Raw genomic sequence first — 115,343 nt, forward strand, 5'->3', positions numbered from 1 at the left:
TGTAGCATCTTTAACTGCTGAAGCCATAACTTCAGTCTTAGAGTTGCGCTCAAAGTTATCAGTTGTCAAACGGCCATATTCGTTAAGAAGTGTTTGAGCATTCTTATCGATAGTAGCCATTGTTGTTACTGACTCAAGTGGGTATTTACCATTTGCAGACTCACCTGAAAGCATAGTTGCGTCAGTTCCATCGATAACAGCGTTAAATACGTCTGATACTTCTGAACGAGTTGCACGTGGTTTTTCAGTCATTGTTTCAAGCATGTTAGTTGCTGTGATAACTACTTTACCAGCTGCATTGACTTTAGTGATGATCATCTTTTGGTAAACTGGAACCATTTCAAATGGTACTTCGATACCCATGTCACCACGAGCAATCATGATACCGTCAGCAGCTTCAATGATTTCATCCAAGTTATCGATACCTTGTTGGTTTTCGATTTTAGCAAAGAGTTGAACGTGACCATTACCAGTTTCTTCACAGATTGCACGAACTTCATTAACATCTTTTGCAGTACGTACAAATGAAATAGCGATGAAGTTGATTCCTTGCTCAAGACCAAAGCGAATATCAGCATTATCACGCTCAGCAAGTGCTGGGAAAGGAATTTTAGTGTTAGGAATATTTACACCTTTTTGTTTCGCAATAACACCGTCATTCTCAACTTCAACTTCAAATTCACGAGTAGCATCGTCTTTAGCGACAACACGAAGACCCAATTTACCATCGTCAACCAATACTTGACGACCTACTTCAACATCATCATAGATGTCCAAGCCACCGGCAACGTTCAATGCAATGACTTCACGAGTAGATTTGATACCTTGCTTAGTAGCAACACGGATTTTTTCACCAGTTTTGTATGAGTACTCTTTTGCATCGCCTTCAAATAATTCTGTACGAATTTCAGGTCCCTTTGTATCAAGAAGGAAACCAACTTTTTGGCCTGCAATTTCTTCTGCACGTTTTACAGTAGCCATACGATCACCCTGTTCTTGATGGTCACCGTGTGAGAAGTTGAAGCGGAAAGTATTTGCGCCAGCTTGAATCAGTTTCGCAATATTTTGTGCTGATGCTTCAACATCAAGTTTTTCTCCCCAGTATCCATCTTCACCGAATTTTTTACCGCCACGGATTTCAACCGCTGGACCTAATGTTGCAACAATTTTTACACGTTTTTTCATGATCTTATGAAACTCCTTTTTTATATTTAGCCTTTTTGACTTTTATAACAATTAAATAGAAATACTACGATTCAAGCGAGACAAGTCTAAATCTGCCTTGTGCGGATTATTAACAATAATCTTTCCATCAGCGCTTAGACTGAAAAGTGCGCCTTCTTCTGCAGTTCCAAGAATCGGGTTTTCAACCATTTTCTCATTGCGGATACCAACAGCAACTCCACCAATACCGTTCTTCAATAATTCAACTGCGTGTGCTCCCATACGTGAAGCAAGAACACGGTCACGTGCAGTTGGTGAACCACCACGTTGGATATGACCAAGCTCTGTTACACGAAGATCACTTGTATCTCCAGCTTCCTTGAGCTTTTTACCAAATTCATCTGCTGACATGACGCCTTCTGCTAGGACGATGATATTGTGTTTTTTACCAGTTTCATAGCCACTCTTAATACTTGCTACAATATCTTCAATTTTGAAGCCTTCTTCAGGAACAATAATCTCATCTGCACCAGTAGCAATACCTGCCCATAGCGCGATATCTCCTGCATTACGTCCCATAACCTCAACAACAAATGTACGACGGTGACTTGATGACGTATCACGAATTTTATCAATAGCTTCCATAGCTGTGGTTACAGCTGTGTCAAAGCCAATCGTAAAATCTGTCCCTACAATATCGTTATCAATCGTTCCAGGTACTCCGACTGCTGGGAAACCATGTTCTGTCAGACGCATCGCTCCGTGATAAGAGCCATCTCCACCGATAACTACGACACCTTCAATGCCATGTTTTTTCAACTGCTCAATTCCTTTAAGTTGCCCTTCTTTTTGTGCAAACTCAGGGTAGCGAGCAGAGTGAAGGAAAGTACCACCACGAGAAATGATATCTCCTACTGATGCGGCAGTCAATGGGTGGATTTCTCCAGCAACCATACCAGCGTAACCATCATAGATACCGTATACTTCCATTCCTTCAGAAATTGCCTTACGAACAACTGCTCGAATAGCAGCATTCATACCAGGGGCATCTCCACCACTGGTCAAAACAGCAATACGTTTCATTCGTTTATGCTCCTTTTTCTTTTAACATTCTTTCTGATTATATCACAAACTTAGGGAAAATTCTTCCTTTTTTATCGATAAATCGTTTTCATTACAAATTTTTGTAAGGCTTGCTGCAGAGCAGTAGATTTTTCTACTGAAAACTGCGGTGCAGAAACAGTTTGTCCGTCATATTGATAATGTAACACCACCGAAATATCTCCTGGGAATTGTTGAAGAATTTCAGCAACTTCTTTATCAAAGTCGTGATTTTCTAATTGAATCCAAAAGCGCTCTGTACTAGCACTTCTTACTTCAGATAAAATCATCTGAAGACGACCATCTCGCTCCTGAATCCTACCGCTTAAATAATAGATTCCATTTTCTTTGATACGATTAGCTAAGGATTTATAAGTATCTGGAAACAGTGTCACATCTAATTTCTTTATGGTATCACTCACTTGTAGAAAGGCCATATTTTCGCCATTTTTTGTTCGGATAACCTTGATGCTTTGCACTTCAACTAGAATAGTAGCTCTGCTATTTTCAGTTAAATCAGAGATCCACGAAAATGGTAGAGTTGATGTCCTTGCAACCACCATCAAGGGGTGCTCACTTAGGCCAACACCAAGAATATGTTGCTCTAGCGCAAACTTCTCAACCTGATTATAGTCTTCTACTTCTGTCCAAGAATAGCTAGTATTTGCAAATAGACTGCCTAATTCTTCCACAAAAATAAATAGATTTGATAAATTTGATACAATCTTCCGGCGATTGGGCTCAAAACAACCAAAAAGGCCAATCTGAACAAGTGGGGTCAATAATTGTTCCTTGCGGTATTGGGCAGGTAAACGCAAAACAAAATCCTCAACACCTGAAAAGGGACGATTTTCTATTATCCAGTATGCCAGATCACGTGGAAATCCCTTGATATTTTTCAAACCAAGATAAATCTGACGCTCTTCGAACTTATCCAGATAAGGAATCGTATTAATAGTCAAGGGTGCGACTTTAAAACCTGAACTTAAGGCATCCACTACATAGTCACTGCTAGAATAATTCAAAAGAACATCAAAAAATATTTCTGGATAATGTGCTTTGAAATAGGCAAGTTGAAAAGCCAAAGCTGAATAAGCGTAAGCATGACTACGGTTGAATCCATAGCCAGCAAACTTTTCCATGATCGCAAAAACTTCTTTCGCTTTCGTTTCAGAGTGACCTAGCTTCATTGCCCCCATGACAAAGTCTTCTTCCATTCGGTGCATTTCAGCAGCATTTTTCTTTCCCATTGCTCTGCGTAAAATATCGGCTTTCCCAAGACTAAATCCACCAAAACGCTGGGCAACCTGCATCACCTGCTCTTGATAAAGCATAATGCCATAAGTTGGAGCTAATATATCAGCTAGGCTTTCATCAATTAACTCCACCTCTTCTAAGCCATGCTTTCTCTTGACAAAATTATCTATATAATCACTTGCTCCAGGACGATTAAGTGAGGTTGTTGCGACAACTTCTTCAAAGCGAGAAGGCTGAATCCGTTTAAGTAAGTTGATAGCGCCTGGCTGTTCAAATTGAAAAATCCCCTTAGTATCGCCTGCAGAAAAAAGCTCTAAAGTATCTTTATCTTCCAAGTCAATTGTTGCAATATCAATGTCTATTTCATATTTTTGTAAAACTGATTCTTTCATGCGTTGGACAAAGGTCAAATTGCGCAAACCTAAGAAGTCCATCTTTAACAATCCGTTACTCTCAACAGCATGGGCGTCATATTGAGTAATGTACATATCTTCCCCATATTTGAGTGGGATATGATCCGTCAAATCGTTATCGCTCATAACCACTCCAGCAGCATGTATAGAGGTTTGACGAGGATTACCTTCTATGCTTTTAGCGATTTCAAAAGCTTTTTTATACTCTAACTTACTATTAATGATCTGGCGAAAGGTTATATTTTTTTCATAAGTAGCGCTTAAACTATCCCCAAATCTTATTTTTTTCGTGATATTAGTTAATTCATATTCTGGTAGACCAAAACGCTTAAAGACATCTCGAATGGCCTGTTTAGCACCAAAAGTCGAGTAAGTCACAATCTGGGCAGCATGCATTGTGCCGTAGCGATCACGAACATATCGGATAAACTCTGGACGATACACATCAGGAATATCAATATCGATATCCGGCATCGTAAAGCGTTCAAGATTGAGAAATCGTTCAAAAAGCAAGTTGTTTTCTACAGGATCAATTCCCGTAATTTCTAAAGCATAAGCTACCAAACTACCTACAGCAGAACCGCGACCCATTCCCATATAATAACCTTGACTTCGACCAAAACGTAGTAAATCCCAGACAATAAGGAAGTAGTCATCAAAGCCCATTTGATGGATGACATCTAATTCTTTCTGCAAACGCTCTTTATAACGATGGGCAGATAATCCTCGCTTAGCCAATCCACTCTCTGCTCTCTCACGCAACTCCTCATCTGCTGGCCGTTCCGGATTAAAACGGGGTAACTTCAATTCAGTATCAATATCATAGAAAATATCGCGAACTAAGTTGTCCAGATTAGAGATACTATCTGGAAAATTCTGTTCAAAAATCCCTCTCAGCTGCTCGGGAGGTAAAAAATATTCAGAATGAGACAGCTGACCGACTTCTCTAAGACTAGTATTATCTTTGATAGCTTGAAGCATTTGTAAGATCTCCAAATCCCCCCTATCAAAATATCTTACAGTATAAAGAGGCAGAACTGGCTTCGCAAAATCCTGAGGTGGGGTCGTTGGAAAAACACCAATATAATAATCAATATCCAACTCCAGTTCTTCTATTCCAGGATAAGCAGGTACAATGACTGCTATTCCTTCTAGTAAACCTCTGGTATCCTCCCAATGATTCTTATCCAACATTTTGGCAGTTGAAATCTTCATAAGGTTGCGATAGCCCTGACTATTGGTCGCTAACAAACGCAGAGGCAATGGCTTGCTATCCTTTATAAGTTCCAGGTCCAATCCCAAAATACCTTGAATTCCAGCGTTTTTGGTTTCTTCTAAGAAATGATAGCCTGCGTAGAGATTATCCACATCCATAATCCCTAAATGACTATAGCCAAATTCTTTTGCTTTTTCTACATATTTTTTAATAGAAATGAGGCTATCCATAAAAGTATAAACTGTTTTAGTATCTAATTGTGCAGTCATCGGCCTCTCCTTCGTTTGTCTTATCTTTTTTCTATTATACTAGAATTCAAAAAAAGAAGAAACAAAATAAGGACAAAAATAAACGAGAAAACCGAACGTTTTCTAAGGAAGTTTGATTTTTTATAAGGTAAGCTTTATAATATATCTAAAGCTTTTTGTTTTAGATAAGCTTTTGAAACATTGTTTCTACAAGAAATATAAGATTTTCTAACTTTATTTCATGGCCTATGCAATGAAACGAGTTAAATCTGCCCTAAACGCTGTGTAAAAATAATAAACTTCCTTACGTTCATCGAACGAATCGGCTGTTTCCTATTTTTATTTTGTTTTTACGGACTTTATATCTTAAGGAGGTTTTTATGTCTACTTCTTCTTTGCTTCGTTTGGAGCATGTTCAAAAAAATTACGGAAAGACACCAGCTCTTTCGAATGTCAATCTAGATATCCAATCTGGTAGAATTGTCGGCTTACTTGGACCAAACGGTAGTGGTAAAACAACGATCATCAAACTGATTAATGGTTTGCTTCAGCCTACAGCTGGTCAGGTCCTTATACATGGGGCAAAGCCTTCTCCTGAATCTAAAAAAGTTATTTCTTATTTGCCTGATACGACTTATCTAGGTGAAAATATGCGCATCAAAGAAATCTTTGCTATGTTCCGCGATTTTTATTCAGACTTTGACGAAGAAAAGGCTAATCAACTTTTAAATGATTTAAATTTAAAATTAACAGATCGTTTGAAAAACCTTTCTAAAGGAAACAAGGAAAAAGTTCAGTTAATTTTAGTTATGAGCCGTAAAGCAGATCTCTATGTATTAGACGAACCGATTGGTGGAGTTGACCCTGCAGCCCGGGACTACATTTTAAAAACAATTATCCAAAATCGTTCTTCTGATTCTTCTGTTCTCATTTCAACTCACCTTATCTCAGATATTGAAGATATTTTAGACGATGTTATTTTTATCAAAGATGGTGAAATTCTTCTCCAAGAAGATGCCCAAGAACTGCGACAAAAACATAACGAATCAATCGACCATATCTTCCGTGATCAGTTTAGAATTTAAAGGAGAAATTTATGTTTGGGAAATTATTGAAATACGAATTCAAAGCAACTGGTAAATGGTATGGCATCCTGTTTACTGTTCTAGCAATCGCATCAATCCTACTTGGATTGATGGTAAGTAACATTACATCTGGTGGCACTAGTCTTCAAAACTCTGACACTTTTGGCATTATCTATGGATTCTTCTCTATTATTTTCTTTTCAGCCTGTACAGCTCTAGCTATTTCAAACTTAGTGATTACTGTCAGACGTTTTTATCAAAATATTTATGGACGTGAAGGCTATCTAACTTGGACATTGCCTGCTAATGCTCATCAGATTATTCTTTCTAAGATGACTATGGCTACCATCTGGTATATTGCTAGTATCCTAGGAATCATCTTTAGCTTCATCATTATGATTGCTATCGTAGCAATCGGAAGCGGTGTGGATTTCTTCCAACAATTTGGCGTGCTCTTATCATATATCCCAACTGTCACGTGGATACAATTCCTCTTCTACTTTATACTTTCTTCTATTTCAGGAGTCCTATTCCTCTATCTTGCTATTTCTATCGGTCAGCTTTTCCAAAACCATCGCGTTTTGATGGCTTTTGTTTCTGTATTTGTCCTATGGATTATTTTTGGAACTCTTGGAAATGCCATATATAATGCTAATCCATTTAGCTATCTCATTAATTCTATCTACTCAATTAGTTATCACGGAACTCCTGCTATTGCTTTTAGCTATCTAGCAGCTTATATCTATGAAATTATCAAAATCCTACTCTTCTATCTAGGTATTTACTATATTACACAAACAAAATTAAATCTAGAATAAATATGATAATCATAAATCCATTCAGTATCTACTGAATGGATTTTTTAGTTATTTTAAAAGACTATCTTCCACAACTTTCTCATTATCCATGATAAAGGGCTTAGCCAGTCCTTCCCCTGTGTAGTCCTTATATTTGGTCTGCAAATACTTATAGCAGTCTTCTTTGCTGACAAATTTTATGGCCTGATAAGGCTCTTCAAAGGTCAGCTTTTCGATAAACAAATATCCGTCTTTATCAGGAATCAAGACGCCGACATGCCCGACAAAGAGAGAGTCGCCGTCAAGATTGTCGTGGACAATGACTGAAAGCATCCGTGCTTTTTCACTAAACTTGAACTGTTTGAAGTATTCCTCCATCTTCTTAGCATGGACTTTTACATCTTGAGTCGCTTCAGTCTTGACTCTTGAAAACAGGATATTAAATTCTTCCTTATCCTTGGCATCAAAGAGCTTCCCCTTGTCAATCGAGTCATTATCAACGAACAAGAGTTCGTCATCTTTTTCTATTTGAGGGATTTCGATGCTATTTTTCAGCAAAGTATAAGTATTAATCCGACAATTTGTCCCGATAAAATCGCCCTTCTTTGCCTGCCACAGAGGATTGATTTTTTCTACATCATATTCGGTTTTGGTAAACTTAGTGAAATCGCCTGTTAATCCAGTAGAACCAACAAGTCCATTGTAGTCATTGACTAGATTGACAAAGTGTTCGACACTGTCTTTATCCAAGTTGGCAGCTAACAGATTCTTAACTTCTTCGACACTCTTTTTACTGTTTAGATTTGAATAAGTCGATGTAGTTTGACTTGTTTCTTTATTTTTCTGCGAACTAGCGCAGGCCGCCAGCCCTAAAGCTATAGCCAAAAAGGCGCAGGACATGATTATTTTACTGTATTTTTTCATTCTTATTTCTCTCTCATTTCTTTTCTTCTACAGACTATTTTGCTTTACAATTTTTCTGATGAGCCTTCAATTTTTTCATGGCCCAGTCATAATGGCTGGAAGTTGCACTTACAAAATAGGAACCTAGTACAGTCCCTCCGACCCATTTATAGACATTTTTTGAAAACAATTCCTCATTTGTAAATGTGTTAGCTAAGCGCAAAACATCTTGATGGGACTGACGAAAGATCTCAGTTGCCTCTTTTAGAGAAGTCTTTTGATGCTTCTTCCAAAATTCCAGATTCAACTCTCCATAAGTCTTCCAGTTATAGGGCGCAGGAAGAAAGGGTTGCTCTTGACCCTTTTGATTGGAGTGCACCCAATTCAACAACAGCTGATGCCATTCATAGAGGTGAATCAAAACATCTCTTACATTTTTATCTCGTCTCCAATGGGCCTCTTTCTTCTTTTCATCCCGAGAAAAATCAAAAGGCGTATTTAACTCTTGATCAGACAATTTGGAAATGAGAGTTTGTAACTTCTCAAAGTTTTCCTTAGCAGCTAGCATCAAATCTTCTTTAGTTTTCGGTCTAGGCATAAGATTGCACTCCTTGCATCTTTCGGCTCTTGGAAATCATTTTGCAAATCATCAGCGTTTATAGGATTTTCTCAATTTCCTTTGCGATTTTACTCTTTTTCAACTTCCTATGTCTAATGTATCTCCATAAAACAGCAGGATTCAAGCTGTAGGACAATTGCAACAGAAAGTAATTCACCCACTCTATAAGAGCAAACATCCAAATCGAAAAAGAAATGATAAACGTAGAAAACTCTCCGTAATTAAATAATATCACAAAAATTCCAGTAGCTAGTAAAATAAAATCCAATTTCTTCAATATCTTGTAAATCTTTCCCGTATACTTTGCAGCAAATCCTGGATTGGAAATCCTCTTGATTAAAATCAACCAAAAAACGGATCCTTGTATCAAGATAAAAGTTAGGAGAAACAAGGAGAAAGAAATAGAAATGAAGGCTTTAGTAGTGAGAATCCACTTTTTAAGCAAGAAAAAATTCATCCAAAATACTACAACAGCTGCCAATTCCCCGCTAGCTAGATTAATCAGCCTTTTCTTCAGAAGCTCTTTTGATTTCATCTTACACCTCCATGAAAAAATTCTAACACTTTTAAAGAAGGAATTTTTAAGACCTTGTTTGTCCGAATTCCTTTGTTTCTACTTCATTACCTTTTAGACTCATCACAATAAACTACAAATCCCTTTGGTAAGATGACAAGTTGCTGGTCATCAGTTTGGCAATGGCTCATTAAATCTGCTGAATCTCTGTCTAAGAGATAATTCTCCTTGGACTGATTAAAAATGGCTTGGATTACTTGATGATCATGTTCCCACTCTAAAGCCAGTACATAAGGTTCGATTTCTTCTAGACTATATTTCCCATACTGAATAATGTCCGCAACATCTTTGCGAAGCTGAATCAAGTTCTTCATAAAATTGAGCATGTCACTGCTACTAGAAACCCGGTCCCAAGGCATGACCCGTCTACAATCCGGGTCCATACCTCCGCCCAATTCTAGCTCAGTCCCATAATAGATACAAGGTGTTCCTCTTTGTAAAAAGAGAAAGGCGAGTGCGGATTTGACCAGCTGGATATCTCCCTTAGCAGTCGCTAGAATACGCTCCGTATCATGCGAATCCAAGAGATTAAACATGACCTCAGAAATCTGCTGCTTGTAATACATAGACTGGCAATTGATCTCAGCTATGAATTGACTGGTCTTCTTGCTCCTACTCAAAAAGTAATCCTTGATACTATCCGATAGAGGATAGTTCATGACAGCGTGAAACTCATCTCCATTTAACCAAGGCTGAGAGGTATACCAAACCTCTCCAAGAATATAAAGGTCAGGCTTTTTGGCCAAAACAGCCTTGCGGAAATCTCGCCAGAATTGATGATCAATCTCATTTGCCACGTCCAATCTCCAAGCATCAATATCAAAATGTTCAATCCAATAGGTCGCAACGCTTAAGAGATAGTCTTTCACCTCAGGATTTGCCGTATTTAACTTAGGCATATAGCTGGCAAAGGCAAAGGTATGATAAGGGAGTTCTTTGGGGTTTACAGATTTGTCATTCGTCACTGGGAACTCTTGAATATGGAACCAGTCTTTATACGCTGACTTTTCACCATGCTTGAGAACATCTTGCCATTGAGCGGATTGATCGCCCATATGATTGAAAACCGCATCCAGCATGACCTTCATGCCACGCAGATGAGCTTGCTCCACCAGTTGACGAAAGGTTTCCTTGTCCCCAAAGTGTTGATCAATTTCAAAGTAATCTGTCGTATTGTACTTGTGATTACTTGGCGATTCAAAGATGGGACAGAGATAAAGCCCTGTAATCCCTAGTTCTTGCAAATAATCAAGATGATCAATAATTCCTTGTAAATCCCCACCAAAGAAATCACTGCTTTTAGGTCTGATAGACGAATCCCAATCCAAAGCTCCTTCTGGCGAAAGTTCAGCATTTCCATTTGCAAAACGTTCTGGGAAAATCTGATACCAGACCGTTTTTGAAACCCAGTCTGGAACCTGGCAGCCATCGATTTCGTGAATATAAGGGAGTTTAAAGCCATTGCCTTCTAAAGCAAGGTTTTCTGGACTATTGTCAGCGAAACCTTTAACTCCATACAAGATGCTTTGACCTTCTTTATCCTTAAGCTCAAACAGATACTGGAGGCGAGCAAAGCGCACAGAGACAGCTACTTGCCAATAATCAAATAAGGCATCAGAGGTCACTTTGACCATCTCTTTCGCATCTTCATAAGAATCCTCAAGAAAGATAAAGGGATCGCCATAGTGCAAAACGATTTTCTCTATATCCTCTTTCTTAGTCCTTATTCTGATATGAACTTGACCTTCTTTATAAAGATAGGCATACTCCGACTCCGGTCTATGATAAATGGCTGTTAATTCCATACTTTTCATCTCCTAGATTTCTCTGTTTAAACTCATCGCAACTTTATGCAAACGATTCCAAAATCTAGCCCTAGTATACTATTTTAAAAAAATGATTGCAAGCTATTGTTTAAGTTTGGGGATAAAAGGTATAGCAGATAATATTAAAAAGCCTTGGAGACAGGCTTTTAGTTATTCAAGTTTTTAGAAAGATTCCTCACTTTTCTGAATCAAGTCACCTAGCCCATTTTTACTGATAGTTACCATTTTCAACCTATAATAAAAATCCTTTATTAGCTAGATGACATTGAAATCTTTCTAGCTATACATCATTAGCAAAAGAATTCCTGTTGCATTGCCAAGAATATGAGAAAGTGCAGAAATCAAACAATTCCCAGACTTTTTATAAATCATTGCATAGATGATACTATCAACAAAAATCATGAAAACATCGTAGCTTACAAGTCCAATGCTTCCACTAGAAATATGAGCTATCGCAAACAATAAAGAAGATAGAATGGCACAAAGCCAAAATGGTAGAATTCTCATTGACTTACCAAGAAAGAAACCTCTCCATGCAATTTCTTCCCCCAAGGCTGCGATTACTATTTGAACCATAAGGATTGGTATTTTATCAAAGGATAACATCCCATTCGTTCTTCCCAAAACATGACTAGTAAAAGCGCCCTTAAATACCATATCGCCAATAAGCAAAGTTGCTGCAGCAGATCCTACAGGAAGCAAGATCAAAAGAATTACTCCTTGTTTTTTCAGATCATCGAAAAATGATTTAAAGCGCAAGCCCGATTCTATATGTGATTTTTTATCAAAATGTTCAAGAACAAAGAAAAAGAGAATACCAATCAGTACAGTGAGACCTGATAAAGAAAGTTCAGGTATTATCTTTGTCAAAGAAAACACTGCCATTAGAAATAAACCAATGATTGTAGTATAAAAATACTTTCTATCAATTTTAGCAGAATCAGTCAAAACAATATTCCTCCTTGATTTAGTAAGATGACATCTCATAGTCAACTGCAAATCTACTTTACTATATTTTAGATTTATAATCAACCAGAGCTCTTTTCTCTTCCTCTTTAAATCCATTTTCTATTAAAGAGAATTATACTCGTTATAATCTGAGCAAGTAATCATGGCATAATTTTTTCCAAATTGATATTCCAACGCTTATTTAGTGTTATTCTTGTTCATATACCAACTTGGGACTAGTCGGTTCATATCATCATACCATTCTAAAATTTCCTTAGCTTGATTTTGCATTACTGATACTTCTTCTTCTCCATAAGAAATAGCCCATGGAAGAGCTCCAACTATGTTACTTAGAATGTAAATTGCGAGAAGTTTCCAAAATAAATCTGGAACCTTGTCATCAAAATATCCATCTATCATACCTGATGAGAAAGCAGGAGATATTTGAGCTGACCACACGATACGATTGAACTCCTCCCAAGGATCTCCAAAGTCAAAACGATCAAAGTCAATCACATAAATCTCTGGATCTTCTCCAATCATGAAATTCCCAATATGGTAATCCCCATGTTGGAAAACTTGGGGTCTATTCTTTAGCAGTTCACGGTTTTCATTTAAAAAATCAATAAAGACTTGCCCACTTTCATATTGGATGGGACATTCTTTGTATTTGGAGATTTTATCGTCAATTTTTCGATTAAAAAAGATTTCCCAGTCTTCACAAACTTCTGTAGTAGGAATTGTATGAATCTTTCTAAGTATTCTTCCTGCTTCTATCCCGTAAGTGTATTGTTGTTTTTCTGAATAAGTTAAAATGCTATCTATTGCATCTCTTCCATCTATCCACTCGTATATAGAATGTACTTCGTCACCGCAGAGTTCAAATTTAATCGGTTTACTCATACGAACTCCAAGAGAAGCAACTTTCTCCATCATATCAAATTCAATTTTCTTAGAATCTAACTTCTCTTTATCAGAAACACGCAATAAATATTTTTGCTGGTTCTGGTTTGTAACACAATATTTTTTATCATCTGACCAGCCTTTATTTATAGCTATCTTACTAATAAACTCCATTAATAACTCCTTGATTAACTTTACAATATTAGTATATTCTTAACTAAGAATAATTCTATTTACTTCCTGAAATCCAATATTAATTAGCACTCAATTCATTTCCACTAGGAATTTCAATACCTAAATACTGCCCATTTAACCTTCATAATAACTAGATTATCTCCAAGCGCACCTTTATCCAAATCTAAAATTCCTTCTAAAAATCTGACGCCTCCTCCATAAGCTTAAACAAGTGTATCTAAATAATCTACTGGAAGGACTTATTCTTTAGAAAGTAAAACATCCGAATCTACAACTTCTATGTAACTTTTTTTGAGGAAGTGATCATTCTTGCTAATTCTCGCTACTCCATTTTCAAAAAAGTTATTGTGATTTTTTCTATATCTGCTTGACTCACTTCTTTACCTGTCAACAGATCCTTGCCGGCCTCATTGATATAAACAGAGCGCTTCTCCATAAACTGTGGATCAAAACAGACTAACTGGCTTTGTGTTCTCCAATTGAAAGTATCGATAAATGGCATAGCTGTATTCTTCCCTCTGAGCCGTACTTCTTCTGAAATTGCCTATTAATCCCCAATCAATTGCACCTGTTAAATTTTTCAAGAATGGATAAGTCTTTTTCAGTTACCTTTGGTTTGCTTAGTCTATTTTCTTCTTTTTAGAAGCTGGAAGATGTTTTAAACTAGACTCCAATGGTTGGTGCTTTACTTCACGATAGCGGATTAATATAGCCTGGCGCGTACCAGCTCTTTCGCGTCTCTAACAAAATTGTTTGGGTAAATGAGTTATAAGATTTGATGACTCCGCCAAACTCCGCTTCTAGCTCTGTCCATGACAACTTAAATAGGCACTTTTCAAGATCTGCTTGACTTCTGTTAAGGCCGCTGGTTGATAGGTTGTCAGCGAGAGGATGTCTGATAAAAAAGCTTTTTCGCCAATCATCACTGGAATTTCGTAGCTAGTGTCATTATCATATATAAAAAAGTGACTCTTTGTAGAGTCACTGTTACGCGTTTATTTTGCTGCTGCGTAAAGCTCGTTTACTTTATTCCAGTTAATAACTGAGAAGAAAGCTTTGATGTAGTCTGGACGAACATTGCGATATTTCACGTAGTAAGCATGTTCCCAAACATCCAAACCTAAGATTGGTGTTTTACCATCAGAAATTGGTGTATCTTGGTTAGCAGTTGAAACAACTTCAAGCTTGCCTTCTTTATTGACAACTAACCAAGCCCAACCTGAGCCAAAGCGAGTCGTTGCTGTTGCTGTAAATGCTGCTTTGAAATCTTCAAATGAACCAAAAGTAGCATCAATATCTGCTGCTAATTCTGCTGAAGGCGCAGTTTCTTCTGCTGTCATTAACTCCCAGAAAAGAGCATGGTTGAGATGTCCACCACCGTTATTGATCACTGCTTGGCGAATATCAGCTGGAATAGAGTTCACATCAGCCAATAATTTTTCCAAGTTTTCACCAATTTCAGGGTGCTTTGCAAGTGCTGCATTAACATTTGTTACATATGTATTATGGTGTTTGTCATGATGCAAATGCATTGTTTCTGCATCGATGTATGGTTCTAAAGCATCATAAGCGTAAGGCAGTTCAGGTAAAATAATTGCCATTTGTAAAACCTCTTTTTCTTTATTTAATATGAAAATGATAACGCAATCATTCCGTTTTTTCAACTATTTTGCTTACAAATTGGTAGTCGCAATCTTAAGCAAAGCTAGATCAAATAGATAATCTTTATCATAGAGGCCGGATTTAATCTGATAATCCGTTTCAATTAAGCAAGCTACTGCTTTCTTTAAAAAAGAAAGACTTAACGAACGAACATCTCTCATGGCAAATTTGACTTGGTAGGGATTAACCTTCCGTCCTAAATAATCAGATAAATCCGACACAATCTGGCTCTCTGCTCGGCCATTTTCAGCTAATAACTTGACCTGAGTAAAGATGCGAAACTGTCCTAGCATAACAGCTATAAGCTTTATCTCATCCTCACCCTGGAGAGTCAAATCTCTCACTAAGCTCCTTGCTTCATCAATCTTTTGGTTTAAAATAAACTGAGTCAAGTCAAAAATATTATCTTGCAAGGTTTTAGGTATCGCATCTTCGATGTCTTTTAAATCGATTTCACCAGCGTCTTTGTAACTTTTTAAAAAGGCTATGTTTTTGCTGATTTCACTGAATTGAAAACCAGACTTTAAAAGAAGCTGATCAAAAGCAGGTGGAGAGAAGTGCAACCCTTCTGCTTGAGCAACTTTATTAAAGTAGTCTCTCAGGTCTTGCTCTTTCAGTTCTGATGCCTCAAAAACCTGGGCATCTCGCTTTAATAATTTGACAATTCTTCGTTTGCTATCTAGCTTTCCTTCTGCTAAAATAATCAACTTCGTCGTCTCAACAGGATTTTCTAAATAAGCTTCAAAAGACTTGAGCTCTTCGTCTGTCATGTGACGTTTTTTGGCTGTTGTGAGATCTACAAAATGATCGAGAATCATAATTTTCTCATCTGAAAAAAAAGGCAAACTAACCAAGTCTAATTCTACTTGCTTGTAATCTGCCTCTTTCATATCAAACAAGGCAACGTTTAAATCAGCGGTATTAAACTGAATCTGCTTTAACAATTGTTCTTTTAATAACTCAAATTGCCCCAAATCCTCTCCTGTGACTACAGTCAGCGAAGGCAGATTCTTTTGATTTATTTTTTTGATGGCTTCAATTGCTAGCAAAGATTTTCTCCAATCATGTATGTTCAGCTACCATTATACCATATCGCAAGCAAGTTTTACCTAACGGTCTCTACTTTCCAAGAATTCCAGCCCCTAAAACGAATCGCCCCTTGCTCATCTGTCCTAAAAATCTTTATCTGTCTATCAGAAAAGCGTTCCATTGTTTCTTTATGAGGATGTTGATAACGGTTGTTTTTTCCTGCTGAAATCAATGCTATTTTTGGTTCTAAATGCGCTAAGAATTCTGGACTAGAAGAACCTTTTGATCCATGATGACCAGCCTTTAGCACATCTACCTTTAAGTTTGGGTAGGTGTTGATAATCCGCTCTTCTCCTGGAATTTCTAAATCGCCTGTAAAGAGAAATTTTGTCCGAAAAAATTCGCCATATAAAACAACCGAATCATTATTGCCTCCATCTCCCTGCTCAAATGGGTACAAAACTTCCAAAGCTGAATCAAAAATAGGCAGACGTTCTCCGACTTCTACTACGTTGATGTTTGCCTTCATTTTTTGCAATTTCTCTACAAAATCTGGCTGAGTCATACTCCCTTTAGAGACATAAATTTTTTGAATTGTAAAATGTTTGGTCAACTCCAGCATATCCCCCATATGGTCAGTGTCAGTATGCGTCAGCACCAAACTATCCAATTGATTAACTCCTCTACTTTTCAAATATGGAATCAGCGTTGTTTCAGCATTCGCTTTTTTTATACGCTCTTGCCAAGGTTCTTTTTTGCCAATCTCTACACGCCCACCTGTATCAATCAAAATCGTTCGACCTCGTGTATCCCTTAAAAAAATACTGTCTCCTTGTCCAATATCAACGATTGTGATTTCATTTTGCAAGGGGTGTTTGTTTATAAAAAATAACAAAGCCACAATTAAACTTAGACCAAACAGAATTTTTTTCTTTTTCCTAAAATCATAAATCAAAGCAAGAATGAATAATAAAGAGAAAAGGAGAACTAAATTAGGCTGACCAAAAACCAATGGTCTGGATGATATGCTAGCTATCCAATGAATCAATGCTTCCAGCCATTCGAAAAAAATATTGAGTTGCCCAATCACTAAAAAGGGCGACAAGAGAAAGACAAGACTCAAAACAGGCAACATAAACGTATCAAAAATGAAAGAAAAAGAAAAGTTAACAAAATAGACCACGGCTGAAATTCCGCAAAATAGTAGAGTAAAATCGGCAGAATTCCTAAAGAAATACAAAAACTTTCTAGCAAAATCCTACGATAACCTTCTTGCCCTTCAACATTTAACATGGTAATAATAAAAGCATAAGTACAGGACAAGACCCCGCCTGTCGTTAGAAGAAAATGCGGCATCACAAACATTAATACAACCAAGGTCAAAGCAAAATTATCTAGTTTTGTCACGCCATGCTGAGACCATAATTTCTGTATGAGGCTTCGTACAACGGATATAGAAAATCCTGTCAAACCTGCATAAACAAAAGAAGACGGAATTTGTATCCAGTTAACCCACTCAACTTTGAAACCTATGCGCAGAAGCACCTTTCGAAAAATATCCATGAAAAATCCAACCTGCATTCCAGATAAGGCGAAGAGGTGTATAATACCTAAGCTAGAATACAGATCACTCATCTCTGCAAAATCAACATCTAAATCGCCAAATAAAAGTCCTGTCATATAGTGACTCATAGGACTTGGAAAGGTTGATTTTATGGAGACTAGAGCCTTTCTACGTAAAGTAGACAACCAGTCAAAAGGATTTAAAGATTTGCTTACACAACCGTTAATAATTCGACTGATTTTCACGGTCCGATAAATCCCTTGCGTTTTCAGATATGCTTGGTAATTAAAACCAGAGAAATTTCGTTGTCCCTCTGCCAACTTATACTCCCCTTCAATTTCCAAAGTGATCAAATCCGTCACTCTTTGAAAATAATTCTTTTCTGCTGGAGTCCTCAGTTTGTAATAGAGTTGATAGAGTTTGTCATTTATCTTTCCCCGAAAAGATAGAGAGTCGCCATTTACCTTGATCGTATCAGGCAAAACGAGTACTTGATGGGGGGATGCGGGTTCCTTTTTAAGCTCTTGCTCTATCACTTCTCGCCTACCATAAAAAAAGACGGCAAAACAAGTTAGAATGGCAACTGTTGGTAGCCATTTCTTTTTAGGATAAATCCAAATCAATCGGATAAGAAGTAAGAAAAAAGCTAAAAATGCTAAACTTTCCCCGCTATATATCATGAAGTAGAGGCAGACTAATAGCAAGCAGATATAAATCGGAGCTAAGGGTAACTTTCTAATCCACTGTGACATATTCTTTTAACTTCTCAAGTGTTTTGGCACCAATACCTGTTACATTTTTCAAATCATCTACAGACTTAAACTTTCCATTTGCTTCTCTATAGGCTATGATATCTTGAGCTCGCTTTTGTCCAATCCCTGAGATCGTTTGAAAATCAGCTTCTGTTGCTGTATTTAGATTGACCAATCCTGCCTTAGCTTGGCTAGTAGCGTTGCTAGTGCTAGTATTAGTAGTAACATCCACAACATTCTCTCCTACTTTTGCTACGTACACTACAGCTTCATCCACCAATTTTTGAGCTTGGTTGATTGATTTTAAATCTGCTTCATCGGTCATACCACCTGCCTTTACCAAAGCATCATGTACCCGACTACTGGATTTCAATTGATAGACGCCTGGTTTTTTGACTGCACCTTTGACATCAACTGTCACCATTCCTTCGTTTTTATCGCCCTGATCGCTCTCACTTCGTTGTTTGCTTTTTTCAGTTGTGGACGAACTTGAATAGGACGTTTGCTCCATTAGTTGCTGGATATTATTCTCTTGCTTTTGCTCACGTTGTAATATCATAAAGCCAGCTATCACTAACCCTATCAGAGCAATTACGAGTGCTAGCTTATACTGTTTTATCTTTTCCAATACATTTTCTATCATCACTTCTCCTTTACATCAAATTAGTGTTATCTATTTATTCGTAAAAAAAATAAAAAAGCCAAGAAAACTTGACTTTTAATGATTATTTTTCAGCTTTTGTCATCCAATAGATGAAACGCTGAAAATTTCTAACTTGCTTTTGTAGAAATAATAAATTAGTTACTAAGAATATCATAATAACTACACTGAGTGTCAAAAGCAAAGGCCATGCTACTGGATACTGAAACATGTAGACACTAAAAACTATCAATAAAATCGGGAGAGTTGCTGCAGCTGTCAGTCCACCAGGAACCCAACGTTTAAACTTCAGCACTTGAGCAATATGACCAAACAGATGAAGTGTGTGTGCAAAACCAGTCGCTAAGGCCAATTCAAAACTCTGAATTACAATCGATACCAGTAGTAAGAGCACCGCCAAAACAAACTCCTCTGCAATCATAAAAGCGAGACTCTCAGCAGAAGGATAGCTTTCCTTTCGGGCGATAAAAAGTTCTTTCTGATAGCGCTTATCTGTCTGATTTTGCTCAATCCATGGCCTTGTAAAAATGATTTCATCAAATTCATGAATCATAAACAGTGATAAAATGATAAAACACAATAAAGAAACCGCCATATTCTCCTCGTATCATTCTTATTTTTTGACAACTATTCTTGCAGTTTTATAAAGAGGTATATATATCGTTCTCTTATTTTTTATGTTTCTCCGGATCCCAGACAAAACTAGCTATAAAGCTAAAGAGAATGGTCAACAGACCAATGATAGCTGCTGGAATAAAAGCCAACAAGCGCAACACACGCCACAAAATGTTTGGTGCTTTAGCTTTTTGATAAGGAGCAACCTCTGCATCCAGTCGATCAAACTCTGCTTGAATCCGACGTGCTACTTCTTCAATGCCGGCATCATCCATCCGCTTAATATCAGAAATATCAATCGGATTTCCAAAATTCATATCCACTCGTTGACCAGAAGCTAGGCCACTTAAAGACATAGGACCTGCATAAACAGCTGGCATAATCCGAACTTTGGCCATTTTTGCAATAACAGCTACGCCTCCTTTGACATCCGTCGAATGACGGCTACCACTTGGAAACATGATCAAAGAACGATTGCTTTTTTTGAGCATGTTGACAGGGTATTTGATAGCTGAAGGACCAGGATTTTCACGATCAATAGGGAAGGCACCACACATCCGAATCCACCAGCCAAAAATACGATTCTTAAATAATTCTTTTTTAGCCATAAAGATAAATTGCTTTGGCTTGGTTGCAAATGCCATATAAACAGGATCCCACCAGGTTCTATGCGGTGCAACCAAAATATAATTTTCATCCTTAGAAGGAATTTTCTCTAAATTATGATAATGGGCATTCCCGTTTAAAGCCCATAGAATAAACATTACTAACCCTCTTAAATAGGTATAAAACATCATCACAAACCTTTCTATGTTTTCACTTTTTCCATTATACCTCAACCTTCTATCAACTGCAATGTTTTTCCTTTTTAGTTGGAGGCGAATTCCATTAGAAATTTTCCCTAAAAAATGATATGATAGCGACATGGAAAACAAGAAAAACTTTACTGGTTTGACATCTGACCAGGTTTCTGAAAAAATCCAACAAGGATTGGTTAACAATTTTACAGTTAAAACAAGTTCCAGCACTTGGGACATTATTAAACGCAATGTCTTTACACTCTTTAACGCGCTAAACTTCGTCATTGCTCTTGCACTTGCTACCGTTCAAGCCTGGAGCAATATGGTATTCTTTGCAGTCATATCATTCAATGCCTTAACAGGTATTATGACTGAACTTCGAGCCAAGAGAATGATTGATAAACTAAATCTCATGACTCGCGAAGAGATTAGTGTGATTCGAAATGGCCAGCAAGAAAAAATAGATCCTGAAGAAATCGTTTTAGAAGACGTGATTCAGTTGTCAGCTGGAGAACAGGTTCCTAGTGATGCTATTGTACTAGATGGCTTTGCAGAAGCAAATGAAGCTATGCTGACTGGCGAGAGCGATCTTGTCCCCAAAGAAATTGGCGATCAACTGCTATCAGGTAGTTTTTTAACCAGTGGCCAGGTCTTAGCCCAAGTCTCTCAAGTAGGAGCTAATAACTACGCTGCCAAACTGATGTTAGAAGCCAAAACTCTTAAACCACTTAACTCTCGCATCTTGGATTCTTTGAATAAAATAGCCGCTTTTACAGGAAAAATCATTGTTCCTTGTGGCCTAGCTCTCTTTTTTGAAGCCTTGCTCATCAAACAGCTTCCCGTCAAAGATTCAGTTATTAACTCATCCACAGCTCTTTTGGGGATGCTACCAAAAGGCATTGCCCTACTGACCATCACCTCTCTCTTAACAGCCGTTATCAAGCTGGGAATGCGCAAGGTCCTAGTACAAGAAATGTACTCTGTCGAGACCTTAGCACATGTTGATATGCTTTGTTTAGATAAAACAGGAACTATTACTGAAGGTAAGATGAAAGTCGAGCAAGTCTATCCCTTATCAGAATCTATCTCTTCAGAGACAATTTCAGATATTTTAGCTAGCTATATGGCCAATAGTGATGATAAAAATCCTACTGCACAAGCCATTCGTAAAAGATTTCCTTCAGCCCAAGCAAAATATCAAACTTCAAACACAATCCCATTCTCTAGTGACCGAAAATGGGGAGCCATGGAAATGGAAGCTTTTGGGACTATCTTCCTAGGAGCACCAGAAATCCTGCTACATCAACAAAATCTAAAACCCGTTCAAGAAGCCCAAGAACGTGGCTCTCGTGTTCTGGCTCTGGCTTCTAGTACTGACAAACTTAACCACCAGCATATGGCTCTGCCCCAGCAGATCGAAGTATTGGCCATCCTTGAAATCTCAGACCCTATCCGAGAAGGCGCCGCAGACACCCTTGAATACCTCCGCTCCCAAAATGTCCAGCTCAAAATTATTTCTGGTGACAATCCGATTACTGTTTCAAACATTGCAGCCAAGGCTGGCTTTGAGAACTATCAAAGCTATCTTGACTGTTCAACTGTCACAGATACTGACTTGGTTGCTACCGCTGAAGAAACGGCAATCTTTGGTCGTGTATCTCCACATCAAAAAAAGCTCATCATACAAACTCTGAAAAAAGCAGGTCATACAACAGCCATGACTGGAGACGGGGTGAACGATATTCTAGCCTTGCGTGAAGCAGACTGCTCGATTGTCATGGCCGAAGGAGATCCTGCTACACGGCAGATTGCCAATCTCGTTCTCCTTAACTCAGACTTTAATGATGTCCCCGAAATTCTCTTTGAAGGTCGGCGCGTGGTAAATAACATTGCCCGTATCGCTCCTATTTTCTTGGTGAAGACTATTTACTCCTTTATCTTAACCATGATTTGTATCTCCAGCATTTTGTTAGGAAATAAAGAATGGCTTCTAGTCTTTCCTTTTATCCCAGTGCAAATCACCCTCTTTGACCAATTTGTCGAAGGATTCCCTCCTTTCGTACTCACCTTTGAGCGTAATATCCGTCCGGTAGAGCCTAAGTTCCTTAAAAAGGCAATTTTCAAAGCCCTACCAAGCGGACTCATGGTTGTTTTTAGCGTCTTATTTGTGCGAATTTTCGGTTCTCACAATGGCTGGAGTTCTCTTGATATGTCAACCGTCTCTTACTACTTACTAGGAACCATCGGCTTTCTTTCTGTAGCACACGCTTGTATTCCACTCAATCTTTGGAGAATCCTTCTCATTATCTGGTCTATTGGAGGATTCTTTGGAACAGCCTACCTACTACGTGACTTTATTGAAATAGGTACATTAACAAGTCAAACAGCTCCTGTATTCCTTTGCTTAGCAATCATTTTTGCAATGGTCTTTACTCTGTCCAATCATATTCAACGACAACGTGAGAAATAGGTCATTCCACCATCGAATACTTAAATCAATCATCTATAAGAAAGAGTTTTAAAAAGAAAGAGTTTTAAAACTTTTTTCTTCTGTATGGATTCACTACCCTAAACGTGCTATAATAAAAGTATGAAAAATGCAGTATTAAAAGATGGGGAACGGCTTGATCAGCTCTTTTCTACAGATGTCAAAATCATTCAAAATCGAGAAGTCTTTAGCTATTCTATCGATAGCGTCCTACTCTCTCGCTTCCCTAAATTACCCAAACGTGGATTGATTGTAGACCTATGCGCTGGAAATGGCGCTGTCGGTTTATTTGCTAGCTCTTATACTCAAGCATCAATCATAGCAGTTGAAATCCAAGAACGGCTAGCTGACATGGCAGAACGCTCTATTCAATTCAATCAGCTCAGCCAACAAATGCAGGTCATCCACGACGATCTCAAAAATCTCCCTCAATATATCCAAGGAAATAAGGTCGATATGATTTTTTGTAATCCGCCTTATTTCAAAGTTGACAAGCATTCCAATCTAAATGAGAGTGAACACTATCTTCTGGCCCGCCATGAAATATCAACCAACCTTGAAGAAATCTGTTCCGTTGCTCAACGTACTCTTAAGTCGAATGGCCGTATTGCAATGGTGCATAGACCTGACCGCTTTTTAGACATTTTAGATATAATGAAAGCTCACCATCTAGCACCTAAGCGCATCCAATTCGTCTATCCAAAAATTGGAAAAGAAGCCAATATGCTCCTGATTGAGGCCATCAAAGACGGCTCTCGTGATGGTTTAAAAATATTGCCACCGTTAATTATTCATGAAGAGGATGGCAGTTATACTCCTGAAATTTACGAGATTTACCATGGAAACTAAAGCCTATATGTATGTATTAAAATGCAGTGATGGAACACTTTATACCGGCTACACCACAAATATCCAAAAGCGACTTACGGTGCATAACTCTGGCAAAGGTGCCAAATACACACGTGTAAGACTTCCCGTAACACTACTTTATTACGAAAAATTTCCAAATAAATCTGCAGCTATGTCAGCAGAAGCTTTGTTTAAAAAGAAAAGTAGGCAGGAAAAGCTGGCTTATATAAAGAAAGGTAAAAAATGACTGAAAATATTACACTCCCATTTAACGATCCTCAATATATCATATCTATCGCACCGAACGCTACTGTAAAGATAGGCGAATCTTTTACAATCCGACCTTTTTCTTCAATCGAAGCTATGCCAAATGCTAACTTAATAATTGGTAATCGAGTTTTTTTTAATAACTTTTGCAGCATCCGTTGTTCCAAAGAAATTACTATTGGAGATTTCACCATGTTTGGTGATGGGGTTAAATTATTCGATTTTAATCATGAATATTCTAACTATCATATCGAACCCCTCACTTTTTCTTCTGAACCAATCAATATTGGGAAGCACTGTTGGATTGGGGCTAACTCTGTGATTCTTAAAGGAGTGAGCATTGGCGACAATGTCATTATCGGCGCCAATTGTCTTATTTACCAAGATATACCTGCAAATTCTATTGTTACGCATAAAGAGGGCTTGACTATTAAAAATCGACAACAAGCCAAATACCATGCTTTTACCTATACTTTCTCAGATCATTTAGAAAATCTAGGAATCTTGCTTCAAGCATTGCCTGAAGTTGATTTCCATGTTGCTGCTCCGACAGATGCTTCTGCTTATTTAAAAGACTTCTCAAGATTTCCTAATTTTGTGCTCTATACTCATGCTACGAATCCGGCTTTTATTGATGATCTTTTGAAAAGATCCGATTTTTATTTAGATATTAATCATTCATCGGAAGTTGAACAAATTATCAGTCGGGCCGTTTCTACTCAAAAAAGAATTTTCTCTTTTGATACAGTAGTTCATCAACCTAATAAAACAGATTATATCTGTCCCGCTCAAGAACCACAAGCTCTAGTCTCCATCATTAAAGATTTTTTGTCTAGCATTGACCAATACTGAACTGAAAATGAGTTCAAGTTCCGTCTATAGGCCTTCAAACTCTATGAAACATTTTCAAACAGAACCTTTACGCTTAAAGACAGAGGTATCTTTTAAAAGAAAAATAAATCCGAAAGACTAACTTATATCAAAAAAGAAATTTGAGCAAAAAACTGTTCAAATCAGACTAAAGTCAAAGTCCCTATTACACAAATTTCTATAAACTTTTCTTTATATAAAGTCGTGTAATAGAGATAAGAACAGTTGTGAGGTGTTATCTATGTTTCACAAACAAACCTCTTATAATTGCTACCAACATAACTTCTATACGATAGACAAATGGGTCAAAAAAAGATCTCCTTCTTTGACAAGTAGATTCTTCAATTGACTCTATCTACAAATCAATTGAAGAAACCTATACCCCTGATAATGGTCGTTCTATCCTAGATCCAGTTCTATTAGTCAAAATTCCTTTGTTTCAATGCTTTGATAACCTTCACTCTATATAACCAAACCATTAAAGAAATTGAGGTAAAAGTAGCTTATTGTTTGCTTCATAATCTAACCTTGGATGACAATGTCTCCCATTTTACCACATATGAAAAAAACTTACTGTTCTCGCTTTCAAGACGAAGAATTGATTTCTGAAATTTTTTCAAGGATGCTTAATCGAGTTTTATTTGCTGGTTTAATGGTTTCTTCTGAAATACTAGTGGATGACTCCCCTATAAGTCGGCGATTAATGGCCTTAATTATCACCTTAATTATCATAAGGACATAGTTAGCTAACGAACTAATTGATGAGTGAAATTGGAAATTGAGATTAATCTATATAGGAGAAATCATGAAAAAGTCCTTAAAATTCACAAAAGAAAGCGAGGTCAAGGAAAATCGCAACTACAGATCCCGAGAGCGAAAGATTCCACAAAGCAATATTTGCCTATTCTGCCCAAGTAGTTTATGATAAGCAGGATTGGATCTTAGTATATACACTTGAATCGTGATAACCAGGTCTTTCCTGCTCTTTTTCAAAATTAGAACCTTTTTTCCATACTATATTATTAAGGTATCAGGTTATAAGTCCTCATCTATTATCTATTATTTACTTAAACGAAACGTCCTGTTTCCCCTTATACTTGTCCCAATATAGTAAAAGGGAACCTAAGCTCCAGTGATTTTGTTTATGATAACCTCCATGACTGTTACCTCTGACAAGAGAACCAAATGTTGAGTTATCACATCACAACCCGAAACTGTAAGAGTATTCTAAAAGCATGCGTCACCTGACCTCTAATATCGTTTGTATCCAAAGCTAAAATTCTCAAAGAGTAGTGTTGAGATGTTTATGTAAGTGTGTCTTTGAATTTTGTGAAGAGATTTAATATCAAAGAGGGATGAAGAAGCTCTATAAAAAGTAAGTGAGTGACTTTTTGGGCTTGCTCAGGAGTGTCATAACTTTAGATACACAAGATAGAAAGGAAAATCCATGATGGAGAATAGGATTGGGTTTATTTTGTTATGCTTAAATACCCCAAAATTGGTGACATGGATACGCTAATATCTCTTTTTACTTTTCTCTAAATCAGATTTTGGGATGGAATATCAGACGATTCATGAATTTTTTTCAAAAAAACAAACATCATTTCTGGTGTTTGTCTGCGTTCTGAGATTGAGCAGGAAACCTACTCAAATTCTTTTTCTCATTATAACACTATAAAACCTTGGTATATGACCGGTACTTATCTCTCATCCTTTGTGAAATCCGATCATCCGTCACAATACCATCTACATCATCCAAGCGATAGAATGTATAAAAAGAATAACTGTCAAACTTGCTGTTATCTGCGACAATATATTTCTCAATGGCATTATTCAAAATAATCGCATCAGCATTTCCCTCTTCTTCATTGGCCGTCGTTACATTATGCCCATCAATGCCATTAGCACCTATAAAAACCTTGGAAACTTTTATTTCTCGCAATAAATTTATAGCGAACTGTCCCACAAAGGTCTGAGTCTTTAAACGATAACGTCCACCAACCAAGAGGAGATCAAAATTTGGATTATCCTTTAACTTTTCAAAAATAGGCAGAGAATTTGTTACGATATTGACTTTTTTATCTTCTAAATAGTCACCTATAAGAGCTGTTGTCGTACCTGAGCCAATGAAAATAGTATCCCCATCAGAAATAAGATCAGCACATTTACGAGCAATCATCTGCTTTTCTTCTGTATTCAACATCACTTTTTCAGCATGAGAAACCTCAATAAGTCCATCTCGCACCTTTTTATGAGCTCCACCATGCACACGGATCAGAAATCCCTGCTTCTCAAGATCAATTAAATCTCTCCGAATGGTCATATCTGTCACATCTAGGAGTTCTTTTAGCTTCCTTACGGATACTAGGCCAGCACGATCTAATTCCTGCAGAATTAGTCTGTGTCTTCCCTCTTTCATTTTCCTTCTCCTTTCGTTAATCCTTCAATGAGAAAGGGCCACTTACCTCTCATCTTTATCCATCATATCTGATATTGCCATTATTACATTTTTCTAAAACTAAAGATTTATAGGTTCTTCTACGCTTATTATACTACACTTTTTATAAAAGTACAGATTAAAATATGATTTTTACCTGTTTTGTATAAAAATGTCTTTCTTTGTTATAAATGCAAAGCATTTCCACGAAAAAATGTCCGTCATATAAAAAATGAACATTTCGATAATAAAAAAGAGAGTGGGACAGAAATCGGTAATTCGTTAGAATTCGATTTCGTCGTCCCACCTCCGCACAGTTGAGTAGGGCTGTAAAAGCTGATGAAATCAGCGTAGTAGAGCCCACTCAACCACTGCGTCTTGCTCGACAATCCAAAGACAATTGAGAGGCTAGGACTTTTGTCCCAGCCTCCCTTTTATTTCTATTTATCGCCTTTATTTCGAATGACAAATCCAGTTTTCTTTTCACTAGAAGTATTGCGGGGTTTCTTGTGGTCCTTGCGGTAACGCTTTTCTTTATCAAAACGTCCGTCTTTTCCACCTTTTTTTAATTGGTCTCGACGTCCGCCTCGATCTTTTCGATTGCCGTTTCCGCTACGACCACCCTTACCTTTGCCACCAAAGCCACCGCCAGATGGTTTGAAAGGTAATGGTTTTTCACGAGCAATTTCTACTTCAGGAAGGGCATCTGGACCCTGCACCGTCAAGCTAAGGATATACATAGCTAGCTCTTCTGGACTGAATTCTGCTGCTAGCTTGCGGGCATCCTTGCCAAATTTCTCAAAGTTTGAACGGATGCTTTCATCAGCGAAATCGCGTTCAATCTTCTTGAGAGCAACTTTTTTCTTAGCTTGGAAAGCTTCTTCCGCAGTTGCTGGCTTAAGCCCCTTCATGCGCTTCTTGGTCAGATTTTCGATAATCTGCAGATAGCCCATTTCATTGGGCGCTACGAAAGTGATAGACTGACCTGACTTACCAGCACGACCAGTTCGACCAATCCGGTGAACATAGCTTTCTGGATCCTGTGGAATATCATAGTTATAGACATGAGTCACACCGGAAATATCTAGTCCACGCGCAGCCACATCTGTCGCCACCAAGACATCTAAATTGCCATTTTTAAAGTCTCGAAGGACACGGAGGCGCTTGCCTTGATCCAAATCTCCATGAATCCCTTCTGCTCGGAAACCACGGATTTTCAAACCACGTGTCAACTCATCAACCCGACGTTTGGTCCGTCCAAAAACAATCGATAAGTCTGGTTGATCAACATCCATAAGGCGAGTCATGGTATCAAATTTTTCATTTTCCTTGACACGGATATAATACTGATCTACCAGTTCCGTCGTCAACTCTTTAGCTGCAATCTTGACATGCTCAGGCTCCTTCATGAACTGGACACCAATACGCTTGATAGCATCCGGCATAGTCGCTGAAAAAAGCAGGGTTTGACGCTCTTCTGGCACACGTGAAATAATAGACTCAATGTCTTCCAAAAAGCCCATATTGAGCATTTCATCCGCTTCATCCAAAATTAAAGTTTCCACATGATTGAGTTTGAGGGCTTTGCGCTTGATCAAGTCCAAAAGACGACCAGGCGTTCCCACAACAATATGTGCTCCCGATTTAAGGGCTTTAATTTGTTTTTCAATACTAGAGCCACCATAAACAGAGCGCACTTTAACGCCCTTGCTACGACCAAAACGGAAGAGCTCTTCCTGGCATTGAACGGCCAATTCACGAGTCGGTGCAATAATCAGAGCTTGCACAGTTGGATTTGTTGTGTCAATCTTTTCCAAAGTTGGAAAACCAAAAGCAGCGGTCTTACCTGTCCCTGTCTGAGCCTGACCAATCACGTCTTTGCCAGCTAGTGCAAGTGGAATCGTCTGCTCTTGAATAGGGCTAGCCTCTTCAAAACCAGCTTTTTCAATCTCTGCTAATAATTCCGCAGATAAATGTAATTCATTAAATTTCAATGTTCTTCTTCTTTCTAAAGGCAGTGCGAAGCCGCCTCATCAAACTTAGGATAACTTTTAAAATAGTTATCAGCATAGGGAATCGCCTCCCATTGTATCTGCTGCAATATCTCAATAGGAATAGCATATTACTCCTCAAACAGAACTGCAACTTATCTAGTATATCACAAAAGTATATAAAAAGATAGAACTTGAATATAAAATCTTTTCTCTTTAATACTCGTTTTGAAAAAAATGAAAAATTGAAAATCACTTTCAAAAGAGTTATAATTGATAAGAAAAGGAGGCGAAATATGAATAAATTTTTGCGTGCTATATTTATTTTGGTCATTCTTGCTATGCTGGGTGCTGCAATCATCCAAATTTTTCTACCTCACCTTTTAGGCGAGAAATCAGCCTATGGTCTATCGATTCATTGGCAACGGGAAATCGGCTTTTGGAATCTAGCCATTTTGCCCTTGCTATTAGCAGTCAACCTCAAGTATGACTGGTTTTACCTGCAGATGACTCTGCTGGCACTGATACTAGGAGGACTTGGTTTTGGTACAAACCATCTACTAGGCTATCTTGAAAAAACTAACCAAGCCAATCTGTTAGGTTGGGTAGAAAATTATCTTCTTGTCCTTCTATGGTGTATCGGCTGGAAGCTGGAATATCAAAAAAGACAAAAAAATGGGGAAGGCACTGTCTAAACAGACAAGTCCTTCCTCACTTTTTTTATCGTTTATGGACAATCCAACGGAGTATTCTGGCTAAAATAATCCACAAAAATAAACTGATTACACAGATAAACAACCAAGCATTTTTTTCATTAATCCAAGGCAATGGGACATTCATACCGAAAAAGCCCGTAATAACAGCTAAGACTCCAAGTAGCACTTCGATGATAGTCAGATTGCTGAGATTATTATTCAGATTATTGTTCAAGATATTATTGTAAGATGCAGAAAGTTGCCCAAGAACTTGAGCAATTAAATCTGTCATGGAAACCAACTGGCGGGCCTCAATCATGGCATCCTCAAACTGCTCCATTTCAACTTCATCAAGCTGTCGATAAATAGCATGGCTTTTAATGTGTTCAAGAAGCATACGATTCTGCTTAGCCGCAGCAAGTAAATAGACCATCGATGTTTCTAAATCCGAAAGATCGAATAAGTACCTTTTAGTGGTTGTTTGGCGCAGAAGACGGTTAATTTCATCTTTTCGTTTATCCATGCGTTCAATGATGGGATAATACGAATTGGAAACCAACTCCAAACTGGCAAATAAAAACTTATAGACTGACACGGGCTCATGTTTTTCCGTATACTTTCTCATCATATCAACCACATAAGCATTGTCCTGATTACTGATAGTGATAAGCCGTCCCTGCTGTACAACAAAGGTCATGGGAATGGTCTCATAGTAATCCTTATCTGTTTCCAGATTGAGAACATTATAGATGAAAACGACAGTGCCGTTCTCTCGATTATAATCCATGTGGGCTCGCTCGTTCTTATCCAGCGCATACTCGATTGTCTCAGGATCAATCTCATAATCCTGATAAATCTGCGCATTCTTTTTGACATCATCTGAATCAATATTGATCCAGACAGATTGATCTTTTAGTTTTCTCTCTAAAAACATGAAGCCCCTTTCTTAACATCTAGAATGATTTTCTAAGAACCAGTGCCTAACTCTCTAAACTGTTCTTGCATTCAAATATGCTATGTCAAAACACCAAACCGGTCAAAACAACTTCCTTGCTCAGTACGATTGATAAAGCGACTAGTTTGTCCATCTTATCTATCACGATATAAATTATTACGAATTAAAACTACCCTAAAAAATTGATTAGTGAAGCGTCTAGTCAGAGTCCAGCAGAATTTGGTGTTAATCATTTTAAATGGTTACACAATCATCACAATCTAGTTCACTACGATACGAAAAGGCGGAAACGATTCTTTTTCGCCGATAGGTTAGTAAAGCAATTAGCCAGTCCGTACAATTGCGTCTAGCGTCCAATATAGGAAATCGCCTCCCATTGTATCTGCTACAATATATCAATAGGAATAGCATATTACTCGACAAAATTAGTCAGATAGTTAGACAATTACCATAGCGATTGCCATCAACTGATTAGCAACTTTTGATTCAGATTCAGTCAATGAATCAGCCTAAATCAGGCAAATAATGCGTTACGACACGGAGTTTGGCAAATCGATTTTATTTGCCAAACACAGTTAGTAAGGTACTTAGCCATGGTCCCATAGGACATGGCGTAGATTGCTTAGGCAACTATGTAGCCAAGCAATCTTAGTACGTTACATCTTCTCTTCCAATTTGACATCCGGATATTTATCTGCAAACCAACGCAGGGCAAAGTCGTTTTCAAAGAGGAAAACAGGTTGATCAAAGCGATCTTTGGCTAAAATATTCCGGCTAGAAGACATACGCTCATCTAGATCCTCTGGCGAAATCCAGCGAACAGTCTTTTTACCCATAGGATTCATAACTACTTCTGCGTTGTATTCATTTTCCATACGGTGTTTGAAAACTTCAAATTGGAGCTGACCAACAGCACCTAGCATGTACTCGCCCGTCTGGTAATTCGTATAGAGTTGGACTGCCCCCTCTTGTACCAACTGCTCAATCCCCTTATGGAAGGATTTTTGCTTCATGACATTCTTAGCAGAAACCTTCATAAAGATTTCTGGAGTAAAGGTTGGAAGTGGCTCAAACTCAAACTTATTCTTACCTACTGTCAAGGTATCGCCAACCTGATAAGTCCCTGTATCATAAACACCGATAATATCACCGGCTACAGCATTAGTCACATTTTCTCTACTTTCTGCCATAAATTGGGTGACATTGGACAGCTTAGCAGACTTGCCAGTGCGTGGCAGATTGACACTCATACCTCGCTCAAACTCGCCTGAAACGATACGAACAAAGGCGATACGGTCGCGGTGGCGCGGGTCCATATTGGCCTGAATTTTAAAGACAAAGCCTGAAAAGTCTGGATTAAGTGGCTCGATCACTTCGCCATCTGTTTTCTTGTGGCCATGCGGTTCTGGAGCAAATTTCAAGAAAGTCTCAAGGAAAGTCTGGACACCAAAATTGGTCAGGGCTGAGCCAAAGAAAACAGGTGTCAGCTTACCTTCCAAAATCGCTTCTTCTGAGAACTCATTTCCAGCTTCGCTCAAAAGCACAATGTCTTCTTTGACTTGCTCATAGAAAGGATTGGAAGCAAAGAGTTTGTCTCCTTCTGCTAATGTCGCAAATCGCTCGTCACCCTTATAGAGCTCTAGACGCTCATTGTAGAGATCATACAAACCTTCGAAGCTCTTCCCCATTCCAATCGGCCAATTCATCGGATAACTAGCAATGCCTAAGACTTCTTCCAATTCTTGCAAGAGATCTAGTGGCTCACGACCATCACGATCCAGCTTGTTCATGAAAGTAAAGACGGGTATACCACGATGCTTGACAACCTCAAATAATTTTTTAGTTTGGGCCTCAATACCCTTAGCGGAGTCAACAACCATAACCGCCGCATCCACCGCCATCAAGGTCCGATAAGTATCCTCTGAGAAGTCCTCGTGCCCTGGTGTATCCAAGATATTGACCCGCTTGCCATCGTAGTCAAACTGCATGACAGAGGAAGTCACAGAAATCCCCCGCTGCTTCTCAATGTCCATCCAGTCTGACTTGGCAAAGTTACCTGTCTTTTTCCCCTTAACTGTCCCAGCCTCACGAATCTCGCCACCAAAATAGAGCAACTGCTCTGTGATAGTCGTCTTTCCCGCATCCGGGTGGGAGATAATGGCAAAAGTACGACGTTTTTTAATTTCTTCTTGTAAAGTCATTGATTTATCTTTCTATTTTTTATTTTATTTCGGCTCATTCCTAATTTTATTGGATACCTACATAGGTCTGCTTAACCCATCTATTATAGCGGATTTAACACTTTTTTTCAACTCAGAAAAAGAGACTGAAACAATAAAAATTCAGTCTCTTAAGATTCTATAAAAATTTTAAAAGTAGTATTGATTGACCAGAACAAACGAATTCATTCTAATGATAAGTAAAGTAATTTTTGAATAAACGTGTTGTCTTACCAAACTGCAAGTCTCAACCTTCACTACAATCTATCATTTACTTAAATAGCGTTCTTATCTAATCCCAGTTTACGTTGTACCCATTTCACAATCTCAACAATAAGAATCATAGAAAAGCTTCCTAGCAATACAACCGCCCACTGAGATAAGTCGAGTTTGGTTACGTGGAAAATACTTTCTAACGGATCAATTACAATCGTTGCCGCTAGTAAAATGAAGGATACCAAGATTGACCAGTTAAAAGTTTTAGATTTGAATGGACCAACTGTCAAAATAGATTGGTATACTGACTTCACATTATAAGCATGGAAGAGCTGGATCAATCCCAGAGTTGCAAAGGCCATAGTAAGAGCATCTGCGTGAATAGCTGTATGATCTCCCGCATGAACTGGATTTGCAATAGCATAACCATAAACAGACAGAACCAATACACCTTGTAAGACACCTTGATAAATGATAGAACTCAAGACACCACCTGAGAAGAAGCTTGACTTGCGTCCACGTGGTTTATGAGTCATGACACCAGGCTCAGCTGGCTCAACACCAAGAGCGATGGCTGGGAAGGTATCCGTTACCAAGTTAATCCAAAGCAAGTGAACTGGCTGTAACACATCCCATCCAAACAAAGTAGCTAGGAAAATAGTCAAAACTTCAGCAGTATTGGCAGAAAGAAGGTATTGGATGGTCTTTTGAATGTTTGAGAAAACCTTGCGCCCTTCTTCAACAGCAACAATAATAGTCGCAAAGTTATCATCCGCCAGGATCATGTCAGAGGCACCCTTAGATACTTCTGTACCTGTAATCCCCATACCGATACCGATATCCGCTGTCTTCAGAGCTGGTGCATCATTGACACCATCACCAGTCATAGCTACAACCTTACCTTGGTTTTGCCACGCTTTCACGATACGAACCTTGTGTTCTGGAGAAACACGTGCATAAACAGAGTATTGACCAACTACTTTTTCAAATTCTTCATCTGAAAGTTCGTTGAGCTCAGCACCTGTCAAGACATGGTCTTCAGAGTCATTTTTGTCGATAATCCCCAAACGTTTGGCAATCGCTTCAGCTGTATCTTGGTGGTCACCAGTGATCATAATTGGGCGAATGCCAGCTTCCTTGGCTACTCGAACAGCTTCTGCTGCTTCGGCACGTTCAGGGTCGATCATTCCAATCAAACCAGTGAAGATCAAGTTGTTTTCAAGTTCCTCCGAAGTGAGGTTTTCTGGAATGCTATCAATAATCTTGTAGGCACCTGCAAGGACACGCAGAGCTTGGTGAGCCATGTCAGAGTTGTTAGACTTAATCAGCTGTGAAGTAGCGTCATCAATCGCTGCAACATCTCCGGCCTTATCACGGGCAACACAGCGTTTCAAGAGTTGGTCAGGAGCTCCCTTAACTGCTACAAGATAACGACCATCTGCAAGTGGATGAACAGTAGACATAAGCTTACGATCTGAATCAAATGGAAGCTCAGCTACACGAGGATATTTCTCTAAAAATGCCTTCACATCATACCCTTTGTCCAAAGCGTATTGGATAAAAGCTGTTTCTGTCGGGTCACCAATCAGCTTCCCTTCTTGGTCAATCTTTGTATCGTTAGCCAAGACAACTGAACGAAGAAGAGGCATATCCAAGCCCAGTTCAATCTCATCAGCTGAGTCATGTAAAACCCCATCATAAAAGACTTTTTCGACTGTCATCTTATTCATCGTAAGCGTACCAGTCTTATCAGAAGCGATGATTTCTGTTGAACCAAGTGTTTCTACTGCTGGCAATTTACGAACGATAGAGTTTCGTTTGGCCAAAACTTGAGTACCAAGGGCAAGAACGATCGTTACGATAGCAGGCAGACCTTCTGGAATAGCCGCAACAGCAAGCGCAACAGACGTCATCAACTCACCCAGCGGATCTTTTCCTTGAATGAAAACACCGACAACAAAAGTAACTGCTGCAATCACCAAGATAGCGTAAGTCAAAACTTTAGAAAGGTTATTTAAATTTTGTTTAAGTGGGGTATCAGTCTCATCAGCATTTTGTAACATACCAGCAATATGCCCTACTTCCGTATACATACCAGTATTTACAACCACACCAATCCCGCGTCCATAAGTGACGTTAGAGTTTTGGAAGGCCATATTAACACGATCACCGATACCAGCATCTTCAGCAAGTTCTACAGACAAGTCTTTTTCAACAGGAACGGATTCACCTGTCAGTGCAGCTTCCTCGATTTTAAGAGAATTTGCTTCAAAGAGACGTAAATCCGCAGGCACAACATCTCCAGCCTCTAAAATGACAATATCACCTGGAACAAGTTCTTTTGAATCCACTTCGGCTACATGTCCATCACGTAGAACACGCGCTGCTGGACTAGACATAGATTTGAGCGCCTCAATAGCCTCCTCAGCCTTACCTTCTTGGTAGACACCAAAGGCAGCGTTAATAATAACAACAGCTAAGATGATAATAGCATCCGCAATATCTTCTCCACCAGAAGTGACAACTGAAAGAATGGCTGCAACCAGCAAAATAATAATCATCAAATCCTTGAATTGCTCAATAAATTTCACGAGGAGAGATTTCTTTTCTCCCTCTTCCAATTCATTTCGTCCATATTCAGCAAGGCGTTTTGCTGCTTCACTACTAGTCAATCCTTCTTTTGACGTTTCCATCTCTCTTAAGACCAAATCTTGATCTTGAATATAGAATGCTTGACGTTTCTGTTCTTTAGACAAACTGTCTCCTCCTTTTTTGTCAGGGTCTCTTTAAACAAAGAAAAAGAGACCTGTTTTTTTAAACAAGTCTCGCTATTTCATACAAGGCCGGAAATTGCTTTCGTATTGACGACCTTGTAACGGTTATTCCGTTAGCTACTCCCTTGAGTTGCTTAACATTCTATCAAAATTTCTCATTTTGCGCAAGAAATTCCTCTATTTCGTCACTAAAAATGTTCATTCCTGTTCAAAACCAAGAAATTGTCATTTGATAACTAGCAAACAAGCGTTCTTCATCTTGTGACTTTAGTTCATAATGTATATTCAGCACTTGGTTTGCCCAATCCACTTGATAAAAATGGGTTTCCGTGACAAAAGTTTGCACGCCCATTGGTGTTGGAATGCCAACAAGAGCTTTTCCATCCTTGACAAAACGCATAGCAGTCTTAGGGGTAGAAAAACGCGTCATGTTCAATTCAACATCATGAAACTTAAGGATGACTCTCTCCTCTTCTTCATTTACAAACTGAAGATAATGATAGCCTCCTTTTTGTATCAACTCTGCTTTATATACTTGATCAATCAGCTCTATCTGACCATCTAACTGAATCTGGTTTTTCATTCTTATTTTCATCTATCTAACTCTCTATTTACTTTTTGTTCTCCCCTATTCTAACAAATTTTAGCGGATTTTTCTTCTATTCCTTGTTTTATCATTTATGGTATAATAGAAACATGATTGAAAAAGTATTTCGTGATCCAGTTCACACCTATATCCATGTGGACCACCAAGTTATTTACGACCTAATTAATACTAAAGAATTTCAACGACTACGCCGCATCAAGCAACTGGGAACATCTGGTTACACTTTCCATGGTGGTGAGCATAGCCGTTTTTCACATTGCCTTGGAGCATATGAAATTGCTCGACGCATCACCAAAATATTTGACGAGAAATACTTTCAAACTTGGGACAACCATGAGTCGCTCCTAGTCATGGTAACGGCTCTTTTACACGATGTAGGACACGGAGCTTATTCCCACAGCTTTGAGCGATTATTTGGCACGGACCACGAGGAAATAACACGCCAAATCATTACTAACCCAGAAACAGAGATTAACCGCATCTTGACGCAAGTATCTCCCGATTTCCCTGATAAAGTCGCTAGTGTTATTAACCACACCTATCCAAATAAGCAAGTGGTTCAACTAATTTCCAGCCAAATCGATGTCGACCGTATGGATTACCTCTTACGCGATTCTTTTTATACTGGCGCTTCTTATGGTCAATTTGATTTAACTAGAATTTTACGTGTGATTTGTCCAGTTGAAAATGGCATTGCTTTTAAGCGAAATGGTATGCATGCCGTAGAAGATTATGTCGTCAGCCGTTATCAAATGTATATGCAGGTTTATTTCCATCCTGCTAGTCGAGCTATGGAAGTCTTACTCCAAAACCTACTTAAGCGGGCAAAGTTTCTGTATGAGGAACACAAAGACTTCTTCTACTTAACTTCTCCTAACCTCGTACCCTTCTTTGAAAAAAAAGTCAACCTCAAAGACTACTTGGCGCTTGATGATGGTGTTATGAACACTTATTTTCAAAGTTGGATGACGAGTCCTGATACCATATTATCAGATCTTGCCCAACGTTTTATCAATCGAAAAGTTTTTAAATCCATGATTTTCTCAGAAGAAAATGAGAAGCACCTTGATGTACTACGTCAGCTAGTGAGACAAGTTGGTTTTGACCCCGAATATTACACAGCTATCCATCGTAATTTTGACTTGCCTTATGATTTCTATCGTCCCGATGTGGAGAAGCCACGCACTCAGATTGAAATCATTCAAAAAGATAACAGTTTGGCAGAATTATCAACTCTTTCCCCTATTGTTCAATCCTTAACCGGAACCCGCCAAGGGGATAATCGTTTTTATTTCCCTAAAGAAATGCTAGCAAATGCTGGATTATTCAATGAAAACAGCCAAGCCTTTCTTAGCTATATAAAAAATGATTCCTTCATTTATGGAGAATAAGATGTCTATTCAACTAGTTGCCATCGATATTGATGGTACTTTATTAAACAGCAAAAGAGAAATCACACCCGAGGTATTCTCAGCTATTCAAGATGCCAAAGCAGCTGGCGTAAAAATTATCATTGCAACCGGGAGACCAATTGCTGGTGTTCAAAAGTTATTAAAAGAGCTCAATCTCAATCAGCCTGATAATTATGTCATTACTTTTAATGGTGGACTTGTACAAGAGACCTCTACAGGCCAAGAACTAATCAAAGAAATTCTAGCTTATGACGATTATCTAGACATTGAACTGTTGAGCCGTAAACTAGGTGTTCATATGCATGCCATCACAAAGGATGGAATCTACACGGCAAATCGCAACATAGGCAAATACACTATCTATGAATCAAGCTTAGTCAATATGCCTGTCTTCTATCGTACACCCGAGGAAATGCTCAATAAAGAAATTGTCAAATGCATGTTTATTGACGAACCTGAGATTTTAGACACCGCCATTACCAAATTACCGCCAGAATTATCAAAAAAATATACACTGGTCAAGTCAGCTCCTTTCTATTTGGAAATCATGAAAAAAACTGTCAGCAAAGGTACAGCTGTTTTACACCTTGCAAGTAAACTTGGCTTTTCAAAAGATCAGATTATGGCCATTGGCGACGAAGAAAATGATCGAGCAATGTTAGAAGCCGTTGATCATCCCGTTGCTATGGCAAATGGCAACCCAAGTATCAAAAAAATTGCCAGATATATTACAAAATCAAATGACGAATCTGGCGTTGCATACGCCATTAGAGAGTGGGTCTTAAAATAATGTTTACCTATAAAGCTGGAATTTCAGCTAAAGAACACGATGACTTCGTAAAAAATCACGTCCAAGTGAATCTTCTACAAAGTTCTGCCTGGGCTCAAATAAAAAACAACTGGGACAACGAACGACTCGGATTTTATTATAACGACAAATTGGTGGCTAGTGCCAGTATTTTAATTAAACCGTTGCCACTAGGATTTACCATGTTCTACATCCCACGTGGACCTATCATGGACTACCAAAATCCGGAATTGTTATCCTTCGTTTTACGCTCTTTAAAAGAATTTGCAAGAAAGAAAAGAGCTTTATTTATTAAGTTTGATCCTAAACTCCTTCTCAAACAGTATAAAGTTGGACAAGAGGTTGAGGAAATAACAGCAACACTGCTAGCTATTGAAAATCTTCAAAAAGCTGGCGCAGTCTGGACAGGACGGACTCAATTTATATCAGAAAATATCCAACCTCGCTGGCAAGCAAATATTTATAAAGAAGACTTCAGTGAAGAACTCTTGTCCAAAAGTACCCGCCAAGCTATCCGTACAGCTCGCAACAAAGGAATACAGATTCAATTTGGTGGAGAAGAATTACTGGATCAATTTTCTGCTTTAATGAAGAAAACAGAAAACAGGAAAAATATCCACCTAAGAGGACAAGACTACTATCAAAAGCTACTAACAACTTACCCTGAACACTCGTATATCACTCTCTCAAGCATTGATCTAAAAACGCGTTTGGAAGATTTGCAGAGTCAACTATCTAAAACACTTAAAGAGAGCGAGAAGTTTACGGAAAAAACCAAACCCAGTAAGATAGAAAATAATCAACAAGAACAAAAACGTCTTCAAGAAGAGATATATTTCCTTCAAAGTAAAATCAATCAAGGCGCCTCTATCGTTCCCTTATCTGGTACACTTACTTTGGAATACGGTAAGACTTCTGAAAATATCTATGCAGGGATGGATGAGGAATATCGTCGCTACCAACCAGCCATTATTACTTGGTACGAAACCGCAATTCATGCTTTTAAACGTGGAGCGGATTGGCAAAATATGGGCGGAATCGAAAATGACCTCAATGGTGGACTTTACCATTTTAAGTCCAAATTCAACCCAACAATCGAAGAATTTGTTGGAGAGTTTGATCTTCCAACAAATCCCTTGTACCATCTTTTTAACCTAGCTTACAGCATTAGAAAGAAATTACGAAACAAACATTAAAGAATGAAAGGAAGGACGACTATGGGAGTTGAAATTCTTAGTTTAGAAGAATACAGTGAATATGTCTATAATTGTGCGCAGCGCTCATTTATGCAAACGCCAGAAATGGCTGAACTTCTTAAAAAAAGAGGCTATACAGTAGAATTCGTTGGTCTAAGAAACGGAGAAAACCGCTTGACCAATGCTGCAATCTTATATAGCAAGCCGATGACGGGTGGTCTGCATATGGAGATTAATTCCGGACCAGTTAGTTCAGATACCCGTTACCTCCGTCCATTTTATAATAATTTACGGTACCATTCTAAAAGAAAAGGTGCTTTAGAACTCATCATAAAGCCCTACGATGACTATCATCAGCTGGACAACGATGGATATCAATTAATTGATCCTCAAGAGGAGTACATCATCGCCTTGACGACACTAGACTATAAATTTGATGGTCTACAAACAGGCTACCCAGGTGGGGAACCAGACTGGCATTATGTAAAAGAAATGTCAGAAATATCTCAAGAAGAATTACTTGACACTTTTACTAAAAATGGTAAAGCAACTGTAAAAAAGGCCAATACTTTCGGAATAAAGCTCAAAAAACTTAACCGTGATGAGCTCCATATCTTCAAAGAAGCTACTGCTGCTACGTCAGATCGTCGCGAATATACCGACAAACCTTTAGACTACTACCAAGACTTCTATGACGCCTTTGGTGATAAAGCTGAGTTCATGGCTGCAACCTTAAATTTCAAAGACTATTTACATAATCTAGAAAGAGATAAAGCAAAATTAGAGCAACAACTTACCGTATTAACTGATCGTTATTCAAACAATCCCGATTCAGCAAAATTCCACAGACAAACAAAAGAATTGAATCATCAAATCGATACTTTTAATACACGGATTTCGGAAGCACATGGCTTTATCCAAAAGTATGGTGACCAAGATCAAGTTCTAGCTGTCAGCCTCTTTGTATATACAAGACAGGAAGTCACTTACCTCTTTAGTGGATCTTATCCTGAATTTAACAAATTTTACGCCCCTGCTTTACTACAAGAATATGGCATGAGAGAAGCAATTAGACGTAAGATTCCACTTTATAACTTCCTGGGCATTATGGGAGTATTTGACGGTTCAGATAGCGTTTTACGCTTTAAGCAAAACTTCAATGGCTATATCGTACGCAAAACGGGAACCTTCCGCTACTATCCAAATCCTATAAAGTACAAGGCTATCCAACTCATTAAAAAGATTTTAAGACGTTCATAAAACGATAAAAACCGGACTGAGACAAATTCTCAGTCCGGTTTCATTTTTACAAAGCCTTAGCTTCTGTATGCATAATACTATCTACCTGAATGTTATGATTTTCAAACTTCTCTTTTAATAGATCCAAATTGACCTTTCCATCAATCTGAACTTCAATCACGACCTTACCATCCTTGCGAGGGATATTAACAGTGTTAGAAATATTGAGATTTTCTTCCACCAAAAGTCGGATAATGTGCTCTAAAACACCTACTTCATTTTCTGTAACAAAGCGCATCCGAACACCCTCTTCGCCATACCCAGATACCTCTAAGAAAGCTTTAAAAATATCCCGATCAGTGATTACTCCATAAACTTGTTCATTATCCACTACAGGTAAAATTCCCACCTTATTTTTTAACATCAAATAAGTCGCATCTTCTAGACTTGCATATCTAGAAACTGTAATCACATCATGAATCATGACATCTTTGACCTTAGTTTTATTGAGAAGGTAGTTCATTTCATAAATTGATAAACTTGTAGCCTTTGAGGGACTCGCCTCTGCAATCGTCCCTTCTGTCACTAGCCCTACTAATTTATCATTTTCAATCACAGGCAACCGATGAAGTGTCTGTTCACGCATCATATCAGCAGCATGAGCAATCGTTGTATCAGGACTGATATAAACAACTTTGCGTGTCATAAAATCTTTTACAGCCATAAAAGTACCCCTTCTTTTCTCTTATATTCTTTCTATTATTATACTGTATCTTACAAAGGATTTCAAACGCTTTCAAAATCTCACTATCATTTTCAACAGTATAGGACTTAGCATTACACAAATGATTGCAAAGAAAACTCGCATCATGCGAGTTTCTATTCATAAAGTCAAGATATCTTGAATGTTTACCAGCAGTATATCAGCTATCAAGTCTTTTATCTTTAATCTAAAAAAGAACTCTAGACATTGTCACCAGTAAATAAGCTTATCTATTTTTATCGTCGACTTAATATTCACTAAACTTTTTTAGCCACCCAGATATGCTTTACGAACTTCGTCTGAAGCAAGGAGTTCTTGTCCTGTTCCTGAAAGTACAACATTTCCAGTCTCCAAGACATAACCACGATTGGCTATCGAAAGCGCTTTGTTTGCATTTTGTTCGATCAAAAGAACCGTCGTGCCTTGCTTTTGGATATCTTGAATAATATCAAAGATTTCCTGAATAAAGATAGGTGCCAACCCCATAGATGGCTCATCTAAAAGTAGCAATTTAGGTGTAGACATCAAAGCACGCCCCATAGCTAGCATCTGCTGCTCACCTCCTGAAAGAGTTGCTGCGTCTTGATTTTTACGTTCTTCTAAACGAGGAAAGCGAGCAAAGACTTTTTTTAAGTTCGCTTGATTTTCTTCACGATTTGTTTTCAGAAATGCACCCATTTCCAAATTTTCCATAACTGTTAAACCTGGAAAAACATGACGGCCTTCTGGAACTTGTGAAAGTCCCGCAGCCACAATCTTTTGTGCAGGTATTTTTTGAATTTCATTACCTAAAAACTCAATTTTACCGGCACTCGGGCGAACCAATCCAGAAATGGTGCGTAAAATAGTCGTTTTACCAGCACCGTTGGCCCCAATCAGAGAAACAACTTCTCCTTCATTTACTTCAAAACTGACATCTCGGACAGCCTGAATCATGCCATAATGGACAGATAAATTCTCAACTTTCAACATAGACATCAGGCTTCACCTCCTAGATATGCTTCAATAACACGTTCATTTGTCTTAATCTCGTCTGGCGTACCATGTGCAATCAAACGACCGTATTCCAATACATAAATCCGTTCGGTTACTTCCATGACAAGACTCATATCATGCTCAATCAACATAATGGTAATGTTAAATTCATTTTTGATACGGCGGATCAATGCCGTCAATTCTGCAGTTTCCTGTGGATTCATTCCTGCTGCTGGCTCATCCAAAAAGAGAATTTTCGGTTCTGTTGCTAGGGCACGGACAATTTCTAAACGACGTTGTTGGCCGTAAGCTAAATTCTTAGCAAGTGTTTCTGCTTCTTTATCCAAATCAAAAATTTTCAGTAAGTCTAAAGCCTTATTTTTGAGATCTTCTTCTGTTTTGTAGAAAACTGGCAATCGGAAAAATGAGGCCAAAGCATGTGGTTTGTGGTGATTTCCAAAAGCGATCAACACGTTATCTAAAACAGTGAGATCTTTGAAAAGGCGAATATTTTGAAACGTCCTTCCAAGCCCCAGAGAAGCAATTTTATATGGTGCTTTACCATTCAATAAATGCCCGTCTAGAGTTACTGTCCCTTCACTTGGCTCATACACCCCTGTTAAAAGATTGAATAGAGTTGTTTTACCAGCTCCATTAGGACCAATAAGACCGACCAACTCGCCTTCGTTTAACTCAAGTGTGACATCTCCAACAGCAGTTAAACCACCGAAATGTTTTGTTAAATTTTTTACATCAAGAAGTGCCATTATTCATTGATCTCCTTCTTATTTTTTTGAAAAAGCGTGAAAGTTGCAATTCCCAAGTACCGAGCAATCCACCTGGGCGGAAAATCATTACTAGAATCAAAGCAAGTGAATAGATAATCATCCGAACGCTTGAAAACTCTTGTAAAAGCATATTCAGCAGTCCTAAGAAAATAGCTGCTAAAACAGCTCCTGTCATCGAGCCTAATCCTCCAAATACAACAATAATTAGGATATTAATCGTATTTGTAAAAGAATAATCTTTAGGTACAACGGCACCAATGAAACCAGCCTTCAAAGCCCCTGCAATAGCCGCAGTCACTGCTCCAAATACAAAGGCGATAACTTTTGCTTTGGTTGTATTTACCCCGACAGATTCCGCTGCAATTTCATCTTCACGAACAGACAAAGTGTTGCGTCCCAGTGGACTACGTAAGAAGTTTAAGGTAAACAGAGTCGTAATCACTACAAAAGCATAAACCATTTGCCAGCTGGTGAAACCTGGAATGCTCAGGATTCCTGCAGCTCCATTAGTCATTTCGCCTCCATTGACAATCAAAATCCGAATGATCTCAGAAACACCAAGAGTTGCAATTGCTAGATAGTCCCCTTTCAGGCGAAGTGTTGGAATTCCAACTCCTAAGGCCACAAGTCCTGCCAGCAAAGCTCCTAGTAACATAGCACCAAAGAAAGCTGGATAAGTCGGAGATTTTGTACCAATAATAGCAACTGCATATGCTCCAATCGCCATGAATCCAGCATGCCCTAGTGAAAATTGTCCCGAAAATCCAACAATCAGGTTAAGACCTACCGCCAGAATAATATTAATGCCTATTTCTTCCAATACTTGTAAGTGAAAGGCATTTAAAATTCCTCCACCAGCTAAAATCGTAATTAAGAGGTAGCCCGCAAGAATCAAAGCAAGCCAGAGAATATTTACTTTCAAATTTTGCTTCATATCTTACACCTTCTCTTTCACATTTTTCCCTAAGATACCTGCAGGACGAATTAATAAGATAATAATTAAAATACCATACACAATCGCATCTCGGAAGTCAGATACACCAAAGGCCGTCGCAAATGTTTCTAAAAGACCAATAACAAAACCACCTAAGGCTGCACCTGGAATAATCCCAATTCCACCTAAAACAGCGGCAACAAAAGATTTAAGTCCTGGAGTTACTCCCATTAAAGGTTCCAGTGAGTTATAGTAAAGAGCGATAAGTACACCCGCTGCTCCTGCAAGAGCTGAACCAAGTGCAAAAGTAAAGCTAATTGTTCTATTTACGTTGATTCCCATTAGCTGAGCGGCATCGCTATCTACTGATACTGCACGCATGGCTTTCCCCATCTTCGTTTTTTGTACTATAAACTGTAAAGCCAACATCAAAAAAATAGAAATCCCTAGAATCATCAACTGGATATTAGATACTGTAATTGGACCTAGGTTAAAGCGAACTGTTTGAACGACTTGAGGAAAAGGCAAGGTATTAGCACCTACAAAATAGACCATGAGATTTTCTAAAAGAAAGGAAACCCCGATTGCTGTTATTAAGGCTGCAATACGAGTCGAATGACGCAATGGGCGATAAGCCAGAAATTCAATAGCAACTCCCAAAATAGCAGTTCCAATCATAGCTACGATTAGTGCTAAGAAGAAATTCAATTTCAACGAGTTAATGAGAAAATATCCCATAAATGCACCCATCATATAAATATCACCATGAGCGAAATTGATGAGTTTAATAATACCATACACCATGGTGTAACCTAGGGCTAATAAAGCATAGACACTTCCTAGAATTAGACCATTGACAAGCTGTTGGAGCATAGCACACCACACTTTCTAATATAATAAAATCGGGCAAGAGACAAATTCAATGCTTACCATTGAATTTATCGCCTCACCCGTAGAAAGGAATTGTACCATGATATAGATACAATTCCTTCCCATCCTTTGTCCGATTTTAGCTATTCAGCTAAATGACTGTTATGGCTTAACTGTCTCAACAGTTACCACTTTACCATCTTTCAAGCCAAGCATCAAAGCTGATTTAACTGGATTATGATCTTTATCCATTGTGATAGAACCAGTCACACCTTCAAAGTCTTTCAACTTAGCAAGGTTATCCTTGATATCGACAGATGTTTTAGCACCTTTCGCTGCCTCTGCTACCATGTAAACTGAGTCATAAGCAAGGGCAGAGAACATTGATGGTTCTTCATTGTATTTAGCTTTATAGGCATCCAAGAATTTCTTAGCTTTTTCTGTCATGTCTCCGCTAGTAGAGTAGCCAGATACATAGTAAACATTTGTCGCAGCTGCTGGTGTTGCTTGTGCGATAAACTCTTCACTATTGAATCCATCACCACCAACGATTGGTTTATCAATTCCCATACCACGAGCTTGGTTTACAATTTTACCAGCTTCAGTATAGTAACCTGGAACTACAAGAGCATCAAAATCTTTATCTTTAAACTTAGTTAAAGCTGCTTGGAAGTCTGTATCTTTTGAGGCAAATGTTTCAGTTGCAACAATTTCACCTTTATAGGCTTCTTGAAACGCTTTGGCCATTCCTTTAGCGTAATCGCTTGAGTTATCGTAGTAAAGAACGACTTTCTTAGCTTTCAAGTTATCTGTTACATATTTGCTAAGGATTTTTCCTTGGAAGCTATCAATAAAAGTAGCACGGAACAAGTATTCTTGACCTTTTGTTAAGTCATCTTGAGTTCCACTTGGTGTAACCAATGGTACAGAAGCTTTAGCTGCATTTGTAACTGCCGCACCAGTACCACCAGAAGTCGCAGGTCCAACGATAGCATTTACTTTAGCTTGTGTTACCAAGTTTGTAGAAACTGTCGCTGCTTCACTCAACTCAGATTTATTATCTTTATCTGTTACTTCGATTTGCTTTCCATCAACACCACCGGCTTTATTGATTTCATCAACAGCTAATTGAGCACCTTTTTGCTCTGCAGTACCGTAAGAAGCAACATCACCTGTTTCTTCAAAGTTAAATCCTACTTTCAGGGTCTTACCGACCTCTGTACCAGCGTTTGCTGAGCTTGAACCAGAGTTACCTGTTGTAGAAACCTCACCACATGCTGCTAACAAAGCGACACTAGCAAGACTGACAAAAGTTAATGCAAATTTTTTCTTCATCAAAATAGTCTCCTTAATGTGTAGTTAAAATAGATATAGTAAGAATATACCGAATTGTCAGAAAATTGTCAATATAAAAACAAAACTTTTTTAAATGATTACGTTTTCATAGTTTCGATGCAGGCTTCCAACAAAGTTTGTATCTAACTCTTGAATATGACACGGTCTCACTTTTTTGACGCATTTTTCTTGAGATAAAGCCTTTTGTAGCTCTTCTGCCTGTACTTTGGGGACGTAGAGTTGCAAGTAACGTCTTTTTTTAGAATGATAGACTATATCCCCAAAATCAGCTACTTTTTTTATATCACGATTATAGTACAGATAGACAATCAAGCCTGCTCGTTCTTCTTTTTGAAACATGCACTATCCTCTTTCTAGACTAGATTTTTCCTCTTTGATTATACCAAAAAAGAGACCGAAAATAAATATTTTCAGCCTCTAGTTATAGGTATTAATTTAAATTATTGTTAGCCATGATTTCGTCAATGAAGCCATAAGCAAGTGTTTCTTCCGCACTCATCCAATAATCACGTTCTGCGTCTTTGTGGACTTGTTCAACTGTTTTACCAGAATTATCAGCAAGAATTTGCTCTAAAGTTTTCCGAGTCTTCAGCAAATGTTCTGCAGCAATAGCCATATCTGTTTGCTGAGTTCCACCGCCAGTACCACCCATTGGTTGATGAATCATATATTCAGCATTTGGTAGCATAAAGCGTTTGCCCTTAGCACCACTAGAAGCAATGATTGTTCCCATGCTAGCAGCCATCCCCATGACAATAGTCTGTACATCAGACTTAATAAAATTCATAGTATCCACAATAGCCAAGCCTGCTGAAACAGACCCACCAGGAGTGTTAACATAAAGGTAAATATCTTTCGTACTATCTTGCGCATCTAAAAAGAGAAGCTGGGCAATAATTGAATTGGCCATATTGTCTTCTACTGGGCCAGTCAGCATAATAATACGATCCTTTAATAGACGAGAATAAATGTCATACGAACGTTCGCCACGACTTGTTTGTTCAATAACTACAGGAATCATAGTTTTCTCACTTTCTGTTACTAGAATTTTCAAATGATGAGATTATTATAACCTTTTGGTCAACAAAGGTCAAACATAAACGTTTATTTTGTTCCGAAAAGGCGGTCTCCTGCATCACCAAGACCAGGGACAATATATCCATGATCGTTTAGGTGCTCATCCAAAGCAGCTGTGAAAATATCAACGTCTGGGTGAGCTTCCTGCAAGGCTTTTACCCCTTCAGGTGCTGAAACCAAGCAGACAAATGTAATGTGGCTTGCACCACGTTTCTTGAGAGAATCCACAGCCAAGATAGCAGAACCACCCGTAGCCAACATTGGATCAACAACGAAAATCTGACGTTGGTCGATATCTTCTGGCAACTTCACCAAATACTCAACCGGCTTCAAAGTCTCTTCATCACGATACATACCGATGTGACCAACCTTTGCCGCTGGAACCAAGCTTAGAAGTCCATCGACCATGCCAATCCCCGCACGAAGAATAGGAACAATAGCTAATTTTTTCCCTGCAATCTGCTTTTGGACGGTTTTCGTAATCGGTGTTTCAATTTCGACATCTTCAAGAGGTAAATCGCGCAAAACCTCATATCCCATGAGCATTGCGATTTCATCAACTAATTCACGAAAAGCCTTGGTAGAGGTATCTGTACGACGCAAGATTGACAATTTATGCTGAATAAGTGGATGAGCGATAACTTCAAGTTTTCCCATGATTGGATTTCCTTCTTTCAATTTATTCTTCTTATTATATCAAAAAAAGTGTGAAAAGGCTTGCCATAAGCAAACCTTTTCAGAGTTTTTCTTGGTTCTAAAGCCATTCCTTATATCGCTTGATATACAAGTGTTTAATAAAGGTTACGCTAACCATGTAAAGTACAATGATCAGGAAAAGAAATAGGAAATAAGTGCCATTGAGCGGAGCCATTTTGAGAACTGATGCAAATAAGCTATATGGCAAGGAAGTAACAAAGAGAGCAGCCACCATAGTCGTTACAATAACAGACAAAGCAGGACGACTTTGCACAAAAGGCAGCTTAGGGGAGCGTAACATATAAATAACCATAGTTTGAGTCCACATAGACTCAATAAACCACCCAGTTTGAAAAAGTGTGATAAAAGCTCCAGCCTGTTCTGAACCTGCCTGATAGCTTCCTCCAATCAGCATTGGCACAACGATAAAATAGAGAATCAAATAAGTTAAAACATCAAAAATAGACGAGATAGGCCCAATCCAAGCCATAAAGCGAGTAATAGAGTTAGCAGACCAAATCCGTGGTTTCTTGAGAAATTCACTATCCACATTATCAAAAGGCAGGGCTATACAAGACAAGTCATAGACCAGATTGAGAACTATCAAATGAACTGGTGCCATAGGAAGAAATGGCAAAAAGATACTGGCAAAGAGGAGAGAGAAGATATTTCCAAAATTAGAACTGACGGTCATCTTGATATATTTGGTCATGTTGGCATAGACCTTACGTCCCTCTACCAACCCTTTCTCCAGAACCATAAGGTCCTTGTCCAGCAAAATGACATCTGCCGTTTCCTTGGCAATATCGACAGCAGTATCAACAGAAATACCCACATCTGCCACCTTCATAGAAGGCGCATCGTTGATTCCATCACCCATGTAGCCGACCTTGTGACCATTGGCCTTGAGCTGGAGAATAATCCGTGCTTTTTGGTCAGGTGAGAGCTTGGCAAAAACCGTTGTATGCTCTACTGCTTGGCTCAATTCCTCATCTGATAAAGCATCTACCTCTACACCCAGCAAGATATTGTCTACATCAAGGCCAACTTTTTCACAGACTGCCTGGGTCACCTTATCATTATCACCGGTCAAAATCTTAGTGGCAACACCGTATTCAGCCAAGGTTTCAATAGCTGGTGCTGCGGATGATTTAGGTGGATCCAGAAAGGCCAGGTAGCCCGTCAAAATCATATCAGACTCATCCTTGACTTCATAGTCATAATCTTCTTCTAGGTCTGACTTGTAGCTAACACCAAGCACGCGCAATCCTTGTTCATTGAGTTGGGCTACTTCCGCAAGGATTTCCTGACGAATCTCCTCAGTTAGTTCTGTGATTTGATTTTTGTATTCTACATAGCTAGAGATAGCTAGCATTTCCTCTAAGGCACCCTTGGTTACCATGCTGATGACATTTTCATCATCCTTGACAATGACGCTCATACGACGACGCTCAAAGTCAAAGGGCAGTTCATCAATTTTCTTAAAGGTTTGGTCTAAGTCACGAACAATCTCATGCTTTTCGGCTTCTTTCTCTGTTCGGTTGATAATAGCCCGATCCATGAGGTTTTTGAGTCCCGTTTGATAGTAGGAATTTAGAAAGGCACGACGGAGCACTGCCAAATCTAAATCACCGTGAATATCCAGAGGGTATTCCAAGACAATCTCGTCTTGGGTCAGTGTACCTGTCTTATCGGTACAGAGGATATCAATAGCTCCTAGGTCTTGGATGGCATTCAGCTTTTTAATCACGACCTTTTCCTGAGCCATGATAATGGAACCTTTAGCTAGGCTTGCTGTGATAATCATAGGCAGCATTTCTGGAGTCAGGCCGACTCCAACACTGAGAGCAAATACTCCCGCTTCTAGCCAGTCACCGTCTGTCAGACCATTGATGAAGAATACGACTGGCACCATGACGAGCATCAGACGAATCAAAAGCCATGAGATACTATTCATCTCGCGCTCAAAAGAGGTCGGCTCGTCGTAAGTATTCAGCGTCTGCTCAATGGCACCCATCATGGTCTCGTCGCCAACCACTAGCACTAGAGCTGTGGCTCTTCCGGAAATAACGTTCGTTCCCATGAAGGCCAATGATTCTGTCTCTAAAAGGCTATCAAAGTTCTGCCCATCAGCCTTTGCAAGACATACCTTTTCTACCGCATCACTTTCGCCTGTCAGTCCAGACTGCTGTACAAAGAAATCACGCGAGTCTAACAGCAAGACATCTGCGGGAATCATGTCTCCAGCACTAAGCTTGATGATGTCTCCCACAACAAGCTCATCAATGGGAAGTTCTTGCTCTACTCCTTCTCTGATGACCGTAGCTGTATTGACAATCAGCCGAGACAGATTGCTAGCAGCGCGGTCACTCCGCAATTCCTGAATAAAACGAATGCCTCCAGAAATCAAAACCAGAACGACAATAATAATGGAAGTTGTCGGATCTTCCTCACCAGGCTTAGCCAGCCAGACATTAGTCACCAAAGAGACTAAAGCAATCACTAATAAGATGACTGTAAAGGGGTTAATAATAGACTCGTAAATTTTCTTTAGAATGGAGTCTTCCTGCCCCTTGGTGATAACATTTTCACCATAAAGATCACGATTTTCTTCAACCTGATCTTCTGTCAGACCACGAAAGGCACTTTTGTAGAATGCCAGGGTTTCTTGTACAGGAAGCTGCAAAGCAGCAACTAATCTTTCTTTTACTGTTTTCATTGGTTTCTCCTTTATGTATGATTAATGATTTTCATACACAGGGACCAATCACTTTATAAGGACAGAACGACACAAATCAGCGATTGGCTGTGTATGTGCGGTTCCGGATGATCGTCAATTTGCATCGTTTCTTCTCCCTTCTTTTTTCTTGATTTGCAGGTAGTCGACTATTTACTTTATATTATGTCAATAAAAATACCCTGCTCATTTCTCAGCAGGGTTGTTTGCATGTCAGGTCATTTACTTTATTTTTAAACAATAAAGTAAGCATTTACCGTTCAAGCTTTAACTCCATAAGGCGATGAAATGAGCTTAGTCTTGACCTTGGCGATCAGGACTGTTGACCAACGAGTAGTGTCTCCACTGCTTTGCGGTAGTCATCCGTATCCTTATGGTAGCCTCACCTACCGATTTTCCATTCTTACTATACTCCTCTTTGTAAGGATTGTCAATAAAGAAATCACTAATTTGAAAATTTTTTGCAAACCTGAGCTAAAACCGACTACTTAGGTAAAACAGCTCCAATGCGTTTACAAATTTCTACAACCATATCCTTTGGTGCAGCTACATTTAGACGGGCATGACCTTTACCTTCTTTGCCAAAATCACTTCCTCGATTCAGGACGACCTTTGCCTCTTCCCGCAGCAGCTGGAAGAGCTGGTCATCTGTCAGACCATAATCTGAGAAGTCCAGCCAAATCAGATAGGTTCCTTGAGGCTTCATGACCCGCAGGCGTGGGGCTTCTTTGGCAAAATAATCAACTGCCAAATCGATATTTTCCTCTAAGACTGTCTTCAGTTCTGTTAGCCAGGAGTTCCCATAACGGTAAGCAGTTTCTGTCGCTATAAAACCAAGACCAGAAATTTCATGTTGGTTATTAGCAAGCTGACGTTTTTTAAACTGATGACGCAGGCTAGGATTCTCAATCACAGCATAGGAATTTTTAGTCCCAGCAATATTAAAGGTCTTAGTCGCACTGGATAAAATCAGGCTGAAATCCTTAAAGTCAGGAGAAACAGTATTGAAGGACTGGTGTTCATGTCCAAACAGCGTCAAGTCTTGATGGATTTCATCTGAGACCACGAGAACGCCGTACTTTTGGCAGAGACGGCCAATTTTCTCTAATACTTCTCGTTCCCAAACTCGCCCTCCAGGATTATGAGGATTGCAAAGAATATACATCTTGACTTCATTGTTGATAAGATCCCTTTCCAGCTGCTCAAAGTCAATCTGAAAGAAGCCGTCTTGCTCTACTAAAGAATTGGTAATCAGCTGGCGATTATTGAGCTTAACAGAGCGAGCAAAAGGAGGGTAAACCGGAGTGTTGATTAGAACGGCATCGCCTTCCTTGGTAAAAGCTTGGATAGCCGTCGAAATAGCAGGAACTACTCCTTCGATAAATACCAGGGCCTCCCTGTCAAAAGCGTAGCCATGCTCCGTCCTCTCCCAATCTAAAACAGCATTGATCAACTCCTCACTAGCATAGGTATAACCATAGACTAAGTGATCTGCGTAGTCATGAACAGCTTGCTGAATTTCAGGCAGGACTTCAAAATCCATGTCCGCAATCCAGGCAGGAAGAACATCTCTATCTTCTTCAGCTTCTTTCCATTTATAGGTATGGTGACCAAAGCGATTTGGTGCAGTCTTAAAATTATATTTTCCCATATTAGTCCTCCAAGGCTGCTCGTAAATCAGCCACTAAATCTCGACTGTCCTCAATTCCAATTGACAGGCGTAGCAAATCATCTGTCAATCCATAAGAATGACGTACTTCAGCTGGAATATCTGCATGAGTCTGAGTCGTTGGATAGGTAATCAAACTCTCCACTCCGCCCAAACTTTCCGCAAAGGTAAAGACTTTCAGGCTATTTAGGAGATGAGGGATCTTTCCTTCGTCCACAACTTTAAAGGAGATCATACCACCCTTGCATGGATAGAGAACCTCTTTTACTGCAGGAGATTGCTTCAGAAAAGCAACCACTTCCTGAGCATTCTGAGTAGAGCGCTCCATACGAAGAGCTAATGTCTTGAGACCTCGCAAAAGGAGGTAGCTATCAAAAGGAGACAGGACTGCTCCAGTTGTGTTCAAATTATAGAAAAGCTTGTCATAGATAGCAGAGTCATTGGTCATGATAGCTCCAGCCAAGACATCATTGTGCCCGCCCAAATACTTGGTCGCAGAGTGCAGGACAAGATCAGCTCCATCTTCCAGGGGTCTTTGGTAAATAGGACTGTAGAAGGTATTGTCCACAATGACAATTGCTCCTCTCCCATGAGCCACTTGGGAAATGCGAGCAATGTCAAACTCTACCATAAGAGGATTGGTCGGTGTCTCGATATAGACAATATCTATATCTTCTGTCAGATTGTTCAGTAGTTCTTCTTCTGTATTTGCATAGGTAAAGGCAAAGCGACCTTCCGCTTCGACCTGAGCAAACCAGCGGAAAGAGCCACCATAAAGATCCCGAACAGCCAAAACTTTACTTCCGACTGGAAAGGTACTAAAGGCCAGTACAATAGCTGACATACCTGAGCTAGTCGCTAGAGCATAATCCGCACTCTCAATAGCAGCCAAAGTTTCTTCCAAGCTAACCCTTGTTGGATTCTTGGTCCGAGTATAGTCATAACCTGTCGACTGGCCAAATTTAGGGTGCTGGTAGGTCGTTGAAAAATGCAGGGGTGTTGTTAAGGCACCGGTTGCTTCGTCTGTTTTAACTCCAGCCTGAGCCAGTAGTGTATTTAATTTTACGTCCTTACTCATATTAACTTTCCAATCCTTCAATAATATTTCACCCTCTATTGTAACATCTTGCGAAAGTTCTGCGCTTTGTTCTTTTCAAGAGCTAGATATAGTCTAAAACTATATAAAAACCTTGACCACTCTTGATCAAGGCTTCTTATCTATTTGATTTCTTTATTACGAAACATGAAATTTGTTTCTTATGCGTGTTGCTTTTTCTTCTCCCACAAAACGATCAAGCAAGCGCACACGAAGAGCTAATCCAACATATGCTACAATACCAATACCTCCAATAAATACCAAATAAATCATACTGGAAATACGACCGGATGGTTGGAAGATCAAGCAGAGCACTAAATCAGCTAAGGTCACTGCTACAATCATTACCAAGGTTAAAATACATGTCAATAAACTACGTTTGACAAGATTTTTAGGATTTAGTCCTGTGATATCACGAATTTCGCGATACATCAATACGATTGGTACAATGAGCCCAACCGTTGTCGAAAGCAACGGACCATAAGCCTGAAACAGCCAAACCAAAGGCAACTGTAAAACTAGCTTAGCCAAAACACCATACAGAAAATACCGAATGGCTTTGCGGTTTTGAAAAAGCGCTTGAATCATGGGTGCTAAAACTGTATAAAAGCTCAAAATAATTGTCTGTAAAAGCGCAAAAACAAAGAGACCCAATGCTAAATTATCTGGCTGACCATAAAAGACCGTGTACAGAGGACGCGCCACCAACACTGCTCCAATGGTTGCAGGCAGAATAAATAAAAGCAACATACTTAAATTATCCTGTATCAATCGTGCTGCAGCCTTAAAATCTCCCTTGACATAATTCTCTGTCAAAAGCGGAATCCCAACTCCTCCAATAGAAGTTGCAACCGCAATTAAAATCATTGTGATTTTATTTGGATTGGCTGAAAAATAACTAAACATTACCAAAAGTTGTGAATTGGTATAATCGGTAAACCAATTCATAACGTTGATAAAAGTCATTTGATCAATAATCTGAAAGAGCTGAATTGCTGATCCAGTAATAATAAAGGGAATTGCCTCACGAATCGTATCCCATAAAAGTTCCCGGCCATGAATCGTATTTCCAGTAGATGGTCGTTGTAAAATGGCTTGCAGCATGCCCTCTTTCCAGAGAAAATAACCTAAAACAGCAACACTTGCTAGCATCCCTACAAAGGCAGCAAAAGTCGATTGCGTCACTGCCGATACATAGTTTTTAGAACCAAAGTTCATGATAAAGAAGGTTGCTAATAACATCCAAATAATCCGAATGAGCTGCTCTGCAACTTGGCTAAGAGCGTAAGGCTTTAAATTATTAAATCCTTGAAAAAATCCACGAATGACGCTCATAGAAGGAAAAATAAGTACAGCCCAAGAAAGACTTTGCATGATAGGAATAAGCTCTTTTCCTCCACCAGATAAGGTCGCAAAAACAGGCGAAAATAGATACATCAAAACTGCAAAAATACCGCCTAGCAATACCATAAATTTGAGAAACTCTCTGATAAGGGTAAAGCTATATTCAGCTTTGTCAATCGTATTGTACTTGGCTACTTGCTTGGCTACTGCTACAGGAATTCCTGCTGTTGAAATGAGTAAAAACCAGGCATAAATATTGTATCCCATGGTAAAAAGACCATTGGCCTCCGCGCCATGCTTTCCCATCCAGATGTACCAAGGAATAATGTAGATAGCACCTAACAAGCGACTGATAAAATTTCCAGCTGTTAGCCATGCTGTCCCTCGCAACATCTGCTCTTGCTGACTTGTTGTTTCTTGACTCATACAAACCTCTTCTCGTCATTAATGTCTTTTATATTATTATAAACTTTTCCTTTCCTCTTGTAAAACGTAGGCTTTAGGTTTACAATAGGGATATGATAAAAATTGAAACTGTAATTGACATTTTAAAAGCAGACCACAACTTTCGAGAAATTATGAAAGATGGAGAATACTTTTTCCATCAAAACAACTTGATTTTTGATCATATTAGTTATGATAGTCGAGATGTAAATAGTAGCACTCTCTTTTTTGTTAAAGGAGATCATTTCAAAAAAGAGTTTCTTGAAGAAGCTGTTTCTGCTGGACTTTCTTTCTATGTCAGCGAAAAAGATTTTGAAGTGGGTTTACCAGTCCTTATGGTTAACGACATCAAGCAAGCTATGAGTTTAATTGCTATGGAGTTTTACGATCATCCAGAACAAAAGCTCAAACTTCTTGCTTTTACTGGTACAAAGGGCAAGACAACTGCGGCTTATTTTGCTTATCAAATTTTGTCTCAAAGTCATAGCCCAGCCCTACTTTCTACTATGAATACAACCCTTGATGGAGAAACTTTCTTTAAGTCTGCTTTGACTACTCCTGAAAGTTTGGACTTGTTTAAAATGATGTCCCAAGCTGTTGCAAATGGCCGGACTCATCTTATCATGGAAGTGTCTAGCCAAGCTTATCTAAAGAAACGTGTCTACGGCTTAACTTTTGATGCCGGTGTTTTTCTTAATATCAGTCCTGACCATATCGGACCCATTGAACACCCAACATTTGAAGATTACTTCTATCATAAACGACTTTTGATGGAAAATAGCCGAGCAGTTATTATCAACAAAAGCATGGATCATTTTCAAGTATTAGCTGACCAAGTTGCAAATATAGAACATGATTTTTATGGAGCTGAATCAAATAATCAAATTTTTAATTCTCAAGCTTTTACCTTTGAAGCGAGTGGTAAAATAGCTGGAAATTACGACATTCAACTAATCGGGCTCTTTAATCAAGAAAATGCTCTAGCTGCGGGGCTTGCTTGCTTACGATTGGGAGCTAGCCTAACTGACATTCAAGCAGGAATTGCTGCTACTCGTGTACCAGGTCGAATGGAAGTTTTAACTCAAAAAAACGGAGCTAAAATCTTTGTTGATTACGCACACAATGGTGATAGTTTGGCAAAACTTCTCTCTGTCGTGCAGGAGCATCAGAAAGGTCAAACTATCCTTGTCCTTGGAGCTACTGGAAATAAAGGCGAAAGTAGACGAAAGGACTTTGGACTTTTACTGAATCAACATCCTGAAATCAACCTTATCTTAACAACTGATGATCCAAATCGAGAAGATCCTGTTGCAATCGCTAAAGAAATCGCTAGCTACATTTCTCATGAAGTTAATATCGTCGCAGACAGAGAAGAAGCGATTAAGATGGCGATGGGGCTTACCAAACAAGCAAACGATGCTGTTATTTTAGCAGGAAAAGGCGCTGATGCTTATCAAATTGTAAATGATGACAAGATTCCCTATCCTGGAGACTATGCTGTGGCAGAAGGGTATATAAAATAAGAGGCTAGACAAAAAGTTCCTAGCCCCAAATTTTGCACAATATTGCACTATCTGGCTTGAACAAGTTTGTTCAAGCCAGATAGCGTTGTGGGAGCAGACAACAAGATTGAGCTCTTTGAGAGACCAATTTTTGTCTTACTCCCTTATTTTATCGCCAAACCACCAATAGATAAATCAAGCTAGAGCCAAAGAAATCAGCAATGGCATGCGCTAAAAAGAAAGGCCAGAGATTTTTGATTTTATAGGTATAAAGGAAGTAATAAATCAGGCCAAAGACAACTCCAATTGTAAAAGCCGACAGAAAACCTTGGTAGGTATGAAAAGTAAAACGAATCAGAGTGGAGTAAGCTAAAACGAACCATTTATATTTTGGATTCACAGAGGTCAAAAGCCCTAAGAAAAAGAATTCTTCATAAAAACCATTGAACAGCGCATAGACCATGGTGAGAGGAGGTAAGAGCAGGAGCTTTCGTGCAACCTCTACAAAGGTCCAGTCAATCTGCTGCAAAATGCGCGGGTCAAAGTAATTATAGCTTCCAGCTAGGGTAGCCACCAAGTCTGAAGCCAAACCTACCATAGCAAAAATAAGCGGCGCCCACAAAAGCAACCAGGACAGCCTCAGCTGCAACTGTTTGAAATCATAATGGCGTAGCAGTAAGTACAAAAGCGCCAAGACAAGAAACAGAATCTGCAACTTCAAATTATTGGCATAAAGCCAGACATCCTCGCTAGCACTTGCTCTCAAAACTTGCTCCCTGGCATTGCTTTGAGACAGCCAAGTCTGTGTAGATGTATAAATAAACCAGCCAAACAAAATACCAGTCACAATCAAAATATCAAACCACTTCAGATTCTTTAGCGGCTGACGCGGATGTATACGTTCAAATATAGTCATCATTCCTCGCAATCTTTTTTCTAATCTGTTTGACAGTCAGTTGGGCAGTCCTTACTTCGCTCGAAACAGTAATTTTTCTTTATCAAAATCCATACACAGCTCATATTTACCTGTTTTATTTTGACAAATATAACCCAGCTCAACTAAACTATCTACAAATATATCGCGACGTTTTTGCAAAAGCTCCTCTTTTCTCCCATATTTCAAGAGAAAACTGGTCATATATTTCAAAGCATATTCAGGATTTACATCGCCTAAAATAGCATAAAGTCTTTTTTGTTCTACTGACAAGGGATATTGCTGTCTCATTTTATAAAAATAATTGGACAAGGTGAGATGGTCACGAGCAAAATCGGTACTTTCTATTAAAACCGCTGCATTAGTCTGATTGCTTAGACTGGTTTCAAAGGTTAAGTTCTGCAACTCCTGATATATCGGACTGGTGTCACGGATGAATACTTCTTGATCCAAGCGCAAGTCTGATAGATTATCCAAAAAAGGTAGCGTCAGATAATAGCGCTTGCTCTCCCTACGTATGTATCCCGCCTTGATATACTCTTCTATCGATCGATCAATATTAGATACACCTGCAAATTCTCGCTTTATCTCCCGCAAAATAACCTCTTCATGATGATCTAAATAATGAATTAGCTCTTGAAAAAATGGCTGGCGCGTTAAACGACTCGGGTTAATGATTGTAATCATAAATCTGTCTCATTCTTATTTCAATTTTTTCACTCTATTTTAGCATAAAAATCAATTCAAATGAAACAAGTACAAGAAAATCAGATTTCCCATCGTAAATATGAAATAAATCATGGCTGCTTTCCAGCCATATATTCGCCAGAAGCCCAAGCTGACCAGCATAAAAATAAGAAACTCCGTCACAAGACGTTGCCAACCCAACAAAGAATGAGACGCTTTAGGAGCCATATAGTAACTCCAGAAAAAAACAAATGCTGCATCAAGCAAGAGAAAAAGTCCTTTTTCTAGCCAAGATAGCTTGATTATAAGAGCTAATAAAAAACCCAAAATGGCTGTTATTTCTAGTAAAAAGCGTAAAGCCAAAATAAAATACATGCTTCTCCTTCTAAATCTTTTTCCGTAAAATCGTATAATGTATATAATCTAGCAACATCTGACGGACCCATCCAGGACATTCCTGATAATCTATACTATATATAGTCACTAAGCCGTGTAGAAAAATGAAAACTGCACGGCTAATATTTAACTTTTCTTCTACATTCATATCTTCTGGTAATAAGTCGGACACACTCTCTTGCAGAAGATAAAAGCTTTTCATCCGAAGCTGGTGAATAGGTTGTTCGCTTGTTGCCTGATCTACGCGCTGGCCGTGATACAAAATCAGTAAATCGTAAAAATTACGCTCCCGAAAGCCAAAATCAATATATACCTGACAAAGTTGTAGTAATTTCTCTTTTTTAGAAATCTGCTTTTCACAGACCGCTAGACAAGCAACATATAGTCGTTCTAAAGGTTTTTCAGCCACCGCATACAAAATAGAATCTTTGGTCTTAAAATACTGATAAATCGCTGTATGAGAACATCCAGCTGCTCGTGCAATTTCTCGAATACCAACATCTTGATAAGACTTTTTCTGAAAAAGCAGCTCTGCCACTTTAATAACTCTTTCTCTTGTATCCTTTATCATGATAAAAGCTCCTTAAAACCAGTTGCTGCTTCAAAAGCTTGCAAGGCACACTTCACCTCATTGCCATGGCAAACACTAAGAACCGCCTCTGGATAAGCTTGTAAAATAGCCTGACCACTAGCCAGAGCTTGCTTCATATCTGCCGTGTATTGTTTCATCGGTGGACGCAAACTTCCACCTCGAGTAGCCGTAAATAAATCACCTGCAATAATAAGCTGGTCCTCTTCGTGATAATACGAAACATGACCAGGCGAGTGCCCAGGAGAAAAGAGCACCTTCAAGCCAGCTTCCCTCAAGAAACGATCCGCTTCTGGACTTTCTAAAATCATAAAATCAGACAAGTCAAAAATCAATTTTTCTCTGTGTTTCCGATTTGGAAAAGGCTCTTGCCCCGAAATATAGGGAAACTCCTTCTCACTGATTAAGGTCGGAAGATCACCAAAATGTTGCTTGAGATAAGGCAGACCACCGATGTGATCTGAATGTCCGTGCGTCAAAAAAATGGCTTCTATTTTTTGAGGCAACAAATACTGGACGGCATATTTTCCCATTCCTCGCATTCCTGTATCAATCAAGTAAAAACGACCAGCTTTTTCAACCAACCACATGCTAACCACTAAAATTCCCAAATCAAATTCAAATTTTTTCACATGCGGGCTGATTTGCTTTTCTCTGGTTAAAAAACGATAGATAACAGACATGGTATATCCTCACTATTCCTTACTTAGCAATATATAACCAGTGGTTAGGTGTTGCTAAACCTATTATAACATAAAAATAAAAAACACAACTCATACGAGTCATGTTTGATTTTTTACCAGCTTTCTATCGAGAAGGCAGGAAAGCCTTAACGCACGCTAGTAAATCGAGTTGTTGCACCAGATAAGGATGCTCCAACAAAATATCTACTAAATGGAGAGTAAAGCGAGTTTTTTAAGGGAATGGATATAGAAATGTAATAATAGTGTCCACCCTCCATTTGGTAAGATACAAAAGATAAAGATGTTTGGTTACTTCTTATCTTTTACACTGAATTGGAATTTTTGCCATGGTTTTAGCAGATCCAAAAGAGGTAGATCTTGTTCAAGAATGCGACCTACTACATTGGTCTTGCCAGAATTTTCCATCGGCAAAAGGGCAACCTGTAACTCACCTGCATATTTCGTATAGAGGTAGTTATCAATCAGGATATCCCCTTTCTCTATCGGACGAGTATCATGTGGTTCAAAGTGATCCTTTTTGTGGGTAATCCGACTTTGAGATGAACGTAAAACATAGTCAGATGAATCACCACGCACCAAGTGTGGTTCTTCTTGGACAATATGACGCTCGATTTCACTATCATCGGCTGACAATTCGCAGTCTAATGTCAACAAATATGGATCAATTTCACTCAAGGCTTTTAATTCTTCTTCGCTAGCAAAAGAGTTGGCTACGATAACATCATCAATTAATTCTGTTGCCCAAAGCCATTTAGCAGCGCTAGTGATTTCCCACTCACGATGCATTTCTAACGTACAAAGCCCTTCTTCAACTGGCCACGGACCAGTTGTAGCGACTTTTGAATTGACAAAGGCAGCTGTGCGTAAGCCTAAATCTTTGTAACGTTTTGAAGTATTAAGGAAATGTTGCACAGAAAGTCCTGTGTAACGATGTGGATAAAAATTATGGCATCCAATCAATTTTTCAAACTTTGGTTGGAAAGCTGCTATATTTTCTAAATAGCGATTTTCAATACTCATGTTGAGCTCAATCATCAGCCCTTGAGGATTGAAGGTCATTCCGGCTTCTTCTTGACCAGAAAAACCACCATCCAAGCGAATCCCTGTTAAGCCCATATCTTTAAAGAATTCTAGGTTGTCATATTTTAGGTCTAGTTTCTCAAAGACACTCAAGTCCACATCCGCGATAACTTCCATACCGAGTGATGTCGCAAGTTTAACAGCCTCTTTAAAGTCTGCAATCGTTTTTTCTTGGTTTCCTACGGACAAGAGGCAAGTAAATACTCTTGAGAAGCCGTATTTAGCAGCTAATCGCAAATAATCTAAAATATCCTCAATTTCACTGTGTCCGGGATAAACAGAAACACCAAGTCTTCTCATTTTCGTTCCCTCCATTTTAAACAAAGCATCCCCTGCACCAGCTACTTAAGAACAGTCTTTATTGATAAGAAAGGGGATTATGAAACACACGTTTTGGTTAGTTTGTTCTTATCAAGTAAATTTATTCTTAGAAAATCATCTACAGTAGCTCATACAAGGGATAGCCTAGCAATATTTGTTTATCAATCTTTAATAACAATATTTTTTTGCAAGAGCATCTTCGTCTTCACGTTTTGCCATTGCATAAGCCAATTCGCACATTCCTTCCAAAGCCTGATTAAGACCAGGAGCGCCTTTTTTAGGCATTTTGACGATACGAACCTTATCTTTGTAAGCAGCAATTACTTCTTCACATTCCTCTGCCATTGCAGCAAAAGCTCGTGCATCTGTTTTTGCATTTATATCAGCCGCAACTTCTGCAGCCATTTGAGCGTATCCTTTATAGTCAAAGCAGGGGCCACAAATAACAATATCTGCTTGTAATTTTGTGACCATGGCACACAATTTACGGCTCACTTCTTCTTTGTTTTCTTTGTAATAGCCGTCTCCAGAGTACAAGCAAGCCAAAACATTACCATTTACCCTTTTCAAATAGGGTTCCATCATAATGGCCGGACCAACGACTCCCTTGTTTAAGCCCAAGGGAACCATGTGGTCATCTTTGATTCCAGCACCTGCTTGAATCTGGTCATAAATCATTACTATTTTCACAGTTTACTCCTATAAGTCGTCAAATGACAAGCTATCCAAATCAAGGTCATCATTTGAAGCTACTTCTACAGCATTTGCTTCATCAGCTAGGTATTGTTTATCCATTGCTTTAATGAAAGGCATATAGATGAAGACACCAGCTATAATCAAGACGATTTGAAGCACTGCACCACGCCAGTCAGTCGCAAGGAAACCTGAGATTACTGGTGGAGTTGTCCAAGGGATAGTCACACCATTAGTAATTGGCACTAATTTCATTGCCATAGATGTGTAAGAAACCACGATATTGAACAGTGGTGTCAAGATAAACGGTACAACCATAACAGGGTTTAATACCATTGGCAAACCAAAGATAATTGGTTCGTTGATACCAAAGATACCAGGAATCAATGACAATTTACCAAGTTCTGTGATTCGTTTTGAACGACAGAAGAAGAGCATTGCAATGATAAGAGAAAGTGTTGAACCTGCACCTCCAAAGACTGCAAACAAGTCTTGGAATTGTCCATTGATGATATGTGGTGTACCAACACCTGATTTAAAGAATTCAATATTTTCAAGTGAAAGAGTTGCAAGAACTGGGCTATATACGGCACCAACGATTGCACCACCGTTGATTCCAAAGAACCAGAACAAGCAGTTAAAGAAGTAGGCTGTCAATGACGCACCTAATGTTCCACCAAGATTTACTAGTGGAGCTTGTAGAATGTCAAAGATTACTTGGAAAGCATTTGTACCTAAAAAACCAAATAGAAGGTTAATGAAGAAGAAGACAGTCATTACAGCAGTTGCTGGAATCAGCGCTGCAAATGATTCTACTACTGTTGGCGGTACACCTACAGGCATTTTGATAACCCAGCCCTTCTTTTCTACAAAGGCATAGATATGAACGGCAATGAATGATACCACAATACCGATAAAGATACCTTTTGCACCTACCCAGTTAAGTGGGATACCTGCTAAGCTAACGGGTACATCTTTACCACCTACTTTTGCAGCACCATTTACCACATAAGGCATAAGGAGCAACCAGCTCATTACTGCTGTTGCAGAACCAAAAATTTTATTGGTTTTCATTTGTTTAGCAAATGAATAAGCGATTGCGATAACCGCAAAGATTGCCATAACAGAGAAAGTTGCACTTGATGGCTTTTCGATAAATGCTGTTAAGCTTGTACCAGCCTTCTGATCAACAATGACAGAGCCCATCCACTCATTAAGAGCTGGCCAAGGAAATTCCCCAATCAACAAGAAGATCGAACCAGCAATCAAAAGCGGTGTAGTAATTAAGAAACCATCCCGAATTGATACGAGATATTTATTCTTTCCGATTGCCTCCGCAAGAGGAACCAGAAACTTTTCCAGTTGTTTCATCATAATGTGAAATCCTAACCTTTCATAAATTATTATTTATTACCTTTAATTAATTTTATGGCGCTTTTAAGAACATTTTCGCCATTCATCATACCATAATCGCCTTGGTCGATGACACTAATTGGAATGCCTTCGTTTCCATATTTTGCGACTGTTTCATCATACATGTATCGCACTTGAGGACCAAGTAAAATACAATCTGGACGATCTTCTGCAATAATATCTGTTAATTTATCATGCGGAAATGCAGCTACTTTAATCGGTAGTTGATGGTCATTTGCCACACTTTGCATATTGCTGGCAAGCATACTAGTTGACATCCCAGCACTACAGAATAGATAAATCTTCTTCATAAATTTTCCCTCCTATTTATTTTCTAATTTATAAAGACGTTTATTGGTATTAATCATTTGTTCGGCCAGAAGCTGAATAGTCTCAGTAGACATGAGTTGGTCTTCAGCGTGAATCAAGAGAACTGTTACATCTTGATTTCCTCCTCCGGCTTCTTCTTGGATTAATTTAAAGTGGACTTCATGTCCTTCTTTATACGATTCTTTTCCTTTCTCCATGTTTTCTTGAGCTTTTTCAAACTCGCCATTTTCTGAAAAACGAATCGCTTCAATATAGTAAGATTTAGCAGTTCCAACAGCAGAGATAATTTTGAAACTTGCCATTTGCACGTCATTCATAAGTTAACCTCTTTCTAACTTTATGTACTTATTATAAATATTTTTTGTTTTCTTGTGTAAGAAAGCCCTTTCCTAATAAGCGGAAAAAATTATACTTCTACTACTTTTGTATGTGCAATCAAATCATGGAATGCCCTATGTTTAGGATGAAAGGCCACAAACAAAGCACTAGCAACCCCTATTACTAGACCAATAATCATCAAAGGGACAACTATTCTAAAGCCTGTACTTAACTGAATAATCTGATGCAAAATAGCACTAGCAGAGTAAAGACTACCTTCAATAAGGATAATTCCTACTAACTGTCGCAATAAAATCGTCTTTAGATCTACATCTTGACCATTTTCTTTGACAATTTTCAGCTTCATTATTCTCTTACCTAGGGTCTGGCCTTTATTTTTCCCAAGTGGTACTGCTATATAGTAAAACATAGCGCAAACAAGACCCAAAATCCCGCAAATCAAACCGTATGGTTTTTGAAGTGTCAATAAATTTTGATGAAGCATGTTGCCATATATTTTTTGAGAAACCATTCCAGCAGGAAGTGACGCTAGCATTGCACCTAAATACCAGTCTAGTAGATAAGCCACAAAACGCTTCGTCATTCCAGTTTGTGACAAGCCAAGCGATTGAGTCTTCCTCATTTTTTTTACATTTTCCATTTTTTTCTCCTATTCTAAAATACTTTCGATGAAGTCTTTTTGATCACGCGCATTCAATAAAGCAGATAGCTTTTGCGGATCCATAACTAGACTTGATAACCAGTCAAAAAAGATACTCATTAACTGATTATCTTCTCCTCGGATAGCCAGTAAGATAACCAGACGCACTTCAAAGTTTCCCCACTGAACGGGCTTATCCAACGTCAATGTAGCTATACAAGATTCGCTTGTTGAAATTTCGATGGCATGTGGAACAGCAAAGCCTTGTACAAAAGAAGTTGCTGAAATTCGCTCGCGCTTCATAACATCTGCCTTATAGTCTTCATCAGCCAGTCCTTCTTTGATCAGTTCATCACACAAATATTCAATCGCTTCTTCACCATCTGCTACGTGGTCTTTTCTATAAAACAATTTCTTTTGGATAAGGTGCTCCATCATCTTTTGGAATTTTTCATGATAGCGTGCCTTGTCTAACTGATTCAATAACTGAAAAATCTTACTTTCATCTTCATAATCAAAAAGAAGTGATAATTGCAAAGTAGGAATTTTTAGCTGATGTTTCAAGGGAACTGTTGAAATAATTAAATCTGGCTCAATTGCACCCACTTGTCGCTCATCAAAAATCTTATAGTGAAAAACAATTGACATCCGTTCTTCAAAGCGCGAATTGATTTTATCAATAAAAGGTTTAGATAACATTTGATTATTGGGAATAATCACTACTGCTCGATATTTACTCGGACTATTCACTCGATCATAAGCTGCTCCAAGATGTAAAGCGATGAAAGATAATTCGTTTTCTCCAACTTTTTTCTCTAACCGCTCGCTTAGCACTTCACCTGCATGAACAGCCATCTCAAATACCAACGGATACTTTCGCTTGATTTCCTTAAGATAGACATTCGACATGCTAGTATTCGTTTTTTGTCGTTCAATCAATGATGAAATATGGTTTCCAAGCCCATTTACCAAAGCCTCATCATCTGAAAAATCAATATCAAAGTTATCATTTATTTTAGACAAGACTGCAACCACAATCTCTCGAATTTCTTCTTTTTGTGTAAAATCTTGTTGACTATTACTACTACAAAGTAGAATAGCAAACTTGATAATTTCATTTTTTACCGAATGAATCCGACATTTTTCCTCTACTCTCTCAAAGAATTCCTTTGACAACTGATATTCCAAAGTCTTTGTAAAGGATTCATCTGGTAGTTCAATATTCTCAGCATAATTTCCACTGATAATTCTCTCAATCGCAACTCCTGCATGAATCATAACGATAGGAAAAAGCGATTCTTTGATTTGATAATCATATTCATAGCAAGTTTCCGTAAAAATATCCGATATTTTTAGAAAATCAAAGTCTGAGAACAAAGTCGCCAATATATTTAAGTTAGTAAAGTTTCCCTGTACTTCATCAGTTAACAATTTACGATAAAGTTTACGCTTCTCGTTTTCCTCTCCAATCAGTTCGACAAAATTCTTAGAACGTTTCAAATTTAGATGATAATCTTTAATCATCTTCTTAATACGCCCCAAATCATTTTCAATCGAATAACCGCTGATGAAAACACGATTTTCCAAATCATACAGATTCAATTCCTTCGAGTTGAAAAGAAGCTCTTTAATAATCCAAATACAGCGTTCCTGCGGCGTCTGAGGAATGATATTATTGGTCACTAATTCCATCTCTGAAATAGCCTGCTCATCTAATTTATAACCAAGGCGCTTATTTGAGATAATCATTTCTCTTTGGTATTCCCTATTGATAGCTTCAATATCCGATCGAATCGTTCTATCTGAAACATTCAACATCTGGGCCAAAGCTTTTCCTGTCAACCATTGATCTTTATCATTTAGGATATCAATGATATTGTTTTGTCTTTTTTTTAGCATAACTTCCCCTTATGATAAAATATAAAATGTTCTGATTTGTTGAAAATAATCCAAAATAAACCTTATTAAACATTCATCATATATTTATCATACCATTTCTCCGCTCAGTTAGGAAAGAATATTTTTTCCTATCTATTAGGAAGTCTTGTTCCTTGACCTGTATTCTCATTCAAAAAAATCCTCCTACAATTTTAAAAATGTAGGAGGATTTCTCTTAGTTAGATTTTGAACAGTCTAACCGTCCTGTTAATCTATATTTTATTAACTCCTAGGAATTAAAACTTTCTGTCAACTGTGGCACCACTTGCTTCTTACGAGAAACAGCTCCTGGCAAGAAAGCATGGTTATGTTCAAGTTTGAAATTGAAAGCTGCTTCAACTTTATCCATATTATTACCAATAGCCAAAATCTCAGAGTTCGAGTTAACAATATCTGTAATCATCAAGACAAAATCAGAGTAGCCATTGTCAGCGATTGCTTTTTCAATAGCCGCTTCGATTTCTGCTTGACGCTCCAAAACTTCAGCAATATCAACTGTGTTGACCTGTGCAACACGGACATTGTTTCCGTTCAGTTCAAATGTTTTCGCATCAATATCGATCAACTCTTCTGCGGATTTGCTAGCCAAGTTTGTACCTGCTTTGAGCATAGATAAACCATACTCTTCCAAGTTGACACCAGCCAGCTCAGCCAATTCTGGAGCAATAACCTTGTCAGTCGGATGAGTTGTTGGTGACTTGAGCAAGAGTGTATCAGAGATCAGACCAGAAAGCATCAATCCGGCAATCTCTTTTGGAACTGCTACGCCGTGCTCCTTGAACATACGGTAAACAATAGATGAAGCAGATCCCACTGGCTCCAAGCGCATGTAGAGTGGACTAGCTGTTTCAAAGTTAGCCACACGGTGGTGGTCCACTACGCCATAAACTTCAACTTCAGCGATATCTGCCACAGATTGCTGGAATTCATTGTGGTCTGTCAGGATGACTTGCTCAGCTCCCTCTGCCTTTGCAGATGTAATCACGCGCGGTGCCGCCACGCCAAAGTAATCCAAAACAAAGGCTGTTTCTTCATTAGGCTCACCCAAAGCAACAGCTTCTGTATCCAAGCCATAAGCTTCACGAGCCAAGTAAGCAAATGCGTAGGATGAACCAATGGCATCTGAATCAGGATTTTGGTGACCAAAAACTAAAATTTTAGACATGATAAACCTCTTCTTTATAATTCTTTCCTTCATTTTATCATATTTATGGATATTACACAAAAAGAGAGTAAGTCAGAACAAAAATCTGTTCTTCTTACTCTCTTGTAGATTTAGGCTCTATAATTTCTGTAGTGGGTAAAACCATACTAGGAATTATGGAATCTAATTTTTATAATCTCAAAACTCTAGTCACTTACAGTCTGTTTTATGTCTCTTGAATTGTTAAATTAAATGCGCATTTTCTTCAAAGTATTTTCCAGTTAAGACATTCCCGTGACCTATTATTAAGTTTATTTTCCCACAGCTGAATGGTCTGACATCAACTAATGTTAGATAACTGCCTTTTGGAACATATTCTCTTAATAGTCCATTCGTATTTTCCTGATCATCTTTGCCACGGAGCATGAGGAACAGAAAATAAACTTCAATTTTTAATTGATTATTCAATTCCTGATAATTTGTGAATTCTTTCCCTCTATCAAGAGTCACAGTATGCTTCGTCACGTGTTCTATCAGTTTTACCATTGCCTTGAACACAAACTTATTTTTCTTGACAGCCACCTTCTGAATTTTTAGAAAACGTAAATAATGGTCAGTTAGAGTCTCTAAACATGCTTTTTTAGTTTTACCTTCAACACCCATCACCAATCCTAGTTCGGTTATTGGCCTCTTCTAGTCTTTCGTGAATCGTATGAGAAATAGGAATTTTCCCTCTATTTTCGACATAACCTTTCGTATGACGTGTTTTCCCACGGTGACGGAGCTTGCTAATCACACCACAAGAACCCTGAGATAGTGAACTATCATCAAGATGACCACGATAAATGGCTCTATAGATTGTTTGGTAACTAATTAATAGCTTTCTCATATTCTAAGCGTAACCGACCTTCAATTTCTTCAGGAGAATATTGATAGCCGAAGAATAAGTGTTTAATAATAGTATCGCTTAAATTATTGTGATCTATTTCTAGTGTTTTCTTTCGTCCACAATATTTTTTAGCAATATGGTAAGATTCAACTTGGAGAATAGCCTCCTTCTTCTATAGTCGTTTCCACTCACGACTAAAAATGGAAGGATGACGATGAAATGACTTAGTAATTTGAGAAAGATTTAGGCCTTGAGTGTGGTAAATGAGAATACTTTCATGTTCGTATATGGTAAAATGATGATGACTCACAAGATTTCCTTTCGTAATTATTTTGTCCAATCCTATTTTATTAGAAATCTTATGAGTTTTTATTGTACACTTATATTGTAAATTCATTATATATAAAAGCGATCAATTCACTCTTATCACATCATATGGTGTGACTTACTAATCTATCTAACAAAATCTACTACATTCTGTAGACAGCCAGTCTTTTATCAATGTCTATTTTATCGCATATTGGCAAGATTGTTACTATTTTTAGCAAACATATAAAAAACCAAGGAGCTCACACAAACCACTTAAATAACTTCTAGCTATTATGCACTCGATTCATATACTCGGTATACGACTCGGTCTGCATGAGTTCTTTAGCATTCTTAACCCGGTCAGCAGTCGGAGGTTTGACGCCTTCAAGCGAGTAAGGAATTCCCAGCTCACGCCACTTGAATTCCCCCATGGTATGATAAGGCAGGATTTCAAATTTATCTACATTTTTCAACGTCTTAACAAACTTGCCCAGCTCGATCAAATCATCATCACGATCGGTCAGCCCAGGCACCAAAACATGACGAATCCAGACTGGTTTTCCGATGTCAGAAAGATATTGTGCACAAGCCAGAATGTTTTTATTTGTCTGGCTGGTTACGATTTTATGTTGCGCTTCATTGATCTCCTTTATATCTAGAAGGACCAAATCAGTCACCGCCATTAACTTATTAAATTTCTTCAGGTAGCGAGGCGTATTTCTAAAGGGTAGGGCGCAAGTATCTAGTGTACAGTGGATCCCCAGCTCTTTCGCCTTTGTAAAAAAAGCAATTAGGAAATCAATCTGCAACAGTGCTTCTCCACCACTAACGGTTATGCCCCCCTTATTGCCCCAAAATCCCTTGTAGCGCAAAGCTTCCTGCAAAATATCATCAACCGTCCGCAGTTGCGATTTATTGGTCTCCATTTCCCATGTATCAGGGTTGTGACAATACTGACAACGCATATGGCACCCCTGCAAAAAGACGATAAAACGGATACCCGGCCCATCTACAGCACCGAAACTCTCCGTTGAGTGGACCATCCCTGTCACCTTTCCATAGTCAACTGTTTCTTCAATTTTCTCTTCAACCATTGTAAAACCTCTACACTTTGAAAACGTTTTATAATTATTTCTATTATACCACGACTATTTACAAAATAGATTCTATTTGTCTATTTTTTAGAAAACAAACTGTTTTTCAGTTTCATTTTCATTGTTTTACAACAGATGAATCCAATAAACAGGATAGATGCAACCTCCTTAAGCAACAAAAACCGATTGAAAATCAATCGGTTGGTATCACTAAATTGAAATAGCTAATGTCTCGTAAGGCTGCAGAGTCAGCGCAGGTTCAATGTGTGTCTTGCCATAATTGGATAGGAGAATCTGCCCTTTATGATAGTCTGGCAGGATGTCCACCGTGATAGGGTCTGCGTAGAAATTATTGAGGACTAGGAGTTTTTGCCCCTGCCATTCCCGCTCAAAAGCGTAGATCTGCGAGCTGTCCTCATAGGCTGGCTGGTAACTGCCTTCTGCAATGATAGGCAGCTCCTTTCGGAGGGCGATTAATTTCTGGTAAAAAGTAAAAATCGGCCCCTTGATTTCATTTTCCACATTGATGAGAGGATAGGATTTTCCAGCCTTCAGCCATGGTGTACCTGTTGAGAAGCCTGCGCTAGCTGAAGCATTCCACTGCATTGGAGTCCGAGAGTTGTCCCGCGACTTGGCCTGAATAATCTTGAAAGCCACCTCTGGCGATTGTCCAGCAGCCAGTAAGCTCTGGTAAGCATTGATGGACTCGACATCCACATAGTCAGCCATGGATTCATAGTCGGGATCCACCATCCCAATTTCCTCACCCATGTAGATGTAGGGCGTTCCGCGAGACAGATGGATACTGGCTGCCAGCATGGTTGCTCCTTCATTGCGGAAGTTCTCAACGTCGACAAAGCGATTCAGGGCTCGGGGCTGATCGTGATTGTTCCAAAAGAGGGCGGACCAGCCGTCATGCTCGCTCATTTCCTTGCCCCAAGTATGGAAGAGGCGTTTGAGCTCTTCAAAGTCAAAAGCCTTTAGAGTCCACTTCTGCCCAGCCTCATAGTCCACCTTGAGATGGTGGAAGTTAAAGGCCATAGACAGTTCTTGCCGGTCTGGTGCAGTGTAAAGAATACAGTTTTCAATCGTCGTTGCGCTCATCTCGCCCACAGTCATAAAGGAATCGTCTTTCCCGAAGGTTGCTGCATTCATCATGCGAAGATAGTCATGGACGATTGGCTTATCCGTGTATGCTGGCTTGCCGTCATTTTCTGGGCAGTCCTCCAATACCTCGTCTTTGCCAATCAAGTTGATCACATCAAAGCGAAAGCCCTTGACGCCCTTGTCCCGCCAGAAATTCACCACCTTAAAAAGCTCTTCACGGACACGGGGATTGCGCCAATTGAGATCTGCTTGGGTGATATCAAAAAGGTGCAGATAGTATTTGCCCGTATCGCCAAATGGTGCCCAGGTATTACCACCAAATTTAGACAGCCAGTCTGTCGGCTCATCCCGCAGGATAAAGAAATCCTGATAGTACTTGTCACCGGCCAAAGCCTTCTGAAACCACTCGTGCTCTGTTGAGCAGTGGTTAAGCACCATATCCAGCATGAAGTCAATTCCATTCTCCCGACCGACTTTGATCATCTCCTCAAAATCCGCCATATTTCCAAAGATAGGATCAACAGCCGTATAATCTGAGATATCGTAGCCATTGTCCCGCTGCGGACTCGGGTAGAAAGGGTTGAGCCAAACCATATCCACTCCCAGATCTTTCAGATAAGGGATTTTTTCAATGATGCCTCTAAAATCTCCTACTCCGTTCCCCGTCGTATCTTTATAAGATTTTGGATAGATTTGGTAAACGACCTTTTTTTATCTAACACCATATTTTTCCTCTCTAATTACTGCAATATGAAAGAGGCGGGCTTAATTCCCACCCCTAATAATAACGTTTAAATTCGCGTTGCAATAATCAAACTATCACCGCTCTTAATAGAACGCGGAAGCTGTCCAAGCTCATTCGCCTGATATTTGTCTTGATTGGTAATGATGACTGGCGTTTCCGTTATATAGCCTGCTTTCTGAATAACGTTCATGTCAAAACTAATGAGTTTATCGCCTGCTTTTACAGTATCTCCCTGAGCCACATGCGCTTCAAAACCATTTCCTTCTAGATTTACTGTATCCATACCAATGTGCATGAGCATTTCTACCCCATTGTCAGATACTATTCCAACTGCATGTTTAGTCGGAAATAGCACTGACACTACACCGTCAACTGGAGCAATAAGTTCACCTGTACTTGGCTCAATCACAACTCCTTGCCCCATTACACCTTGGGCAAAGACTGGATCTAAAGCTTGGCTCAATTCTTTCACTTGGCCTGTCAAAGGGCTCACAATTTCAACTAAATCAGCTAAAGGTGCTGCCTCTTTGATTTCTGTTAATGCTTCAACTTGCGGTGCAACTGTGTCACCCTCTGCTTTTGTAAACAAACCCAAACGGCGAAATATCATAGTTAATATGAACGGTATAACAATTGCCACTAGCATAATACCTGCAAATGGTAACATATATCTAGCTTGAATAGACAAGATCCCTGGAAGTCCTCCAACACCAATGGCATTAGCTGTCACATTAAAAGTTACTGACAATAGACCTGCAATGGAAGAGCCAATCATTCCTGCTACAAAAGGATAAATATATTTCACGTTCACACCAAAGAGTGCTGGTTCTGTCACCCCAAGATAGGCCGAAATAGTAGCTGGTAGAGCAATCTGTGCTTCACGCTCGTTGCTACGATTCATCCAGTAATAAGCTAAAACAGCTGAACCTTGTGCAATATTTGATAAAGCAATCATCGGCCACAGAGCTGTGCCGCCCGCATCTGCTACTAGCTGCGAATCAATAGCATTGGTCATATGATGTAAGCCAGTAATAACAAACGGTGCGTATAGTGCACCAAATACTGCACCAAATAACCATTTAACAGGCCCAGTCAAACCAGCAAGAACAATCGTAGACAACCACTGTCCTAATGTCCAACCTATTGGTCCTAGAACCGTGTGAGCCAAAATAACTGCCGGTAATAGAGAAAGAAACGGCACAAAAATCATAGAAACAACTTCTGGAATTCGTTTTCTCCAGAAAATTTCCAGATAGGACAAAGAAAGTCCTGCAAGTAAAGCTGGGATAACCTGTGCTTGATAACCAATACGGTTGACTGTAAAGAAACCAAAATCCCAAACCCAATTTTTCGCAATTTCTGACGCTGGTGTACCAGCTACTGCATAAGCATTCAAGAGCTGAGGAGATACCAAACAAATCCCCAAAACAATCCCAAGAATCTGACTAGTTCCCATTTTACGTGTCACTGACCAAACAATTCCAACTGGCAAGAAATGGAAAATAGCTTCGCCTGGTAACCAAAGAAAATGATTGACTCCAGACCAAAACTTAGAAACGTCTACAATTGTATTATAAACAGGCTCACCATCCTTGGCAAACTGGGCTACACCATCAATGACTTTTTGACCTAACGCTTGGATCTGCACTCCTTCAAGAATATTACGGAACCCTAAAATCAAACCACCGACGATGATAGCAGGAATAATTGGAGTAAAAATCTCAGCCAACATAGTCATCACACGTTGAACTGGATTTTGGTTACTCTTTGCAGCCGCTTTAGCAGCTTCTTTTGAAACACCTTCAATGCCTGAAACAGCTGTAAAATCATTGTAGAAGATAGGCACATCATTTCCAATAATAACTTGGAATTGGCCTGCGTTTGTAAATGTCCCCTTCACAGTGCTAATACCTTCAATTTTCTTTACATCTGCTTTGTTCTCATCAGCAAGAACAAAACGCATCCGAGTTGCACAGTGAGTAACAGCTGACACATTTTCTTTGCCTCCAATTGCTGCCAATAAGTCTTTAGCTTCTTTTTCAAATTTTCCCATTTGATTCATGGCTGGAAAACCAGCGCTCTCCTTATATTTTATATTGGTCACAACTTTAACCAACTTCTACCATAAATTGTAAACGATACCAAAGATGTATGCAACTTGTTTGTTGAAATTTTACTTATTTTTTGCTAGAATAACACAAGTTGTATGGTAAAAACAAAACAAGTGAGGATGATATGAAGAAATATGAGCAATTATTCAAATTAATTGAACAGGATATTTTAAGTGAGAAATACTCAGTCGGTGAATTTTTACCAAGCGAACAAGAGTTAGCTCAATATCATAAAATCAGTCGTGATACCGTTCGAAAAGCTCTCGACAAACTACAAAAAGAAGGGCTCATTCATAAATTTAAAGGACAAGGTTCTAAAGTCATTAAACACGAGCAAATTAATTTCCCAGTTTCAAATTTGACGAGCTATCAAGAACTAGTTGAACTGCATGGGATGATCTCTAAAACACATGTTATCAGTCTAGAAAAGCTAACTGTTGATAAGAAGTTGGCTCAGATAACAGGCTTTCCTGAATATCGCTTAGTTTGGCGAATTATACGACAACGCGTCGTCGATCAGGTTGCGTCTGTTCTTGATATCGATTATTTAGATAAGGAACTCATTCCCAATATAAGCAGGGAAATTGCAGAATATTCCATCTATAATTATATTGAGAATAAGCTAAACTTAGTCATCGACTATGCTAAGAAAGAAATCACGATTGATCATGCAACCAATCGTGACAAAATTTTGCTAGATATCGCAAACGAGAATCATGTCGTCTCTGTCAAATCACAAGTTTATCTAGCAAATGGACAACAATTTCAATTTACGGATAGTCGCCATAAATTAGATAAATTCCGCTTCGTTGATTTTGCAAAACGGCATGATAAATAACAGAAAGAGCTGAAAGTTTTTAATCTTTCAGCTCTTTCTTAGGAGATTAGATGAAAAAATTTTTAAAAAGTTTTGCTCTTTGCTTCTATTTCTTGATACTATTTGTCCGTATCTAGGGGAGTGAAATGATTTGAGAAAGTGGTTTTCGTTGTCATTGGACTATCCTCATTTCTTTTAAGATGGTTATAGTATAAAGCCTGAACCTTAAGAAAAACTTATAGATTTCTTGAAAAAACCTTAAAGAAAAAACGACCCTAAAAGATCATTTTTCCTCTTCTTCTGTCGACTCAAGCTCTGATATTTCGACTTTTACTTTTGTGACGCGACCATTTTTTACTTTATCGTTGGTTAAAATCAGCTTTTTATTTTGGCTTTCAACTTCATAGCTAATCCGCTCACTAGCTCCAGGGATCGTTCCAACGCCGGTCAAATAATAGCCAGCAATCGTATCGACATCATCACTCTCAATCTCTACTTCAAAATATTCATTAAAATCATTGAGAGTCATCGTTCCTAAGACAATGTAAGTTCTCTCACCAATTTCATGAACTTCGATTTCAGCTTTATCTGTCTCATCATCAATTTCACCAACAATTTCTTCTAGTAAGTCTTCGAGTGTCACCAGACCAGCCATTCCTCCGTATTCATCAAGAAGGATGGCCATTTGATTTTGTGTATTGCGTAAATCTTTGAGAAGATCATCAACAAAAATAGTTTCCGGTACAAATAATGGTTCTTGGAGAATTTTTCGGAGAACCAAATTATCAAAACCATTGGCAAAAGCTTCATTCAACAGACGCTTGGTATGAATCAATCCGATAACATTGTCCTTATCTCCATCGTAGACAGGGATTCGAGAGAAATTTTGCTTTAAAATACTTTCGATAATCTCTTTCGTGTCGCTCTGAATATCTACCATAAATGCATCTGTACGTGGCACCATGAGTTCTCGAGCCATGAGCTCATCTAGAGAAAAAATCCCTTGTAACATTTCAATCTCATCAGCATCTAAGGTCGCCTCGCTATTGGTCAACATATACTCAATTTCATCTCGCGTCATTTTTTCATCGGCATCATCAAACTTCATCGGAGTTATTCGACTCAATAAATTTGTCGATGCAGACAAAAGCCAGACAAAAGGACTGACTAATTTACCTAAAAAGATAATGAACGGAGCTGATCGAACAGCTAAATTATCCTTAAGATTCAAGGCGATTCGCTTTGGATACAACTCTCCAAATACAATAGAAACATAAGTCAACAAAGCCAAAGATAGAAAACTTGCTACGGCGTGGGCAGTTTCAGAATTCCCCATCCAACTTGCAAATACTCGACCAAGTGTGTCTGCAAAACTAGCACCTGACAAGATGTTTATCAGAGTGATTCCTACTTGAATTGTTGATAAAAAATTATTTGGACTTTCTAAAACTTGCAATAGGCGAATGTATTTTTTATCGCCTTCCTCTGCTTTTTGTTCTACACGCGCTCGATTAAGCGATACCATAGCCATCTCTGCAGCTGAAAAAAATGCATTTAAAAAAGTCAAAATGACTAATAATAAAAATTGTAACAATAAGGTCTGACTACTGGGGTCTTCCATATTTTCCCTCTCCTAAATAAAATAGATATTTCAATTATACCATAACATTTATCTATTTGCACCTTCCCAATTAGAAAATAAATATCTGGCTGATGAAATACTAAACAAAAACAAGTGACCCTAGGCCACCTGTCCGCTATTTATTAATGATTCCGTATTCTTCATTCTTCTTTGCTTCTTGAGCTTCTTTATGGTTCTCATAAAGATTAGCAAGAAATTTGACAATTTCTTTAATAATGGAGTAAGTTGGAATAGCAACAATCATACCTATAATCCCGTAGATATTACTTGATAAAAGCAAAAGTACCATGATTGTAATAGGATGGACTTTCATCACTCCCCCAACAATCCGCGGATAGAGAATATTCCCATCAATTTGTTGAACAACCAACATATAAAGAACAGCAATCAGCATTCTCTGCGGATCGGTAAAGGCATGACTAATGACCATCGGAATAAGACCTATCGTCGGCCCAACATAAGGAATAAGATTTGCTAGACTAGAAAAGATTGCAAATACCAAAGCGTACTTAATTCCGATAATGCTATAACCTATATAAGCCAAACAACCAATAATCACAGCATCAATCGAGATACCACTGATGTAGCGCGATACTGTCGCATTCAGATTCTTTAATAAAGAGGATATATTGAGTTTATCTCGTTTTAAAATGCTCCGCTCCAACATTGGCAATAATTTATTTCCATCCAATAAAAAATAAACTAAGAAAATCGGAGTCATAATAATGATAAAGATTGTATTTACAACCGCTGAAACCACACTTCCTAAGCTATTCGTTACCCCATTTAGAATATTTTTTAAAATATCTACATAAGACAAGTTTAACTGTTGCAAAGTAGACTGGATATCAAGTTGCCGTAATACTGGATTTTTTGCCAAATTATTAACCCAACTATAGACATAGCGATAGATATTTTGGCTAGAATTGATCAAACTCGTTAACTGTGTTACTAAAATCGGCAAAAGATAGACAACTGCTAACACAATCGAACCAATTAAGATTGCTAATGTCAATAGGACGCCTAGTACACGATTTAGCTTTAGGTATTTTTCTAGAAAAATAACCAAAGGATTCGCTATATAATACAAGAAGCCAGCTATCAAAAAAGGAATCAAAATCGTATTAACAACACTGATGACAGGAGTGACTAAATCCCCCATCATTCGCCATAAATAAAAAACTAGTGTTGCTAGTAGAACTTCAACCGTCCAGAACAATAATTTACTCTTATGAAACATTCTCTTCCTCCTAATAGCTATTTTAACATAAAAGCGATAGAATAAAATGTATTTTGCCAAAGATTTTAAGGATAATCATACAAAGTAAAAGAGAGGAGGATGTCGTGTTAAAAAAATAAGTGATTTCATATTTCTTTTTTCTTATTTTATGGTGCTTCTCTTGGCAACAGGATTGCTTTTTTTATTGACTCGTCAACTCTTCTTTTCTCATACTTATATTCCTTTGGAAATTGCAGAAGGAGTTCAATTCGTCAATAAACCCTGGTATACTTACCCACTACTTATAGGATTTCTGGCTACACTACTTGGAAGCAAGTTTTTCTTAAGAAAAATCCCCAGTAAAGTCCTTTTTAGCTTCTTTGCTCTTTTTTATCTTTTAGCGGGTATTTATCTAATTGTCAATAACAATGGAGTACTTCGAGCTGACGCCAAGCATGTCTACAACGCAGCACTAGCCTTTAATCGAGGTGACTATAGCTCTCTTACTACTCTTGGAGCTTATATGTACCGAAATCCGCATCAGCTCGGTTTGATGACATTGGAGAGATTTTATACCTCTCTTTTTCCAAATAGTCAGTTTATCTTTGTGATGAATCTTCTATTTGTTCTCTCAAGTAATTGGTTACTCTATCATATCACAGCAATACTAAATAAATCAGAAATTGTCATAAACTATACGATTTTCCTCAGCTTCCTCTTTCTCCCGCAGCTATTTTTCATCCTATTTGCTTATGGTACTATTCCTGGTCTGTTTTTCTGCCTACTCAGTTTTTATGGCTTTCTCTTATTCAGGAAAAAAGAGTCTTGGTTGGGATTTTTTATCGGAGCATTCTCTATTGGTATAGCTTGCCTTTTAAGAAACAACTATATTATTTTCGCCCTGACGTTACTCGCAGTCCATCTCTTATCCTTCTTCAAAAAAACTTCCTGGAAAAAGCTTCTCATCCTTTTAGCAGTACTCATGAGTATCATTCTTCCAAACAAAGCGATGATCCACTACTATGAAAACCTAGTTGGACAAAAAATCGGTGAAGGAACCCCAAAGATTGCATATGTAACTATGGGACTACGAGATGATCCCAACCGAAAAACTTTAGGAGGCTGGTATGATGCCTACAATACCAAAATCCTCAAGCGAAATCAATTTCATGAAGAAAAAGCCAAAAAAATGGCTATTCAAGACTTGAAAAAATTAATCATCCATTTCCTACAGCATCCAGATTATGCCTTTAAGTTCTTCTATGAAAAGGTTATTTCTACTTGGACCGAACCGACCTTCCAATCCATCTGGACAGGACCACAGACTGCTCGACAGCAGTATACATTTACACCGTTACTCCAAAGTATTTATGAAGGAAAAGCGGGGTATCAGTCTGTCTATATATTTAGTTTACTGGTGCTATTTAGCATTTACCTTTTCTCAATGATTTCAATGATGTATCAACTGGTCAAAGGAGGACTAAATAGATCTCCAATGCAACTCTATCCAGTAATTTTTTCTTAGGTGGATTTTTCTTCCACTTGGTTTGGGAAACCAAGAGCCAGTATGTCTATATCTATATCTTTTTACTCCTGCCTATCGCAGCTGATGGTATTAATCGATTAACAGAAACTGGTCAAAACCTTTATACCAAATATAAAAACCACCTGAACTAAGGTTAATGCGCCAACCTCTCTTCAAGTGGTTTTATTTTTAATCCTTTAACTTCTCGATCATGACCAAGAAAGGCGGGTTGTTAATCTGATTGATGGTCTTGTAGAGGGCAACGGTGAAGTCCTGCTGAGGCAGTTGACTGACAAAGTCTAGCACCGCATCTTTCTCAACTTCGCCACCTGCATGTCCGTAGTAAATCATGATGGCTACTCGGCCACCTTTTACTAAACCTTGGCAGACCTTTTCCAAAGCTTCCAGCGTCGTATCAGGTCGAGTAATGACAGACTTGTCCGCCGATGGCAGGTAGCCAAGATTGAAAATAGCAGCCTTGAAATGGTCTGTGTATTGATCCAAAGTCTCATGACCAGCCAAGATTAGCTGAACATTGTCCAAATCCGCTTCTGCCAAGCGCTGGCGCGTCTTTTCTAAGGCCTGCTCCTGAATGTCAAAAGCATAGACCTGCTTGGCCATCTTAGCCAGAAAGAGGGTGTCATGGCCATTCCCCATCGTAGCATCCACCACGGTATCTTCCTTGGTCACGACTTCTGCCAAAAAGTCATGGGCCATGTGTAAGGGTCTTAACATACGAATCTCTGCTCCTTTGCTTTACAGCCTTGCTTGCTGCCACGACGACGCATTTCTGCCTCAATGGCATTGAGAACTTCCCATTTATTGAGGCTCCACATAGGACCAATCAACATATCTCGCGGAGCATCGCCTGTGATACGATGGATGACGATATGCTCGGGGATGATTTCCAACTGGTCGCAAACGATGGAGACATATTCCTCCTGACTGAGCAGCTGCAATCGCCCCTCATGATAATCCCGCTGCATGCGGGTGTTAGTCATTAAGTGGAGTAGGTGAAGCTTGATCCCCTGAATGTCATTGTCCGTCACACAGTGGCGGACATTCTCCAGCATCATCTCATGAGTCTCACCCGGCAGACCGTTGATCAAGTGAGAGACAATCTCCGCCTTGGGAGCTAGCTTACGGACTCGCTGGACCGTCTCCACATAAAGCTCATAAGAATGGGCACGGTTTATAAGGTCTGAGGTCTCCTCATAGGTAGTCTGAAGGCCCAGCTCTACAGTCACATGCATACGCTCAGACAGGTCGGCCAAGTAGGTGATGGTCTCGTCAGGTAAGCAGTCCGGCCGAGTTCCGATATTGAGACCAACGACGCCCGGCTCATTGATGGCCTGTTCATAACGCTCACGAATCACTTCAAGTTTCTCATGGGTATTGGTGAAGTTCTGGAAATAGACCAGATACTTGCGAACATCCGGCCACTTACGGTGCATAAAGTCAATCTCCTTATAGAACTGCTCGCGAATGGGCGCATCTGGTGCCACAATGGCATCGCCAGAGCCCGAAACGGTACAAAAAGTACAACCTCCATGCGCTACGGTTCCATCCCGATTGGGACAGTCAAAGCCCGCATCAATGGGCACCTTAAAAGTTTTTTCTCCAAAAAGTTTTCGATAATAATCATTCAAAGCATTGTAAGATTTCATACCTTTCATTCTACCACAAAAAAAGGGATAGAAACAAACATTCCCTCTTTCAAAAAGAAAGAAGGAAATCACCGATCCCACTGATAACGCTTGAGGTCTACACAGCCATTGACCTTCAAATCCACTCCCTCCGCCCAGAGCAAGTGTATCTGATCTTCCCAGCCAGGTGCGAGACGCCCTGCTGCATTGACTACCCGATGACAAGGGTGCTTGCCACCATAAAGTTCCGACTTGCTGAGGATCCTTCCCACCAAGCGAGCATTTTTAGGTTGCCCAATCAAACGAGCAATCTGACCATAGGTCGCAACTCGCCCAGAGGGAATAGCATCTACAAGATCTAAAACAGACTGTATGATTTCTTGATTTAAAGTAGACATACTAGCCTCCTCATCTATTCTGCTCCTATCTTAATGAAAGAGACTTTTTTTGTCAAGGCAAAAAGGCTGGTCAGCCCAACCTTTCTTCTCATATTATTTTTGCTTTCCCGTGAAGCGCCATTGAAAGCGTAGCTTGTCATAAAAGGGAAACTCGATATTGAGAATAGCAAAGCCCATCAAGGCTCCTCCAATAACATCCGTCGGATAATGTACTCCTAGATAGACTCTGGAAGCCATAATAGTAACGATAAAGCCAAGCATCAACACCTGAACCAAGCGCTTCATCTGATTTTGCTGAATCCTCTGTTGGGCAATAATTATCAAGGTTCCAAGAACAATCGCCGTCGCCATAGCATGGCCACTTGGGAAAGAAAACCCACCTTCTTCAACTAAATGTGGTATAGTCGGCCGACTTCTTTGATAAACAAGTTTAATCAGCTTAATTAAAATTCCATGCAAAAGTAGATTTCCTGCTAAAAAAGCCGCCTCGATCTTCCACCCCTTAGATAGAAATACCATCACTAAAATCAGCACCCATGCAATGATAATCGGAGGATTAATAGCACTTGTGATGATGGTAAAAACATTAGTCAGAAGAGGAGGCAAATCTCCTCGCAGCCAGGTCTGAATTGGACTATCTATACCAGCTAACTGATTAGGGTAAAACTTAACGGCATAGCCCAATATAACAAAAAGTAAAAGGGCAAATACGCCCCGTGTTAAATAAGTCTGTTTATTTTTCATATTTCTTTAAAATCGGATGTAAACACAAGTTCACCAACCAAAATGCGATGGTGAAAATCAAACCTTCCAAAAGATTAAAAGGTATAACCATTGTAAATAAATAAGTTGCAGCACCAATCAATGTTTCGATATCAAAATGTGCAAACTTCGCAAATAAAGGCATGGCATAAACGTAGTTCAATAATAACATAGCTAAAGTCAAAGAAAGTGTCCCAAAGACTCCGGCCAACCAAAATCGAAAAGACGATTTCTTTTTATTCCATACCCAGGCAAAAACCAAAACGAAAACTGCTAAAGCAATTATATTCATTGGCAGACCGATATAGGTACCGACGCCTTGATTGTTTAAAAATAGCTTTAAAAGTGAACGAAGCAACAGAATGCTCAAGGCACTTTTTGTATCCAAGAGCACTAAACCAACTAAAATCGGTAAAATACTCAAATCAAGCTGCAAGAAGCTAGCAGCTGGTAAAAGTGGAAAAGCAAGAAACATTAATAAAAATGAAATTGCAGAAAGAATGGCAATCATAGCCATTTTACGTGTTTGTGTCATCATGGTTCCTCCAATTTATGCAAATTAGAGAAGTTAGAAAGACTGCTTCACCCAATTACTTTACCTTAATAGCCTTAAAAATAGCTTAGAAAGAAAAGCAAAATAGTTTAAAAAGCAGACTGAAAGTTTCGACAGAGTTATTTTATAAAAACAAAAACTCTCTATCATTTGCTAACAGTAGCTCATCATTCTTTCGTCTTCTCCCATCCAGACTATACTGTCGGTTGTGGAATTTCACCACATCAGCTTGCGCTCGCGGACTTCTCTTGCATAAAATTGACAAAAATTTTGTTTTTAGATGAGGCAATGATTCGCAAAGTTAACCGATGTTTGCAGGAATCAAAAGCACTATATAAAAGCAAAAATTTGGCAACAGCCAGAATTTACCGCCGGTCGGGAATTTCACCCTGCCCTGAAGACTCCTTTATCATACCAAAAAGAACCTGCAATAGCAAGTTCTCTGTTTGATGTAACGGAAATTATTTCAACTTATCATTCTGATATTCATGAACCAAGTCTAAACCAGCAAACTGTTGCTGACGGAGCGCCTCATAAACAATCATACATACTGTATTTGAGACATTTAAACTCCTCACATGCTCATCATTCATAGGAATACGTAGCGCTTTTTCTGAATGCTGACGCATAAATTCTTCTGGCAAGCCTTTATCCTCACGCCCAAACATAAAATAATGGTTCTCATGTTTAGAGAAATCCGCTTCTGAATAAACCTTTTCAGCAAATTTCGAAACCAAGTAAAGACGACCATCCATCTGTTCCATAAATTCTTCTAGATTCTCATAATACGTAATGTCCAGCTTATCCCAATAGTCCAAGCCCGCTCTCTTCATCTTACGATCGTCAATAGGGAAGCCCATCGGTTTAATGATATGCAGTGGAGCATTCGTCGCTGCACAAGTCCTCGCAATATTTCCTGTATTTTGTGGGATTTGTGGTTCAAATAATACAATATGATTTTTTGCGGTCATTATCTTATCCTACTTATTTCATTCATATAAAAAAATAGCCACACTGCCCGGAGTCAAGCTCAGCAAACAGCGTGGTTAAAGCTTCATTAACTTACATCACAACAGGTCTGAGGTAAATCAATGATAGCACTTATCTAGTATATCACTTTCCTTTGACATGTCAACTTAAACAACTCGAAAATTTAAGATTTTTTTAAGTTTTATCACTTATTTCTTCTCAAACACTTTTTCAGCATACTACAGAAGGATGAACTTACAGCAAACAGATGAAATTTACACAAAAAAAGGGTATGATAGATACATATCTCGGAGGTATAAAATGAAGATTATTGTTGTCGGCGGTGGTAAGGTCGGAACCGCCCTTTGCCGTTCACTTGTGGCAGAGAACCACGATGTCGTACTCATTGAGCAGGATGAAGCTGTTCTAAACCACATCACCAAGCGCTATGATATTATCGGTATAGTTGGAAATGGAGCTAATTTCAAAGTTTTAGAACAAGCGAATATTGAAAATTGTGATATTTTCATTTCCATGACTGAGCACGATGAAGTCAATATGGTCTCTGCAGTACTTGCAAAAAAGATGGGGGCAAAAGAAACCGTCGTTCGTGTCCGTAACCCTGAATATTCAAATCCTTATTTCAAAGAAAAGAATATTCTTGGATTCTCATTAGTTGTTAACCCTGAGCAACTGGCAGCACGCTCAATTGCTAATATCATTGACTTTCCAAATGCCTTGTCTGTAGAGCATTTTGCAAATGGACGTGTCGCACTGATGGAATTTAAAGTTAAAGACAATAGCAGTTTATGTCAGACAACTATTTCTGATTTCAGACAGAAATTTGCTAATGTCATTATCTGTGCTATTGAGCGCAACAACGAATTAACCATTCCCGATGGCGATTTCACCATCCTACCGAATGACAAACTTTTCGTTACGGGTAACCGCTTGGAAATAATGCTCTTCCATAATTTTATTCGCCCTCGTGTCATAAAGAGCTTAATGATTATCGGAGCAGGAAAAATAGCTTACTATCTTTTAAATATGTTACAACATAGTAAAATTGACCTTAAAGTCCTTGAAGTCGATCGTAAGAGAGCAGAATGGTTCAGCCAAGAATTCCCCGACCTGTATGTCGTTCACGGAGATGGAACCGCAAAAGACATCTTACTAGAAGAAAGTGCGCAAAACTATGATGCCGTAGCTACACTGACGGGAGTTGACGAAGAAAATATTATCGCTTCTATGTTCTTAAATAGTATTGGTGTCCAAAAAAATATCACCAAAATCAACCGTACTAGCTTACTAGAAATCATCGATAGCCAGGATTTTGCTAGTATTGTTACACCTAAAGGAAGTGCCGTCGATACAATTATGCATTTCATCCGTGGCCGTTATAATGCCCAATTTTCTAGCTTAGAAGCCCTGCATCATGTGGCAAATGGACGAATTGAAACACTGCAATTCCAAATTAAAGAAGAAAACAAGATGACTCATCGACCTCTATCTGAATTAAGGTTGAAGAAAGGTGTGCTTTTGGCTGCCATTATACGGAATGGAAAAGCGATTTTCCCAACAGGTGCTGATCAGATTGTAGCTGGAGATAAAATCCTTGTGACAACCTTGTTGCAAAATATTACTAAAATTTATGATTTGTTAGAGGAGTAAACTGATGAATAAATCTATGATTCGTTACCTTCTCTCTAAGTTACTGTTGATTGAAGCTTGTCTTCTAATCGTCCCCCTCATTGTAGCCGTAATTTACCAAGAGTCAGCTCAAGTCTTTCTATCAATTATTGTTACCATTGCTATTTTATTATCCATAGGTGGAGTAGGTGTTTTCTTTAAACCCAAAGATGCCCATATCTATGCCAAAGAAGGTGTTTTAATTGTAGCCCTATGTTGGATTTTCTGGTCCTTCTTTGGTGCTCTTCCATTTGTCTTTTCTGGTCAAATTCCAGATATCATCGATGCCTTCTTTGAAGTCAGCTCTGGCTTCACTACGACAGGAGCCACTATCCTGAACGATGTCGGTGTTCTCTCTCATTCCTTGCTTTTCTGGCGTAGCTTTACTCACTTAATTGGTGGGATGGGTGTGTTGGTTTTTGCACTTGCGATAATGGATAATGCTAAAAATGGCCATTTAGAAGTCATGAAAGCAGAAGTTCCAGGTCCTGTCTTTGGTAAAGTTGTCTCTAAGCTAAAGAATACTGCGCAAATCCTCTATATTATCTATTTGGCTCTATTTGCAATCTTTACTCTGCTATATTTTCTAGCAGGTATGCCTTTATTTGATAGTTTCATTATTGCTATGGGGACTGCTGGTACTGGAGGTTTTACCGTTTACAATGATGGTATTGCTCATTACAATAGCTCGCTAATTACTTACTTAGTCAGCTTTGGAGTTCTAGCTTTTGGGATTAATTTTAATCTCTATTATTACCTATTGATTCGAAAATTTAAAGCTTGCTTTGCCGACGAGGAACTTAGGGGCTATTTGACAATCGTTATCATCTCAACAATTTTAATCACATTCAACATCCTCCATTTATATGGAAATGTAGCAGATAGTCTAGAAATGTCCTTCTTCCAAGTAACAAATATCATTACTACAACTGGTTTTGGTTTTGGCAACACAGTTGATTGGCCACTCTTTTCACAATTTATCTTGTTACTTTTGATGTGTATTGGAGGATCTGCAGGTTCTACTGCCGGAGGATTCAAAGTCATCCGCTGTATGATTACGGCGCGAATCGCTAAAAATCAAATTCTTTCAACGCTATCTCCTAACAGAGTACTAACTCTGCACGTTAATGGTCAAACTCTTGATAAGGATACCCAGCATAAAGTTTTAAAATATTTGGCTATTTATGCCATCATTATTGTTGCATTAATCTTTATTGTTAGCTTTGATAATAATAATTTCATGACTGTTGTCAGTGGAGTCCTCAGTTGCTTCAATAATATCGGACCAATGATTGGAACAACAGATAGCTTCTCTATTTTTAATCCGCTATCTAAATTCCTCCTATCTTTAGCTATGATTGCTGGTCGTTTAGAAATTTATCCTATGCTCCTGCTTTTCTTACCAAAAACATGGTCTAAACGATAAAAGAGGCTGGGACAAAAGTCCTAGCCTCTCAATTATCTTTGGATTGTCGAGCAAGACGCAGTGGTTGAGTGGGCTCTACTACGCTGATTTCATCAGCTTTTACAGCCCTACTCAACTGTGCGGAGGTGGGACGACGAAATCGAATTCTAACGAATTACCGATTTCTGTCCCACTCTCTTTTTTTGGTGTTTCTTTTTAAGCTAAAGGTATCCGGAACTGGATCATCTCCTGTTTGCAACCAGGGATGACAACGTAAGATACGCGCTATTCCCATCAAAACACCCTTAGCTCCATGCTTTTCGATCGCTTCAATCATATAATTAGAACAAGTAGGATGAAAGCGACAAGAAGGTGGAAAAGCTGGCGAAATAAAGCGTTGATAGAATCGCACAGGAGCAATGAGTAATCTTTTGATCATTTTTTAGTCTTTGTAACCGCCAAACTATGTAATTGACTAATTTCTTTTTTATTAAGGCGTCTAGCTTCTCCTGGACGAAGACCAGTCAAGTCAAGGTGTCCAAAACGCGTCCGAGAAAGCTTGTCTACCTGCAGACCGATTGCCTCAAACATTTTTTTCACTTGATGATTTCGGCCTTCATGAATAGTTAATTGCACGACGGAACGATTTTTTGCTGGATCAACTTTTATAATTTCATAAACAGCAGGCTTCGTTTTCTTCCCATCAATCTCAACACCACGAGTCAACGGACGAAGATTTTCTTTATTTGCCAGTCCTTTCACACGCGCCACATAGACTTTATCAATTTCATTACGTGGATGAATCATCTCATCTGTAAAATCACCATCATTTGTCAAAATGAGCAAACCCGAAGTATCCCAGTCTAAACGGCCAACTGGATAGATCCGTTCTTTGACTTGAGGAAGCAAATCAACCACCGTTTTTCGTCCTTTATCATCTGTGACACTTGAGATGACTCCTCTTGGTTTGTTCAAGAGATAGTAAACTTTCTCCTCATTATAAATCGGCTGACCTTCTACTTCAACTTTATCTCCAGACTTTATCAGGGTAGCAAGCTCTCGCACAACTTGACCATTAACTGTCACCAAGCCTTGCTTAATCAGCTCTTCTGCCTTTCTGCGACTGGCAATCCCTGCATGGGCTATATATTTATTTATTCTCATATCCTATCCTCTCTCGATATGAAATTTACGACCTTATTCTATGTCTAAGTCGTCAACTTCACTGAACAACTGGCTCTCTTCTGCTACTAACTCTGTATCTGTCACGACTGGCAGTTCTTCTAAATGATTAATCCCCATATAATCCAAGAAATAATCTGTTGTTACATAAAGATTTGGTCTACCAATCACTTCTTTTTTTCCATCCTCACGAATAAGCTCAAAAGCTTGCAATTTTGCAATAGCACCACTTGAATTAACTCCACGAATATCATCGATTTCTACGCGAGTAATAGGCTGCTTATAAGCGATAATCGACAAGGTCTCTAAAGCTGCTCGTGACAAACTCTGATTGATCGGTGACTTAGAATAAACCTTCAAAAGTTCAGCAAAATCTTGCTTGGTAACCAATTTAAAAGTATTGGAGGTTTCGATTAAGGATAAACTAGAATCCGGATCTTGTTCATGCTTAGCAGCCAGTTTTTCTAAACTTTGATATACCCCAGTCGGAGGCATTGACAAGATTTCTGCAATCTGTTGAACTCTTAAACCATCTTCTCCTGCTACAAAAAGAAGCGCTTCTATTTCTGATAACTTACTCATGATTACTTCCTAATTAGATAGATATTCCCAAAATTTTCTTCCTGAAGGAGTTGAATTTCTTGCACTTTGACTAATTCCAACGTCGCTAAAAAAAGCGTGATGACTTCATTCATATCTTTCGTTTCTGCAAATAATTCCTGCAAGGAGAGTTTCGCACAGTCTTTACATCGATCACGCACCACATCCATCATGTCCTCGATTTTATATTCGTCTTTAACAATCGTTGTATGATTATGTGTAAATTCTTCTCTTTTTTTGCCAGCAGTCCTGAAAAGGCAAAAAATAAATCAATCGTGGAGCGATCATGGACTAATTCTGCATCTTCATAAACCAGCTCAATCTTTGGCTTGGAATAGTAGAGCGCTCGTTCCTCATGCTTTTCAGCCATTTTTTCTCCCAAAAGCTTGAATTTTCGGTATTCCTCAATCTGATTTAGCAAATCCTGCTCTAAATCTTCTTCCAACTCTGGGTTATCTGATACTTTCGGAAGCAACTTACGGCTTTTGATCAGCATTAATTGACTAGCCATGACCATATACTCTCCCGCGACTTCCAAGCGCATAGCCTGAAGAGTTGCGACATAGGCTAAATATTGCTCAATAACTTCTGTAATGGGAACATCATAAATGTCCACTTGATATTTAGAAACCAAATGGAGTAATAAATCCAAAGGCCCTTCAAAATCTTTAATTTTTATATCCATTATCTATATTTTTCCAATGTAGTGATACCTTTTAGTCCTAAATCTCGAGCTATATCATGTAAACTGCGATTCGCCTTCAACTGACGTAAGATATACTGTTCTCTCAATGACTGAGCAGATAAGCTTGCTTGTCCTTTTTCATGTAAAAAAGCTTCTAGTTGTCGAAAAGCCCATTGCCTAGAATAAGGTTTCCCTTTTTCTCAAACAAGTAAGTCTCTGAAGGATATTTTCTCAACTCATCTACGATAGCTGAAGAAAGCTGAATAATTCGCCGTTGACCAGCTTTCTCAACACTCATAATCTGAAATTCTAGTTGAATATCTTTTCTCTTTATAGCCAACAACTCACTCGGAAGAAGTCCTGTCTCCAGAATCAACAACGCTATTAAACGCCCATTAGGCACCTGACTTTCCTGCCATAATACAGTCAAATCAAGAAGGGTACTCTCAGATGATACGACTTGCGTATCTTTCGGAACCGCTAGTTTGTAATAACGTTCTAATTGGTTCTGCTCATAAAGAAAGAGCAAAAATTGATTCACAGCTGATAACTTCCTCTTTTGAGCTGAGAGCTTCAAGGACTGCAAAGATGACTGATAAAATCGTAAATTTGTATCTGTAATAGTTCCTACCTGATCGAGAAACTGTTCCAAATCATAAGTATAGGCTGCTTTTGAATTTTCTGATAGATTTTTTTGTTGTAAAAACTGTTCAATCGCTGATTTCATTTGAGCTTCATTTCATAATGACTAGAAAAGTCATGTAACAGTGCGTTCATTGCTTTAAGAATCGATTTTCTCGTGATAATACCATAAAAATGCTGATCTTCTCCTACTACTGGCAGAAAGGATTCGTCCACCAATTTATGCAAAACATCCGAAATTGTATAAGCCAATCCAAGAGTCTGACCATCCGTCTTTGTCATATGAACAATATCTGTTGCCATGAATTTCTCTTCTGGAAGTTCGTGTCGCATTCGATAGGCCAAAATATCTGTCAAAGAAATCGTACCTACAAACTTTTTCTCATCAGTCACTACTGGAATCCGAGAATAGGTCATCTGACTCAAAAGTAACATAGCATGGTCAACATTATGTGTATCCACTAATACCGCCAAATTCGAAGCAGGTGTCAAAAGAGTTCCCTCATGTTTCAAAAGGTAGTCTTCAAATTCTTTGGCAATCATCTAGCAAACTCCTTTGACAAACTTGGATACAAGTCATGATTTCGATTATAATAATCTACTCTAAAATAATCATTCTCGACCTCTATCTTTGCATATAGACGCTCCGTCACTAAACCACGGGGTTGGCTAATAGAACCTGGATTCAAAAAAAGAGTTCTTCCTTCCATCCAAGCATCTGGAATATGCAGGTGACCATAAAGGCAAATATCCGCATTTTCTTCCTGCGCCCACAAATCAAGCTTCTGGAATGAAAAATTAATATGAAACAAATGACCATGTGCCTGCACAACACGGAGACCATTTAGATCGGTTACTAGTCGTTCAGGATACCCCCCATAAAAGTCCATATTCCCACCAACAACTTGAATACCATCCCAAACAGGGTCATCACTTTTTAATTCTGAATCACCATTGTGAAAAATCGCATCTACCTTCCCCAAATAATGATTTTTGATGTCTTCCACAATTGCTCGATCACCATGAGAATCACTCATGACAATGATGGTTTGCTTTGCCATGCTGGAAATACCTCCATTAATTTTTTCACCGCTTTTGCACGATGTGATTGTTCATTTTTCTCTTCTATAGTCAGTTCAGCAGATGTTTTACCTGTTTCACCAACCAAAAATAAGGGATCATATCCAAAACCATTTTCGCCTTTGGGCTCAAAATTAATATAGCCAGGCCAATCAGCCTCTACTACTAGACTATCCCTATCAGGGCTAGCTACGACAAGTGTTGTGTGGAAATGTGCAGCACGATCCTTCAACTCAAAGACCATTGCCAGCTCATGCAAAAGCTTGATATTGTTCTCTGTGTCAGTCGCATCTACCCCAGCAAAACGAGCAGACCAAACACCAGGAAGTCCTCCAAGAATATCCACTTGTAGACCTGAGTCATCTGCCAAAACCATTTTACCAGTTAGTTTGCTAATCGTTTCTGCTTTGAGACGAGCATTTTCTTCAAAAGTCACCCCCGTCTCTTCAATTTCCGGTAATTCTGGATAATCATTCAGGTTTTCTACTGTATAGCCTAATTTCCCAAATAATTTACGAAATTCTTTTGTCTTACCTTCATTTCTAGTAGCAATTAATAGCGTATCCTTTATTTCCTCTGCTCCCAAAAATTCCGATAGCTCAATTCCCCCATTAGGTAAATGGACAAATAACAAGCGCCCTTTTTCGACGACTAGTATCGCTCCTTGACGTTGAATTAGCTCGAGCTCTCTTTCACGTTCTTTATTAATGATGTCCACTAAAAAGACCACTAGTCGATAGGCCGATTGATACCGTAATATTTTCAGTTCCAACGGGAATTCGGAGGCTTCTACATTTAAGGATTCTTGCAACTGTTTGAAAATAGTACCTGCTTCAACCGACACTTGAGAAAATTGCCCCAAAGCATTGAAGTCACCCCATTTTGCTACGTACCAGTCCGTTGAATCCTTATATTCGTATATTTTTTCATTCATAATCTTACATGCTCCACGTTCACTGTCTGTCCCAGCCAATGCTCCGCAATCTCTGCAAAACTTTTGGCATTCGCCGTTGTGTAAAAACGATGTGTCATACCTTGCTCCTTATGGCTACGATTAATCTCAAAATAGTTTAGAAGGACAGAAATATCCCGTACACACTCTGCGCCACTATCAATTAGTTTAACTCCCGGCCCCATAACATTTTGAATAATGGGCCGAAGCAAAGGATAATGCGTACAGCCCAAGACAAGGGTATCTACTTTGCCAGCTAAAGGAAACAAGGTTTCATACACAACCTTTTTAGTAATACTAGAATTTAATTCATTTGATTCTACCAAAGGAACAAACTTTGGACAAGCTAGGCTAGTCACTGTCATATCTGGAGATAATGCTTCGATTTTCTTACGATAAATATCTGATGTCACTGTCATAGGAGTTCCAATAACCCCTATATTACCTGTATTCGTAGACTTAATCGCAGCTGAAGCACCTGGCAAGATCACCCCCAAGACGGGGATGTCTAATTTTTTCTTAATCTCTTCCCAAACTACTGCTGTTGCTGTATTACAAGCAATAACAATCATTTTAACATCTTTTGTCAAAAGAAAATGCACAAGTTGCCAAGTGTAATCTCTAATTTGCTTCGCAGGTCTTGGGCCATAAGGCGCTCGAGCCGAATCTCCGATATAAATGACTTCTTCATAAGGGAGCTGTCGCATTAATTCACGTACGACTGTTAGACCGCCCACCCCTGAATCCAAAAAACCAATCGGTCGATTATCCATAGAATCTTCTTTCTAAAATAAGGGATCGGGCCTACATCCCAAATCCCCCTTTTTATATATCAAATAATCCTGAAATTATTTTTCTTTTTGCTATTTGCTAATGCTGCTTTTTGTTGGCCAATAATTTGACGATATACTTGTTGAACTTTTGCCTCACTTGGTCGCTGACCATTTGCTCCAAGCAATGTGCGAACAGCTTCTACATTTAAACGAGGATTTTCTGCAAATTCCTTCTCTACTTGCTTACGAAGAATATACATTCCCGCAAACATCCCACCTGCAAAAGCAAGAACAATCAATAAAATCGCTAGTGTTAAATCCATAATCTATATCTCCTATTAAGTTTATTACACTTTTTTTATTATACCAAATCTTCTCCACTTTTCAAAGTTAAATTTTCTTTAAGAGCTAAAATTATGCGCACTGTTTCCCAGATTCATCACAATCTCTTTGAGCATCGTTTGCGTTTCTTTATTGTATCGAATCTACCATTTTCTCTCATTATCATTCATATATTAACCTTGCTTTTATAAAATTGGTTGCTTTTTTATCGATTGTTATCGGCTTTTACATAAAAAACATAATCATATCAACATTTTTCCTTATCCCCCCGTATGAGCGAATTTGATTTTTTTTGAAATCAATGTCTTGCCTTTTTTATGAAAACGTTTTATAATAAAATAGTCTTAAACTTTTCTTAAAGTTTAGTCAAACATTTTAATAAGGGGGAATGTCAATAATGAGTATTGGAATCATTATTGCAAGCCATGGTGAATTTGCTGCTGGCATTCATCAATCAGGTTCTATGATTTTTGGCGAACAAGAAAAAGTACAAGTTGTTACTTTTATGCCAAATGAAGGTCCTGATGATTTGTATGCCAAATTCAATAACGCTGTGGCACAGTTTGATGCGGACGATGAAGTCTTAGTCTTGGCTGACCTTTGGAGTGGTTCTCCATTCAACCAAGCTAGCCGTGTAATGGGTGAAAATCCAGATCGTAAGTTCGCTATTATTACAGGTTTGAATCTACCTATGTTGATTCAAGCATATACAGAAAGAATGATGGATGCTTCTGCTGGTGTAGATGCCGTTGCTGCTAACATCATCAAAGAAGCAAAAGATGGGGTAAAAGCACTTCCTGAAGAGTTAAATCCTGCTGAAGAAGTCGCAAGTGCTCCCGTAGCCGAAGCTGCTCAAGCTGCTATTCCAGAAGGTACTGTCATTGGTGATGGCAAGCTTAAAATCAATCTTGCTCGTATCGATACCCGCTTGCTACATGGACAAGTCGCAACTGCATGGACTCCAGATTCTAAGGCTGACCGTATTATCGTAGCTTCTGACTCAGTAGCTAATGACGAACTTCGAAAAGAATTAATCAAGCAAGCTGCACCAGGTAATGTGAAAGCAAATGTTGTTCCTATCGACAAACTGATTGCTGTTTCAAAAGACCCACGCTTTGGTAATACTCACGCTTTGATTTTATTTGAAACACCACAAGACGCTCTTCGGGCTATTGAAGGTGGCGTGCCAATCAAGACTCTCAATGTAGGTTCTATGGCTCACTCAACAGGTAAAACAATGGTCAACAACGTTTTATCAATGGACAAAGACGATGTCGCTACTTACGAAAAATTGCGTGACCTTGGTGTTGAATTTGATGTACGTAAAGTACCAAATGACTCTAAAAAAGATTTGTTTGACTTAATTGAAAAGGCAAACGTTCAATAACATACTAGTTAAATTTAATATGGACCATTCGTTAAATATGCTATCTCAGTAAAGGAACTTTCACTTATGTCCTTACAATCATATTTGACGTTCCATATCCATCTATCTCATGAAAGGATTATTATAAATCATGTCTATTATTTCTATGATTTTAGTGGTCTTTGTTGCCTTCCTTGCAGGACTTGAAGGTATCTTAGACCAATTTCAATTTCACCAACCAATTGTTGCATGTACTTTGATTGGTTTGGTAACAGGTAACTTAACTGCCGGTGTTATTCTGGGTGGTTCACTCCAACTGATCGCTCTTGGCTGGGCAAATATCGGTGCTGCCGTAGCTCCAGATGCTGCTCTTGCATCAGTAGCTGCTGCTATCATCATGGTTCTTGGTGGAGATTTCTCAAAAACAGGAATCGGTGTAGCACAAACCGTTGCTATTCCGCTTGCCGTTGCTGGTCTTTTCCTTACTATGATTGTCCGTACGCTTTCAGTTGGTTTGGTTCACGCTGCAGATGCTGCTGCTAAAAAAGGTGACATCAAAGGCGTTGAACGCGCTCACTTTATCGCCCTTCTTATGCAAGGTCTTCGTATTGCAATCCCAGCAGCTCTTCTATTGATGGTTCCAACTGAGTCTGTGCAAGCTGCTCTTAATGCTATGCCAGACTGGTTGAAAGATGGTATGGCTATCGGTGGTGGCATGGTTGTTGCCGTTGGTTATGCAATGGTTATCAATATGATGGCTACCCGTGAAGTATGGCCATTCTTTGCGATTGGTTTTGTCTTAGCAGCTGTTTCAGATATCACTTTGATTGGTTTTGGTGCAATTGGTGTCGCATTAGCACTTATCTACTTGAACCTATCTAAAAAAGGTGGAAACGGTGGAGGAGCAGTCGCTTCATCTAACGATCCAATCGGCGATATTTTAGAGGACTACTAAGAAAGGAGAAACGAATCATGACTGAAAAACTGCAATTAACAAAATCAGATCGCCAAAAAGTTTGGTGGCGTTCTACTTTCTTACAAGGTTCTTGGAACTATGAACGGATGCAAAACTTGGGTTGGGCTTATTCACTAATCCCAGCAATTAAAAGATTGTATACTAAAAAAGAAGACCAAGCAGCAGCTCTTGAGCGTCACTTGGAATTCTTCAATACTCACCCATATGTCGCAGCTCCTATTCTTGGTGTAACACTTGCACTTGAAGAAGAAAAAGCAAACGGTGCATCAATCGATGATGCAGCTATTCAAGGGGTTAAGATCGGTATGATGGGACCTCTCGCTGGTATCGGAGACCCAGTATTCTGGTTCACTGTTCGTCCTATCCTTGGAGCTCTTGGTGCTTCTCTTGCCTTGACAGGAAATATCCTTGGCCCACTTCTTTTCTTTGTTCTTTGGAATGCAATTCGTATGGCCTTCTTGTGGTATACTCAAGAATTGGGTTACAAAGCAGGTTCTGAAATCACCAAAGACATGTCAGGCGGTATCCTCCAAGACATTACAAAAGGAGCTTCTATCCTTGGTATGTTCATCCTTGCGGTCTTGGTGCAACGTTGGGTAAATATCAAATTTGCTTTTGATGTTTCTAAAGTTCAACTAGATGAAAAAGCTTATATCCACTGGGATAAATTGTCTGACGGCTACAAAGGTATTCAAGAAGCTTTTGCTCAAGTAGGTCAAGGCTTATCTCAAACGCCTGAAAAGGTTACAAGTTTCCAACAAAACTTGGATATGCTCATTCCTGGACTTTCTGGATTGTTGCTTACACTCCTTTGTATGTACTTATTGAAGAAGAAAGTGTCTCCAATCGTTATCATCCTCGCACTCTTTGCAGTTGGTATCGTTGCCCACTTCTTCAAGATCATGTAATTACAAAAAGAAGGTTTCGGCCTTCTTTTTCTTGTGGTATAATAGATAGAGATTTACTTTGAAGGAGCAATTATGGCGCAATCACAAAACAAAACTGTTGAGTTTAATACCACTGGTGTTTCCTATCTTGGATTAGGCGGAAAGGTTGGGAAATTTTTAATCGGCGAGACAGCGCTAGAGTTTTATGCTGATGCTAATGTAGAGGACTATATTCAGCTCCCCTGGAATACCATTACGGTTATCGGTGCCAATGTTTCAGGCAAGAAAATCGGTCGTCACTTTGAAGTTTTTACTGATCAAGGTAAATTTCTTTTTGCTTCAAAAGATACTGGAAAGATTCTTAAAATTGCTCGCGAACACCTTGGAAATGAAAAAGTAGTCAAACTACCAACACTCTTACAAACAATTAGTAAATTTTTCCAAAATCTATTTGCAAAAAATAAATTTTCTAGTATAATCTAGAAAACGGATAAGTACTATTGGATACTTTTTCAGAAAGTCTGCGGTTGCTGTGAGCAGATAGGGAGAAAATAGGAAATTCTACCGTTAGAATAAAATTGAATCATCAATCAAGTGCACTTTTGTGAAGTTGGATGGAACCGTGGCTCTGCCACTCCAACAGTTTCATAAAGTGCCTTTTATTTTTTGGAGGTATCTATGTTAGATTTAAAACGCATCCGTACAGACTTTGATACTGTCGTTAAGAAATTAGCTACTCGTGGCGTTGATACAACTGTACTTAGCCAAATGAAAGCTATCGACGAAGAACGCCGCGATATTCTAGTTAAAGTTGAAACTCTCAAGGCAGAGCGCAATACTGTCTCTGCTGAAATTGCCCAGGCTAAACGCAACAAAGAAAATGCCGATGACAAGATTGCTGCCATGCAGAAACTCTCTGCTGAAGTCAAGAATTTAGATGCAACCTTGGCTGAGCTAGACGCTAAGTTGACTGAATTTACTACCACTCTGCCTAATATCCCACACGAAAGTGTTCCTGTCGGAGCAGATGAAGACGAAAATGTCGAAGTTCGTCGCTGGGGGACACCGCGCCAATTTGACTTTGAAGCTAAAGCTCACTGGGATTTGGGTGAAGATTTAGATATTCTAGACTGGGAGCGTGGAGCAAAAGTTACTGGTGCTCGTTTCCTATTTTACAAGGGTTTGGGAGCAAGACTCGAGCGTGCTATCTACAACTTCATGCTGGATGAGCATGCCAAAGAAGGCTATACGGAGGTCATCACTCCCTACATGGTCAACCACGATTCCATGTTTGGTACTGGACAGTATCCTAAGTTTAAGGAAGATACTTTTGAGCTAACTGACACCAATTTTGTACTGATTCCGACAGCCGAAGTACCACTAACTAACTACTATCGTGATGAAATTCTTGACGGCAATGACCTACCGATCTACTTCACAGCCATGAGTCCATCATTCCGCTCTGAAGCTGGTTCTGCTGGTCGTGACACGCGTGGTCTCATCCGTCTGCACCAATTCCACAAGGTTGAAATGGTGAAGTTTGCCAAGCCAGAAGAATCTTACGAAGAATTAGAAAAAATGACTGCCAACGCTGAAAATATCCTGCAAAAACTGAATCTGCCTTACCGCGTTGTAGCGCTTTGTACTGGAGATATGGGCTTCTCTGCTGCTAAGACCTACGACTTGGAAGTTTGGATCCCTGCTCAGAATACCTACCGTGAAATCTCTAGTTGCTCTAACACTGAAGATTTCCAAGCTCGTCGAGCTCAAATCCGCTACCGTGACGAAGCAGATGGCAAGGTCAAACTCCTTCATACTCTCAACGGTTCTGGACTGGCTGTCGGACGCACCGTAGCAGCTATCTTGGAAAATTACCAAAATGAAGATGGTTCTGTGACTATTCCAGAGGTACTACGTCCTTACATGGGTGGCATAGAAGTCATCAAACCATCTTAATCCTTAGCCACTAGCCAAGCTAGTGGTTTTATTATTTTCTGAAAGATAAAAAAATAAGTCGCCCATCACAAGCGACTTATTTTTATACTACTTACTTTTCATCTGTATCCACTTTATTAGAAGATGATATTTCTGACGTTTCTTCAGCAAATCCTTCCGTTGGAGTTTCAACTGACTCTACTTCATCAACTTTCTTAGGTTCTACTTCGTTTCCTTCAAGTTGCTCCGCATCTTTAGATGAAACTGTTGAAGCTGATTCTTTTTTCTTTTCCGTTTCTTTTTTGACTTCATTCACGGCAGATTTAACCGTTGCAGAAGTTATACGGCCTACAGTCTGAGCAAATTCTTTGCTTACTTCGGCTGCATCTGTCAGAGTAGCTTTTGAAATTTTACCACCGGATAATGCCATTAATCCTAAAACTACTGTTGCAATTCCTGCCAAAAGATTCACGATTAAGCCAAAGCCTAGAGAAACACCAAATCCATAACCAAAATCCATACTTATGCGTCCAATAGTAAACATACTATACACCGAAATAATAGTTTGCAATACACCAAGAACAGCTACTCCCGTAGCATTACTCTTTGCTAACGCTTGTGTACGGTCTTTTAGAGTAACTAAGGCAACTACTCCACCAGCTAGGATAGCAATGATCCATCCATCACCTTGTACACCAGATATATTAAGTCCACCAAAAGCTCCTAAACTCACATTCCCCCAAGGCAAAAAAATTCCTATAAATGCAACTACCGAAGCAATAACGATATATAAACGATTCTTTTCCATTCATTCCTCCTCTTTCTTACTATTTTAGTATACCACATATCTCTTTGATACAAAAGATATTTGGAAGTACTTAGAAAATTTTCTCATTTCTTTCTATTCTATTATCATTTATCCTAGTCATGATTAGTAAAGTCCACAAGTTCTTCTTGCGGACTTTACTCAATATTTTCTGAAACGTTGATAACGCTGTTCAATCAACTCATCTACACTCAACTTAGAAAGTTCTTCTAATTCAGTTACTAGCTCTTGCTTGATAGAAGCAATTAAGTCTTGATTACTCAATCCAGCTTCCGTAATAACTTTATCAACTACATCCATTTCCAAAAGCTCGTGCGAAGTAATTTTCATCAGCTCAGCCGCCTCCATAGCTCGGCTACCATCTTTCCACAAGATAGAAGCAAAACCTTCCGGACTCAAGACAGCATAAATAGAATTCTCCAGCATCCATACCCGGTTTGCTACTGCCAGTGCCAAGGCACCGCCTGAGCCTCCTTCTCCGATAATAATAGCAATTATTGGAACCTTAAGATCACTCATTTCCATGAGGTTTCGAGCAATAGCTTCACCTTGCCCTCGCTCTTCAGCTCCTACGCCTGGATAAGCTCCAGCTGTGTTAATAAAAGTCACAATCGGTCGACCAAATTTTTCAGCCTGTTTCATCAAGCGTAAAGCTTTTCGATAGCCTTCTGGATGAGGTTGCCCAAAATTTCGTCTCAAGTTATCCTGAAGATTCTTTCCCTTTTGAATACCAACGACAGTTATGGGACGACCATCTAAGCTGCCAATACCACCAATTACAGCACCATCATCACGAAAAGAACGATCTCCATGTAACTGTATAAAATCGTCCAATAAAGCTTTAGCATAGTCCAGAGCTGTCAGTCTCGTCTGATCTCTCGCTTCTCTTACAATTCGAGTAATCTTTGTCATCGCTGACCTCCATGAAATTTCAAAAGTGTAGCAATTTTATCACGTAATTTTGCTCGCTTTACAATTGCATCTACAAAACCGTGTTCCAGAAGGAATTCAGCTTTTTGAAAGTCATCTGGTAAATTTTCTCGTACCGTTGACTCAATCACACGTCGCCCGGCAAAACCAACCAAACTTTGGGGTTCTGCGAGAATAATATCACCTTCCATAGCAAACGAAGCGGTCACACCACCTGTCGTCGGATCTGTCAAAATAGTTAAGTAAAACAAACCTGCTTTGGAATGTCTCTGTACTGCAGCTGAGATTTTAGCCATCTGCATCAGGCTAATAATTCCTTCTTGCATTCGTGCTCCGCCCGAAGCAGTAAATAAAACCACTGGCAAATGATGCTCCGTTGCATATTCGAACAAACGAGTAATCTTTTCTCCAACCACACTTCCCATGGAAGCCATGATAAAGTTTGAATCCATAATGCCTAAAGCAGTTTTTTGCCCCTTGATCAATGCTGTTCCTGTTAATACAGCTTCATCCAGACCAGTTTTCTCACGCGTAAGAGCCAGTTTGTCCATATAGCCTGGAAAATTAAGCGGATCTTCTGATTCAATGCCTGTGAACAGCTCAGTAAAACTGTCCTCATCTACAATTAAGTCCAAACGTTCCAAAGCTGTAATACGGAAGGTATAATCACAATTCGGACATACACGCTCACTCCCTAAATCTTTTTGGTAAATGGTATGTTTACATCCCGGGCACTTTGAAAAAAGCTCATCTGGCACCTCTGGTTTTTGTTGAGGCAGGTCTCGAGACGAACGATTAGGATTGATCCGGATGTATTTATCCTTTTTGGAAAATAAGGCCATCATTTACTCCTTTATCACTGCAGTTTTCCTCGGTTCCAGCTTGCTCTCATCTGCCCTCACCAAAGGATGTCAATTATCTTTTTTTAATCTTTCTTGATAAGCGGGAAGAAATTTTTCCATCAGAAAAGCTGTATCATAATCTCCCGCAATCACTTGAGAATCAGAAATTAAATCTAACTGAAACTCACTATTTGTTAATACTCCATCGATTTCCAGCTCATAAAGAGCTCTTTGCATTTTCATCAATGCATCAAAGCGATTATCACCATGAACGATAATTTTAGCAATCATACTGTCATAGTATGGAGGAATCGTATAGCCCGGATAAACTGCCGAATCAACACGCAGCCCCACACCTCCACTAGGTAGATGTAAATTTGAAATCTTCCCAGGACTCGGTGCAAAGTTGAAGGCAGGATTTTCAGCATTAATGCGACATTCAATAGCATGGCCGCGAATTTCAATATCATCCTGAACGAATGAGAGTTCTTGACCATCAGCAATGCGAATCTGTTCCTTAACAATATCTACGGCAGTCACAAATTCTGTTACAGGATGTTCTACTTGAACACGAGTGTTCATTTCCATAAAGTAGAATTCACCTTTATTTTCATCATAGAGAAACTCAATTGTTCCAGCATTTTCATAGCCGACTGACTGAGCGGCTCGTACAGCTGCATCTCCAATCTTTTGACGGAGAGTCTTTCCGATAGCTACTGATGGAGCTTCTTCTAAGACCTTTTGGTTATTACGCTGGAGCGAACAGTCACGCTCTCCCAGATGGACGACATGTCCATGCTGATCCGCCAAAATCTGCACCTCAATATGACGAGCAGGATAAATCACGCGCTCCATATACATAGCACCATTCCCAAAAGCGGCTTTGGCCTCACTAGAAGCGGACTCAAAAGCTGCTACAAGGTCCTCGGCTTTTTCAACTTTACGGATGCCCTTTCCGCCACCTCCGGCAGAAGCTTTTAGCATAACAGGATAGCCAATTTTTTCAGCAATTTCCAAAGCCTCTTCAGCAGTAAAAACTTCCCCATCAGATCCTGGAATAACCGGAACATTAGCCTTAATCATCTGAGCACGAGCATTAATCTTATCACCCATCAAGTCCATAACAGAACCTGACGGACCAATGAATTTCACTCCAACTTCCTCGCACATAGTAGCGAACTTAGAATTTTCACTTAGAAATCCGAAACCAGGATGAATAGCTTCAGCCTCTGTCAAGACAGCTGCAGAAAGCACAGCATTCATATTAAGATAGGAATCAGTAGACTTAGCAGGCCCAATACAAACTGCTTCATCTGCCAACAATGTATGTAGAGCTTCTTTATCAGCTGTTGAATAGACCGCCACTGTCGCAATCCCTAATTCACGAGCCGCACGAATAATTCTGACCGCAATTTCCCCACGGTTAGCAATCAATATTTTACGAAACATGGTGAAATATCCCTTTCTTATTGACCAATAGCAAATGTCAAGGTACCACTGGCTGCAAGTTTCCCATCTACTTCTGCTTTTGCTTCGACAACCGCAATAGTACCACGACGTTTCACAAATTTAGCAGTCATGATAAGCTGATCACCTGGAACAACTTGTTTCTTGAATTTGACCTTATCCATTCCCGCATAAAAGACTAATTTGCCTTTGTTTTCTTCTTTAGATAATTCCAATACCCCCGCAGTCTGAGCCAAAGCTTCCATAATCAAAACACCTGGCATGACTGGATACTGTGGAAAATGTCCGTTAAAGAATGGTTCATTAATTGTCACATTTTTTAAAGCAACAATCTCATCTTCGCTAACTTCTAATACACGATCCACCAACAACATTGGATAACGATGCGGAAGCGCCTCTTTTATTGCATTGATATCGATCATTTAATGCGTACCAGACCTTTCCCAAATTCAACCATTTCTTCATTTTGAACTAAAACTTCCGTGATAATACCATCTTTAGGAGCAGGTACTTCATTCATGACTTTCATCGCTTCGATAATCATCAAGGTTTGCCCTTTTTTCACTTGGTCACCTACGTTCACAAAAGCAGGTTTATCTGGTCCGGCTGCTAAATAGGCTACTCCAACCAAAGGACTTTCCACGACATCACCTTCAGCCGCGATTGGTGCAGGTGTTGCTTCAGCAATCACTTCTTGCTGTTCAACAACTACTTCAGCCTGAGGAGCTGGAGCAATTGGAGCTTCTGGTGTAGCTGTAGGAAGAGGACTTGCATTAACCTCTTGAGGTACAATTCTTCCTTCGTTTTTACTGAATGTCAGTTCATCTTGTTGATTTTTATATGAAAATTCCCGCAAACTTGATTGGTCAAACTGTGCCATCAAGTCTTTAATTTCATTGATATTCATGAGATATTATGCCTCCCAACGCTTAAAAGCAAGAACAGCATTATGACCGCCGAACCCAAATGTATTAGAAATAGCATAAGGAATTTCTCGCTCCTCACCTTGCCCAAAAATGACATTGGCTTCAATATAGTCTGACAATTCTTGAGTTCCAGCAGTTTTTGGTACGAAGCTATGACGCATTGCTTCAATAGTCGCAATTGCTTCAACTGCTCCAGCCGCTCCAAGCAAATGACCTGTAAAAGATTTAGTAGAAGAAACAGGTACATTTTTGCCTAAAACAGCCACAATCGCGCCGCTTTCTCCTTTTTCATTGGCTGGGGTAGAAGTTCCATGAGCATTGACATAAGCTACATCCGCAGGTGTAATCTCAGCTTCTTCTAATGCTAATTTAATTGCCTTAATCGCTCCTTGACCTTCTGGATGAGGAGAGGTCATATGGTAAGCATCGCAAGTATTTCCATAACCAACAATTTCTGCGAGAATTGTTGCGCCACGTTTTTCTGCATGTTCAAGGCTTTCAAGTACTAACATACCCGAACCTTCTCCCATAACAAAACCATTCCTGTCTTTATCAAATGGAATAGAAGCACGAGTTGGATCTTCTGTTGTGGACAAAGCTGTCAAAGCCTGGAAACCAGCGATCGCAAATGGCGTAATAGAAGCTTCAGAACCACCGACTAACATCACATCTTGGAAACCAAATTTGATCGAACGGAAAGCATCTCCAATAGCATCATTTGATGAAGCACAGGCTGTATTAATGGATTTACAAATACCATTTGCTCCAAAACGCATAGCAACATTTCCTGAAGCCATATTTGGCAGTGCTTTTGGAAGGGTCATTGGTTTCACACGTTTTGGACCTTTTTCATGTAGACGAATCACCTGCTCTTCAATTTCTTTAATACCACCAATACCAGAAGCAACGATGACTCCAAAACGGTCTTTATCAATCGCATCTACATCTAAATTTGCTTGGTTAACTGCTTCTTGCGCAGCATAGAGGGCATAAAGCGAGTAGTTGTCAAAACGATTGGTATCTTTTTTAATGAAATATTTATCAAAAGGGAAATCCTGCACTTCCGCAGCATTATGAACAGCAAATTCACTATGATCAAATTTAGTAATTGGACCAATCCCAATTTTTCCTTCTTTAAGGCTAGTCCAGAATTCTTCTGGCGTATTCCCTATTGGGGAAGTTAAGCCATAACCAGTTACTACAACACGATTTAGTTTCATTTAGAACTCCTTTTTATATTAAGAAATAAGAAACACATGATCTCATTGTTTGCACTCTCGATTTCTTATTTCCCAAATTTGCTACTGAATTATCTCAGCTTTATTGCATAGTCAAGCCACCATCGATAGCAATCACTTGACCTGTTACATATTCTTGACTAGCAAGAAAAACTGCAACTTCTGCAACTTCTTCTGTATTCCCAAAGCGTTTCATTGGTATTTGAGCCAGAGATGCTTCTTTAATTTTGTCTGGCAAACCATCCGTCATATCAGATTCGATAAAACCTGGTGCAATGACATTAACACGAATATTTCGAGCAGCAACCTCTCGAGCTACTGATTTAGAAAAACCAATTAAGCCTGCTTTTGATGCTGCATAATTCGCCTGCCCAATATTTCCTGTCAAGCCAACTACACTAGACATATTGATAATCGCACCCTGACGCGCCTTAGTCATTGGTTTCAAGACAGCCTGCGTCATGTTAAATGCTCCTGTCAAATTGACCTTAAGCACTTGTTCAAAGTCTTCCTCAGTTAATTTCAGCATCAGCTTATCTTTAGTAATTCCAGCATTATTAACCAATACATCAATTGAACCCATAGCCGTAGTTGCTTCTTCTACCATACGCTTTGCATCAGCACTATCTGAAACATCTCCTGAAACAGCAAGAACCTTCACGAGATATTTCGCAAATTCATCCAAAACTTCTTCAGAAACCTGACCACGGCCATTTAAAATAATATTCGCTCCAAGACTGGCAAATTTATGTGCAATTGCAAGACCAATTCCTCGACTAGAGCCCGTAATTAGTACGTTCTTATTTTTTAATTCCATTTTATTTCCTCATTTTTCCAGAAGTTGCATCAAACTAGCTTGATCTTCGACTTGATAAATAGTAGCAGACTTATCAATTTTTTTAACAAATCCAGAGAGAACCTTTCCTGGACCAATCTCAATAAACTCCGTTACACCAGCTTCTTGCATTCTAGCAATACTGTCATAGAAACGAACTGGCTCCATCACCTGACGAGTCAAAAGCTCTTTAATTCGTTCCTTTTGCATAACACTCGCTTCCGTATTTCCTACCAAAGGTATTTTGAAATCAGAAAAGTTAACATCCTCTAAGACTTCAGCTAATGAATCACTAGCTGGCTTCAATAAAGCAGTATGGAAAGGACCTGATACATTGAGTGGAATCAATCTCTTTACACCTACTTCTTGCAAAAGCTCTACCGCTTTATCAACTGCTTCAACCTCACCACCAATCACAATCTGACTAGGAGTATTATAATTAGCTGGAGACACCACACCAAGCGCACTAGCTTCTTTACAGGCTGTCTCAATTAGGTCCAAATCTGCATTTAGAACTGCTACCATTTTACCAGAACCTGCTGGAGCAGCTTCTTCCATAAAGGCTCCGCGCTTAGCAACCAAAGCTAGGGCATTCTGAAAATCTAAGGCTCCAGAAGCCACCAAAGCAGAATATTCTCCCAAAGAAAGGCCAGCTACTATATCAGGTTTGATCCCTTCTTGAATTAACAAGCGATAAATGGCCAGAGAAGTTGTCAAAATTGCTGGCTGTGTATAGCGAGTCTGATTCAATTTTTCTTCATCGCTGTCAATCAAATCACGCACATCATAGCCTAAAATTTGACTAGCTTCCTCAAAAGTTGATTTCACGACATCATACTGATCGTATAGTTCACGTCCCATACCAAGGTACTGTGCCCCCTGACCAGCAAATAGAAAGGCTTTTTTAGTCATTTCTAGTTACACCTGCCCAGCGTTTAGCTTCTTGCTGAATTTTTTCAGCAGCTCCAAAATAGACATCCTTCAATATTTCTTCAACAGTTTCTTCCCTGCTAACCAAACCTGCAATTTGTCCTGACATGACCGAACCATTTTCCACATCACCTCGGATAACTGCATTCGCTAATGCACCTGCACCAAGATTTTCAAAGACAGTCAAATCGGGCTCTTCCTGTTTGAAAGCAGCTTTTTCAGCCTTTTCAAAATCACGTGTCAATTTATTTTTCAAAGCACGAACGGCATGACCAAAATGCTGTGCAGAAATGGTTGTATCAATATCACGTGCCTTCAAAATCATATCTTTGTAATTTTGGTGTGCATTTGATTCCTTAGCTACTACAAAGCGAGTTCCCAACTGAACAGCCTCTGCTCCTAACATGAAACCAGCTGCTGCACCTGCACCATCAGCAATTCCACCTGCTGCTATAACTGGGATATTCACTGCCTCAACCACTTGACGAACAAGGGTCATCGTTGTTAACTTACCAATGTGTCCTCCAGCTTCCATACCTTCAGCAATAACTGCGTCAGCTCCGATTTTTTCCATACGTTTCGCAAGCGCTACACTTGGCACTACTGGAATAACTGTAATTCCTGCCTCATGAAAACGAGCCATATAACGGCTTGGATTTCCTGCGCCAGTCGTCACAACTTTCACGCCTTCTTCAATCACCAAATCAACAATATCGTCTACAAACGGTGATAACAACATGATATTCACGCCAAAGGGTTTATCTGTCAATGACTTGATTTTATCGATATTGGCTTTAACCACTTCTTTCGGAGCATTTCCTCCACCGATAATTCCTAATCCTCCTGCTTTAGAAACAGCTCCTGCTAAGTCACCATCAGCTACCCAAGCCATACCACCTTGAAAAATAGGATATTTAATATTTAGTAATTCTGTAATTCGTGTTTGCATAATACCTTCCTTTTAATATTGCTTAAGTAATAGCTCGATTCTCAAAAATCTTATACTTTGACAGTCAAACTATTACCTAAACAAGAGGGAGTGGCGAAAAAGTCTAACTCGATTTTCATTCCACCCCAGCATTCTTAACTGCATTGAATCTTTATCATTTTCATGGTTATGTTCTATAGAAACCAAGATAGGATAAAAGACAGCCAAGACTGCCACCTCAAATTCGTCTTTCTAAAAGAGGGCGAGAACGTATCCTCAGCCCCATTTATTCAAATTATTTAGTTTTTTCTTCAACGTAAGCAACTAAATCACCCACTGTTGTCAATCCTTCTTCAGTTTCGATTTGGATGTCAAATGCATCTTCGATTTCTGAAATAACTTGGAACAAATCAAGTGAATCTGCTTCAAGATCATCAAAAGTTGACTCAAGTGTTACTTCTGATGGTTCTTTACCAAGTTCCTCTACAATAATTTCCTGTACTTTTTCAAATACTGCCATGATAGACTCCTTTAAAATAAAAATATTTTTAATATGTGATCACCACATAATTAACTAAATTGTAACAATAAGTGTTCCCCATGTCAAACCTCCTCCGAAACCTGACAATAAAATTGTCTGATTTCCATTAAGGTTAATAATCCCCTGCTCCACGCACTCCGAAAGTAAAATCGGTATGCTAGCAGCACTAGTATTTCCATATTCCATCATATTAGCTGGGATTTTATTCCTAGAAACACCTAATTTTTTCGCCATTTTGTTCAAAATGCGCTCATTTGCTTGATGAAGTAAAAAATAATCAATATCTTCTACTTCAAGATGGCTAGCTTCTATCGTTTCACTAATTGACTGAGCGACATCTCTAATTGCAAAATCAAAAATTGCTCGTCCGTCCATTGCTAGATATTTCTGGTCAGGTGTCTCTTGAGCAAACGGCGAAGATAAACCAAGAAAACCTGAAGTAAGCTTCTCACCACGTGAACCATCTGTCCCTTGCTTTTCAGCTAAGAAATACTGCATCTGAGCGCTCTCTAACAACACTCCACCGGCACCATCACCAAACAAGACGGCCGTCCCTCTATCCGTCCAATCAACAACTTTAGATAGAGTCTCACTACCAATAATCAGACCTTTTTGATAAGTCCCTGAAGCTATTAGTTTTTCTCCCATTGATAGTGCAAAGACAAAGCCACTACATGCTGCTGTCATATCAAAAGCAAATGCTTTTTTAGCTCCAATATTTGCTTGCACTCTTGCCGCTGTAGACGGCATAAGTGAGTCTGGAGTAATAGTTGCTACAATGATAAAATCCAGTTCATCAGCACTCAAGTCAGCTTTAGTCAACAATTTTTCTGCTACTTTTGTAGCCAAATCACTCGTTGACTCATCATAAGCTAAATGGCGCTTTTTTATTCCTGTCCTACTAGAAATCCATTCATCACTTGTATCCATTATTTCAGCTAAATCGTCATTTGTAATAACCTGTCTAGGCGCATAATGAGCAACTTGACTAATTCTTGCATACTTCATTATTTCAAGTCCTCTAGAAAATGATATAAATTTTTAAGACCCTTTTGCATAACCTGGATTTCATCCCTACTCATACCAGCGATGATTTTATCTAGCATTGCATGATGAAACCGTCGATGCAAACGGTATAAAAGTCGACCATTCCTTGTCAAACTTAGGTGGACAACACGTCGATCAACATCAGAACGCGTTCTCTCCACGTAACCTTTACGCTCAAGATTATTCAAACTGGTTGTGACAGTACCTAACGTTACCATCAACTCCCTCGATATATCACTTGGAGTCGCATTAGGTGTTTCTCCAATAACATCAATTGTATGCATTTCTTTGATGGAGACGTCATTGAAGCGGCTACTTCGCAGACTAGATTCTTCAATCACCAATACATTATTAAAAATTGATGTTAGATAATCATTTACAAGTTGGTAATTCAATCACCCGTTCTCCTTCCAAAAAATTTAACAATCAAAACATTTGACTATCAAAGTATATCAAACTTCATTTCTTTTTGCAAGTATTTTTTGAAAATGGAAGTTTTTTCATAACAAGACGTAAATAACTATTTCCCATTAAAATTAGGACGACGTTTTTCTGAATATGCTCGAACCCCCTCTTTGAAGTCCTCAGTGAAAGCTAAAGATTTTTGCAGCTGTAATTCTAGCTTAGCATAACCTTCCCATGCTGAAAACTGGCTCTCCCAAATCATTTCTTTCATTGCCTTATAAGAGTTCATTGAACCACGCTTCAATTTTTTAATCAATTGATCCGTGGTTTTCTCTAATTTGTCTGATTCACATAATCTATACAAAATACCATACTCTAAAGCCTTTTCCGCAGTCAAAGCTTCCCCCGTCATCACAAGATGAGTTGCACGTGTCACCCCAATAGCTCTTGTTAATAGATAAAGTCCTCCCGCATCTGGAGCCAAACCAACTCCGACAAAAGCTTGAATAAAGCGTGCTTTATCACTTGCTATACAAAAATCTGCTGCAACAACCATATTAGCCGCAGCACCAGCAACTGGACCATTCACACACATGATTACTGGTTTAGGCATTTTTTTCATTTCAAAGGAAATAACGTTTACTAATTCAGCAATTTTAACCAATGATTGAATATCATCAGCATCAACAGCACGTTGCATTTCCGCTAGATCGCCCCCAATAGAAAAAATTTTACCATTAGCCTTGATCAATAATATTTTAACTTCATCGTCGTTTGCAACAAGTTGAAAAGCTTCTAAAATTTCAAGACACATAGGGATATTGAAGCCATTCGAAACAGTTGGTCGATTAAACGTAAGAACTGCTACCTCATCCAGCACTTCATATAAAACTGTAGAAAAACTCATATATTCACTCCATATTTCTAAAAGATTTGAATGTTAAATAATTTGAACATCAAATTGATAACATCTAATATTCTAACATAAAAAAATTATCCCGCAAAATAAAAATTGGATACAAATATAGAACGTTCGTATTTCAAAGCCTATTTCCTCTAAAAACTGACAGAATGCATATTATTTGCTATAATGTAGAGAAGTAATTACCTTTAGGAGAGAGTATGAAAGTTGTAAAATTTGGTGGTAGCTCACTAGCTTCAGCTTCCCAATTACAGAAAGTTCTAAATATCGTAAAATCTGATAAAAACCGAAAATTTGTTGTCGTATCAGCCCCAGGCAAGAGAGATAACAATGACACAAAGGTAACAGATGCGCTGATCCAATATTATCGTGCCTATATTGAAGGAGAAGATCTTATCCCACATCAAGATTGGATTATCAAACGTTACCAACAAATGGTTTCTGAACTACAGCTAAAACCACTTATTTTGGATAAAATTACAAAGAGCATCTTAGATTTAGCAACTCTCCCTATTGAAGAGAATCCCTTTCTTTATGATACTTTTTTAGCAGCTGGAGAAGATAATAATGCGAAATTAGTTGCTGCCTTTTTTAATCAAAATGGATTAAAAACACGTTATATTCACCCTAAAGAAGCAGGTATTCTTGTAAGTAGTGAGCCTAGCAATGCACGCATCCTTCCTTCCAGCTACGATAAAATTGAAGAGTTGAAAAATTATGAAGAAGTACTGGTGATTCCCGGCTTCTTTGGTATCACTCAAAAAGGACAAATTTGCACCTTTTCACGTGGGGGATCCGATATAACAGGATCTATCATCGCTGCTGGAGTTAAAGCAGATCTTTATGAAAATTTCACCGATGTTGATGGTATCTTTGCTGCACACCCTGGCATCATACAAAAACCACACTTAATTCCCGAATTAACCTATCGAGAAATGCGTGAACTTGCTTATGCAGGATTTGGAGTCTTACATGATGAAGCACTTATTCCTGCCTATAGGGGCAAAATCCCACTAGTCATTAAAAATACAAATAATCCAGACCATCCTGGAACAAAAATTGTACTCAAACACAGTCATAAGGCTATTCCAGTAGTAGGTATCGCAGGAGATTCCAACTTTGTCAGCATTAATATGTCCAAATATCTAATGAACCGTGAAGTCGGATTCGGAAGAAAAGTTTTACAAATTCTTGAAGAATTAAATATACGTTGGGAGCACATGCCGACTGGAATTGATGATTTATCAATTATTTTACGAGAACGTGAATTGACTCCCATCAAGGAGGAAGAAATCTTACGTCAACTAACTCAAAAAATTGAAGTTGATCATGCAGAAATTGAACATAATTTATCTATTATCATGATTGTCGGTGAAAAGATGAAAAGCCATATTGGACTAACTGCTACAGCGACTAAAGCACTCTCTGATAATAACATTAATATTCAAATGATTTCTCAAGGATCAAGTGAAGTATCGATTATGCTTGTAGTTAATTCAGAACAAGAAAAGGCAGCTATCCAATCCCTTTACAAAGCATTTTTTAATTAAAAATACGGATTGAAAAATTCTTTCAATCCGTATTTTATGTCTTCCTATTATAAAGTAAAAATAAAAAAGATAAGAAAACTTATCTTCTTTAAATACAACTCCGGCAGTAGGACTCGAACCTACGACATCATGATTAACAGTCATGCGCTACTACCAACTGAGCTATGCCGGATAAATGCTAAGCAACTACCATATCTCACAGGGGGCAACCCCCAACTACTTCCGGCGTTCTAGGGCTTAACTTCTGTGTTCGGCATGGGTACAGGTGTATCTCCTAGGCTATCGTCACTTAACTATGAGTATCTAATCTACTCAAAATTGAATAACTATTCATTTCTAACAAGACTTATTGAACGCTGCACTCAATGAAAATTGGATAAGTCCTCGAGCTATTAGTATTAGTCCGCTCCATGTGTCGCCACACTTCCACTCCTAACCTATCAACCTGATCTTCTCTCAGGGCTCTTACTAACTTGCGTTATGGGAAATCTCATCTTGAGGTGGGTTTCACACTTAGATGCTTTCAAGCGTTTATCCCTTCCCTACATAGCTACCCAACGATGCCTCTGGCGAGACAACTGGTACACCAGCGGTAAGTCCACTCTGGTCCTCTCGTACTAGGAGCAGATCCTCTCAAATTTCCTACGCCCGCGACGGATAGGGACCGAACTGTCTCACGACGTTCTGAACCCAGCTCGCGTGCCGCTTTAATGGGCGAACAGCCCAACCCTTGGGACCGACTACAGCCCCAGGATGCGACGAGCCGACATCGAGGTGCCAAACCTCCCCGTCGATGTGAACTCTTGGGGGAGATAAGCCTGTTATCCCCAGGGTAGCTTTTATCCGTTGAGCGATGGCCCTTCCATGCGGAACCACCGGATCACTAAGCCCGACTTTCGTCCCTGCTCGAGTTGTTGCTCTCGCAGTCAAGCTCCCTTATACCTTTACACTCTGCGACTGATTTCCAACCACTCTGAGGGAACCTTTGGGCGCCTCCGTTACCTTTAAAGAGGCGACCGCCCCAGTCAAACTGCCCGTCAGACACTGTCTCCGTAGATGATAAACCTACCGGGTTAGAGTGGCCATAACACAAGGGTAGTATCCCAACAACGCCTCCATCAAAACTGGCGTCCCGATCTCGTAGGCTCCTACCTATCCTGTACATGTGGCACAGAAACCTCAATACTCAAACTGCAAATAAAGCTCCAAGGGGCCCTTTTCCGTCCTGTCGCGGGGTAAACCGGCATCTTCCACGGGGTACCAAAATTTTCACCGAGTCTCTCGTTGAGACAGTGCCCAAATCATTACGCCTTTCGTGCGGGTCGGAACTTACCCGACAAGGAATTTCGCTACCTTAGGACCGTTATAGTTACGGCCGCCGTTTACTGGGGCTTCAATTCATACCTTCGCGTTACCGCTAAGCACTCCTCTTAACCTTCCAGCACCGGGCAGGCGTCACCCCCTATACATCATCTTACGATTTAGCAGAGAGCTGTGTTTTTGATAAACAGTTGCTTGGGCCTATTCACTGCGGCTGACTAAAGTCAGCACCCCTTCTCCCGAAGTTACGGGGTCATTTTGCCGAGTTCCTTAACGAGAGTTCTCTCGCTCACCTGAGGCTACTCGCCTCGACTACCTGTGTCGGTTTGCGGTACGGGTAGAGTATGATACATCGCTAGAAGCTTTTCTTGGCAGTGTGACATCACTAACTTCGCTACTAATCTTCGCTCCCCATCACAGCTCAACGTTATAGGTATAAGCATTTGACTCATACCACGCCTCACTGCTTAGACAGACTCTTCCAGTCGTCTGCTTTAGTTAGCCTACTGCGTCCCTCCATCACTTCATACTCTAGTACAGGAATATCAACCTGTTGGCCATCGGATACACCCTTCGGTCTCTCCTTAGGTCCCGACTAACCCAGGGCGGACGAGCCTTCCCCTGGAAACCTTAGTCTTACGGTGGACAGGATTCTCACCTGTCTTTCGCTACTCATACCGGCATTCTCACTTCTATGCGTTCCAGCGCTCCTCACGGTACACCTTCGCCACGCATAGAACGCTCTCCTACCATCCCCTAAGGGATCCACAGCTTCGGTAAATTGTTTTAGCCCCGGTACATTTTCGGCGCAGGGTCACTCGACTAGTGAGCTATTACGCACTCTTTGAATGAATAGCTGCTTCTAAGCTAACATCCTAGTTGTCTGTGCAACCCCACATCCTTTTCCACTTAACAATTATTTTGGGACCTTAGCTGGTGGTCTGGGCTGTTTCCCTTTCGACTACGGATCTTAGCACTCGCAGTCTGACTGCCGACCATAATTCGTTGGCATTCGGAGTTTATCTGAGATTGGTAATCCGGGATGGACCCCTCACCCAAACAGTGCTCTACCTCCAAGAATCTTTATGTCGACGCTAGCCCTAAAGCTATTTCGGAGAGAACCAGCTATCTCCAAGTTCGTTTGGAATTTCTCCGCTACCCACAAGTCATCCAAGCACTTTTCAACGTGCCCTGGTTCGGTCCTCCAGTGCGTTTTACCGCACCTTCAACCTGCTCATGGGTAGGTCACATGGTTTCGGGTCTACGTCATGATACTATTTCGCCCTATTCAGACTCGGTTTCCCTATGGCTCCGTCTCTTCAACTTAACCTCGCATCATAACGTAACTCGCCGGTTCATTCTACAAAAGGCACGCTCTCACCCATTAACGGGCTCGAACTTGTTGTAGGCACACGGTTTCAGGTTCTATTTCACTCCCCTCCCGGGGTGCTTTTCACCTTTCCCTCACGGTACTGGTTCACTATCGGTCACTAGGGAGTATTTAGGGTTGGGAGATGGTCCT

General features: G+C 39.1%; 100 protein-coding genes, 1 tRNA gene, 2 rRNA genes, 7 pseudogenes and 2 riboswitches (2 of these 112 running past the window's edge). Of the genes and pseudogenes, 23 read left to right on the forward strand and 87 right to left on the reverse strand.

Translation table 11 applies throughout. The annotated features are described in order from the left end of the window. The 3 genes from pyk to HMPREF9182_RS03180 form a co-directional block, all read right to left on the reverse strand. Positions 1–1,185, reverse strand: partial view of a pyruvate kinase gene (pyk, locus tag HMPREF9182_RS03170; RefSeq protein WP_009754798.1) — the 5' portion only. It extends 321 nt beyond the left edge of the window; only the first 1,185 of its 1,506 coding nucleotides appear in the window; the start codon lies at positions 1,183–1,185; its stop codon lies off the left edge, out of view. A 51-nt stretch (positions 1,186–1,236) separates the two neighbouring features. Further along, positions 1,237–2,247, reverse strand: coding sequence for a 6-phosphofructokinase (gene pfkA / locus HMPREF9182_RS03175; RefSeq protein ID WP_009443300.1), 1,011 nt, complete (start codon positions 2,245–2,247; stop codon positions 1,237–1,239). A 71-nt stretch (positions 2,248–2,318) separates the two neighbouring features. Further along, positions 2,319–5,420 carry a DNA polymerase III subunit alpha gene (locus HMPREF9182_RS03180; protein WP_009754606.1) on the reverse strand — a complete coding sequence of 1,034 codons (3,102 nt, stop codon included), beginning with the start codon at positions 5,418–5,420 and terminating at the stop codon, positions 2,319–2,321. Positions 5,421–5,779: 359 nt separating this feature from the next. Between HMPREF9182_RS03180 and HMPREF9182_RS03185 the strand changes: the two genes are divergently transcribed. Together HMPREF9182_RS03185 and HMPREF9182_RS03190 are read left to right on the forward strand one after the other, a co-directional pair. Beyond that, a complete protein-coding gene (locus tag HMPREF9182_RS03185) occupies positions 5,780–6,484 on the forward strand; it encodes an ABC transporter ATP-binding protein (RefSeq protein ID WP_009443072.1) in 705 nt (234 codons plus the stop codon). Between the two features lie 11 nt (positions 6,485–6,495). Next, entirely contained in the window at positions 6,496–7,302 is an 807-nt protein-coding gene (locus HMPREF9182_RS03190) for a hypothetical protein (protein WP_009443281.1), read from the forward strand. Positions 7,303–7,350: 48 nt separating this feature from the next. On the opposite strand, the gene HMPREF9182_RS03195 is transcribed toward HMPREF9182_RS03190, so the two are convergent. From HMPREF9182_RS03195 to HMPREF9182_RS03255, 13 genes and pseudogenes are all read right to left on the reverse strand, one after another. Beyond that, positions 7,351–8,205 carry a DUF4300 family protein gene (locus tag HMPREF9182_RS03195; protein WP_009444009.1) on the reverse strand — a complete coding sequence of 285 codons (855 nt, stop codon included), beginning with the start codon at positions 8,203–8,205 and terminating at the stop codon, positions 7,351–7,353. A 34-nt stretch (positions 8,206–8,239) separates the two neighbouring features. Further along, on the reverse strand, positions 8,240–8,782 hold the full coding sequence (locus tag HMPREF9182_RS03200) for a ClbS/DfsB family four-helix bundle protein (protein WP_009754779.1): 543 nt from the start codon (positions 8,780–8,782) through the stop codon (positions 8,240–8,242). A 58-nt stretch (positions 8,783–8,840) separates the two neighbouring features. Continuing rightward, positions 8,841–9,338 (reverse strand): hypothetical protein, encoded by a 498-nt coding sequence (locus tag HMPREF9182_RS03205; protein WP_009443737.1) that lies wholly within the window; start codon positions 9,336–9,338, stop codon positions 8,841–8,843. 86 nt (positions 9,339–9,424) lie between these two features. Continuing rightward, the gene (locus HMPREF9182_RS03210) at positions 9,425–11,182 is read right to left on the reverse strand and encodes a glycoside hydrolase family 13 protein (RefSeq protein WP_009443887.1); all 1,758 of its coding nucleotides are present in this window, start codon (positions 11,180–11,182) and stop codon (positions 9,425–9,427) included. Between the two features lie 297 nt (positions 11,183–11,479). Then, positions 11,480–12,151 (reverse strand): CPBP family intramembrane glutamic endopeptidase, encoded by a 672-nt coding sequence (locus tag HMPREF9182_RS03215; protein WP_009754908.1) that lies wholly within the window; start codon positions 12,149–12,151, stop codon positions 11,480–11,482. Positions 12,152–12,349: 198 nt separating this feature from the next. Beyond that, positions 12,350–13,228, reverse strand: a complete 879-nt coding sequence (locus HMPREF9182_RS03220; RefSeq protein WP_009754785.1) for an aminoglycoside phosphotransferase family protein — start codon at positions 13,226–13,228, stop codon at positions 12,350–12,352. A gap of 343 nt (positions 13,229–13,571) precedes the next feature. Further along, the gene (locus tag HMPREF9182_RS03225) at positions 13,572–13,751 is read right to left on the reverse strand and encodes a hypothetical protein (RefSeq protein WP_009443778.1); all 180 of its coding nucleotides are present in this window, start codon (positions 13,749–13,751) and stop codon (positions 13,572–13,574) included. Positions 13,752–14,244: 493 nt separating this feature from the next. Beyond that, positions 14,245–14,850, reverse strand: a complete 606-nt coding sequence (gene sodA / locus HMPREF9182_RS03230; RefSeq protein ID WP_009754609.1) for a superoxide dismutase SodA — start codon at positions 14,848–14,850, stop codon at positions 14,245–14,247. 72 nt (positions 14,851–14,922) lie between these two features. Continuing rightward, positions 14,923–15,960, reverse strand: coding sequence for a DNA polymerase III subunit delta (holA, locus tag HMPREF9182_RS03235; protein ID WP_009754280.1), 1,038 nt, complete (start codon positions 15,958–15,960; stop codon positions 14,923–14,925). 56 nt (positions 15,961–16,016) lie between these two features. After that, positions 16,017–18,256, reverse strand: a pseudogene (locus HMPREF9182_RS03240) (DNA internalization-related competence protein ComEC/Rec2). Beyond that, positions 18,240–18,899 (reverse strand): helix-hairpin-helix domain-containing protein, encoded by a 660-nt coding sequence (locus tag HMPREF9182_RS03245; RefSeq protein ID WP_009443540.1) that lies wholly within the window; start codon positions 18,897–18,899, stop codon positions 18,240–18,242. Before HMPREF9182_RS03245 ends, HMPREF9182_RS03240 begins: the two are co-directional and overlap by 17 nt. Before the next feature lie 82 nt (positions 18,900–18,981). Beyond that, on the reverse strand, positions 18,982–19,512 hold the full coding sequence (locus HMPREF9182_RS03250) for an HXXEE domain-containing protein (RefSeq protein WP_009754733.1): 531 nt from the start codon (positions 19,510–19,512) through the stop codon (positions 18,982–18,984). 73 nt (positions 19,513–19,585) lie between these two features. Continuing rightward, positions 19,586–20,326 (reverse strand): lysophospholipid acyltransferase family protein, encoded by a 741-nt coding sequence (locus HMPREF9182_RS03255; RefSeq protein WP_037602966.1) that lies wholly within the window; start codon positions 20,324–20,326, stop codon positions 19,586–19,588. Between the two features lie 130 nt (positions 20,327–20,456). On the opposite strand from HMPREF9182_RS03255, the gene HMPREF9182_RS03260 reads away from it, so the two are divergent. From HMPREF9182_RS03260 to HMPREF9182_RS11120, 5 genes and pseudogenes are all read left to right on the forward strand, one after another. Continuing rightward, positions 20,457–22,802, forward strand: a complete 2,346-nt coding sequence (locus tag HMPREF9182_RS03260) for a cation-translocating P-type ATPase (protein WP_009754965.1) — start codon at positions 20,457–20,459, stop codon at positions 22,800–22,802. Positions 22,803–22,922: 120 nt separating this feature from the next. Further along, positions 22,923–23,669 carry a tRNA1(Val) (adenine(37)-N6)-methyltransferase gene (locus tag HMPREF9182_RS03265; RefSeq protein WP_009443164.1) on the forward strand — a complete coding sequence of 249 codons (747 nt, stop codon included), beginning with the start codon at positions 22,923–22,925 and terminating at the stop codon, positions 23,667–23,669. Continuing rightward, entirely contained in the window at positions 23,659–23,916 is a 258-nt protein-coding gene (locus tag HMPREF9182_RS03270) for a GIY-YIG nuclease family protein (protein ID WP_009754629.1), read from the forward strand. The genes HMPREF9182_RS03265 and HMPREF9182_RS03270 overlap by 11 nt, the downstream gene beginning before the upstream one ends. Beyond that, positions 23,913–24,788 (forward strand): acyltransferase, encoded by an 876-nt coding sequence (locus HMPREF9182_RS03275; RefSeq protein ID WP_009443735.1) that lies wholly within the window; start codon positions 23,913–23,915, stop codon positions 24,786–24,788. Before HMPREF9182_RS03270 ends, HMPREF9182_RS03275 begins: the two co-directional genes overlap by 4 nt. Before the next feature lie 259 nt (positions 24,789–25,047). After that, positions 25,048–26,310 (forward strand): annotated as a pseudogene (locus HMPREF9182_RS11120) (transposase); the annotation flags it as partial. 168 nt (positions 26,311–26,478) lie between these two features. On the opposite strand, the gene HMPREF9182_RS03280 reads toward HMPREF9182_RS11120, so the two are convergent. Then, positions 26,479–27,225, reverse strand: coding sequence for a DeoR/GlpR family DNA-binding transcription regulator (locus HMPREF9182_RS03280; protein WP_009754796.1), 747 nt, complete (start codon positions 27,223–27,225; stop codon positions 26,479–26,481). A gap of 458 nt (positions 27,226–27,683) precedes the next feature. Next, positions 27,684–29,237: a DEAD/DEAH box helicase gene (locus HMPREF9182_RS03285; RefSeq protein ID WP_009443980.1), complete on the reverse strand. Its 1,554-nt coding sequence runs from the start codon at positions 29,235–29,237 to the stop codon at positions 27,684–27,686. Positions 29,238–29,530: 293 nt separating this feature from the next. Here HMPREF9182_RS03285 and HMPREF9182_RS03290 point away from each other — a divergent pair, with 293 nt between their 5' ends. Beyond that, on the forward strand, positions 29,531–29,929 hold the full coding sequence (locus HMPREF9182_RS03290) for a hypothetical protein (RefSeq protein WP_009754973.1): 399 nt from the start codon (positions 29,531–29,533) through the stop codon (positions 29,927–29,929). A gap of 25 nt (positions 29,930–29,954) precedes the next feature. Here the strand turns inward: HMPREF9182_RS03290 and HMPREF9182_RS03295 are convergent, their stop codons facing one another. The 4 genes from HMPREF9182_RS03295 to HMPREF9182_RS03310 all read right to left on the reverse strand — a co-directional run bounded on the left by HMPREF9182_RS03295 (position 29,955) and on the right by HMPREF9182_RS03310 (position 36,688). Next, positions 29,955–30,863: a magnesium transporter CorA family protein gene (locus HMPREF9182_RS03295; protein WP_009443136.1), complete on the reverse strand. Its 909-nt coding sequence runs from the start codon at positions 30,861–30,863 to the stop codon at positions 29,955–29,957. Positions 30,864–31,540: 677 nt separating this feature from the next. Beyond that, the gene (locus HMPREF9182_RS03300; protein WP_009754626.1) at positions 31,541–33,085 is read right to left on the reverse strand and encodes a peptide chain release factor 3; all 1,545 of its coding nucleotides are present in this window, start codon (positions 33,083–33,085) and stop codon (positions 31,541–31,543) included. 293 nt (positions 33,086–33,378) lie between these two features. Further along, the gene (locus HMPREF9182_RS03305; protein WP_009443528.1) at positions 33,379–36,075 is read right to left on the reverse strand and encodes a cation-translocating P-type ATPase; all 2,697 of its coding nucleotides are present in this window, start codon (positions 36,073–36,075) and stop codon (positions 33,379–33,381) included. A gap of 226 nt (positions 36,076–36,301) precedes the next feature. After that, positions 36,302–36,688: a DUF1934 domain-containing protein gene (locus HMPREF9182_RS03310; protein ID WP_009754344.1), complete on the reverse strand. Its 387-nt coding sequence runs from the start codon at positions 36,686–36,688 to the stop codon at positions 36,302–36,304. A gap of 101 nt (positions 36,689–36,789) precedes the next feature. On the opposite strand from HMPREF9182_RS03310, the gene HMPREF9182_RS03315 reads away from it, so the two are divergent. From HMPREF9182_RS03315 to HMPREF9182_RS03330, 4 genes are read left to right on the forward strand one after another with little or no spacing between them, the layout of a single operon-like run. Further along, positions 36,790–38,091, forward strand: coding sequence for an HD domain-containing protein (locus HMPREF9182_RS03315; protein WP_009443277.1), 1,302 nt, complete (start codon positions 36,790–36,792; stop codon positions 38,089–38,091). Between the two features lies 1 nt (position 38,092). Then, entirely contained in the window at positions 38,093–38,902 is an 810-nt protein-coding gene (yidA, locus tag HMPREF9182_RS03320; protein WP_009443909.1) for a sugar-phosphatase, read from the forward strand. Next, the gene (locus tag HMPREF9182_RS03325) at positions 38,902–40,116 is read left to right on the forward strand and encodes an aminoacyltransferase (protein WP_009754701.1); all 1,215 of its coding nucleotides are present in this window, start codon (positions 38,902–38,904) and stop codon (positions 40,114–40,116) included. The genes yidA and HMPREF9182_RS03325 overlap by 1 nt, the downstream gene beginning before the upstream one ends. Positions 40,117–40,137: 21 nt before the next feature. Next, positions 40,138–41,376, forward strand: coding sequence for an aminoacyltransferase (locus HMPREF9182_RS03330; protein WP_009443667.1), 1,239 nt, complete (start codon positions 40,138–40,140; stop codon positions 41,374–41,376). A gap of 46 nt (positions 41,377–41,422) precedes the next feature. On the opposite strand, the gene HMPREF9182_RS03335 is transcribed toward HMPREF9182_RS03330, so the two are convergent. The 13 genes from HMPREF9182_RS03335 to HMPREF9182_RS03395 form a co-directional block, all read right to left on the reverse strand. Then, complete coding sequence (locus tag HMPREF9182_RS03335; RefSeq protein ID WP_009754565.1) at positions 41,423–42,079, reverse strand: CBS domain-containing protein; 657 nt, start codon at positions 42,077–42,079, stop codon at positions 41,423–41,425. A gap of 306 nt (positions 42,080–42,385) precedes the next feature. Beyond that, positions 42,386–43,096, reverse strand: coding sequence for an ABC transporter ATP-binding protein (locus HMPREF9182_RS03340; protein ID WP_009443345.1), 711 nt, complete (start codon positions 43,094–43,096; stop codon positions 42,386–42,388). After that, on the reverse strand, positions 43,096–43,860 hold the full coding sequence (locus tag HMPREF9182_RS03345; protein WP_009443199.1) for an ABC transporter ATP-binding protein: 765 nt from the start codon (positions 43,858–43,860) through the stop codon (positions 43,096–43,098). Before HMPREF9182_RS03345 ends, HMPREF9182_RS03340 begins: the two co-directional genes overlap by 1 nt. Further along, entirely contained in the window at positions 43,847–44,815 is a 969-nt protein-coding gene (locus tag HMPREF9182_RS03350) for a branched-chain amino acid ABC transporter permease (RefSeq protein ID WP_009754607.1), read from the reverse strand. Before HMPREF9182_RS03350 ends, HMPREF9182_RS03345 begins: the two co-directional genes overlap by 14 nt. A 3-nt stretch (positions 44,816–44,818) precedes the next feature. Then, positions 44,819–45,688 carry a branched-chain amino acid ABC transporter permease gene (locus tag HMPREF9182_RS03355; protein WP_009755130.1) on the reverse strand — a complete coding sequence of 290 codons (870 nt, stop codon included), beginning with the start codon at positions 45,686–45,688 and terminating at the stop codon, positions 44,819–44,821. A 159-nt stretch (positions 45,689–45,847) separates the two neighbouring features. Further along, positions 45,848–47,020 carry an ABC transporter substrate-binding protein gene (locus HMPREF9182_RS03360; RefSeq protein WP_009754311.1) on the reverse strand — a complete coding sequence of 391 codons (1,173 nt, stop codon included), beginning with the start codon at positions 47,018–47,020 and terminating at the stop codon, positions 45,848–45,850. A 90-nt stretch (positions 47,021–47,110) separates the two neighbouring features. Beyond that, entirely contained in the window at positions 47,111–47,380 is a 270-nt protein-coding gene (locus HMPREF9182_RS03365) for a YlbG family protein (RefSeq protein WP_009754587.1), read from the reverse strand. A gap of 91 nt (positions 47,381–47,471) precedes the next feature. Continuing rightward, positions 47,472–48,089 carry an ATP-dependent Clp protease proteolytic subunit gene (locus tag HMPREF9182_RS03370; protein ID WP_255263272.1) on the reverse strand — a complete coding sequence of 206 codons (618 nt, stop codon included), beginning with the start codon at positions 48,087–48,089 and terminating at the stop codon, positions 47,472–47,474. 56 nt (positions 48,090–48,145) lie between these two features. After that, positions 48,146–48,775 (reverse strand): uracil phosphoribosyltransferase, encoded by a 630-nt coding sequence (gene upp, locus HMPREF9182_RS03375; protein ID WP_037602968.1) that lies wholly within the window; start codon positions 48,773–48,775, stop codon positions 48,146–48,148. 97 nt (positions 48,776–48,872) lie between these two features. Next, a complete protein-coding gene (gene mgtA / locus HMPREF9182_RS03380) occupies positions 48,873–51,533 on the reverse strand; it encodes a magnesium-translocating P-type ATPase (protein WP_009443621.1) in 2,661 nt (886 codons plus the stop codon). Positions 51,534–51,795: 262 nt separating this feature from the next. Beyond that, a riboswitch (M-box (ykoK) riboswitch) is annotated at positions 51,796–51,952 on the reverse strand. Between the two features lie 83 nt (positions 51,953–52,035). Further along, the gene (locus tag HMPREF9182_RS03385; RefSeq protein ID WP_009443908.1) at positions 52,036–53,202 is read right to left on the reverse strand and encodes a MalY/PatB family protein; all 1,167 of its coding nucleotides are present in this window, start codon (positions 53,200–53,202) and stop codon (positions 52,036–52,038) included. A gap of 1 nt (position 53,203) precedes the next feature. After that, entirely contained in the window at positions 53,204–54,298 is a 1,095-nt protein-coding gene (locus HMPREF9182_RS03390) for a cystathionine gamma-synthase (protein ID WP_009754803.1), read from the reverse strand. Positions 54,299–54,454: 156 nt separating this feature from the next. Further along, positions 54,455–56,086 (reverse strand): putative polysaccharide biosynthesis protein, encoded by a 1,632-nt coding sequence (locus tag HMPREF9182_RS03395; RefSeq protein ID WP_009443343.1) that lies wholly within the window; start codon positions 56,084–56,086, stop codon positions 54,455–54,457. A 92-nt stretch (positions 56,087–56,178) separates the two neighbouring features. Here HMPREF9182_RS03395 and HMPREF9182_RS03400 point away from each other — a divergent pair, with 92 nt between their 5' ends. Next, complete coding sequence (locus HMPREF9182_RS03400) at positions 56,179–57,627, forward strand: UDP-N-acetylmuramoyl-L-alanyl-D-glutamate--L-lysine ligase (RefSeq protein WP_009754330.1); 1,449 nt, start codon at positions 56,179–56,181, stop codon at positions 57,625–57,627. Between the two features lie 148 nt (positions 57,628–57,775). Here HMPREF9182_RS03400 and HMPREF9182_RS03405 read toward each other — a convergent pair whose 3' ends face one another. The 17 genes and pseudogenes from HMPREF9182_RS03405 to treP form a co-directional block, all read right to left on the reverse strand. Further along, entirely contained in the window at positions 57,776–58,522 is a 747-nt protein-coding gene (locus tag HMPREF9182_RS03405; protein WP_037602971.1) for a CPBP family intramembrane glutamic endopeptidase, read from the reverse strand. Positions 58,523–58,573: 51 nt separating this feature from the next. Beyond that, entirely contained in the window at positions 58,574–59,227 is a 654-nt protein-coding gene (locus tag HMPREF9182_RS03410) for a DUF1803 domain-containing protein (RefSeq protein WP_009443404.1), read from the reverse strand. 51 nt (positions 59,228–59,278) lie between these two features. Further along, positions 59,279–59,602: a DUF2568 domain-containing protein gene (locus HMPREF9182_RS03415; protein WP_009754927.1), complete on the reverse strand. Its 324-nt coding sequence runs from the start codon at positions 59,600–59,602 to the stop codon at positions 59,279–59,281. Positions 59,603–59,612: 10 nt separating this feature from the next. After that, on the reverse strand, positions 59,613–60,194 hold the full coding sequence (locus HMPREF9182_RS03420; protein ID WP_009754224.1) for a TetR/AcrR family transcriptional regulator: 582 nt from the start codon (positions 60,192–60,194) through the stop codon (positions 59,613–59,615). Then, complete coding sequence (locus HMPREF9182_RS03425; protein WP_009443264.1) at positions 60,191–60,895, reverse strand: MBL fold metallo-hydrolase; 705 nt, start codon at positions 60,893–60,895, stop codon at positions 60,191–60,193. The genes HMPREF9182_RS03420 and HMPREF9182_RS03425 overlap by 4 nt, the downstream gene beginning before the upstream one ends. 309 nt (positions 60,896–61,204) lie before the next feature. After that, the gene (locus tag HMPREF9182_RS03430) at positions 61,205–62,296 is read right to left on the reverse strand and encodes a DUF871 domain-containing protein (protein WP_009754515.1); all 1,092 of its coding nucleotides are present in this window, start codon (positions 62,294–62,296) and stop codon (positions 61,205–61,207) included. A gap of 189 nt (positions 62,297–62,485) precedes the next feature. Then, complete coding sequence (locus HMPREF9182_RS03435) at positions 62,486–63,007, reverse strand: GrdB-related putative oxidoreductase (RefSeq protein WP_009443472.1); 522 nt, start codon at positions 63,005–63,007, stop codon at positions 62,486–62,488. Between the two features lie 9 nt (positions 63,008–63,016). Then, entirely contained in the window at positions 63,017–64,384 is a 1,368-nt protein-coding gene (locus HMPREF9182_RS03440; protein WP_009443615.1) for a PTS sugar transporter subunit IIC, read from the reverse strand. Positions 64,385–64,413: 29 nt separating this feature from the next. Beyond that, positions 64,414–64,734, reverse strand: a complete 321-nt coding sequence (locus HMPREF9182_RS03445) for a PTS sugar transporter subunit IIB (protein WP_009754951.1) — start codon at positions 64,732–64,734, stop codon at positions 64,414–64,416. 12 nt (positions 64,735–64,746) lie between these two features. Continuing rightward, complete coding sequence (locus tag HMPREF9182_RS03450) at positions 64,747–65,070, reverse strand: PTS lactose/cellobiose transporter subunit IIA (protein WP_009754361.1); 324 nt, start codon at positions 65,068–65,070, stop codon at positions 64,747–64,749. A gap of 89 nt (positions 65,071–65,159) precedes the next feature. Beyond that, on the reverse strand, positions 65,160–65,732 hold the full coding sequence (locus HMPREF9182_RS03455; protein ID WP_009754263.1) for an RDD family protein: 573 nt from the start codon (positions 65,730–65,732) through the stop codon (positions 65,160–65,162). A 9-nt stretch (positions 65,733–65,741) separates the two neighbouring features. After that, entirely contained in the window at positions 65,742–67,631 is a 1,890-nt protein-coding gene (locus HMPREF9182_RS03460) for a BglG family transcription antiterminator (protein WP_009754259.1), read from the reverse strand. A 268-nt stretch (positions 67,632–67,899) separates the two neighbouring features. Next, on the reverse strand, positions 67,900–68,835 hold the full coding sequence (locus HMPREF9182_RS03465) for a manganese-dependent inorganic pyrophosphatase (RefSeq protein WP_009443202.1): 936 nt from the start codon (positions 68,833–68,835) through the stop codon (positions 67,900–67,902). 222 nt (positions 68,836–69,057) lie between these two features. Then, positions 69,058–70,013: pseudogene (locus HMPREF9182_RS11125) on the reverse strand (IS30 family transposase). A gap of 283 nt (positions 70,014–70,296) precedes the next feature. Beyond that, positions 70,297–71,106: a pyruvate formate-lyase-activating protein gene (pflA, locus tag HMPREF9182_RS03475; RefSeq protein ID WP_009755110.1), complete on the reverse strand. Its 810-nt coding sequence runs from the start codon at positions 71,104–71,106 to the stop codon at positions 70,297–70,299. 210 nt (positions 71,107–71,316) lie between these two features. Further along, a pseudogene (gene treC, locus HMPREF9182_RS03480) lies at positions 71,317–72,938 on the reverse strand (alpha,alpha-phosphotrehalase). 66 nt (positions 72,939–73,004) lie between these two features. Continuing rightward, positions 73,005–75,011, reverse strand: coding sequence for a PTS system trehalose-specific EIIBC component (gene treP, locus HMPREF9182_RS03485; RefSeq protein ID WP_037602975.1), 2,007 nt, complete (start codon positions 75,009–75,011; stop codon positions 73,005–73,007). A 182-nt stretch (positions 75,012–75,193) separates the two neighbouring features. Between treP and treR the strand changes: the two genes are divergently transcribed. After that, on the forward strand, positions 75,194–75,907 hold the full coding sequence (gene treR, locus HMPREF9182_RS03490) for a trehalose operon repressor (protein WP_037602650.1): 714 nt from the start codon (positions 75,194–75,196) through the stop codon (positions 75,905–75,907). Positions 75,908–76,169: 262 nt separating this feature from the next. Here the strand turns inward: treR and HMPREF9182_RS03495 are convergent, their stop codons facing one another. Further along, positions 76,170–77,507, reverse strand: a complete 1,338-nt coding sequence (locus HMPREF9182_RS03495; protein WP_009443421.1) for a hemolysin family protein — start codon at positions 77,505–77,507, stop codon at positions 76,170–76,172. A gap of 136 nt (positions 77,508–77,643) precedes the next feature. Next, positions 77,644–78,768, reverse strand: coding sequence for an AI-2E family transporter (locus HMPREF9182_RS03500; RefSeq protein WP_009443516.1), 1,125 nt, complete (start codon positions 78,766–78,768; stop codon positions 77,644–77,646). A 148-nt stretch (positions 78,769–78,916) separates the two neighbouring features. On the opposite strand from HMPREF9182_RS03500, the pseudogene HMPREF9182_RS03505 reads away from it, so the two are divergent. Next, a pseudogene (locus HMPREF9182_RS03505) lies at positions 78,917–80,424 on the forward strand (beta-carotene 15,15'-monooxygenase). Between the two features lie 37 nt (positions 80,425–80,461). Here HMPREF9182_RS03505 and HMPREF9182_RS03510 read toward each other — a convergent pair. The 6 genes from HMPREF9182_RS03510 to trmL form a co-directional block, all read right to left on the reverse strand. Beyond that, entirely contained in the window at positions 80,462–81,007 is a 546-nt protein-coding gene (locus tag HMPREF9182_RS03510; RefSeq protein WP_009754389.1) for a tRNA (mnm(5)s(2)U34)-methyltransferase, read from the reverse strand. Then, complete coding sequence (locus HMPREF9182_RS03515) at positions 81,001–81,948, reverse strand: TIGR01212 family radical SAM protein (RefSeq protein WP_009755068.1); 948 nt, start codon at positions 81,946–81,948, stop codon at positions 81,001–81,003. Before HMPREF9182_RS03515 ends, HMPREF9182_RS03510 begins: the two co-directional genes overlap by 7 nt. 59 nt (positions 81,949–82,007) lie before the next feature. Then, positions 82,008–82,316, reverse strand: a complete 309-nt coding sequence (locus HMPREF9182_RS03520; protein WP_009443865.1) for an MGMT family protein — start codon at positions 82,314–82,316, stop codon at positions 82,008–82,010. Between the two features lie 93 nt (positions 82,317–82,409). Continuing rightward, the gene (locus HMPREF9182_RS03525; protein ID WP_009443601.1) at positions 82,410–83,060 is read right to left on the reverse strand and encodes a phosphatase PAP2 family protein; all 651 of its coding nucleotides are present in this window, start codon (positions 83,058–83,060) and stop codon (positions 82,410–82,412) included. Further along, on the reverse strand, positions 83,050–83,613 hold the full coding sequence (locus tag HMPREF9182_RS03530; protein ID WP_037602978.1) for an ECF transporter S component: 564 nt from the start codon (positions 83,611–83,613) through the stop codon (positions 83,050–83,052). The genes HMPREF9182_RS03525 and HMPREF9182_RS03530 overlap by 11 nt, the downstream gene beginning before the upstream one ends. Before the next feature lie 191 nt (positions 83,614–83,804). After that, a riboswitch (FMN riboswitch) is annotated at positions 83,805–84,037 on the reverse strand. Positions 84,038–84,092: 55 nt separating this feature from the next. Then, a complete protein-coding gene (gene trmL, locus HMPREF9182_RS03535; RefSeq protein ID WP_009754593.1) occupies positions 84,093–84,602 on the reverse strand; it encodes a tRNA (uridine(34)/cytosine(34)/5-carboxymethylaminomethyluridine(34)-2'-O)-methyltransferase TrmL in 510 nt (169 codons plus the stop codon). 319 nt (positions 84,603–84,921) lie between these two features. Between trmL and trkA the strand changes: the two genes are divergently transcribed. After that, complete coding sequence (gene trkA, locus HMPREF9182_RS03540) at positions 84,922–86,271, forward strand: Trk system potassium transporter TrkA (RefSeq protein ID WP_009443050.1); 1,350 nt, start codon at positions 84,922–84,924, stop codon at positions 86,269–86,271. Between the two features lie 4 nt (positions 86,272–86,275). Further along, positions 86,276–87,715 (forward strand): TrkH family potassium uptake protein, encoded by a 1,440-nt coding sequence (locus HMPREF9182_RS03545; RefSeq protein WP_009754328.1) that lies wholly within the window; start codon positions 86,276–86,278, stop codon positions 87,713–87,715. A gap of 154 nt (positions 87,716–87,869) precedes the next feature. Here HMPREF9182_RS03545 and yidD read toward each other — a convergent pair whose 3' ends face one another. The 10 genes and pseudogenes from yidD to HMPREF9182_RS03600 form a co-directional block, all read right to left on the reverse strand. Beyond that, positions 87,870–88,133 (reverse strand): membrane protein insertion efficiency factor YidD, encoded by a 264-nt coding sequence (gene yidD, locus HMPREF9182_RS03550; RefSeq protein ID WP_037602655.1) that lies wholly within the window; start codon positions 88,131–88,133, stop codon positions 87,870–87,872. After that, positions 88,130–88,858, reverse strand: a complete 729-nt coding sequence (locus HMPREF9182_RS03555; protein WP_009754735.1) for a pseudouridine synthase — start codon at positions 88,856–88,858, stop codon at positions 88,130–88,132. Before HMPREF9182_RS03555 ends, yidD begins: the two co-directional genes overlap by 4 nt. 33 nt (positions 88,859–88,891) lie before the next feature. Beyond that, entirely contained in the window at positions 88,892–89,458 is a 567-nt protein-coding gene (scpB, locus tag HMPREF9182_RS03560; RefSeq protein ID WP_009443371.1) for an SMC-Scp complex subunit ScpB, read from the reverse strand. 2 nt (positions 89,459–89,460) lie between these two features. Further along, positions 89,461–90,161: pseudogene (locus tag HMPREF9182_RS03570) on the reverse strand (segregation/condensation protein A). After that, positions 90,161–90,888, reverse strand: a pseudogene (xerD, locus tag HMPREF9182_RS03575) (site-specific tyrosine recombinase XerD). The pseudogenes HMPREF9182_RS03570 and xerD overlap by 1 nt, the downstream one beginning before the upstream one ends. Continuing rightward, positions 90,885–91,346, reverse strand: a complete 462-nt coding sequence (cbpB, locus tag HMPREF9182_RS03580) for a cyclic-di-AMP-binding protein CbpB (RefSeq protein WP_009443752.1) — start codon at positions 91,344–91,346, stop codon at positions 90,885–90,887. Before cbpB ends, xerD begins: the two are co-directional and overlap by 4 nt. Next, positions 91,343–91,864 carry a metallophosphoesterase gene (locus HMPREF9182_RS03585; RefSeq protein ID WP_009443450.1) on the reverse strand — a complete coding sequence of 174 codons (522 nt, stop codon included), beginning with the start codon at positions 91,862–91,864 and terminating at the stop codon, positions 91,343–91,345. The genes cbpB and HMPREF9182_RS03585 overlap by 4 nt, the downstream gene beginning before the upstream one ends. Further along, entirely contained in the window at positions 91,837–92,817 is a 981-nt protein-coding gene (locus tag HMPREF9182_RS03590) for a nucleoside-triphosphate diphosphatase (protein ID WP_009444016.1), read from the reverse strand. The genes HMPREF9182_RS03585 and HMPREF9182_RS03590 overlap by 28 nt, the downstream gene beginning before the upstream one ends. Further along, positions 92,814–93,608, reverse strand: a complete 795-nt coding sequence (racE, locus tag HMPREF9182_RS03595) for a glutamate racemase (RefSeq protein WP_009755013.1) — start codon at positions 93,606–93,608, stop codon at positions 92,814–92,816. Before racE ends, HMPREF9182_RS03590 begins: the two co-directional genes overlap by 4 nt. Positions 93,609–93,667: 59 nt before the next feature. Next, the gene (locus tag HMPREF9182_RS03600) at positions 93,668–93,931 is read right to left on the reverse strand and encodes a YneF family protein (protein WP_009443198.1); all 264 of its coding nucleotides are present in this window, start codon (positions 93,929–93,931) and stop codon (positions 93,668–93,670) included. Between the two features lie 416 nt (positions 93,932–94,347). Between HMPREF9182_RS03600 and HMPREF9182_RS03605 the strand changes: the two genes are divergently transcribed. From HMPREF9182_RS03605 to serS, 5 genes are all read left to right on the forward strand, one after another. After that, positions 94,348–95,337 (forward strand): PTS sugar transporter subunit IIB, encoded by a 990-nt coding sequence (locus HMPREF9182_RS03605; RefSeq protein WP_009443256.1) that lies wholly within the window; start codon positions 94,348–94,350, stop codon positions 95,335–95,337. A 130-nt stretch (positions 95,338–95,467) separates the two neighbouring features. Then, the gene (locus tag HMPREF9182_RS03610) at positions 95,468–96,271 is read left to right on the forward strand and encodes a PTS mannose/fructose/sorbose transporter subunit IIC (protein ID WP_009754278.1); all 804 of its coding nucleotides are present in this window, start codon (positions 95,468–95,470) and stop codon (positions 96,269–96,271) included. Positions 96,272–96,288: 17 nt separating this feature from the next. Next, positions 96,289–97,200 carry a PTS system mannose/fructose/sorbose family transporter subunit IID gene (locus tag HMPREF9182_RS03615; protein WP_009443477.1) on the forward strand — a complete coding sequence of 304 codons (912 nt, stop codon included), beginning with the start codon at positions 96,289–96,291 and terminating at the stop codon, positions 97,198–97,200. Between the two features lie 72 nt (positions 97,201–97,272). Beyond that, a complete protein-coding gene (locus HMPREF9182_RS03620) occupies positions 97,273–97,662 on the forward strand; it encodes a DUF956 family protein (RefSeq protein WP_037602660.1) in 390 nt (129 codons plus the stop codon). Positions 97,663–97,857: 195 nt separating this feature from the next. Next, entirely contained in the window at positions 97,858–99,135 is a 1,278-nt protein-coding gene (gene serS, locus HMPREF9182_RS03625) for a serine--tRNA ligase (protein ID WP_009754499.1), read from the forward strand. A gap of 91 nt (positions 99,136–99,226) precedes the next feature. Here serS and HMPREF9182_RS03630 read toward each other — a convergent pair whose 3' ends face one another. The 14 genes from HMPREF9182_RS03630 to HMPREF9182_RS03695 all read right to left on the reverse strand — a co-directional run bounded on the left by HMPREF9182_RS03630 (position 99,227) and on the right by HMPREF9182_RS03695 (position 110,936). Beyond that, complete coding sequence (locus HMPREF9182_RS03630) at positions 99,227–99,922, reverse strand: hypothetical protein (protein WP_009443373.1); 696 nt, start codon at positions 99,920–99,922, stop codon at positions 99,227–99,229. A 159-nt stretch (positions 99,923–100,081) separates the two neighbouring features. After that, positions 100,082–100,852, reverse strand: a complete 771-nt coding sequence (locus HMPREF9182_RS03635) for an acetyl-CoA carboxylase carboxyl transferase subunit alpha (RefSeq protein WP_009754374.1) — start codon at positions 100,850–100,852, stop codon at positions 100,082–100,084. Beyond that, positions 100,849–101,712, reverse strand: a complete 864-nt coding sequence (accD, locus tag HMPREF9182_RS03640; protein WP_009443116.1) for an acetyl-CoA carboxylase, carboxyltransferase subunit beta — start codon at positions 101,710–101,712, stop codon at positions 100,849–100,851. Before accD ends, HMPREF9182_RS03635 begins: the two co-directional genes overlap by 4 nt. A 69-nt stretch (positions 101,713–101,781) precedes the next feature. After that, a complete protein-coding gene (gene accC, locus HMPREF9182_RS03645; RefSeq protein WP_009755121.1) occupies positions 101,782–103,161 on the reverse strand; it encodes an acetyl-CoA carboxylase biotin carboxylase subunit in 1,380 nt (459 codons plus the stop codon). Positions 103,162–103,178: 17 nt separating this feature from the next. Continuing rightward, entirely contained in the window at positions 103,179–103,601 is a 423-nt protein-coding gene (gene fabZ, locus HMPREF9182_RS03650; RefSeq protein WP_008809611.1) for a 3-hydroxyacyl-ACP dehydratase FabZ, read from the reverse strand. Next, complete coding sequence (gene accB / locus HMPREF9182_RS03655; protein ID WP_009754869.1) at positions 103,598–104,086, reverse strand: acetyl-CoA carboxylase biotin carboxyl carrier protein; 489 nt, start codon at positions 104,084–104,086, stop codon at positions 103,598–103,600. The genes fabZ and accB overlap by 4 nt, the downstream gene beginning before the upstream one ends. A 6-nt stretch (positions 104,087–104,092) precedes the next feature. Next, complete coding sequence (gene fabF, locus HMPREF9182_RS03660) at positions 104,093–105,325, reverse strand: beta-ketoacyl-ACP synthase II (RefSeq protein WP_009754597.1); 1,233 nt, start codon at positions 105,323–105,325, stop codon at positions 104,093–104,095. A 100-nt stretch (positions 105,326–105,425) separates the two neighbouring features. Further along, the gene (fabG, locus tag HMPREF9182_RS03665) at positions 105,426–106,160 is read right to left on the reverse strand and encodes a 3-oxoacyl-[acyl-carrier-protein] reductase (RefSeq protein WP_009443415.1); all 735 of its coding nucleotides are present in this window, start codon (positions 106,158–106,160) and stop codon (positions 105,426–105,428) included. 9 nt (positions 106,161–106,169) lie between these two features. Next, positions 106,170–107,090: an ACP S-malonyltransferase gene (gene fabD, locus HMPREF9182_RS03670; protein WP_009754420.1), complete on the reverse strand. Its 921-nt coding sequence runs from the start codon at positions 107,088–107,090 to the stop codon at positions 106,170–106,172. Beyond that, positions 107,083–108,057 carry an enoyl-[acyl-carrier-protein] reductase FabK gene (gene fabK, locus HMPREF9182_RS03675; protein WP_009443874.1) on the reverse strand — a complete coding sequence of 325 codons (975 nt, stop codon included), beginning with the start codon at positions 108,055–108,057 and terminating at the stop codon, positions 107,083–107,085. The genes fabD and fabK overlap by 8 nt, the downstream gene beginning before the upstream one ends. Before the next feature lie 274 nt (positions 108,058–108,331). Beyond that, positions 108,332–108,556 (reverse strand): acyl carrier protein, encoded by a 225-nt coding sequence (locus tag HMPREF9182_RS03680; RefSeq protein ID WP_009754783.1) that lies wholly within the window; start codon positions 108,554–108,556, stop codon positions 108,332–108,334. Between the two features lie 54 nt (positions 108,557–108,610). Then, positions 108,611–109,585 (reverse strand): beta-ketoacyl-ACP synthase III, encoded by a 975-nt coding sequence (locus tag HMPREF9182_RS03685; RefSeq protein ID WP_009443973.1) that lies wholly within the window; start codon positions 109,583–109,585, stop codon positions 108,611–108,613. Continuing rightward, positions 109,585–110,019, reverse strand: coding sequence for a fatty acid biosynthesis transcriptional regulator FabT (gene fabT / locus HMPREF9182_RS03690; RefSeq protein WP_009754934.1), 435 nt, complete (start codon positions 110,017–110,019; stop codon positions 109,585–109,587). The genes HMPREF9182_RS03685 and fabT overlap by 1 nt, the downstream gene beginning before the upstream one ends. A gap of 125 nt (positions 110,020–110,144) precedes the next feature. Beyond that, positions 110,145–110,936, reverse strand: a complete 792-nt coding sequence (locus tag HMPREF9182_RS03695; protein WP_009754422.1) for an enoyl-CoA hydratase — start codon at positions 110,934–110,936, stop codon at positions 110,145–110,147. A gap of 215 nt (positions 110,937–111,151) precedes the next feature. Between HMPREF9182_RS03695 and HMPREF9182_RS03700 the strand changes: the two genes are divergently transcribed. Then, positions 111,152–112,501, forward strand: a complete 1,350-nt coding sequence (locus HMPREF9182_RS03700) for an aspartate kinase (protein ID WP_009443141.1) — start codon at positions 111,152–111,154, stop codon at positions 112,499–112,501. 98 nt (positions 112,502–112,599) lie between these two features. Here the strand turns inward: HMPREF9182_RS03700 and HMPREF9182_RS03705 are convergent. The 3 genes from HMPREF9182_RS03705 to HMPREF9182_RS03715 form a co-directional block, all read right to left on the reverse strand. Then, positions 112,600–112,673 (reverse strand) — tRNA-Asn (locus tag HMPREF9182_RS03705). A gap of 5 nt (positions 112,674–112,678) precedes the next feature. Then, positions 112,679–112,794 (reverse strand): 5S ribosomal RNA (gene rrf, locus HMPREF9182_RS03710). Between the two features lie 79 nt (positions 112,795–112,873). Further along, positions 112,874–115,343, reverse strand: a 23S ribosomal RNA gene (locus HMPREF9182_RS03715); it runs 441 nt beyond the window's last position.

It is taken from the genome of Streptococcus sp. oral taxon 056 str. F0418 (assembly GCF_000220065.1).
GTDB lineage: Bacteria > Bacillota > Bacilli > Lactobacillales > Streptococcaceae > Streptococcus.

Coding starts and splice junctions, on each gene's coding strand:
- pfkA (WP_009443300.1), bottom strand. CDS start 2,247: ATGAAACGTATTGCTGTTTTGACCAGTGGTGGAGATGCCCCTGGTATG.
- HMPREF9182_RS03180 (WP_009754606.1), bottom strand. CDS start 5,420: ATGACTGCACAATTAGATACTAAAACAGTTTATACTTTTATGGATAGC.
- HMPREF9182_RS03185 (WP_009443072.1), top strand. CDS start 5,780: ATGTCTACTTCTTCTTTGCTTCGTTTGGAGCATGTTCAAAAAAATTAC.
- HMPREF9182_RS03190 (WP_009443281.1), top strand. CDS start 6,496: ATGTTTGGGAAATTATTGAAATACGAATTCAAAGCAACTGGTAAATGG.
- HMPREF9182_RS03195 (WP_009444009.1), bottom strand. CDS start 8,205: ATGAAAAAATACAGTAAAATAATCATGTCCTGCGCCTTTTTGGCTATA.
- HMPREF9182_RS03200 (WP_009754779.1), bottom strand. CDS start 8,782: ATGCCTAGACCGAAAACTAAAGAAGATTTGATGCTAGCTGCTAAGGAA.
- HMPREF9182_RS03205 (WP_009443737.1), bottom strand. CDS start 9,338: ATGAAATCAAAAGAGCTTCTGAAGAAAAGGCTGATTAATCTAGCTAGC.
- HMPREF9182_RS03210 (WP_009443887.1), bottom strand. CDS start 11,182: ATGGAATTAACAGCCATTTATCATAGACCGGAGTCGGAGTATGCCTAT.
- HMPREF9182_RS03220 (WP_009754785.1), bottom strand. CDS start 13,228: ATGGAGTTTATTAGTAAGATAGCTATAAATAAAGGCTGGTCAGATGAT.
- HMPREF9182_RS03225 (WP_009443778.1), bottom strand. CDS start 13,751: ATGCCATTTATCGATACTTTCAATTGGAGAACACAAAGCCAGTTAGTC.
- sodA (WP_009754609.1), bottom strand. CDS start 14,850: ATGGCAATTATTTTACCTGAACTGCCTTACGCTTATGATGCTTTAGAA.
- HMPREF9182_RS03245 (WP_009443540.1), bottom strand. CDS start 18,899: ATGATAGAAAATGTATTGGAAAAGATAAAACAGTATAAGCTAGCACTC.
- HMPREF9182_RS03250 (WP_009754733.1), bottom strand. CDS start 19,512: ATGGCGGTTTCTTTATTGTGTTTTATCATTTTATCACTGTTTATGATT.
- HMPREF9182_RS03255 (WP_037602966.1), bottom strand. CDS start 20,326: ATGTTTTATACCTATTTAAGAGGGTTAGTAATGTTTATTCTATGGGCT.
- HMPREF9182_RS03260 (WP_009754965.1), top strand. CDS start 20,457: ATGGAAAACAAGAAAAACTTTACTGGTTTGACATCTGACCAGGTTTCT.
- HMPREF9182_RS03265 (WP_009443164.1), top strand. CDS start 22,923: ATGAAAAATGCAGTATTAAAAGATGGGGAACGGCTTGATCAGCTCTTT.
- HMPREF9182_RS03270 (WP_009754629.1), top strand. CDS start 23,659: ATGGAAACTAAAGCCTATATGTATGTATTAAAATGCAGTGATGGAACA.
- HMPREF9182_RS03275 (WP_009443735.1), top strand. CDS start 23,913: ATGACTGAAAATATTACACTCCCATTTAACGATCCTCAATATATCATA.
- HMPREF9182_RS03280 (WP_009754796.1), bottom strand. CDS start 27,225: ATGAAAGAGGGAAGACACAGACTAATTCTGCAGGAATTAGATCGTGCT.
- HMPREF9182_RS03290 (WP_009754973.1), top strand. CDS start 29,531: ATGAATAAATTTTTGCGTGCTATATTTATTTTGGTCATTCTTGCTATG.
- HMPREF9182_RS03295 (WP_009443136.1), bottom strand. CDS start 30,863: ATGTTTTTAGAGAGAAAACTAAAAGATCAATCTGTCTGGATCAATATT.
- HMPREF9182_RS03300 (WP_009754626.1), bottom strand. CDS start 33,085: ATGACTTTACAAGAAGAAATTAAAAAACGTCGTACTTTTGCCATTATC.
- HMPREF9182_RS03310 (WP_009754344.1), bottom strand. CDS start 36,688: ATGAAAATAAGAATGAAAAACCAGATTCAGTTAGATGGTCAGATAGAG.
- HMPREF9182_RS03315 (WP_009443277.1), top strand. CDS start 36,790: ATGATTGAAAAAGTATTTCGTGATCCAGTTCACACCTATATCCATGTG.
- yidA (WP_009443909.1), top strand. CDS start 38,093: ATGTCTATTCAACTAGTTGCCATCGATATTGATGGTACTTTATTAAAC.
- HMPREF9182_RS03325 (WP_009754701.1), top strand. CDS start 38,902: ATGTTTACCTATAAAGCTGGAATTTCAGCTAAAGAACACGATGACTTC.
- HMPREF9182_RS03330 (WP_009443667.1), top strand. CDS start 40,138: ATGGGAGTTGAAATTCTTAGTTTAGAAGAATACAGTGAATATGTCTAT.
- HMPREF9182_RS03335 (WP_009754565.1), bottom strand. CDS start 42,079: ATGGCTGTAAAAGATTTTATGACACGCAAAGTTGTTTATATCAGTCCT.
- HMPREF9182_RS03340 (WP_009443345.1), bottom strand. CDS start 43,096: ATGTCTATGTTGAAAGTTGAGAATTTATCTGTCCATTATGGCATGATT.
- HMPREF9182_RS03345 (WP_009443199.1), bottom strand. CDS start 43,860: ATGGCACTTCTTGATGTAAAAAATTTAACAAAACATTTCGGTGGTTTA.
- HMPREF9182_RS03350 (WP_009754607.1), bottom strand. CDS start 44,815: ATGAAGCAAAATTTGAAAGTAAATATTCTCTGGCTTGCTTTGATTCTT.
- HMPREF9182_RS03355 (WP_009755130.1), bottom strand. CDS start 45,688: ATGCTCCAACAGCTTGTCAATGGTCTAATTCTAGGAAGTGTCTATGCT.
- HMPREF9182_RS03360 (WP_009754311.1), bottom strand. CDS start 47,020: ATGAAGAAAAAATTTGCATTAACTTTTGTCAGTCTTGCTAGTGTCGCT.
- HMPREF9182_RS03365 (WP_009754587.1), bottom strand. CDS start 47,380: ATGTTTCAAAAAGAAGAACGAGCAGGCTTGATTGTCTATCTGTACTAT.
- upp (WP_037602968.1), bottom strand. CDS start 48,775: ATGGGAAAACTTGAAGTTATCGCTCATCCACTTATTCAGCATAAATTG.
- mgtA (WP_009443621.1), bottom strand. CDS start 51,533: ATGAAAACAGTAAAAGAAAGATTAGTTGCTGCTTTGCAGCTTCCTGTA.
- HMPREF9182_RS03385 (WP_009443908.1), bottom strand. CDS start 53,202: ATGGGAAAATATAATTTTAAGACTGCACCAAATCGCTTTGGTCACCAT.
- HMPREF9182_RS03390 (WP_009754803.1), bottom strand. CDS start 54,298: ATGAGTAAGGACGTAAAATTAAATACACTACTGGCTCAGGCTGGAGTT.
- HMPREF9182_RS03395 (WP_009443343.1), bottom strand. CDS start 56,086: ATGAGTCAAGAAACAACAAGTCAGCAAGAGCAGATGTTGCGAGGGACA.
- HMPREF9182_RS03400 (WP_009754330.1), top strand. CDS start 56,179: ATGATAAAAATTGAAACTGTAATTGACATTTTAAAAGCAGACCACAAC.
- HMPREF9182_RS03405 (WP_037602971.1), bottom strand. CDS start 58,522: ATGACTATATTTGAACGTATACATCCGCGTCAGCCGCTAAAGAATCTG.
- HMPREF9182_RS03410 (WP_009443404.1), bottom strand. CDS start 59,227: ATGATTACAATCATTAACCCGAGTCGTTTAACGCGCCAGCCATTTTTT.
- HMPREF9182_RS03415 (WP_009754927.1), bottom strand. CDS start 59,602: ATGTATTTTATTTTGGCTTTACGCTTTTTACTAGAAATAACAGCCATT.
- HMPREF9182_RS03420 (WP_009754224.1), bottom strand. CDS start 60,194: ATGATAAAGGATACAAGAGAAAGAGTTATTAAAGTGGCAGAGCTGCTT.
- HMPREF9182_RS03425 (WP_009443264.1), bottom strand. CDS start 60,895: ATGTCTGTTATCTATCGTTTTTTAACCAGAGAAAAGCAAATCAGCCCG.
- HMPREF9182_RS03430 (WP_009754515.1), bottom strand. CDS start 62,296: ATGAGAAGACTTGGTGTTTCTGTTTATCCCGGACACAGTGAAATTGAG.
- HMPREF9182_RS03440 (WP_009443615.1), bottom strand. CDS start 64,384: ATGATGAAACAACTGGAAAAGTTTCTGGTTCCTCTTGCGGAGGCAATC.
- HMPREF9182_RS03445 (WP_009754951.1), bottom strand. CDS start 64,734: ATGAAGAAGATTTATCTATTCTGTAGTGCTGGGATGTCAACTAGTATG.
- HMPREF9182_RS03450 (WP_009754361.1), bottom strand. CDS start 65,070: ATGAATGACGTGCAAATGGCAAGTTTCAAAATTATCTCTGCTGTTGGA.
- HMPREF9182_RS03455 (WP_009754263.1), bottom strand. CDS start 65,732: ATGGAAAATGTAAAAAAAATGAGGAAGACTCAATCGCTTGGCTTGTCA.
- HMPREF9182_RS03460 (WP_009754259.1), bottom strand. CDS start 67,631: ATGCTAAAAAAAAGACAAAACAATATCATTGATATCCTAAATGATAAA.
- HMPREF9182_RS03465 (WP_009443202.1), bottom strand. CDS start 68,835: ATGTCTAAAATTTTAGTTTTTGGTCACCAAAATCCTGATTCAGATGCC.
- pflA (WP_009755110.1), bottom strand. CDS start 71,106: ATGGTTGAAGAGAAAATTGAAGAAACAGTTGACTATGGAAAGGTGACA.
- treP (WP_037602975.1), bottom strand. CDS start 75,011: ATGGGAAAATTTGAAAAAGAAGCTAAAGACTTATTGGCAGCAATTGGA.
- treR (WP_037602650.1), top strand. CDS start 75,194: ATGAAGAAATATGAGCAATTATTCAAATTAATTGAACAGGATATTTTA.
- HMPREF9182_RS03495 (WP_009443421.1), bottom strand. CDS start 77,507: ATGGAAGACCCCAGTAGTCAGACCTTATTGTTACAATTTTTATTATTA.
- HMPREF9182_RS03500 (WP_009443516.1), bottom strand. CDS start 78,768: ATGTTTCATAAGAGTAAATTATTGTTCTGGACGGTTGAAGTTCTACTA.
- HMPREF9182_RS03510 (WP_009754389.1), bottom strand. CDS start 81,007: ATGTTAAGACCCTTACACATGGCCCATGACTTTTTGGCAGAAGTCGTG.
- HMPREF9182_RS03515 (WP_009755068.1), bottom strand. CDS start 81,948: ATGAAAGGTATGAAATCTTACAATGCTTTGAATGATTATTATCGAAAA.
- HMPREF9182_RS03520 (WP_009443865.1), bottom strand. CDS start 82,316: ATGTCTACTTTAAATCAAGAAATCATACAGTCTGTTTTAGATCTTGTA.
- HMPREF9182_RS03525 (WP_009443601.1), bottom strand. CDS start 83,060: ATGAAAAATAAACAGACTTATTTAACACGGGGCGTATTTGCCCTTTTA.
- HMPREF9182_RS03530 (WP_037602978.1), bottom strand. CDS start 83,613: ATGACACAAACACGTAAAATGGCTATGATTGCCATTCTTTCTGCAATT.
- trmL (WP_009754593.1), bottom strand. CDS start 84,602: ATGACCGCAAAAAATCATATTGTATTATTTGAACCACAAATCCCACAA.
- trkA (WP_009443050.1), top strand. CDS start 84,922: ATGAAGATTATTGTTGTCGGCGGTGGTAAGGTCGGAACCGCCCTTTGC.
- HMPREF9182_RS03545 (WP_009754328.1), top strand. CDS start 86,276: ATGAATAAATCTATGATTCGTTACCTTCTCTCTAAGTTACTGTTGATT.
- yidD (WP_037602655.1), bottom strand. CDS start 88,133: ATGATCAAAAGATTACTCATTGCTCCTGTGCGATTCTATCAACGCTTT.
- HMPREF9182_RS03555 (WP_009754735.1), bottom strand. CDS start 88,858: ATGAGAATAAATAAATATATAGCCCATGCAGGGATTGCCAGTCGCAGA.
- scpB (WP_009443371.1), bottom strand. CDS start 89,458: ATGAGTAAGTTATCAGAAATAGAAGCGCTTCTTTTTGTAGCAGGAGAA.
- cbpB (WP_009443752.1), bottom strand. CDS start 91,346: ATGATTGCCAAAGAATTTGAAGACTACCTTTTGAAACATGAGGGAACT.
- HMPREF9182_RS03585 (WP_009443450.1), bottom strand. CDS start 91,864: ATGGCAAAGCAAACCATCATTGTCATGAGTGATTCTCATGGTGATCGA.
- HMPREF9182_RS03590 (WP_009444016.1), bottom strand. CDS start 92,817: ATGAATGAAAAAATATACGAATATAAGGATTCAACGGACTGGTACGTA.
- racE (WP_009755013.1), bottom strand. CDS start 93,608: ATGGATAATCGACCGATTGGTTTTTTGGATTCAGGGGTGGGCGGTCTA.
- HMPREF9182_RS03600 (WP_009443198.1), bottom strand. CDS start 93,931: ATGGATTTAACACTAGCGATTTTATTGATTGTTCTTGCTTTTGCAGGT.
- HMPREF9182_RS03605 (WP_009443256.1), top strand. CDS start 94,348: ATGAGTATTGGAATCATTATTGCAAGCCATGGTGAATTTGCTGCTGGC.
- HMPREF9182_RS03610 (WP_009754278.1), top strand. CDS start 95,468: ATGTCTATTATTTCTATGATTTTAGTGGTCTTTGTTGCCTTCCTTGCA.
- HMPREF9182_RS03615 (WP_009443477.1), top strand. CDS start 96,289: ATGACTGAAAAACTGCAATTAACAAAATCAGATCGCCAAAAAGTTTGG.
- HMPREF9182_RS03620 (WP_037602660.1), top strand. CDS start 97,273: ATGGCGCAATCACAAAACAAAACTGTTGAGTTTAATACCACTGGTGTT.
- serS (WP_009754499.1), top strand. CDS start 97,858: ATGTTAGATTTAAAACGCATCCGTACAGACTTTGATACTGTCGTTAAG.
- HMPREF9182_RS03630 (WP_009443373.1), bottom strand. CDS start 99,922: ATGGAAAAGAATCGTTTATATATCGTTATTGCTTCGGTAGTTGCATTT.
- HMPREF9182_RS03635 (WP_009754374.1), bottom strand. CDS start 100,852: ATGACAAAGATTACTCGAATTGTAAGAGAAGCGAGAGATCAGACGAGA.
- accD (WP_009443116.1), bottom strand. CDS start 101,712: ATGGCCTTATTTTCCAAAAAGGATAAATACATCCGGATCAATCCTAAT.
- accC (WP_009755121.1), bottom strand. CDS start 103,161: ATGTTTCGTAAAATATTGATTGCTAACCGTGGGGAAATTGCGGTCAGA.
- fabZ (WP_008809611.1), bottom strand. CDS start 103,601: ATGATCGATATCAATGCAATAAAAGAGGCGCTTCCGCATCGTTATCCA.
- accB (WP_009754869.1), bottom strand. CDS start 104,086: ATGAATATCAATGAAATTAAAGACTTGATGGCACAGTTTGACCAATCA.
- fabF (WP_009754597.1), bottom strand. CDS start 105,325: ATGAAACTAAATCGTGTTGTAGTAACTGGTTATGGCTTAACTTCCCCA.
- fabG (WP_009443415.1), bottom strand. CDS start 106,160: ATGGAATTAAAAAATAAGAACGTACTAATTACGGGCTCTAGTCGAGGA.
- fabD (WP_009754420.1), bottom strand. CDS start 107,090: ATGACTAAAAAAGCCTTTCTATTTGCTGGTCAGGGGGCACAGTACCTT.
- fabK (WP_009443874.1), bottom strand. CDS start 108,057: ATGCAAACACGAATTACAGAATTACTAAATATTAAATATCCTATTTTT.
- HMPREF9182_RS03680 (WP_009754783.1), bottom strand. CDS start 108,556: ATGGCAGTATTTGAAAAAGTACAGGAAATTATTGTAGAGGAACTTGGT.
- HMPREF9182_RS03685 (WP_009443973.1), bottom strand. CDS start 109,585: ATGAAGTATGCAAGAATTAGTCAAGTTGCTCATTATGCGCCTAGACAG.
- HMPREF9182_RS03695 (WP_009754422.1), bottom strand. CDS start 110,936: ATGAGTTTTTCTACAGTTTTATATGAAGTGCTGGATGAGGTAGCAGTT.
- HMPREF9182_RS03700 (WP_009443141.1), top strand. CDS start 111,152: ATGAAAGTTGTAAAATTTGGTGGTAGCTCACTAGCTTCAGCTTCCCAA.